This is a genomic window from Kitasatospora sp. NBC_01539, from assembly GCF_045040525.1.
Classification (GTDB): Bacteria; Actinomycetota; Actinomycetes; order Streptomycetales; family Streptomycetaceae; genus Kitasatospora.
The window spans coordinates 3,890,959-4,005,398 of record NZ_CP109390.1 but is presented as its reverse complement, the minus strand read 5'-3'; the positions used below and the strand labels follow the sequence as shown (position 1 = coordinate 4,005,398).

General features: G+C 73.5%; 103 protein-coding genes, 2 tRNA genes and 2 pseudogenes (2 of these 107 only partly in view). 68 read left to right on the top strand and 39 right to left on the bottom strand.

The window, feature by feature from the left end; genetic code table 11:
- Positions 1–97: the end of a 2-hydroxyacid dehydrogenase gene (locus OG335_RS17100; protein ID WP_405011991.1), read on the top strand. It extends 920 nt beyond the left edge of the window; the window shows 97 of its 1,017 coding nt (coding positions 921–1,017); its start codon lies off the left edge, out of view; its stop codon occupies positions 95–97.
- On the opposite strand, the gene OG335_RS17095 is transcribed toward OG335_RS17100, so the two are convergent.
- The 3 genes from OG335_RS17095 to OG335_RS17085 all read right to left on the bottom strand — a co-directional run bounded on the left by OG335_RS17095 (position 63) and on the right by OG335_RS17085 (position 2,856).
- Positions 63–929 (bottom strand): alpha/beta fold hydrolase, encoded by an 867-nt coding sequence (locus tag OG335_RS17095; RefSeq protein WP_405011990.1) that lies wholly within the window; start codon positions 927–929, stop codon positions 63–65. The genes OG335_RS17100 and OG335_RS17095 overlap by 35 nt on opposite strands.
- Positions 930–943: 14 nt before the next feature.
- Positions 944–1,915: a DUF4231 domain-containing protein gene (locus tag OG335_RS17090; RefSeq protein ID WP_405011989.1), complete on the bottom strand. Its 972-nt coding sequence runs from the start codon at positions 1,913–1,915 to the stop codon at positions 944–946.
- Positions 1,916–2,106: 191 nt separating this feature from the next.
- Positions 2,107–2,856 (bottom strand): sugar isomerase domain-containing protein, encoded by a 750-nt coding sequence (locus OG335_RS17085; protein WP_405011988.1) that lies wholly within the window; start codon positions 2,854–2,856, stop codon positions 2,107–2,109.
- A 197-nt stretch (positions 2,857–3,053) separates the two neighbouring features.
- Between OG335_RS17085 and OG335_RS17080 the strand changes: the two genes are divergently transcribed.
- Positions 3,054–3,746 carry a metal-dependent transcriptional regulator gene (locus OG335_RS17080; protein ID WP_405011987.1) on the top strand — a complete coding sequence of 231 codons (693 nt, stop codon included), beginning with the start codon at positions 3,054–3,056 and terminating at the stop codon, positions 3,744–3,746.
- Between the two features lie 578 nt (positions 3,747–4,324).
- On the opposite strand, the gene OG335_RS17075 is transcribed toward OG335_RS17080, so the two are convergent.
- Positions 4,325–5,026: a bifunctional DNA primase/polymerase gene (locus OG335_RS17075; protein ID WP_405011986.1), complete on the bottom strand. Its 702-nt coding sequence runs from the start codon at positions 5,024–5,026 to the stop codon at positions 4,325–4,327.
- Between the two features lie 318 nt (positions 5,027–5,344).
- Between OG335_RS17075 and OG335_RS17070 the strand changes: the two genes are divergently transcribed.
- Together OG335_RS17070 and OG335_RS17065 are read left to right on the top strand one after the other, a co-directional pair.
- Complete coding sequence (locus OG335_RS17070) at positions 5,345–6,721, top strand: transcriptional regulator (RefSeq protein ID WP_405011985.1); 1,377 nt, start codon at positions 5,345–5,347, stop codon at positions 6,719–6,721.
- A 162-nt stretch (positions 6,722–6,883) separates the two neighbouring features.
- Positions 6,884–8,050: a hypothetical protein gene (locus OG335_RS17065; RefSeq protein WP_405011984.1), complete on the top strand. Its 1,167-nt coding sequence runs from the start codon at positions 6,884–6,886 to the stop codon at positions 8,048–8,050.
- A gap of 82 nt (positions 8,051–8,132) precedes the next feature.
- On the opposite strand, the gene OG335_RS17060 is transcribed toward OG335_RS17065, so the two are convergent.
- Complete coding sequence (locus tag OG335_RS17060) at positions 8,133–9,449, bottom strand: ABC transporter substrate-binding protein (protein ID WP_405011983.1); 1,317 nt, start codon at positions 9,447–9,449, stop codon at positions 8,133–8,135.
- Positions 9,450–9,622: 173 nt separating this feature from the next.
- On the opposite strand from OG335_RS17060, the gene OG335_RS17055 reads away from it, so the two are divergent.
- Together OG335_RS17055 and purU are read left to right on the top strand one after the other, a co-directional pair.
- Positions 9,623–10,141 (top strand): hypothetical protein, encoded by a 519-nt coding sequence (locus tag OG335_RS17055; protein ID WP_405011982.1) that lies wholly within the window; start codon positions 9,623–9,625, stop codon positions 10,139–10,141.
- 240 nt (positions 10,142–10,381) lie between these two features.
- Positions 10,382–11,248, top strand: coding sequence for a formyltetrahydrofolate deformylase (gene purU / locus OG335_RS17050; protein ID WP_405011981.1), 867 nt, complete (start codon positions 10,382–10,384; stop codon positions 11,246–11,248).
- A 104-nt stretch (positions 11,249–11,352) separates the two neighbouring features.
- Here purU and OG335_RS17045 read toward each other — a convergent pair whose 3' ends face one another.
- A complete protein-coding gene (locus tag OG335_RS17045) occupies positions 11,353–12,441 on the bottom strand; it encodes an MDMPI N domain containing protein (protein ID WP_405011980.1) in 1,089 nt (362 codons plus the stop codon).
- Positions 12,438–12,788 (bottom strand): sigma factor, encoded by a 351-nt coding sequence (locus tag OG335_RS17040; protein WP_405011979.1) that lies wholly within the window; start codon positions 12,786–12,788, stop codon positions 12,438–12,440. Before OG335_RS17040 ends, OG335_RS17045 begins: the two co-directional genes overlap by 4 nt.
- A 548-nt stretch (positions 12,789–13,336) precedes the next feature.
- Between OG335_RS17040 and OG335_RS17035 the strand changes: the two genes are divergently transcribed.
- Complete coding sequence (locus tag OG335_RS17035; protein ID WP_405011978.1) at positions 13,337–13,810, top strand: ATP-binding protein; 474 nt, start codon at positions 13,337–13,339, stop codon at positions 13,808–13,810.
- A 390-nt stretch (positions 13,811–14,200) separates the two neighbouring features.
- Here OG335_RS17035 and OG335_RS17030 read toward each other — a convergent pair whose 3' ends face one another.
- The gene (locus OG335_RS17030) at positions 14,201–15,280 is read right to left on the bottom strand and encodes a GlxA family transcriptional regulator (protein ID WP_405011977.1); all 1,080 of its coding nucleotides are present in this window, start codon (positions 15,278–15,280) and stop codon (positions 14,201–14,203) included.
- Positions 15,281–15,366: 86 nt separating this feature from the next.
- Here OG335_RS17030 and OG335_RS17025 point away from each other — a divergent pair, with 86 nt between their 5' ends.
- The 5 genes from OG335_RS17025 (at position 15,367) to OG335_RS17005 (ending at position 20,064) form a co-directional block, all read left to right on the top strand.
- Positions 15,367–16,617, top strand: coding sequence for an MFS transporter (locus OG335_RS17025; RefSeq protein WP_405011976.1), 1,251 nt, complete (start codon positions 15,367–15,369; stop codon positions 16,615–16,617).
- Between the two features lie 89 nt (positions 16,618–16,706).
- Positions 16,707–18,014, top strand: coding sequence for an MFS transporter (locus OG335_RS17020; RefSeq protein ID WP_405011975.1), 1,308 nt, complete (start codon positions 16,707–16,709; stop codon positions 18,012–18,014).
- Between the two features lie 45 nt (positions 18,015–18,059).
- Positions 18,060–18,587, top strand: a complete 528-nt coding sequence (locus OG335_RS17015) for a GNAT family N-acetyltransferase (protein WP_405011974.1) — start codon at positions 18,060–18,062, stop codon at positions 18,585–18,587.
- Between the two features lie 134 nt (positions 18,588–18,721).
- Positions 18,722–19,057, top strand: a complete 336-nt coding sequence (locus tag OG335_RS17010) for a DUF4229 domain-containing protein (protein ID WP_405011973.1) — start codon at positions 18,722–18,724, stop codon at positions 19,055–19,057.
- Between the two features lie 2 nt (positions 19,058–19,059).
- On the top strand, positions 19,060–20,064 hold the full coding sequence (locus OG335_RS17005; protein WP_405011972.1) for a LacI family DNA-binding transcriptional regulator: 1,005 nt from the start codon (positions 19,060–19,062) through the stop codon (positions 20,062–20,064).
- Between the two features lie 42 nt (positions 20,065–20,106).
- On the opposite strand, the gene OG335_RS17000 is transcribed toward OG335_RS17005, so the two are convergent.
- Positions 20,107–21,315, bottom strand: a complete 1,209-nt coding sequence (locus tag OG335_RS17000; RefSeq protein WP_405011971.1) for an MFS transporter — start codon at positions 21,313–21,315, stop codon at positions 20,107–20,109.
- A gap of 388 nt (positions 21,316–21,703) precedes the next feature.
- Between OG335_RS17000 and OG335_RS16995 the strand changes: the two genes are divergently transcribed.
- The 3 genes from OG335_RS16995 to OG335_RS16985 all read left to right on the top strand — a co-directional run bounded on the left by OG335_RS16995 (position 21,704) and on the right by OG335_RS16985 (position 26,157).
- Positions 21,704–23,071: a dicarboxylate/amino acid:cation symporter gene (locus OG335_RS16995; protein WP_405011970.1), complete on the top strand. Its 1,368-nt coding sequence runs from the start codon at positions 21,704–21,706 to the stop codon at positions 23,069–23,071.
- Positions 23,072–23,248: 177 nt separating this feature from the next.
- Complete coding sequence (locus OG335_RS16990; RefSeq protein ID WP_405011969.1) at positions 23,249–23,815, top strand: Uma2 family endonuclease; 567 nt, start codon at positions 23,249–23,251, stop codon at positions 23,813–23,815.
- A 293-nt stretch (positions 23,816–24,108) separates the two neighbouring features.
- Complete coding sequence (locus OG335_RS16985; protein ID WP_405011968.1) at positions 24,109–26,157, top strand: glycosyl hydrolase family 28-related protein; 2,049 nt, start codon at positions 24,109–24,111, stop codon at positions 26,155–26,157.
- Positions 26,158–26,367: 210 nt separating this feature from the next.
- Here the strand turns inward: OG335_RS16985 and OG335_RS16980 are convergent, their stop codons facing one another.
- Both OG335_RS16980 and OG335_RS16975 read right to left on the bottom strand, forming a co-directional pair.
- A complete protein-coding gene (locus tag OG335_RS16980) occupies positions 26,368–27,561 on the bottom strand; it encodes an Ig-like domain-containing protein (protein WP_405011967.1) in 1,194 nt (397 codons plus the stop codon).
- 280 nt (positions 27,562–27,841) lie between these two features.
- The gene (locus OG335_RS16975) at positions 27,842–28,045 is read right to left on the bottom strand and encodes a cold-shock protein (protein ID WP_405011966.1); all 204 of its coding nucleotides are present in this window, start codon (positions 28,043–28,045) and stop codon (positions 27,842–27,844) included.
- A gap of 381 nt (positions 28,046–28,426) precedes the next feature.
- Between OG335_RS16975 and OG335_RS16970 the strand changes: the two genes are divergently transcribed.
- The 7 genes from OG335_RS16970 to OG335_RS16940 all read left to right on the top strand — a co-directional run bounded on the left by OG335_RS16970 (position 28,427) and on the right by OG335_RS16940 (position 36,112).
- Positions 28,427–29,284 (top strand): menaquinone biosynthetic enzyme MqnA/MqnD family protein, encoded by an 858-nt coding sequence (locus OG335_RS16970; protein ID WP_405011965.1) that lies wholly within the window; start codon positions 28,427–28,429, stop codon positions 29,282–29,284.
- A gap of 182 nt (positions 29,285–29,466) precedes the next feature.
- Positions 29,467–31,155 (top strand): serine/threonine-protein kinase, encoded by a 1,689-nt coding sequence (locus tag OG335_RS16965; protein ID WP_405011964.1) that lies wholly within the window; start codon positions 29,467–29,469, stop codon positions 31,153–31,155.
- 127 nt (positions 31,156–31,282) lie between these two features.
- Positions 31,283–32,515 carry a cyclic dehypoxanthinyl futalosine synthase gene (gene mqnC / locus OG335_RS16960; protein ID WP_405011963.1) on the top strand — a complete coding sequence of 411 codons (1,233 nt, stop codon included), beginning with the start codon at positions 31,283–31,285 and terminating at the stop codon, positions 32,513–32,515.
- 12 nt (positions 32,516–32,527) lie between these two features.
- Positions 32,528–33,127, top strand: coding sequence for a hypothetical protein (locus OG335_RS16955; protein ID WP_405011962.1), 600 nt, complete (start codon positions 32,528–32,530; stop codon positions 33,125–33,127).
- Between the two features lie 197 nt (positions 33,128–33,324).
- Complete coding sequence (locus tag OG335_RS16950) at positions 33,325–33,897, top strand: hypothetical protein (protein ID WP_405011961.1); 573 nt, start codon at positions 33,325–33,327, stop codon at positions 33,895–33,897.
- 98 nt (positions 33,898–33,995) lie between these two features.
- The gene (locus OG335_RS16945) at positions 33,996–34,688 is read left to right on the top strand and encodes a demethylmenaquinone methyltransferase (protein ID WP_405011960.1); all 693 of its coding nucleotides are present in this window, start codon (positions 33,996–33,998) and stop codon (positions 34,686–34,688) included.
- A 122-nt stretch (positions 34,689–34,810) separates the two neighbouring features.
- A complete protein-coding gene (locus tag OG335_RS16940) occupies positions 34,811–36,112 on the top strand; it encodes a geranylgeranyl reductase family protein (RefSeq protein ID WP_405011959.1) in 1,302 nt (433 codons plus the stop codon).
- Positions 36,113–36,172: 60 nt separating this feature from the next.
- On the opposite strand, the gene OG335_RS16935 is transcribed toward OG335_RS16940, so the two are convergent.
- Both OG335_RS16935 and OG335_RS16930 read right to left on the bottom strand, forming a co-directional pair.
- Positions 36,173–36,622, bottom strand: coding sequence for a DNA-binding protein (locus tag OG335_RS16935; protein WP_405011958.1), 450 nt, complete (start codon positions 36,620–36,622; stop codon positions 36,173–36,175).
- On the bottom strand, positions 36,616–36,858 hold the full coding sequence (locus OG335_RS16930; protein WP_405011957.1) for a hypothetical protein: 243 nt from the start codon (positions 36,856–36,858) through the stop codon (positions 36,616–36,618). The genes OG335_RS16935 and OG335_RS16930 overlap by 7 nt, the downstream gene beginning before the upstream one ends.
- Positions 36,859–37,031: 173 nt before the next feature.
- On the opposite strand from OG335_RS16930, the gene OG335_RS16925 reads away from it, so the two are divergent.
- A complete protein-coding gene (locus OG335_RS16925) occupies positions 37,032–37,577 on the top strand; it encodes a DUF1707 and FHA domain-containing protein (RefSeq protein ID WP_405011956.1) in 546 nt (181 codons plus the stop codon).
- Here OG335_RS16925 and OG335_RS16920 read toward each other — a convergent pair.
- Positions 37,564–38,070 carry a GNAT family N-acetyltransferase gene (locus tag OG335_RS16920; protein ID WP_405011955.1) on the bottom strand — a complete coding sequence of 169 codons (507 nt, stop codon included), beginning with the start codon at positions 38,068–38,070 and terminating at the stop codon, positions 37,564–37,566. The two genes, OG335_RS16925 and OG335_RS16920, sit on opposite strands and share 14 nt — an antisense overlap.
- A 7-nt stretch (positions 38,071–38,077) precedes the next feature.
- Positions 38,078–38,407, bottom strand: coding sequence for a MazG-like family protein (locus tag OG335_RS16915; protein WP_405011954.1), 330 nt, complete (start codon positions 38,405–38,407; stop codon positions 38,078–38,080).
- 206 nt (positions 38,408–38,613) lie between these two features.
- Here OG335_RS16915 and OG335_RS16910 point away from each other — a divergent pair.
- The 20 genes and pseudogenes from OG335_RS16910 to OG335_RS16815 form a co-directional block, all read left to right on the top strand.
- Positions 38,614–39,486, top strand: a pseudogene (locus OG335_RS16910) (DMT family transporter); the annotation flags it as partial.
- A 728-nt stretch (positions 39,487–40,214) separates the two neighbouring features.
- Positions 40,215–40,574: an NADH-quinone oxidoreductase subunit A gene (locus OG335_RS16905; RefSeq protein WP_014137597.1), complete on the top strand. Its 360-nt coding sequence runs from the start codon at positions 40,215–40,217 to the stop codon at positions 40,572–40,574.
- Positions 40,575–40,634: 60 nt separating this feature from the next.
- A complete protein-coding gene (locus OG335_RS16900) occupies positions 40,635–41,189 on the top strand; it encodes a NuoB/complex I 20 kDa subunit family protein (RefSeq protein ID WP_405011953.1) in 555 nt (184 codons plus the stop codon).
- Positions 41,186–41,917, top strand: a complete 732-nt coding sequence (locus OG335_RS16895; protein WP_405011952.1) for an NADH-quinone oxidoreductase subunit C — start codon at positions 41,186–41,188, stop codon at positions 41,915–41,917. The genes OG335_RS16900 and OG335_RS16895 overlap by 4 nt, the downstream gene beginning before the upstream one ends.
- Positions 41,917–43,248, top strand: coding sequence for an NADH-quinone oxidoreductase subunit D (locus OG335_RS16890; RefSeq protein WP_405011951.1), 1,332 nt, complete (start codon positions 41,917–41,919; stop codon positions 43,246–43,248). Before OG335_RS16895 ends, OG335_RS16890 begins: the two co-directional genes overlap by 1 nt.
- Positions 43,245–43,985: an NADH-quinone oxidoreductase subunit NuoE gene (gene nuoE / locus OG335_RS16885; protein WP_405011950.1), complete on the top strand. Its 741-nt coding sequence runs from the start codon at positions 43,245–43,247 to the stop codon at positions 43,983–43,985. The genes OG335_RS16890 and nuoE overlap by 4 nt, the downstream gene beginning before the upstream one ends.
- The gene (gene nuoF, locus OG335_RS16880) at positions 43,985–45,343 is read left to right on the top strand and encodes an NADH-quinone oxidoreductase subunit NuoF (protein ID WP_405011949.1); all 1,359 of its coding nucleotides are present in this window, start codon (positions 43,985–43,987) and stop codon (positions 45,341–45,343) included. The genes nuoE and nuoF overlap by 1 nt, the downstream gene beginning before the upstream one ends.
- Positions 45,340–47,778: an NADH-quinone oxidoreductase subunit G gene (locus OG335_RS16875; RefSeq protein WP_405011948.1), complete on the top strand. Its 2,439-nt coding sequence runs from the start codon at positions 45,340–45,342 to the stop codon at positions 47,776–47,778. The genes nuoF and OG335_RS16875 overlap by 4 nt, the downstream gene beginning before the upstream one ends.
- On the top strand, positions 47,778–49,106 hold the full coding sequence (gene nuoH / locus OG335_RS16870; protein WP_405011947.1) for an NADH-quinone oxidoreductase subunit NuoH: 1,329 nt from the start codon (positions 47,778–47,780) through the stop codon (positions 49,104–49,106). The genes OG335_RS16875 and nuoH overlap by 1 nt, the downstream gene beginning before the upstream one ends.
- A gap of 6 nt (positions 49,107–49,112) precedes the next feature.
- Complete coding sequence (nuoI, locus tag OG335_RS16865) at positions 49,113–49,697, top strand: NADH-quinone oxidoreductase subunit NuoI (protein WP_405011946.1); 585 nt, start codon at positions 49,113–49,115, stop codon at positions 49,695–49,697.
- Positions 49,694–50,542 carry an NADH-quinone oxidoreductase subunit J gene (locus OG335_RS16860; protein ID WP_405011945.1) on the top strand — a complete coding sequence of 283 codons (849 nt, stop codon included), beginning with the start codon at positions 49,694–49,696 and terminating at the stop codon, positions 50,540–50,542. The genes nuoI and OG335_RS16860 overlap by 4 nt, the downstream gene beginning before the upstream one ends.
- Positions 50,539–50,838 (top strand): NADH-quinone oxidoreductase subunit NuoK, encoded by a 300-nt coding sequence (nuoK, locus tag OG335_RS16855; protein WP_405011944.1) that lies wholly within the window; start codon positions 50,539–50,541, stop codon positions 50,836–50,838. The genes OG335_RS16860 and nuoK overlap by 4 nt, the downstream gene beginning before the upstream one ends.
- Positions 50,839–50,851: 13 nt before the next feature.
- Positions 50,852–52,750, top strand: coding sequence for an NADH-quinone oxidoreductase subunit L (gene nuoL / locus OG335_RS16850; RefSeq protein WP_405011943.1), 1,899 nt, complete (start codon positions 50,852–50,854; stop codon positions 52,748–52,750).
- Positions 52,751–52,784: 34 nt separating this feature from the next.
- Positions 52,785–54,401: an NADH-quinone oxidoreductase subunit M gene (locus tag OG335_RS16845; RefSeq protein ID WP_405011942.1), complete on the top strand. Its 1,617-nt coding sequence runs from the start codon at positions 52,785–52,787 to the stop codon at positions 54,399–54,401.
- Complete coding sequence (gene nuoN, locus OG335_RS16840) at positions 54,398–56,035, top strand: NADH-quinone oxidoreductase subunit NuoN (protein WP_405011941.1); 1,638 nt, start codon at positions 54,398–54,400, stop codon at positions 56,033–56,035. Before OG335_RS16845 ends, nuoN begins: the two co-directional genes overlap by 4 nt.
- Positions 56,036–56,186: 151 nt before the next feature.
- Positions 56,187–56,771, top strand: coding sequence for a Uma2 family endonuclease (locus OG335_RS16835; RefSeq protein WP_405011940.1), 585 nt, complete (start codon positions 56,187–56,189; stop codon positions 56,769–56,771).
- A gap of 154 nt (positions 56,772–56,925) precedes the next feature.
- A complete protein-coding gene (locus OG335_RS16830; RefSeq protein WP_405011939.1) occupies positions 56,926–57,939 on the top strand; it encodes a polyprenyl synthetase family protein in 1,014 nt (337 codons plus the stop codon).
- Between the two features lie 60 nt (positions 57,940–57,999).
- Entirely contained in the window at positions 58,000–58,662 is a 663-nt protein-coding gene (locus OG335_RS16825; RefSeq protein ID WP_405011938.1) for a LuxR C-terminal-related transcriptional regulator, read from the top strand.
- A 175-nt stretch (positions 58,663–58,837) separates the two neighbouring features.
- Entirely contained in the window at positions 58,838–60,808 is a 1,971-nt protein-coding gene (locus OG335_RS16820; RefSeq protein WP_405011937.1) for a 2-oxoacid:acceptor oxidoreductase subunit alpha, read from the top strand.
- On the top strand, positions 60,805–61,848 hold the full coding sequence (locus OG335_RS16815; RefSeq protein WP_405011936.1) for a 2-oxoacid:ferredoxin oxidoreductase subunit beta: 1,044 nt from the start codon (positions 60,805–60,807) through the stop codon (positions 61,846–61,848). The genes OG335_RS16820 and OG335_RS16815 overlap by 4 nt, the downstream gene beginning before the upstream one ends.
- Before the next feature lie 106 nt (positions 61,849–61,954).
- Here OG335_RS16815 and OG335_RS16810 read toward each other — a convergent pair whose 3' ends face one another.
- Positions 61,955–62,605, bottom strand: coding sequence for a DUF5701 family protein (locus tag OG335_RS16810; RefSeq protein ID WP_405011935.1), 651 nt, complete (start codon positions 62,603–62,605; stop codon positions 61,955–61,957).
- A 69-nt stretch (positions 62,606–62,674) separates the two neighbouring features.
- On the opposite strand from OG335_RS16810, the gene OG335_RS16805 reads away from it, so the two are divergent.
- The gene (locus OG335_RS16805; RefSeq protein ID WP_405011934.1) at positions 62,675–63,436 is read left to right on the top strand and encodes a TetR/AcrR family transcriptional regulator C-terminal domain-containing protein; all 762 of its coding nucleotides are present in this window, start codon (positions 62,675–62,677) and stop codon (positions 63,434–63,436) included.
- Between the two features lie 95 nt (positions 63,437–63,531).
- Here the strand turns inward: OG335_RS16805 and OG335_RS16800 are convergent, their stop codons facing one another.
- Positions 63,532–63,930, bottom strand: a complete 399-nt coding sequence (locus tag OG335_RS16800) for a winged helix-turn-helix transcriptional regulator (RefSeq protein ID WP_405011933.1) — start codon at positions 63,928–63,930, stop codon at positions 63,532–63,534.
- Between the two features lie 115 nt (positions 63,931–64,045).
- Here OG335_RS16800 and OG335_RS16795 point away from each other — a divergent pair, with 115 nt between their 5' ends.
- The 3 genes from OG335_RS16795 (at position 64,046) to OG335_RS16785 (ending at position 66,787) form a co-directional block, all read left to right on the top strand.
- Entirely contained in the window at positions 64,046–64,930 is an 885-nt protein-coding gene (locus OG335_RS16795; RefSeq protein ID WP_405011932.1) for an NAD(P)H-binding protein, read from the top strand.
- A gap of 198 nt (positions 64,931–65,128) precedes the next feature.
- A complete protein-coding gene (rarD, locus tag OG335_RS16790) occupies positions 65,129–66,169 on the top strand; it encodes an EamA family transporter RarD (protein ID WP_405011931.1) in 1,041 nt (346 codons plus the stop codon).
- A 177-nt stretch (positions 66,170–66,346) separates the two neighbouring features.
- Positions 66,347–66,787: a hypothetical protein gene (locus OG335_RS16785; protein WP_405011930.1), complete on the top strand. Its 441-nt coding sequence runs from the start codon at positions 66,347–66,349 to the stop codon at positions 66,785–66,787.
- Between the two features lie 148 nt (positions 66,788–66,935).
- On the opposite strand, the gene OG335_RS16780 is transcribed toward OG335_RS16785, so the two are convergent.
- On the bottom strand, positions 66,936–68,159 hold the full coding sequence (locus OG335_RS16780) for a LolA family protein (RefSeq protein WP_405011929.1): 1,224 nt from the start codon (positions 68,157–68,159) through the stop codon (positions 66,936–66,938).
- Between the two features lie 300 nt (positions 68,160–68,459).
- On the opposite strand from OG335_RS16780, the gene OG335_RS16775 reads away from it, so the two are divergent.
- A complete protein-coding gene (locus tag OG335_RS16775; protein ID WP_405011928.1) occupies positions 68,460–69,557 on the top strand; it encodes an ADP-ribosylglycohydrolase family protein in 1,098 nt (365 codons plus the stop codon).
- Positions 69,558–69,592: 35 nt separating this feature from the next.
- Here the strand turns inward: OG335_RS16775 and OG335_RS16770 are convergent, their stop codons facing one another.
- The 3 genes from OG335_RS16770 to OG335_RS16760 form a co-directional block, all read right to left on the bottom strand.
- On the bottom strand, positions 69,593–69,802 hold the full coding sequence (locus OG335_RS16770) for a DUF397 domain-containing protein (protein WP_405011927.1): 210 nt from the start codon (positions 69,800–69,802) through the stop codon (positions 69,593–69,595).
- A complete protein-coding gene (locus OG335_RS16765; protein WP_405011926.1) occupies positions 69,802–70,662 on the bottom strand; it encodes a helix-turn-helix domain-containing protein in 861 nt (286 codons plus the stop codon). Before OG335_RS16765 ends, OG335_RS16770 begins: the two co-directional genes overlap by 1 nt.
- A gap of 363 nt (positions 70,663–71,025) precedes the next feature.
- Entirely contained in the window at positions 71,026–71,772 is a 747-nt protein-coding gene (locus OG335_RS16760) for a GPP34 family phosphoprotein (protein WP_405011925.1), read from the bottom strand.
- 322 nt (positions 71,773–72,094) lie between these two features.
- Here OG335_RS16760 and OG335_RS16755 point away from each other — a divergent pair, with 322 nt between their 5' ends.
- Positions 72,095–74,518 (top strand): D-alanyl-D-alanine carboxypeptidase family protein, encoded by a 2,424-nt coding sequence (locus OG335_RS16755; RefSeq protein WP_405011924.1) that lies wholly within the window; start codon positions 72,095–72,097, stop codon positions 74,516–74,518.
- A gap of 61 nt (positions 74,519–74,579) precedes the next feature.
- Here OG335_RS16755 and OG335_RS16750 read toward each other — a convergent pair whose 3' ends face one another.
- The 3 genes from OG335_RS16750 to OG335_RS16740 all read right to left on the bottom strand — a co-directional run bounded on the left by OG335_RS16750 (position 74,580) and on the right by OG335_RS16740 (position 76,776).
- A complete protein-coding gene (locus OG335_RS16750; protein WP_405011923.1) occupies positions 74,580–75,629 on the bottom strand; it encodes a YhjD/YihY/BrkB family envelope integrity protein in 1,050 nt (349 codons plus the stop codon).
- 135 nt (positions 75,630–75,764) lie between these two features.
- Positions 75,765–76,535: a polyprenol monophosphomannose synthase gene (locus tag OG335_RS16745; RefSeq protein ID WP_405011922.1), complete on the bottom strand. Its 771-nt coding sequence runs from the start codon at positions 76,533–76,535 to the stop codon at positions 75,765–75,767.
- Between the two features lie 97 nt (positions 76,536–76,632).
- Positions 76,633–76,776: a hypothetical protein gene (locus tag OG335_RS16740; protein WP_405011921.1), complete on the bottom strand. Its 144-nt coding sequence runs from the start codon at positions 76,774–76,776 to the stop codon at positions 76,633–76,635.
- A 503-nt stretch (positions 76,777–77,279) separates the two neighbouring features.
- On the opposite strand from OG335_RS16740, the gene OG335_RS16735 reads away from it, so the two are divergent.
- Positions 77,280–77,352, top strand: a tRNA-Arg gene (locus OG335_RS16735).
- Between the two features lie 790 nt (positions 77,353–78,142).
- On the opposite strand, the pseudogene OG335_RS16730 reads toward OG335_RS16735, so the two are convergent.
- From OG335_RS16730 to murJ, 4 genes and pseudogenes are all read right to left on the bottom strand, one after another.
- Positions 78,143–78,670 (bottom strand): annotated as a pseudogene (locus tag OG335_RS16730) (DUF6082 family protein).
- A gap of 1,150 nt (positions 78,671–79,820) precedes the next feature.
- On the bottom strand, positions 79,821–79,943 hold the full coding sequence (locus OG335_RS16725; protein ID WP_405011920.1) for a hypothetical protein: 123 nt from the start codon (positions 79,941–79,943) through the stop codon (positions 79,821–79,823).
- A 38-nt stretch (positions 79,944–79,981) separates the two neighbouring features.
- Entirely contained in the window at positions 79,982–83,362 is a 3,381-nt protein-coding gene (locus tag OG335_RS16720; RefSeq protein ID WP_405011919.1) for an N-acetylmuramoyl-L-alanine amidase, read from the bottom strand.
- A gap of 353 nt (positions 83,363–83,715) precedes the next feature.
- Positions 83,716–85,695, bottom strand: coding sequence for a murein biosynthesis integral membrane protein MurJ (gene murJ, locus OG335_RS16715; RefSeq protein WP_405011918.1), 1,980 nt, complete (start codon positions 85,693–85,695; stop codon positions 83,716–83,718).
- An 828-nt stretch (positions 85,696–86,523) separates the two neighbouring features.
- On the opposite strand from murJ, the gene OG335_RS16710 reads away from it, so the two are divergent.
- Positions 86,524–87,495 carry a sigma-70 family RNA polymerase sigma factor gene (locus OG335_RS16710; RefSeq protein ID WP_405011917.1) on the top strand — a complete coding sequence of 324 codons (972 nt, stop codon included), beginning with the start codon at positions 86,524–86,526 and terminating at the stop codon, positions 87,493–87,495.
- 273 nt (positions 87,496–87,768) lie between these two features.
- Positions 87,769–87,993: a hypothetical protein gene (locus OG335_RS16705; RefSeq protein WP_405011916.1), complete on the top strand. Its 225-nt coding sequence runs from the start codon at positions 87,769–87,771 to the stop codon at positions 87,991–87,993.
- A 103-nt stretch (positions 87,994–88,096) separates the two neighbouring features.
- Here the strand turns inward: OG335_RS16705 and mscL are convergent, their stop codons facing one another.
- From mscL to OG335_RS16680, 5 genes are all read right to left on the bottom strand, one after another.
- Positions 88,097–88,513 (bottom strand): large conductance mechanosensitive channel protein MscL, encoded by a 417-nt coding sequence (gene mscL, locus OG335_RS16700; protein WP_405011915.1) that lies wholly within the window; start codon positions 88,511–88,513, stop codon positions 88,097–88,099.
- Positions 88,514–88,593: 80 nt separating this feature from the next.
- On the bottom strand, positions 88,594–88,875 hold the full coding sequence (locus OG335_RS16695; RefSeq protein ID WP_405011914.1) for a hypothetical protein: 282 nt from the start codon (positions 88,873–88,875) through the stop codon (positions 88,594–88,596).
- Positions 88,876–89,181: 306 nt separating this feature from the next.
- On the bottom strand, positions 89,182–89,535 hold the full coding sequence (locus OG335_RS16690) for an FmdB family zinc ribbon protein (RefSeq protein WP_405011913.1): 354 nt from the start codon (positions 89,533–89,535) through the stop codon (positions 89,182–89,184).
- Between the two features lie 121 nt (positions 89,536–89,656).
- Positions 89,657–91,027, bottom strand: a complete 1,371-nt coding sequence (locus OG335_RS16685; protein WP_405011912.1) for an MFS transporter — start codon at positions 91,025–91,027, stop codon at positions 89,657–89,659.
- Between the two features lie 440 nt (positions 91,028–91,467).
- Positions 91,468–92,952 (bottom strand): potassium/proton antiporter, encoded by a 1,485-nt coding sequence (locus OG335_RS16680; RefSeq protein ID WP_405011911.1) that lies wholly within the window; start codon positions 92,950–92,952, stop codon positions 91,468–91,470.
- A 217-nt stretch (positions 92,953–93,169) separates the two neighbouring features.
- On the opposite strand from OG335_RS16680, the gene OG335_RS16675 reads away from it, so the two are divergent.
- The gene (locus OG335_RS16675) at positions 93,170–95,890 is read left to right on the top strand and encodes a penicillin acylase family protein (protein ID WP_405011910.1); all 2,721 of its coding nucleotides are present in this window, start codon (positions 93,170–93,172) and stop codon (positions 95,888–95,890) included.
- On the opposite strand, the gene OG335_RS16670 is transcribed toward OG335_RS16675, so the two are convergent.
- Positions 95,877–96,473: a 5-formyltetrahydrofolate cyclo-ligase gene (locus OG335_RS16670; RefSeq protein WP_405011909.1), complete on the bottom strand. Its 597-nt coding sequence runs from the start codon at positions 96,471–96,473 to the stop codon at positions 95,877–95,879. The genes OG335_RS16675 and OG335_RS16670 overlap by 14 nt on opposite strands.
- A 62-nt stretch (positions 96,474–96,535) precedes the next feature.
- Between OG335_RS16670 and OG335_RS16665 the strand changes: the two genes are divergently transcribed.
- The 8 genes from OG335_RS16665 (at position 96,536) to OG335_RS16630 (ending at position 103,090) form a co-directional block, all read left to right on the top strand.
- Positions 96,536–97,489 carry a GGDEF domain-containing protein gene (locus OG335_RS16665; protein WP_405011908.1) on the top strand — a complete coding sequence of 318 codons (954 nt, stop codon included), beginning with the start codon at positions 96,536–96,538 and terminating at the stop codon, positions 97,487–97,489.
- Between the two features lie 55 nt (positions 97,490–97,544).
- Positions 97,545–98,465 carry a UTP--glucose-1-phosphate uridylyltransferase GalU gene (gene galU, locus OG335_RS16660; protein WP_405011907.1) on the top strand — a complete coding sequence of 307 codons (921 nt, stop codon included), beginning with the start codon at positions 97,545–97,547 and terminating at the stop codon, positions 98,463–98,465.
- Between the two features lie 117 nt (positions 98,466–98,582).
- The gene (glp, locus tag OG335_RS16655; RefSeq protein ID WP_405015425.1) at positions 98,583–99,839 is read left to right on the top strand and encodes a gephyrin-like molybdotransferase Glp; all 1,257 of its coding nucleotides are present in this window, start codon (positions 98,583–98,585) and stop codon (positions 99,837–99,839) included.
- A 116-nt stretch (positions 99,840–99,955) separates the two neighbouring features.
- Positions 99,956–100,387 (top strand): cyclic pyranopterin monophosphate synthase MoaC, encoded by a 432-nt coding sequence (moaC, locus tag OG335_RS16650; protein WP_405015424.1) that lies wholly within the window; start codon positions 99,956–99,958, stop codon positions 100,385–100,387.
- Entirely contained in the window at positions 100,387–100,941 is a 555-nt protein-coding gene (locus OG335_RS16645) for a molybdenum cofactor biosynthesis protein B (protein ID WP_405015423.1), read from the top strand. The genes moaC and OG335_RS16645 overlap by 1 nt, the downstream gene beginning before the upstream one ends.
- Positions 100,938–101,561, top strand: coding sequence for a GNAT family N-acetyltransferase (locus OG335_RS16640; protein ID WP_405015422.1), 624 nt, complete (start codon positions 100,938–100,940; stop codon positions 101,559–101,561). The genes OG335_RS16645 and OG335_RS16640 overlap by 4 nt, the downstream gene beginning before the upstream one ends.
- Positions 101,562–101,711: 150 nt before the next feature.
- Positions 101,712–102,896 (top strand): gephyrin-like molybdotransferase receptor GlpR, encoded by a 1,185-nt coding sequence (glpR, locus tag OG335_RS16635; RefSeq protein ID WP_405011906.1) that lies wholly within the window; start codon positions 101,712–101,714, stop codon positions 102,894–102,896.
- A 120-nt stretch (positions 102,897–103,016) separates the two neighbouring features.
- Positions 103,017–103,090, top strand: a tRNA-Ala gene (locus OG335_RS16630).
- 303 nt (positions 103,091–103,393) lie between these two features.
- Here OG335_RS16630 and sigJ read toward each other — a convergent pair.
- Positions 103,394–104,338 (bottom strand): RNA polymerase sigma factor SigJ, encoded by a 945-nt coding sequence (sigJ, locus tag OG335_RS16625; protein WP_405011905.1) that lies wholly within the window; start codon positions 104,336–104,338, stop codon positions 103,394–103,396.
- Positions 104,339–104,504: 166 nt separating this feature from the next.
- On the opposite strand from sigJ, the gene OG335_RS16620 reads away from it, so the two are divergent.
- Positions 104,505–104,909, top strand: coding sequence for a hypothetical protein (locus OG335_RS16620; protein ID WP_405011904.1), 405 nt, complete (start codon positions 104,505–104,507; stop codon positions 104,907–104,909).
- Between the two features lie 95 nt (positions 104,910–105,004).
- On the opposite strand, the gene OG335_RS16615 is transcribed toward OG335_RS16620, so the two are convergent.
- Both OG335_RS16615 and OG335_RS16610 read right to left on the bottom strand, forming a co-directional pair.
- Positions 105,005–105,415 carry a heme-binding protein gene (locus OG335_RS16615; RefSeq protein WP_405011903.1) on the bottom strand — a complete coding sequence of 137 codons (411 nt, stop codon included), beginning with the start codon at positions 105,413–105,415 and terminating at the stop codon, positions 105,005–105,007.
- Positions 105,416–105,501: 86 nt separating this feature from the next.
- A complete protein-coding gene (locus tag OG335_RS16610; RefSeq protein ID WP_405011902.1) occupies positions 105,502–106,725 on the bottom strand; it encodes an MFS transporter in 1,224 nt (407 codons plus the stop codon).
- A 139-nt stretch (positions 106,726–106,864) separates the two neighbouring features.
- On the opposite strand from OG335_RS16610, the gene OG335_RS16605 reads away from it, so the two are divergent.
- Positions 106,865–107,350 carry a MarR family winged helix-turn-helix transcriptional regulator gene (locus OG335_RS16605; RefSeq protein WP_405011901.1) on the top strand — a complete coding sequence of 162 codons (486 nt, stop codon included), beginning with the start codon at positions 106,865–106,867 and terminating at the stop codon, positions 107,348–107,350.
- Between the two features lie 161 nt (positions 107,351–107,511).
- Here OG335_RS16605 and OG335_RS16600 read toward each other — a convergent pair whose 3' ends face one another.
- Together OG335_RS16600 and OG335_RS16595 are read right to left on the bottom strand one after the other, a co-directional pair.
- Entirely contained in the window at positions 107,512–108,474 is a 963-nt protein-coding gene (locus OG335_RS16600) for a peptidase (protein WP_405011900.1), read from the bottom strand.
- A 2-nt stretch (positions 108,475–108,476) separates the two neighbouring features.
- Entirely contained in the window at positions 108,477–109,790 is a 1,314-nt protein-coding gene (locus tag OG335_RS16595; RefSeq protein WP_405011899.1) for a VWA domain-containing protein, read from the bottom strand.
- An 86-nt stretch (positions 109,791–109,876) separates the two neighbouring features.
- Here OG335_RS16595 and OG335_RS16590 point away from each other — a divergent pair, with 86 nt between their 5' ends.
- The 5 genes from OG335_RS16590 to OG335_RS16570 all read left to right on the top strand — a co-directional run.
- Entirely contained in the window at positions 109,877–110,758 is an 882-nt protein-coding gene (locus OG335_RS16590) for an ATP-binding cassette domain-containing protein (protein WP_405011898.1), read from the top strand.
- On the top strand, positions 110,755–111,417 hold the full coding sequence (locus OG335_RS16585) for an ABC transporter (protein ID WP_405011897.1): 663 nt from the start codon (positions 110,755–110,757) through the stop codon (positions 111,415–111,417). Before OG335_RS16590 ends, OG335_RS16585 begins: the two co-directional genes overlap by 4 nt.
- A gap of 256 nt (positions 111,418–111,673) precedes the next feature.
- Complete coding sequence (locus tag OG335_RS16580; RefSeq protein ID WP_405011896.1) at positions 111,674–112,180, top strand: DUF1269 domain-containing protein; 507 nt, start codon at positions 111,674–111,676, stop codon at positions 112,178–112,180.
- Between the two features lie 184 nt (positions 112,181–112,364).
- Positions 112,365–113,651: an FtsW/RodA/SpoVE family cell cycle protein gene (locus OG335_RS16575; RefSeq protein WP_405015421.1), complete on the top strand. Its 1,287-nt coding sequence runs from the start codon at positions 112,365–112,367 to the stop codon at positions 113,649–113,651.
- Positions 113,648–114,440 carry the 5' portion of a penicillin-binding transpeptidase domain-containing protein gene (locus tag OG335_RS16570; protein WP_405011895.1) on the top strand. It continues 713 nt past the right edge of the window, so the window shows 793 of its 1,506 coding nt (coding positions 1–793); its start codon is at positions 113,648–113,650; its stop codon lies beyond the right edge, outside the window. Before OG335_RS16575 ends, OG335_RS16570 begins: the two co-directional genes overlap by 4 nt.

Here is a 114,440-nt window from a genome sequence, read left to right as displayed (position 1 = left end):
GGGCGACCTCGCGGTCGACAACGTGCTGGCCGTCCTCGCGGGCGGCGAACCGGTGACCCGGGTCAGCCCGCCGCCCACTTCAGCGCCTCCGTCATGACCTTCAGCGCGCCGAAGTGCGCCGCCCCGGGCTCCAGGTAGAGGTCGGCCCGCGGGATGTGGTCCGCCAGCCAGCGGGAGTGGTCGACGGGCGAGAACTGGTCGTCCGCGCCGTGCCACAGACGGGTCGGCACCGTGATCGACGAGACCTCGAAGCCCCAGGGGGTGGTGAAGGCCAGCACGTCGTCGATCCACCCGTCGGCGCCGTAGCGGAACGCCTCCTGGTACGTCGCGAGCAGCATCCGCCGGATGCCCGCGTCGGACACCAGCGCCCGGTCGGTGGGCGGGAGTTCCGGAACGAGTTCGTTGATCAGGGCGTGCGGGTTGTCGCGGATCAGGCCGGACCTGAAGCGGAACGAGTCGGCGAAGTGCTCCTCGCCGCGCTCCACGTCGGTGTAGTCCCGGACGTTCGACCGGGTCATGCCGCCGTACCAGTCCAGGCCCTCGGCGTGCCGCGGCGCCAGGCTGACCAGGGCGGCCACCCGCACCACCCGGTCGGGCAGCAGGGCGGCGCAGGCCAGGGCGTGCGGGCCGCCGCCCGACCGGCCGAGCACCGCGAAGCCGTCCAGGCCGAGCGCGTCCGCGATGGCCGCGGTGTCCTCCGCGGCGGCGGCGACGGCCCGGCCGGGCAGCCGGGCGGACTCGCCGTACCCGGGCCGGTCGAAGGAGATCAGCCGCATGCCCAGGCGGGCCAGCACACTGCTGCGCGGCACCGGGCCGACCCTGCTGCCGGGCGTGCCGTGCAGCAGGAACACCGGTCTGCCGTGCGGGTCGCCGGTGGTCTCCACCGCCAGTTTGCGACCTCCTGCGGCTTCGACCAGTTGTAGTACCACGCAGTACCTCCAGGTCAGTTGGGAACATCCAGACTGCGTACCTCGCGGCGTGCCTGCCAGGTGGTGTGCTCCCGCGAGATGGCGTCCTCGGCGTCACGGGCCAGCCGCGCCCAGGTCTCCTCGGCGTCCTCGGTGTCCGGTCGCAGCTGGTCCAGCTGCCGTTCCACCAGCACGAGTTCGGAGCCGGCCAGGGAGTAGGCGGCCGCCTGCGGCCGGTACTGCCGCAGCTGGGCCCAGGCGGACACGGACGCCGCCACCGCGGAGACCGTGCCGAGCGCGTCGAAGGTGAACCAGCCGAGCGCCCGCAGCACCGCGAGCACCAGGCCGAGCAGGGGCAGGGCGATGCCGAGCCGGCCGGCCCGGCGTCCGGCGTTGGCGCACTGCCGGGCCTTGTTCTGGTACCACACCCGCTGGGCGTGCACCCGTTCGCGGAGGTACACCTCGCGCCGGACGGTGAGCGGCTGGTCCCGCAGCTGCTGCATCCGCTCGGTGATCTGCGGGTGCCGGCCCGGGCCGCGCCAGGCCTGCAGGTCGGCCCGCACGCGGTCCATCTGCGGGATCACCCGGTCGGTCTCGAACTCGCCGAGGATGCCGTCGAGTTGGATGGCGTACAGCCGTTCGGCGTCGGGGAGCTTCTTCGGCGGCGGCTGGTAGGAGTCGGCCCGCACCGCGTACTTCCACGACAGGGTCTTCACCGACTCGGCCACCGCCCGGCCCTCGTACCAGAGGCCCTGGGGATTCTGTACGGAGACCAGTGCGGCCATCAGCACGGTGCACAGGTACGCGGCCGCCGCGACCCATGCCCACGCGGTGCCGTCGGCGGAGCCGGCGGCGGCGGCCCCCACCAGCAGCAGGAGCTCCCAGCGGGCGAGCGCCACCGCCCTGCTCTGCCCCTGCAGCGAGGACGAGTCCGCGGCCCAGAAGAGCTCGGGCAGCAGGTCGTCCTCGCGTACGTAGCCGATCGCACGTGCCGGCCCCGCGGTCATGTCGGCCCCCCACCGTCGCTCCGACCCCAGCAGGTGAGTTGTGCCCCGCGCGGCGGCGCGGTACGCCTGGGGAACGGCCAGTATGGGTGCGGACCGTCCCCGGCGGACAGGGGGAGTTCGGACAGAACCCGCGCCGACGGGGGCGGCGCACCGGGGGCGCGCGGGGGTCGGCGGGGGAGCAGGCCGGTGGATCAGTAGGCGTAGAAGATCCGGTCGCGGTTGTCCGCCATCACCTTGGCGTTCCACGCGGTGCCGCCGTCGACGTTGCCGGAGCGGAAGAGCGGCGGGGTGACGCCGCGGTCCGCCAGCTTGCCGACCGCCGACGCGACGACCGCCTGCATCAGCGCGCTGGTGACGATCGTGGAGACCGACCCGAAGGTCGTCTCGGCACCCGCGCAGGACAGCTCGCCGTCGCCGACCGCGATCTTGCTGTCGAGCACGACGTCGCAGTTGTCCTTCAGGTACGTCCCCGACGGGTGGTTGGACGTGACCGCGCCCGGATACGCCAGCGAGGTCACGCCGACGACCTTCATGCCGCGGTCCCGCGCGTGCCGGGCCAGTTCGACCGGCATCACCTGGCGGCCGGAGAGGGAGATCAGGAAGAGCAGGTCGCCCTCGCCCGCCGGGGTGAGGTCGAGGGTGGCCGTGGCGAGGCCGGAGACCCGTTCCAGGGCGCTGCCCAGCGGGGCCGGCATCACGTTGACCCCGGTCATGCCCGGCACGTTCAGCAGGTTGACCACGACCAGCCCGCCGGCCCGGTAGACCACGTCCTGGGCCGCCAGCGAGGAGTGGCCGGCGCCGAAGGCGAAGATTCTTCTGCCGTCCGCGACGGCCCCGGCGAGGAGCTCGGCGGCCGCGTCGATGCCCGCACCCTCCTCGCTCCGAATCCGCTCCAGGTGGGCCACGGCCGCGTCGAGGTACTGCCCGACCAGGTCGGTCATCGAAATCTCCGAACGTGTGGGCGGCCAGGTGGTCCAGACCGCGCATGGAGGAAGATACGGCGAGCACGGTCCTGCCTGCGGCGCCTCGCTGTCAACCGGCACGAAATTCCACCGCCGGATACCACGGGCGGCGCCGATTGTCAGCGCAGTGCGTCAGAATTGGCGGTGAGGACACCGAAGAACGGAGACCAGCGGCGATGTCTGGCCTGATCGACACCACGGAGATGTACCTCCGCACCATCCTCGAACTCGAGGAGGAAGGCATCACCCCGATGCGCGCCCGCATCGCGGAGCGCCTGGAACAGAGCGGGCCCACGGTCAGCCAGACCGTCGGCCGGATGGAGCGTGACGGGCTGCTCCGGGTCGCCGGCGACCGGCACCTGGAACTGACCGAGGAAGGCCGCCGACTGGCCGTCCGCGTCATGCGCAAGCACCGGATCGCCGAGTGCCTGCTGGTCGACGTGATCGGCCTGGAGTGGGAGCAGGTGCACGAGGAGGCCTGCCGCTGGGAGCACGTGATGAGCGAGACGGTCGAGCGCAAGGTGCTCGCCATGCTCGGTCACCCCACCCAGTCGCCCTACGGCAACCCCATCCCGGGCCTCGACGAGCTCGGCGACACCAAGGCCGAGGGCGAGGGCTTCGACGCCGCGCTGCTCACCCTGGACAGCGTCGTCGACGGCGGCGGCAGCACCAGCGTCGTCGTCCGCCGGATCGGCGAGCCCATCCAGACCGACGAGGACCTCATGCGCACGCTGCGCACGGCCGGGATCCGGCCGGGTGCGACCGTGCAGGTCGCCTCCGCCGTCGGCGGCGTCCTCGTCGGCGAGGGCACGACCGCGGCCGAGCTCGGCAAGGAGATGGCGGCGCACGTCTTCGTCGTCCGCGCGTAGCGTGCGCGGCGGCGTCCGCGGCCCGGTACCGGCCGGGTCGGCTTCGCCATGTCCTCCCGGGTACAGCGCGGGGCCCGGTGCTCCCCGGCACCGGGCCCCGTGCTCCCTCCCGTCCCCCTCGCTCCCCTCCTGACCTGCTGCGCCGCGACACCGGCCACCCCGAGCCGGGACGGTGTCGCAACCCCCTTCCGCACCCCCCCGCATCCCCCGCGGCCCCCCGCATCCCCCGCGGCCCCCCGCATCCCCCGCTTCCCCGCGTCCGGCTTCCCCGGCCGAACGCCTCTCCCCGACCCCCCGGGTCCCTGTCGCCTCCTTCACCGTGTGCGGTCCGTCCTCCCGCAGTCATCGTCCCCTCGGCAGATCGCCGCAATCCTTGAGCGATGTCACCCGTACGAGCGGCTTGCCGCTCTGACCAGCGGGTACACCGAGGCCTCAGGGCGGACACACGTCCGGCGGGCCCCGCCCCCGGGGGGGGGCGGGGCCCGCCGGACGTTCGCGCGGGTCACGCGCGGGCCCGCCCTCACCCGGTAGGAGCAGGGCGGCGGTCGGCGGACGGGTGAATCCCCGTCAGGTGCGGCTCAGCGGCTCCCCGCCGCGACCGGCCGCAGCGGCTTCCGGTCGGGCTGCGCGGCCTCACGCCCACAGGCGTACGCGAGCGGGTTGACGAGCTCCGCGGCGTCGGGCAGCCAGCGGTTGATCGCGGACGGCGGCCGGGCCCACTGCGCGAAGCCGTACGGACCCACCCGGGAGGGCGGCGCGACGATGAAGTCGCCCTCGCCGCGGGCGACCAGGTCGAGCCGGCCCGCCGTCCAGCCGAGCTTGCGGAGCATCTCCGGCAGCTTGGCGGCGACCCCCGGCAGCACCAGGAAGTGCAGCCGTCGGCCGACCTGCCCGGCGGCGGCCGGCGCGGCCACCACCGGCCCCAGCTGCAGGCCCATCCGCTCCATCCGGGCCAGCGCCAGGCAGCCCGCCACCTCCGGCACGTCCAGCACGTCGAAGGAGCTGCCGGTGGGCAGCAGGATCGAGGCGTCCGGCTGCTCCGTCCACCAGCGGCGCACCACCCCGGGGCCGGCGCTCGCGCGGCTCCGCCAGTCGTCCTCGGCCTGGTGCGCACCGGGCAGGGGACACCGGGCGTCCCCGCACGAGCAGTGTGCGGGGCCGTCGCCGTCGATGAGCCGGGTGCCGGGGACGACCTCCCAGTGACGGTCCTCCGCATAGCTGACGGCTTCGATGAGGAGCGGGGGAAGGCCCTGCTCGCGGGCTCCTGGGGTGTTGTCCACGTGCTGCTCAACTACCGTGCGTGAAGGGGGTTACGGGCGGGTGCCGGGCGATCGGCCGGACGCCGCCGCTGTCACCCGTGCCGGTGAGGCGGGCCCGGCGCGAGCGCGTGCGGCCGGGGGCGGTAACGGGCGCAGCGGGGGCGCACAGGGGCATTCATCAGGGCGCGTGGGGAGTGGATACGTCACGCTGGGTATTCCGCTGGTGTCGCCGGGTTCCGGTCGTGGGGGAGGTCGGGCCCCCGCCTGCCGGCGTACCCATCTGAGCAGCAGAATCGTCGCCCCGCGGTCAGGGCCCGGGGCGTTGGGGAGGCGAAGTCCATGGCCGCGAGACCACTGGTGGCACGGGAGCCCAACGAGCGGCTGCAGCAGCTGATCCAGGAGGCGGGCTGCTCCAACGCGGGCCTCGCCCGCCGGGTCAACCTCTGCGGCGCCGAGCACGGCCTGGACCTGCGGTACGACAAGACCTCCGTGGCGCGGTGGCTGCGCGGGCAGCAACCGCGCGGTCAGGCACCCGCGGTGATCGCCGAGGCGCTCGGCCGCAAGCTCGGCCGCGGGGTCACCGTGGACGAGATCGGCATGGCCGACGGCAAGGGCCTGAGCTCCGCCGTGGGCCTGCACTTCGCACCGAACCTCGGTGCCGCGCTGGAGCAGGTGTGCGAGCTGTGGCGGAGCGACGTCGGCCGCCGCGACTTCCTCGCCGGCGCGACCGTCGCCGCCTCGGCGCTGGTCGAGCCCAGCCGGGACTGGCTGATCACCCCGCCGGACCCGGTGGTCGCCCGGACCGGCGCCACCCGGGTCGGCCCCACGGACGTCGCCGCCGTCCGCGCCACCACCCAGATGCTGGTCGAACTCGACCACCGGTTCGGCAGCGGCCACGTGCGTCCGGTGGTCGTGCACTACCTCAACAGCGTGGTCTCCAACCTGCTCTCGGGCGGCTACCGGGACGAGACGGGCCGTCAGCTCTTCGCGGCGGTCGCCCGGCTGACCGAGCTGGCCGGCTACATGGCGGTGGACACCGGGCAGCCCGGCCTGGCCCAGCGGTACTACATCCAGGCGCTGCGGCTCGCCCAGGCCGCCGACGACCGCGGCTACGGCGGCTACGTCCTGGCGGCGTCGATGAGCCACCTCGCCGCGACCCTCGGCAACCCGCGCGAGATCGCCCAGCTCGCCCGGGCCGCGCAGGAGGGCGCCCGGTCGGTGGCCACCCCCACCGCGATGGCGATGTTCTACGCCGCGGAGGCGCGCGGTCACGCCCTGCTCGGCGACGTGCGGTCCTGCGAGACGGTCGCGGCGCGGGCCCAGGAGGCGATGGCGCACCGCAACCCCGAGGACGACCCCGACTGGATCGTCCACTTCGACGAGGCCTACCTCGCCGACGAGCTCGCGCACTGCCACCGCGACCTCGAACAGGGCGCGAAGGCGGAGGCGTACGCCCGTACCGCGCTGGAGCTGCACCCCGTGAGCCGGGTGCGCCGGCGGGCGGTGGACCTCGTGCTGCTCGCCACCGCACAGCTCCAGCAGCGCGACGTGGAACGGGCCTGCGAGACGGGCACGCAGGCGGTGCGGCTGCTGAGCGGGCTGCGCTCCAACCGGGGCGTGGAGTACCTCGACGACTTCCGCACCAGGCTGGAGCCGTACCGGGAGCACCGGGTCGTCCGGGAGTTCCAGGCCCGGCTGGCGGGGGAGGCGGCCTGAACGGGCGGGTCCGCTTCGTGAGGAGCGGGTGAGGAACGCCCTCCCTGCGTAGTCACCCGTACCGGTGACCGGGTAGCGTGGGCGTGATATGCAGCGTTACCGAGGTCGTCGAGCAGTTGTGGTCCGCCGTCAGCGAGCGCGCGGCACAGGTGAGGAATCGCGTTGAGCCAGCGCCGCTCGTTCTCCCACTCCCATTCCTCCCAGGACTTCAATCTGGACGATCTGTTCAGGCCGGAGCCCGGGGCGGAACAGCAGGGGCAGCCTGCCGTGCCCGCGCAGCAGCAGCCCCTGCCGCCGGCCCAGCCGGTGCCGGGCCAGGGGGGCCCCGAGTACTGGGGGCCGCCGCCCGGTGCCGCGCAGCCCGCCGAGGCCGCCCCGGAGACGCAGTACCTGCCGCCGTACCCGTCCGCCGACCCGTCGGTGGGCGGCGTGCCGCAGCAGACGCAGGGTCAGCCGATCCAGGGTCAGGCCGCCTACGGCGCGGGCCAGTCCTTCGGCGGGCAGCAGTCGTTCGGCGGTCAGCCGTCCTACGGCGGCGAGCAGCAGCAGGCGTACGGCGGGGGCTTCCCCGCGCAGGCCGAGCAGCAGCCCGGCTACGGCGCCCCGCAGACGTTCGGCGGGCAGTCCTTCCCGGGTGCGCCCGCCGCCCCGGCGCCGTCCTACGACGGCACCCAGGGGTCGTCGGGCCGCCGGGCCGCCGCGGGACGGCCGTCCAACCGGCTGGTCATCGGCGGTGTGATCGCGGGCTGCGCGGCGGCGGGCATCCTCGTCGCGGTGCTGATGAGCGGCGGCGACGACCCGGAGTCCGGGCCCGCCGCGCCGGTCGCCCAGGCGTCCTCGGGCTCCCCGGCGCAGGCCGGTGCGGGCGGCATGACGCCGGCCGCGCAGGCGCAGGCCAAGGCGCTGTCGGACCTGCTCGGCACCGCCAGCGCGAGCCGGCAGGCCGTGGTGAACGCCGTGACCTCGGTCACCGGCTGCCAGAAGCTCCCGGAGTCGCAGGCGGCGCTGACGGGCGCGGCCGCGCAGCGGCAGGCGCTCGTCACGAAGCTGGGCACGCTGAAGGTGGACCAGCTCACCGGCGGCGGTGAGCTGGCCGAGCAGCTGAAGAAGGCCTGGCAGGCCTCGGCCGCGGCGGACGCCGAGTACGCGGCGTGGGCGGGCGACGTGACGGCCGGGTGCGACCCGGCCACGGTCAAGAACAACCCGCACAGCAAGGCCGGCAACGAGGCGAGCGGCACCGCCAGCAACGCCAAGCTGAAGGCCTCCTCGCTGTGGAACGCGATCGCCGCTCAGGCGAAGCTGCCGGAGCGCACCGACAAGGAGCTCTGACGCGGGGCGCAGGACGCGCGGCGCACGACGGGCGGAGGGCGGACGGGATGTCCCGTCCGCCCTCCGCCTTTGCCGGCCCGGGTCACGCAGGCGGGCTGCCGCCCGCGAGCACCCAGCGCACGTCCACGAAGCCCTGGTGCTGCTCGACCAGTCGGCCGGCCTGCACCTGCTGGAAGGTCACCGAGGTGTTGACCAGCCGGGGCGAGTCCGCGCTGGCGAGCATGTTGGTCATGCCCCAGCTGAGCGGCGGCGTGGCGCCGTGCGTGTCGATCGGGTCGCCGCCGTCGAGCACGGCGCGCAGCGTCTTGGACGTGAGCGGCTTGGCCTTGTCGACGCGGTCGGCGGCGGCGCGGAAGACCTCGTACGCGACCCAGGTGGTCTGCACACCGGGGTCGGCGACGTCGATCGCGGTCTCGCCGGCGCCGTGCGTCCGGACGGTGTCGCGCAGCGCGTCCCAGACCGGCGAGGCCTCGGCGGGGAACCAGCCGGTGGCGTACGCGTGGCCGAGCGGGCCGTTGTCGCCGCCGGTGGCGTCGACCACCGACTGCTGGAAGCTGCCGATCACCGACGCCAGCGAGGTGTTCTTCGCCCCGAGCCGGCGGAGGGGATCGAGCAGGTTGGCGGTCGGCTCCGGACCGAGGGCGAGCGTGACGCAGTGGCCCTTGCGGTCGTCGCCGATCGCGCGCTGCGCGATCGCGGTGTAGTCGTTCGACTGCTCGGGCGCCTTGATGTCGGTGAGCCGGATGCCGGCGGGCTGCAGGGCGCCGTCGAGGTAGCCGACCAGGGTGTCGCCGGCACGGGTGTCCGGGCGCACCAGGGAGACGCTCTTGCAGCCGGCCTCGACCAGCTGGCGGCCGCTGCCGGCGATCAGCGCGGGCGTGCCGCCGGCCACCGGGTAGGAGAGCGGGCTGCTGAACTCGGGCGTGGAGAGGCCGTAACCGCCCAGGTAGGGGATGCCGGCCTGCTCCAGCATGGCGACGAAGCTACCGCCGTACTGGCTGTAGGAGCCGACCACGGCGACCGCGTGCGCGTCGATGGCCTGGCGGGCGCAGGCGGTGACGCCCTCGGCGGTGTTGTGCTCGTTGCAGGTGAGCACCCGCAGCTTTCGGCCGTGCAGGCCGCCCGTGCCGTTGATCTCGCGGCCGACGGCCTCGGCGAGCGCCGTCATGCCCGGGCGGTCGGCGGAGCCGGTGCCGGACGGTGCCCAGGTCATCACGGTGAGGTCGCTGGAGGCGGAGGCGGCGTCGGCCGGCCCGCCGCAGGCGGAGGTGGCGAGCAGCGCCGGGGTGACGAAGGCTGCCGCGGCGAGGGCGGCCGCTCTGCGCCGGCGGCCGCGGCGGAGGCCTGTGGTGCGACGAACGGCAGGCTGATGGACGTCGGGCGATCCGTTCCGCCTCATGATGGCTGTCCCTCCCCGGGGTGCACGCGGCCGTTGTGATCGGCCGAATCCAGCCTTGACCTGGTCGGGCAAGGCCGGAGGGACGAAAAGCGAACGCCAGGACAACGCGGATGGAACACCAGGAGGTGACGCGTGTAGAGCCTGCCGGTGGGGGAACGTACGATCGAAGGACCATGCCCCACACCGCAGATTCTTCGTATCGGTCCGCCAACAACTCTTCTCGTGGCGGGCGTCGCTCCAGCACGATGGGCGGCATGCCGCTGAACGATCTCCCCTGGTGGCGCTGGCGGGCCCGGATCCGCTCGGCGCTGCACATGCTCTCCGACCCCTCCTTCCAGCACCACGCCTGGCTGACCGGCCAGGACGGCTACGGCGACGTCACCGACGCCGTCTACCGCCTGGTCGAGGACACCTGGCTGGACCGCTGGTCGGCCGAGAAGTACGTCGGCACGATCGTGCGCGACGCCACCGAGGCGGCCGCCGTCGACGCGGCCGTGCTGCGCGTCCTGCAGGTGCTGCACCAGGTCGGTGCGGACGCCCGGGCCGCCGCGTACCTCGGACACCCGCTCTGGCCGGAGGCCGTCCGGGCGGCGCGCGAGGCCCACGTCCTGCTGGCCGGCAACGACGGCGAGGACCCGGACGCGCCGCCGCGCACCCTGGAGGTGCTCCGCATCATGACCCGGGCCGCCTGACCGCGCCCCGGCCGCGCCCCGGCCGCGCCCCGGCCGCGCCCACGCGTGGCGCCCGCCCCTCCCGGGCCGCCCGCCCGTCCGACTGGCGGGCGGGCGGCACGGAAGGGCGGCTGTGCGGGCGGCGTCGGCCGGTCCCCAGTGCGGTCCCCAGTGCGGTCCGCAGTGCGGTCGGCGGCGCGTCGGCGTGCGGCGATGTGCCACGCTTGGCCGTCGTGTCGTGAACGAGTGAAGGAAGCCGCAGTGGAAGACCAGCCGGCCCGCGCCCAGTACGTCCTTACCCTGTCCTGCCCGGACAAGCAGGGCATCGTGCACGCGGTCTCCAGCTACCTCTTCATGACCGGCTGCAACATCGTCGACAGCCAGCAGTTCGGCGACGCCGACAGCGGACTGTTCTTCATGCGGGTGCACTTCTCGGCCCCGGAGCCCGTCACCGCGGAGAAGCTGCGGGCCAGCTTCGCCGCCGTCGGGGCCTCCTTCCACATGGACTGGCACCTGCACCCCTCCGCGGAGCGGATGCGGATCGTGCTGATGGTGTCGAAGTTCGGCCACTGCCTGAACGACCTGCTCTTCCGCAGCCGGATCGGCGCCCTGCCGGTGGAGATCGCCGCGGTCGTCTCCAACCACACCGACTTCCGCGCGCTCACCGAGTCGTACGACATCCCGTTCCACCACATCCCGGTCACCCGGGACACCAAGGCCGACGCCGAGCGGCAACTCCTCGACCTCGTCGCCGAGGAGCGCGTCGACCTCGTGGTGCTCGCCCGCTACATGCAGGTGCTCTCGGACGACCTGTGCAAGGCGCTGTCCGGCCGCGTGATCAACATCCACCACTCGTTCCTGCCGAGCTTCAAGGGCGCGAAGCCGTACCACCAGGCCCACGCCCGGGGCGTGAAGCTGATCGGCGCCACCGCGCACTACGTGACCGCCGACCTCGACGAGGGCCCGATCATCGAGCAGGAGGTGGCCCGGGTCACCCACGACGTCACGCCGGACCAGCTCGTCGCGCTCGGACGGGACGTCGAGTGCCAGGCGCTCGCCCGCGCCGTGAAGTGGCACAGTGAGCGGCGGGTGCTCCTCAACGGCAGCCGCACGGTCGTGTTCACCTGATCCGCTGAGCGATCAGGCCCGGGCCCCGGTCCGTCGGCCCGTGCGCCCGGCCACGCTCACGGCCGCGCTCCCGGCCGGGCTCACAGCCACGCTCACAGCCGGGTTCACGGCCGGGAGAGCAGCGGCAGCGCGTGCAGCACCCGGCGGATGGCCTCGCGGTCGCCGCCCTCGCCGACCGGCACCCGGTCGGGGTCGCGGTGGGCGGCCGCGAGGTAGCAGAACTCCAGGCTGTCGAGCGCCATCTCGGCGACCGGTTCGCCGGACCCCTCCGGCCCCTCCGTGCCGTCCAGCGGGATGAGCCACTGGCCGCCGGCCGGGCCGTCGATCACCAGCCGCAGGGTGCGGCCGGGGCCGCCGGGCGCGGGGCCGGGGGCCCGCCGCTGCGCGGCCATCAGGGCGGGCAGGCTCCGTGCGCCGAGGTCGACCAGCCGGCGCAGGTGCTGCGGGGCGGGCGGCGGGTACGGGTAGTCGACGGCGCGGGCGATGTCGCCGCCGTGGATCCAGCACTCGAAGGCGCGGTCGAGGAAGGCGTCCTGGAGCGGCAGCACGGCGAAGCCGTAGTCGACGGGTGCGCTGCCGTCGCTGCTGCCGCGGGTGGCGCCCTCGAGGAGGGCGTGGCTCTGTCCGCGCCAGCGGGCCCGCACCGTGTCCGGGTCGTCGCCGCCGGCCGCGGTGATGAGGGCCAGGGTGCGGTCCAGCACGCCGGCCGGCCGGTGCGCGGCTCCGCCGCGGGTCGGGGTGAGCGGGTCGGTCAGGCCGACCGCCGTCGAGAGGTAGCTGTCGACGGCCGTCAGGTGGCACAGCACCTCGGCCGGGCGCCAGCGCTGCACGCCGCCGTGCCAGGGGAGTTCGGCGACCTCCTGCCACTCGTCCGGGCCGAGGTCGCGGATCAGGGCGTCGAGCCGGGCGCTCTCGGCCGCGTACGGTCCGGCCCAGGGCGGTACGGGCAGCGCGGCGGGGCGCCGGGCCAGGCACCAGTCGACGACCTGCAGGCGCAGGGCGGCGGGCAGGTCGAGCGGGTCCCCGGTGGTGTGTTCGGCGGCGGCGCCGCTGAGTCGGGCCGCGTCCTCGGCGCACTCCGGGCACTCCGCGAGGTGCCGTAGGAGCCCGGCCGTCTCCTCGTGCGGCCACGCGCCCGCGGCCCATGTCACCAGCCGGGGGCACAGGGCTTCGTGGCGCTGTGCGGGCGTCACGGGGCGGACCGTCCGGCGGGGACGGGGGTGCGGGACCCGGGTGCGGCGTCGTCGGCCGCCGGGCCGTGGCCGGCGAGGCGGTGCAGGTGCTCCACGGCGCGGCGGTGGGTGAGCGTGCCGAGCCAGGACCGCAGGCTGCCCTCGTCGGGCCGCCAGGAGGCCGGGTCCGTCCACAGCTGGGCGAAGACCTCGCGGGTGAGCTGTTCGGCGGCGTCCTGGTCGTTGAGCACCCGGGTGGCGAGGCCGTGGACGAGGGGCGCGAACCGGTCGTACAACTCGCCGAGGGCGGCCTCCTCGCCGCGGGCGAGGCGGAGCTGGAGCCGGGCGTCGGCGTCGGGCGTGCTCATGGCCCTCGGGTTCTCCTCACACGCCGTGGTGCGGGGGCGGGCGGCCGCCGGTACGCAGGCCGACGGTCCCTCCACCACGGTATCCAAGGGGGCGGACCGGCCGGGGGGATTGGCGGAATGAGGCGGCGGGAAGTTCCGTGCCGTCAGGGCGTGCCGGGCCCGTGGGTCCTCCCCGGGCCGGGGCTCCGGCCCGGAATCCGCTCGGACGGGTTCGCTCGTGGCGGTCGCCCCGACAGGCCCTCGTGGCGGTAACGTCGTTGTGCTCGTGCACCGCCCCCGACCGCCCGGACGATCATCGGTGCGACGCTCGTCAGGGTGAGCGGGACAGTATGCACCGAGCTGTCCCCCGATCGCTGGAATATGCCCGAAGCGCTTGCTCCGACCCTTCGCCCTCCTCATCCTGGGGCGTATTCGTGTCGAAGCCGTGGGTAATCCGACCAGGCAGACCGGCCGTGAACGGCCGGCCGACCGGCGTGATGAAGGCCCCTGCCGCCCGGGCCGGGCGGCAGGGCGAGGGTGGCCGATTACCGAGTGCGGGTGGTGGAGCGGTGCAGGTACTTCAGGTGCAGCTGGCGGTCCAGGCGGACCCGGCCGAGGTCGGCAGGGCGCGCCGGTGGGTACGGAGCAGGCTCCGGGGTCACGGCCTCGACCCGGAGGCGCCGCTGGCGGAGACGCTCGTGCTGGTCGTCTCCGAACTGGTGACCAACGCGGTGGTGCACACGGGCTGCCCGGCCGTGCTCCGGCTGACCATGCCGGTGGCCGACGGCACGTCGGTTGACGCGGCCTCAACGCCGCTGCGGGTGGAGGTCGCCGATGCCAGCTGTTCGGCGCCGGCCCCCCGCCACGCCGACGGCGAGGCGACCAGCGGACGCGGGCTGGAGCTCGTCGAGCTGCTGTGCGAGCGCTGGGGCTGGTACCCGGAGGGGTCCGGCAAGCGGGTCTGGTGCGAGATCGACCCGGCCGCGCCCGCCCCGGAGCTCGTCTCGGAGCCGGTGCTCGACGTGTACGCCTGGCAGCTCTGACGCCTGGCAGCCCTGACGCCTCGCGGCTCCGACGCCTGGCAGCCCTGACGCCGGGCGCTCGCAGGGACCTCCGCGGTGCCGGTGCGATCCGCGGGCCGTGCTGTGCCATGCAGTGCCGTGCAGCGCCGCGCCTGGGAGTGGCGGTGGTGCGGGGGCGTACGGGTGGTGCGGGGGCGGCCTGCCGTGCCTCCGCTCACCACGATGCGCCGTGTCCCGGGCCGAATTTCCGACAAGCCATTGACGTGACGTATCCGACTGATCACCCTTGGGTGCAGCTCTTCGTTGCGAGGGGACGCCGAGGGATGCCCGGGTGGTGCCAGCACTTCAGGGGGACCGGCTGCCGACCACCCGCAGGCCTCCTCGGCGAGTGCGGAGAGCCGGTGCGCGGGTTCAGGCCTCGCGCGTCAGCCCGGACGGTGTCCCGGCGCGCGATGCTCGGGGCGCGCGCGGCGGGGCCCCGTCCGGCGTCCGCCGGCGGCTGCGCGGCTCCGTGGTGCGGAAGGTGCGCCGGTAGTCGGTCGGTGCCACGTCGAGGCGGTCCCGCAGCTGGAGGCGCAGCGACGCCGCGGTGCCGAACCCGGCCCGCCGGGCGACCTCCTCGATCGACAGGTCGGTCTGCTCCAGCAACTGCCGGGCCAGCTCGGTGCGCTGCACCGTCAGCCAGGCGCCGGGGCTGCTGCCCGTCTCCTCGCGGAAGCGCCGGGTGAAGGTGCGCACGCTCATGCCCGCCCGCGCGGCGAGCGCGCTCAGCGGGAGCGGCCCGGCGAGGTGCTCCAGTGCCCAGGCGCGGACGGCCGCGGTGCCGGAGCCCGCCCCCGGTGCCTCGGGGCCCGGCGTGCCGACGTACTGCTTCTGGCCGCCCTCCCGCCACGGCGGCACGAGGCAGGTGCGGGCGACGGCGTTGGCCACCGCGCTGCCGTGGTCGCGGCGCACCAGGTGCAGGCAGAGGTCGACGCCGGCCGCGACGCCGCCCGAGGTGAGGACGTCGCCGTCGTCGGTGAAGAGCACGTCCGGGTCGAGCGACACCTGCGGGAACATCCGGGCGAAGCGCTCGGTGTACGCCCAGTGGGTGGTCGCCGGGCGGCCGTCGAGCAGGCCCGCCGCGGCCAGTACGAACGCGCCGGTGCAGATCGACACCAGCCGGGTGCCGGGCCGCACCCGGGCGAGGGCGGCGGTGATCCGCGGGTCGAGGACGCCCGCCACGACGTCGTCGGCGCCGTCGCGCTGGGCCGGGATCACCACGGTGTCGGCCTCGGCGAGGAGTTCGGGACCGTGGTCGACGACGATCCGGAAGTCCGTGCTGGTGGTGACCGGACCGCCGTCCACGGTGCAGGTGGCGACCCGGTAGAGCGGGGTGCCGCCGGGGCCCTTCGCGGATTCGAAGATCCGTGCAGGGATCGCGAGTTCGAAGGCGATCACCCGGTCGAGCGCGAGCACCGCGACCCGGTGGGGTGCTGGTCCTGTCGTCATCGTCCGCTCCGTTCCCGCAGGTTGCCGCCACATTGTGACCCGAAAACCACTGGCCCCGGCAAGTGGTCTGGACCAAAACTGCTGCCGTGCCCGAACTGATCTCACCGCCCGCCCAGGCCGCCGCGACCCCGGTCGACGCCGGCTCCGCCATCTGGACCCGCAACTTCCGGCTGTACTTCACCGCCCGCAGCTCCGGTCTGCTCAGCGACGCCATGCTCCCCGTCGCCGTCGCCGCCGGTCTGATCGGCGCCGGGCACCCGCTCGGCAGCGTGGGCTACGCCATGGCCTTCCTGCTCGCCCCGTTCGCGGGTCTGGTGCTGGTCGGCGGCGTCCTCGCGGACCGCTTCACCGCCCGCCGCCTGATGATCACCGCCGACCTGGTCAACCTCGCGACCCGGGTGGCGATGGCGTTCCTCTTCTTCACCGGCGTCGACCGGCTCTGGCAGCTGTACGCCCTGCTCGCCCTCGCCGGTACGGCCGCCGCGATGTTCCAGCCCGGCGCGGCCTCCACCGTCCCGCTGACCGCGCGCGACGTCCAGGGCGCGAACGGCGTCCTCCGCACCTCGGAGGCGCTCACCGCCCTGCTCGGCCCCGCCCTCGCCGGCCTGCTCGCCGGGGCCGCCGCCACCGGCTGGGTGATGGTGATCGCCGCCGTCGCGTACGGGCTGAGCGCCTGCTGCCTGCTCGCCCTGCGCCTCGGCCCGGCCCCCGCCCGCCCGGCGGGCGACCGGCTGTGGCGCAACCTCGTCGAGGGCTGGCACGAGTTCCGCTCCCGCAGCTGGATGTGGGGCGTCATCGTGATCTTCATGTTCTTCAGCGCGCTCTGCTTCGGACCGCTGCTGCCGCTCGCCGCCGGCGTGCTCGTGCCGGAGCACGGCTCCACCGCGTACGGCCTGCTCAACTGCGCGTTCGGGGCGGGCACCGTGCTCGGCGGCCTCCTCGCGATCCGCCTGCGCCCGGTGCGGCCGCTGCGCGCCGGGGCGCTGGCGATGCTGGCGTTCCCGCTGTACCCGCTGGGCATCGTGCTCGGCCTGTCCGTGCCCGTGCTGGCCGGCTGCTTCCTCGTCACCGGCGCGGGCGTCACGTTCTGGAGCGTCATGTGGGCCACCAGCGTGCAGACCCAGGTCGCGCCCGACGTCCTCAACCGCATCCACGCCTACGAGGTCGCCGGCTCGGTCTGCATGGCGCCCGTCGGCGCGGCGCTCGCCGGGCCCGCGGCGGAGGCGTTCGGCCCGCGGGCCGTCCTGGCGACCGGCGGCGGGGTCGCGGTGCTGGTGGTCGCGGCCCTGTTCGCGGCGGCTCCGATCCGGCGGCTGCGCCGGGTCGACGCCCGGTGAGCCGCAGCCCGGCCCCCATGGCCCGATCCTGACGAAAGCTGGCGGTCCGGCCACTCGTCGGGCCGCCGGCGCTCCGGGACACTCGACCGGTGACCGATCTGACCAGCCGCACGACCGCGCCGCCCGCCGGCACCAGGGCGCCCCGACTCCACTACGCCTGGGTGGTGGCCGGCGTCGCCCTGCTCGTCCTCCTCGGCTCCGCCGGTTTCCGCTCCGCCCCCGGCCTGATGATGGACGCCCTGAACGGCGAGTTCGGCTGGTCGCACGCCACGATCGGCAGCGCCGTCTCGGTCAACCTCACGCTGTACGGCCTCACCGCGCCGTTCGCCGCCGCTCTGATGGACCGCTTCGGCATCCGGCTGATCGTCGTCTGCGCCCTGCTCGCCATATCCGTCGGCGCCGGGCTCACCGTGCTGATGACCGAGAGCTGGCAGCTGATCCTCTGCTGGGGCGTGCTCGTCGGCCTCGGCAGCGGCTCGATGGCGGGCGCCTTCGCCACCACCGTCACCGGCCGTTGGTTCCACGCCCGGCAGGGCCTCGTCACCGGGGTGCTCACCGCGGCCGGCGCGGCCGGCAACCTCGTCTTCATGCCGGTGCTCGCCGCCCTCGTCGAGCACCAGGGCTGGCGCACCGCCGTCGTCGTGGTCTCGCTGTCGGCGACCGCCGTGGCCGTGCCCGTGCTGCTGCTCATGCGCGAGCGCCCGGCCGACGTCGGCCTGCTCCCGTACGGTGCGACCGAGGCGCCGCCCGAGCCGGTCACCGACGGCAGCGCGCTGGCCCGCTCCATGCGGGTGCTGCGGGTGGCGATGCGCAGCCGGGCGTTCTGGCTGCTCGCGGGGTCGTTCGCGATCTGCGGCGCCACCACCGCGGGGCTGGTCGGCACGCACTTCATCCCGGCCGCGCACGACCACGGCATGCCGGTCACCACCGGGGCGAGCCTGCTGGCGCTGGTCGGGGTGTTCGACGTGGTGGGCACCGTCGCCAGCGGCTGGTTCACCGACCGCTTCGACTCCCGGCGGCTGCTCGTCGTCTACTACGCGCTGCGCGGCGTCTCGCTGCTCTTCCTGCCGCAGCTCTTCGGCCACTCGCTGCAGCCGCCGATCCTCGCGTTCGTCGTCTTCTACGGGCTCGACTGGGTGGCCACCGTGCCGCCGACCGTCGCGCTCTGCCGCCGGCACTTCGGCGCGGACGCCCCGATCGTCTTCGGCTGGGTGCTCGCGGCGCACCAGATCGGTGCGGCCGTGGTGGCGGGCCTGGCGGGTCTGGCCCGTGACCGCTTCGGCGACTACGACCTCGCCTGGTACGCGGCCGGCGGGCTGTGCGCCGTCGCCGTCGTGCTGTGCCTCGCGCTGAGCGGCCGGCGGGCCGCCCCGGCCGTGGCGGTGGCCGTTCCGTGACAGCCCCGATCACGGTGTCGTAAGGGTCAGGTAGCCTTGTCGGTCATGACACTGGCCTTCACCCTGGACCCGGACCTCACCCCCGGGCTCCGCGCCGAGATCGTCGACCTGTGGACGGACGTCACCAACGCGGGCGGGGCCGTCGGCTTCGTCGCCCCCGTCACCGCGGACCGCGTCCGCGCCACCGCCGACGAGGAGTTCGCGGGCCTCGCCCCGCACGGCCCGGACCACCTCCTCGTCGGCCGCGACCCGCGGGACGGCCGGCTCGCCGCCGTCCTCTTCCTCACCTCCCAGCGCTTCGACCTCATGGACCACTGGCGCCTCCTGAAGCGCGTCATGGTCCACCCCGCCTTCCAGGGCCGCGGATACGGCGCCGAACTCCTCGCCGAGGCCGCCCGCACCGCCCGCACCTGGGGCCTCGCCGGCCTCAAGCTCACCCTGCGCGGCGGCCTCGGCCTGGAGGCGTTCTACGGCCGGTGCGGCTACACCGAGACGGGCCGGGTGCCGGGCGCGATCCGGGTCGCCCCGGGCGACGACCGCGACGACGTCACCATGTGGCTCGACCTCCGCTGAGCCCCGTGCGGACGCCGCCGCACGGCATGCTTCACTGGGAGACCGGCGCCGCCCGCACCCGGCGGCCCGGCCGGCACCCCCATGACCGCCGTACCGTCGCAACCGCCGTACCTGAGCAGTGAAGGACGTCACCCGTGAGCAGCCGTACGTCGCACGCCACGCTCCGCTACACCTCCCTGCGGGCCAGCATCTTCCTCGGCTGCCTGCTCCTGGCCCTGCTGCTCGGGCACTTCGGGGTCATCCCCGTCGGCGGCGCCTCCGGCGTGATCTTCCTCGTGCTCGTCGCGGGCCTGGTCTCGGCCCCGATCAGCTACGTCGTGCTCAGCAAGCAGCGTGACGCGATGTCCGAGCAGATCGCCGGCAAGGTCGGGGGCCTGCGCGACCGCACCGCCCAGCGGATCGCCGCCCAGAACGCCGAGGAGGACGCCGCGGACGACGCCGCCCGCGCCGCCGTCGCCCGGCAGGACTGACCTTGGCCGACCCCGCGCCGCCGCGCCGCCCCACCGGACGCGACGTGGCCCGGCTGGCCGGCGTCTCGCAGGCCACCGTCTCCCTGGTCTTCTCCGGGCCCGAGGCCGGCCACCGGGTCTCCGGGGCCACCCGCGAGCGCGTCCGCGAGGCCGCCCGCACCCTCGGCTACCGTCCGCAGGCCGCCGGCCGCCAGCTCCGTCTCGGCCGCAGCGGCATGGTGATGCTCGCCGTGCCCAACCTGCTCGGCCCGTTCTTCGGCCGGGTGCACTCCGGCGTCCACGAGGAGGCCGGACGGCGCGGCCTCGCCGTCGTCGTCAGCTCGGGCTGGGACAGTGCCACCCTCGCCGACGCAGCCGTCGCCGGACGCTTCGACGGCCTGCTGATCTGCTCGCCGGACGACAGCCAGCTCGGCGACCTGCCCACCGCCACCCCCGCCGTCCTCCTCGACGCCGACCCGGCCCGCAACCCGGGCCGCCCCACCGTCGAACTCGACGTCGCCGGCGGCATGGCCGACGCCGTCCGTCACCTCGCGGCCCTCGGCCACCGGCGCATCGGCCACCTGCGCGCCACGCTCTCCGCCCACACCTTCCGCACCCGGCAGGCCGGATTCGAGGCCGCCGCCGCCGGACTCGACGTCGTCGAGGTCGGCGTCCGCCTCAACGAGGGCGTACCGGCGGCCCGCGAGGCGGCCCGCAGCCTCCTCGCCCGCCCCGACCGCCCGGCCGCCGTCATCTGCGACGACGACGTGGTGGCCTCCGGCCTCTACCAGGCCGCGGCCGACCTCGGCCTGCGCATCCCGGCGGACGTCTCCGTCATCGGCATCGACAACATCCCGGTCGCCGGCCTGCTCGCGCCGCCCCTCACCACCGTCGACCTGCCCGGCGAGGAACTCGGCCGCACCGGCGTCACCGCCCTCGCGGCCCTCCTCGCCGGCGAACCCGCCGCGCCCGTGCCGCCGCTGCCGACCCGCCTGGTGCTGCGCGCCTCCACCCGGCCCGCCGACTGAACCGCGCCGCACCGCGCCGCGCCGCGGGCCCGGTCCCGGCGGTCAGGCCGCCGCGGCGAGCCCCCCGACCGCAGGCCGTACGGCCGTGCGGAACCATCCGCGGCAGGCGAAGAGCAGCAGCCCGCCGACGCCGATGCCCGCCGCCGCACAGACCGCGACCGCGAACAGCGACCCCTCCACCAGGAGCCCGGACACCGCGTACCCGGCCGCGTTGCCCGTCGCGAACAGCGTGACCAGCCAGGCGAACGCCTCCGTCACCGTGCCCGTCGGCGCGAGCTCCGCGATCAGCACGAACGCCGCCGCCAGCAGCGGAGCCAGCCCGATGCCCGACAGCAGCGACAGCCCCGCCATCGCGTACGGGCCCGGCAGCCACAGCAGCGGCAGGTAGGAGGCGGCCATCAGCAGGGCGATCACCCAGGTGCGGGTCGCCGTGCCGCTGCGCCAGCGCACCGCGCCGTAGCCGAGCGCGCCGACGAGCCCGCCGAGCGCCGCCAGCGCGAGCATCAGGCCGGCGCCGCCGGGCAGGGCGCCCGGATGCCGTTCGGCGTACGCGATGAAGAGCACGCTCTGCGCGCCGACCGTCCAGCCGGCCCCGGCCAGACCGACCAGCAGCAGGACCAGGCCGCGGGAGCGGAGCGGGCCGAGCAGCCCGGACGACGTGCCCCGCGCGGGCGCCCGCCAGGCCCGCGCCGGGGCCGCCGTCGCGACCACGAGCGAGCCGAGCAGGCCGAGCCCGGCCGCCGTCCACAGGGCGGTGGTCGGGCCGGGACCGGCCGCGATGCCCGCCACCGCCAGCGGCCCGGCGACGTAGAGGATCTGCTGCGAGGCGGAGTCGAAGGCGTAGGCGGTGTCGAGCTGTTCGTCGCGGACCACGGACGGCCAGAGCGCCCGCAGGCACGGCTCCAGCGGGGGCATCGCGAGGCCGGCCAGGGCGGCACCGACCGGCGCGGCCAGGGCCGAGCCGGGGGCGAGGGCCAGGAGGGCGTAGCCGAGGCCGGCGACGGCGGCGGTGACGAGCAGCACCCGCGGCTGGCCGGTGCGGTCGACGAGGCGCCCGAGCACGGGCCCGCCCACGGCCGCGGCGATCGCGTACGCGGCGGTGGCGACGCCGATCCGGCTGTACGGCGCGCCGGCCTCGCGCAGCGCGAGCGCGATCACCAGGCCGGTCATGCCGGCGGGCAGCCTGCCGAGCAGGGTGCCGAGGAGCAGCCGGGTGACGTGCGGGGCGCGGAGCAGCGCGAGATAGCCCATGGTGGGAGTTATACGTATAACCATCCGGTCCGTCAAACGGCTCCCGCTCCGGGGGCGGCTGGTTCGTGCCCGCAATTCAAACAACAACTTTGAACATCTCAAATGTTTACTGCTAATCTCCAGCCCATGACCACGCCAGGCGCCGCGCACCAGCACGGGACGAGCACCCCGCTCGCCCCCTGCCGCCCGCGCCTGCCGCGGGCCGCCGCCCGCCCGCTCCCGGGCCGCCGCGCCTGCCGCGTCTGCTGCTGTCCCCGGGCGGCACGCCAGTCCTGAGCCCGGCCCCGCAGCGCGCCCCACGGCGCGCCCGGCCCGCGCGTGCCGCCCCGCCTGCCGTCCCGGCCCGCCGCTCGCCCCACCACCCGCCTGCCACACCCGGAGCACCACCATGCCCACCGCGCCCACCGCGCCCACCGCGCCCACCGCGCCCAGTGCCGAGCCCACCCCCGGCCTCCTCGCCACGATCCGCCGCATCCCGTTCTGGGCCCAGATCGTCGGCGGCCTGGCCCTCGGACTGATCCTCGGCGGCATCGCCCGCGCCTACGACGTCGCCTGGCTCGCCACCACCCTGGAGACCGTCGGCAAGACCTTCGTCCAGCTCCTCAAGCTGGCCGTGCCGCCCCTCGTCTTCACCGCGATCCTCGTCAGCGTCGCCAACCTGCGGAACGTCACCAACGCCGCCCGCCTGGCCGCCCGCACCCTGCTCTGGTTCCTCATCACCTCGCTGATCGCCGTCGCCGTCGGCCTCGTCCTCGGCCTGCTCACCGACCCCGGCAAGGGCGCGGGCCTCTCCACCCAGGGCCTGGAGGCCCCCGAGAAGGCCGGCAGCTGGGTCGACTTCCTCACCGGCATCATCCCGACCAACATCGCCACCGCGTTCGTCGAGGTCAACGTCCTCCAGATCGTCTTCCTCGGCATCGTCGCCGGCGCCGCCGTCCTGAAGACCGGCGAGAAGGCCGCCCCCGTCCGCCGCCTCGCCGAGTCCGTCCTCGACCTCACGCAGACGGCCCTCTGGTGGGTCATCCGGCTCGCCCCGCTCGGCACCCTCGGCCTGATCGGCAAGTCCGTCGCCGTCTACGGCTGGGACCTCCTCAAGCCGTTCGCCACCCTCACCGCCGACGTCTACCTCGGCTGCGCGATCGTGCTGTTCGGCGTCTACTCGCTGCTCCTGCGCTTCGCCGCCGGCCTCAACCCGCTCCACTTCTTCCGCGGCGCCTGGCCCGCGATCCAGCTGGCCTTCGTCTCCCGCTCCTCCGTCGGCACCCTCCCGGTCACCCGCCGCGTCACCGGGCGCCTCGGCGTCCCCCGCGAGTACGCCGACTTCGCCGTCCCGTTCGGGGCGACCACCAAGATGGACGGCTGCGCCGCGATCTACCCCGCGCTCGCCGCGATCTTCGTCGCCCAGGTGTACGGCGTCGACCTCGGCATCGGCGACTACCTGCTGATCGCCTTCGTCTCCGTGATCGGCTCGGCGGCCACCGCCGGCCTCACCGGAGCGATCGTCATGCTGACCCTCACCCTCTCCACCGTCGGCCTGCCGCTGGAGGGCGTGGGCCTGCTGCTCGCGATCGACCCGATCCTCGACATGGTGCGCACCGCCACCAACGTCGCCGGGCAGGTCGTCGTGCCGGTCATCGTCGCGGCCCGCGAGAAGACGCTCGACCTCGCCGCGTACAACGCGCCGACCGGCGACCTGCTCGCCGAGCCGGCCGGCGCCGACACCCCGGCCGCCGAGCCGGTGGGTGCCGCGGCCTGACGCGCGGTCCGTTCCGCAGCCCCTTCCCCGGCCTCCGGGGGAGGGGCTGCGGCGCGTCCGGGCGGATCCCGGGCCGGCCGTGTCCGTCGCTCCGGCGGGCTCGTTGACCAGCCGTGCCCCCGGCGCGGCGGGCACCCCTGGGGCGCACAATCGTCCGGGAGGAGAGGAGGCACGGCCATGAGCACCGCCCCCGGCCCCGGTGACTACAGCACGGTGTCCGACCCCGAACGCGCCCTCAAGTACGCGATCCGGCACATCGCCGGTGACCGTGCCGAGATCGTCGAGGGAGTCATCACCCCCATGTCGCCGTCGTGGGCGCACGAGAACGCGGCCGACCTGATCCGTGAGCGCATCGGCCCGCGGATGCGGGAGCTCGGGCTGCGGGCCGGCTCGGGCAATCTCGACCTGCCCGGCACGGAGAACTTCTACATCCCGGATCTCGCGGTCGTCCCGGCCGGACTCGCCGCCCGTACCGAGGGCGCCCTGCTGCCCGAGCAGACGCTCCTGGTCGTGGAGGTGACCTCCCCGACGAACGCGGACACCGACCGGACCGTCAAGCGCCGGCGGTACGCGCAGTTCGGGGCGCCGCTCTACCTGCTGGTGGACCGGCAGAACGCCGTCTGCACCCTCTTCTCGGAGCCGGGGCGGCTGGGCTACACCGGGGTGGACGGGCCCCGTCCGTTCGGTGCCCGGCTGCATCTGCCCGATCCGTTCGACATCGACCTCGACACCGGCGGACTCTGAACCCCGGCGGGGGCCGTGGCCGTGGACCCTGGCGGCCCGTGCGACGGCCGACCGTGCGCAGCCCCTTCCCCGGCCTCCGGGGGAGGGGCTGCGGCGCGTCCGGGGCCGGTGGGGCGGGTGAACGGACGGACGCAAGAATCGACTTGATGGCCGGATGTACTGAGCAAAGTCGCGAAAATATCTTGCACAAGCCTTGTGGGGCGGGCTCCGTGCGCCCTACTGTCACGTGACTCCCCGGCGTCCGCTCCGCCGTGAGGCGTCCTCAGTGCCACCTTGAGAGAAACGAGCATCCGATGTCACGGAGCATCACAGGAGCTGCAGCGAGACGGTCGGGTCTGCCTCTGCGCGGCGCGGCGACGGCGCTCGCCGCGGTGACCGCTGCCGCCGGTCTCACCGGCACGGCCTTCGCCGACACCGCCCCGGCCGGCGCCGCCGTGGTGACGCGTGCCAGCCTCGCCCCCTCGCTCGTCGCGGGCCGCGGCGCCGAACTCGGCATCTCCGAGCAGGAAGCGGAGAACGCCGCGACGAACGGCACCGTCCTCGCTCCCGACCGCACCGCCTACACGCTGCCCGCGGAGGCCTCCGGCCGGTCCGCGGTCAAGCTGGCCCCCGGCCAGTACGTCGAGTTCACCCTGCCGGCCGCGGCCAACGCGATCACCGTGCGGTACAGCCTCCCGGACGCGCCGAACGGCGGCGGCATCACCGCGCCGCTCGACGTCACGGTGAACGGCAGGAACCGCAGCACCATGACGCTGACCTCGCAGTACTCCTGGCTGTACAACCAGTACCCGTTCACCAACGACCCGAACGCCGACCTGCTGCACTCCGACTGGTGGATCACCGAGTGCGGCTGCGTGCCGAGCGCGACCACCCCCACCCCGCAGATCACCAAGCCGTTCCGGCAGAACCACTTCTACGACGAGCAGCGCCTGCTGCTCGGCCGGACGTACAAGGCCGGTGACAAGGTCCGCCTGTCGGTGCCGGCCGGCTCCGCCGCCGCGTGGACGGCCGTCGACCTGCTCGACTCGCAGCTCGTCGGCGCGCCGCACGTCAACCTGGCCGCCGCGAACGTGCTGGCGTTCGGCGCCGACCCGTTCGGCAAGCGGGACTCCGCGGACGCCTTCGACAAGGCCGTCGCCTTCGCGAAGCGCGCCCACCTCAAGGTGTACATCCCGCCGGGCACCTACCAGGTGAACCGCCACATCGTCGTCGACGACGTGACGATCGAGGGCGCGGGCAGCTGGTACACCGTCGTCAAGGGCCACCAGGTCACCCTCGCCACCCCGGCGGCGGACGGCTCGGTGCACACCGGCGTCGGCTTCTACGGCAGGAGCGCCGCCGAGGGCGGCAGCCGCAACGTCCACCTGTCCGGTTTCGCGATCGAGGGCGACGTCCGCGAGCGCATCGACACCGACCAGGTGAACGGCATCGGCGGCTCGCTCAGCGACTCGTCCGTCGACGGCCTCTACATCCACCACACCAAGGTGGGCATGTGGTTCGACGGCCCGATGAAGAACTTCACCGCGACGAACAACGTCATCACCGACCAGATCGCGGACGGCCTGAACTTCCACACCGGCGTGACCGACTCGGTCGTCCGGAACAACCTTGTCCGCAACTCGGGCGACGACGGCCTCGCGATGTGGGCCGAGAAGACCCAGGACGCCCGCAACACCTTCGACCACAACACCGTGCAGTCGCCGGTGCTGGCGAACGGCATCGCGATCTACGGCGGCACCGACAACACGGTGTCGAACAACCTGATCGCCGACCCGGTCCGCGAGGGCAGCGCGATCCACGTCGGGTCCCGCTTCGGCGCCGAGCCGTTCACCGGCCACCTGTGGATCACGGACAACACCACGGTCCGGGCCGGCACGCACGAGCTCAACTGGAACATCGGTCTCGGCGCGATCTGGTTCTACGCGCTGGAGAAGAACATCGACGCCGACATCCGGGTGACGGGCGACAACTTCCTCGACAGCACCTACAACGCGATGATGCTGGTCGCCGACTGGCCGGTGAAGGACCTCTACTCCGTCACCGGCCTGCACTTCAAGGACATCAAGGTCGACGGCACCGGCACCTCGGTGCTGAGCGCCCGCGTCGCGGGCTCCGCGACCTTCGAGAACGTGGACGCCCGCAACGTCGGCGCCGTCGGCGTCAACAACTGCGGCACCTTCCACTTCACCCCGGCCGGCTCGGAGTTCTCCCTGACCGACCTCGGCGGCAACGACGGCGGCGGCACCACCGGCCCCTGGCTGGCCTCGTGGGAGCTGCCCAACACCATCACCTGCGACGACCGCCCGCCGGTCGTCGCGCCGCCGGCCCCGTCGGCGTGGTGACGTCCGCGCGGTGACGTCCCTCGCGGTGACGTCCCTGCCATGACGCCCGGGGGGCGCCGCCCGTGCGAGGGCGGTCGCCCGCCGGTCTCCGCACCGTGCCTCGCGCCGGGTGGGTCGAGGTGCGGTGGGGTGCGGAAAAGCGTCGGGGCGGTCGCCCGGGAGGTGCTCCCGGGTGACCGCCCCGACGCCGTGCCCTCGGGGACTAGCGGGTCACCACTTGTCCCAGGTGATGTTCCAGCCGCTCATGCCGTTGTCCGCGCGGACCGTCTGGCCGACCGAGTTCTGGACGGTCACCACGTCGCCGACCATCGCGGAGTCGTAGAAGCGTCCGGCCGACGAGCCCGGGGAGCCGTCCTTCGCGGAGGTGTCCTCCAGGCCGATGCAGCCGTGGCTGGTGTTGGTGTGGCCGAAGACACCGGGGGCGTACTTGCCGTGCACGTAGGTGCCGGTGGGGGTGAGGCGCAGGGCGTGCGGCATCTCGACCTTGTAGTCCGGGCCCTCGTGGTTGACCACCGTGGAGGAGTCCATGACGGTCGTCCCCTCCTTCGCCATGACCACCATCGTGCCGTTGAAGGTGTTCTGCGAGGCGGGCGAGGTGGCGCCGGCACTGATCGGGATCGTCGCGTCGGGCTTGCCGTCCTCCTTCACCACCATCTGGTGGCTCTTGGCGTCCGCGACCGCGATGCGGGAGCGCCCGACGGTGAAGGTCTGGTCGCTGTCGACCTCGCCGTAGACACCGGGGGAGGTCTCGACGCTCTTCAGCCGGTAGTGCACGGTCACCTTGGTGTTCGGCGTCCAGAACTTCTCCGGCCGGAAGTCGACCCTGGTGGCGTTGAACCAGTGCGGCTTCACGACGGATCCGTCGGACGTCTCGAACGTGACGGCCTTCTCGATCGAGGCCTTGTCCGTGACCGACTTCTTGAAGTTCAGCGAGACGATCATGCCGACGCCGTACGTCTGGCCGTCGGAGATGTTGTCGTACGGGCTGGCGCCCTTGGTGGGCGTGAGCGTGGTGAAGCTGCTCTCGGTGGTCGTGGCCAGGCCCGCGGCGTCCGCGGCCTGCGCGCTGACCTTGTACTCGGTGGAGACCGAGAGGTTCTCCGTGGGCGTCCAGCCGAGGCCGTCGGCGGAGATCGTGCCGGGCACGGCCTTGCCGTCCTTGCCGGTCACCGTCACGGTGGTGAGCTTGCCGTTGGCCACGGCGACCTTGAGCGCACCCTTCGGCTTCACCTGCGTGGCGCCGTTGGCCGGCTCGACGCTCACCACGGCGGCGGACTTCTTCTGCTCCGCCTTCTTCGGCCCGTCCGTGGACGAACCGCCGCCACCACCGCTGCACGCGGTGGTCAGGGCGAGCGCCCCGCCGAGTACCGCCGCTGCCACAACCCTGCCTGCCGCCCGCTTCACTGCCCACTCCTTCGCCGACTTCCCCCCGTTAGACGCTCGGGCGGGCCCGGCAGTTTCGTATCGGGGGCGAATCATCCGGTCACGAATCGACAACGGGTCGACCGCCACTCCCGGCGACCGTCCGGTCGTGTGCCGACCGGCCGGGAGCGGCGGGCACGGGCAGGGGGCCCGCCACGACGGTGGCGAGCCCCCTTGGTACTGCTCGTCGTGCTCTGGTGGCGGCCGGGTGGCCGCCGGCGGACCCGAAGGGGTCCCGAGCGATCAGATCATCGGAGGATGGTCAGACAGCGGAGACGTTCTCCGCCTGCGGACCCTTCGGGCCCTGCGTGACGTCGAAGGTGACCGCCTGGTTCTCCTCCAGCGAGCGGAAGCCGTTCGCGTTGATGGCGGAGTAGTGGACGAAGACGTCGGGGCCGCCACCCTCCTGGGCGATGAAGCCGAAGCCCTTCTCAGCGTTGAACCACTTGACGGTTCCCTGAGCCATGCCGTTCTCCTTGCGAGGGACGTATTGGAGGCCACACCGCGTGACCGCCGGTCCGCTGCGCTGATCGCCCTGCCTCCGGTCCGGGCCCGGAGTTTTTCGCACAGTGCCCAATCAATACTCAATTGATGCTGCGACTGCTGAAAAACTACAAAAAGCCTGCGGTTACATGCTCCGCAGGCTTCAAGTACTGCAAGGGGAATCAAACTGCAACTGAGGGAGACGGTAGCACGCGAGGGCGGCCCCGACCAGGGGTGACCGGAGGGCCGCACCGGTGTGTCGCACGCCTGGTGTCGGTGCCCCGGCAGGGCAGGCATACGCTGCCGGGGAGAGTACGAACGGCAGAGGGAGCACGCGGTGACGGGTCGGGATGCGAGCAGCTCGGTGGCAGTGAGGCCCCGGGTCGGACATATTCAGTTCCTCAACTGTCTGCCCCTCTACTGGGGCCTTGCCCGGACCGGCAACCTCCTCGACCTCGACCTCACCAAGGACACCCCGGAGAAGCTCAGCGACCAGCTCGTCGCTGGCCTGCTCGACATCGGCCCGATCACCTGCGTCGAGTACCTGCGGCACGCCGAGGAGCTCGTCCTGCTCCCCGACATCGCGGTCGGCAGCGACGGCCCGGTGATGTCCTGCGTCATCGTCAGCAAGGTGCCGCTCGCCGAACTCGACGGCCGGCCCGTGGCACTCGGCTCCACCAGCCGCACCTCCGTCCGCCTCGCCCGCCTCCTCCTGGAGGAGCGCGTGGGCGTCCGGCCGGAGTACTTCTCCTGCCCGCCCGACCTCGACGCGATGCTGGAGCACGCCGACGCCGCCGTGCTCATCGGGGACCCGGCCCTCCGCGCCTCCCTCGAACAGGCCCCCGACCAGGGCCTCGACGTGCACGACCTCGGCGCGCTGTGGAAGGAGTGGACGGGCCTCCCCTTCGTCTTCGCCGTCTGGGCCGCCCGCCGCGACTACGCCGCGCAGCACCCCGGGACGGTCGCCGCCGTGCACCGCGCCTTCCTGGAGTCCCGCGACCTCTCCCTCGACGAGGCCGCGAAGGTCGCCGAACAGGCCGCCCGCTGGGAGTCCTTCGACGCACCGCTCCTGGAGCGCTACTTCACCGAGGCGCTCGACTACTCGCTCGGCAGGCGCCAGCTCGCCGGCATCGCGGAGTTCGCCCGCCGGGTCGCCCACGACACGGGCTTCACCCCGGACGTCGCCTTTCGCCTCCTGGAGCCGGTCCCCGCCGTCGGCTGACCGCCGCCGACCGACCGCCGCCGACCGACCGCTGCCGACCGACCGCTGCCGACCGGCCGCCGCCCGCGGTGCGCCCGCGCGCCGAAGCACCGCGCCGCGGCATCACCACCCGGGCGTCGCCGACGGGTAGTACTGTCCCGCGCGGGGGCGCGGAGCCGGGCCCCGGTGCGGGAGGCGGGGCGATGGAACCACTGGGCGGGTCGGATCCGGCACGGATCGGCGCCTACCTGCTGCTGCGCCGGCTCGGCGCGGGCGGCATGGGACGCGTCTACCTCGGGCGCACCGCAGGCGGCCGGACGGTCGCCGTGAAGGTCGTCCGCGGCGAACTCGCCGACGACGGAGAGTTCCGGGCGAGGTTCCGCCAGGAGGTGGCCGCCGCCCGGCTGGTCGGCGGACGCTGGACCGCCCCCGTACTCGACGCCGACACCGAGGGCGAACGGCCCTGGGTGGCCTCCGGCTACGTCGCCGGGCCCTCCCTCGACGCCGCCGTCCGCCGCCACGGCCCGCTGCCCGTCCCGGTCGTGCACACGCTCGGCGCGGCCCTCGCCGAGGCGCTCCAGCAGGTGCACGGCCTCGGCCTGGTGCACCGCGACGTCAAGCCGTCGAACGTGCTGCTGGCCCTCGACGGGCCGCGCCTCATCGACTTCGGCATCGCCCGCGCCCTCGACGCCGCCACCGCGCTCACCCGCTCCGGCTACGTGGTCGGCTCGCCCGGCTACCTCTCGCCCGAACAGGCCGCCGGCGAGCAGGCGGGCCCGGCCGGCGACGTCTTCTCGCTCGGAGCGGTGCTGGCCTTCGCCGCCACCGGCACCGCCCCCTTCGGCGAGGGCGTCAGCGCCGCCGTGCTGCTCTACCGCGTGCTCCACGAGGAGCCCGACCTCGCCGGGCTCTCCGGCCCGCTGCGCGCGGCCGTCGCGGCCTGCCTGTCCAAGGACCCGGCGGCCCGGCCCGGCCCGGCCGAGCTGCGGGCGCTGCTGGCGCCCGGCGCCGTGCCGCCCGCCACGGGGGAGTGGCTGCCGCCGGCCGTCTCCGCGGCGGTGGCGCGCAGCGCCGTGGAGCTCCTGGACCTGGAGGCGCACGGCGCCGCCCCGTACGGCCCGCCGCCGGGCGCACCCGGACCCGCCCCGTACGGCCCGGCGGCCGGTGCGCCGCAGCAGTGGGACCGCTCGCCCACCGAGGTCGAGCGGCCGGCAACCCCGCCGGCCCCTCCCCTCCCCGCCGCCCCTCCCGTCCACGCCGCGCCGTCCGCCCGGATCGCGTCGTCCCCGCCGGCCGCCGGGCCCTCCCGCTCCCGGCGGGGCGTCCTCGCCGCCGTCCTCGCCGCCGCCGTCCTGGCGGCGGGCGGCGCGCTGTGGTGGACGTCCCCCTGGGACCGCGACGACGCCGCCCGGAGCCAGGACGGTGCGAGCCCCGGCGCATCCTCCCCGGCCGCGCCCGGCACGTCGGGGCCGGCCACGCCGTCCGCCGGCCCGTCCGGCAGCGGCGCGTCCTCCCCGGGCGCCCCCACCGGCGGCGACGCGCTCCCGGCGGCGTACCTCGGCACCTGGCGGGGCACCATCACGACCCGGATCATCCCGCTGCCCAGCACCTTCGAGGTGGAGTTCACGGCCGGCCGGGTCGGCCGGAAGGTCGGCACGACCTCCAACACCTCCGCCACCGACGGCACCGTGTGCCGCGGCGAACTGACGCTGCTCTCGGTCGGACCGGAGAGCATCGAACTGCAGGAGAAGGCCGTGGGCACCGATCCCGGCTGCACCGGGGTCCCCGAGAAGCAGTCCTACCGGCTGTCGTCCTCGCGCACGCTGCACCTGCAGGTCAGCGAGGCGCCGCTGGGCTCGGACCCGTCCGGCGACCTCGCCAAGCAGGGGTGACCGGCCGCTCCGAGCAGGGGTGACCGGCCGCGGAAACCGGCTGGCGTAGGCTGGTTCGGTCATGCCGGCCGAGCGCCTCACCTCCGGCCGAGGCGACCCGACGTTGGACAGAAAGAAGGCCCGCCAGGTGTCCGAGCAGACCCTCCCCCCGGCGTCGCCCGGCGGCGCCCCCGCCGCCGACCTGCAGGCCGTCCTCGACCGTGCGGCCGCCGGCGGCCGGATCACCCCCGGGGAGGCGCTGGAGCTGTACCGCTCCGCGCCGCTGCACGCGCTGGGCTCCGCCGCCGACGCGGTGCGCCGCCGCCGCTACGCGGGCGTCGAGCACATCGCGACGTACATCATCGAGCGGAACATCAACTACACGAACGTCTGCGTGACGGCGTGCAAGTTCTGCGCGTTCTACGTGGCGCCGAAGAGCGACAAGGGCTGGTCGCGCGACCTCGACGAGATCCTGCGCCGCTGCGCGGAGACCGTCGAGCTGGGCGGCACCCAGATCATGTTCCAGGGCGGGCACCACCCCGACTACGGCGTCGAGTACTACGAGCGGGCGTTCTCCGCGATCAAGGCGGAGTTCCCGCAGCTGGTGATCCACTCGCTGGGCGCCTCCGAGGTCGAGCACATGGCGCGGATCTCCGGCGTGACGATCGAGGAGGCCATCTCCCGCATCCACGCGGCCGGCCTGGACTCCTTCGCCGGCGCCGGCGCCGAACTCCTGCCGGAGCGGCCCCGCAAGGCCATCGCCCCGCTCAAGGAGTCGGGCGAGCGCTGGCTGGAGATCATGGAGGCCGCGCACGGCCTCGGCGTGGAGTCCACCTCCACCATGCTCATGGGCACCGGCGAGACCAACGCCGAGCGGATCGAGCACCTCCGGATGATCCGCGACGTGCAGGACCGCACCGGCGGCTTCCGCGCGTTCATCCCGTACACGTACCAGCCGCAGAACAACCACCTCAAGGGCTCCACCCAGGCCACCGTCTTCGAGTACCTGCGCATGATCGCCATCGCGCGGCTCTTCCTCGACAACATCGCCCACATCCAGGGCTCCTGGCTGACCACCGGCAAGGAGGCCGGCCAGCTCTCCCTGCACTACGGCGCCGACGACCTCGGCTCGGTCATGCTGGAGGAGAACGTCGTCTCCGCCGCCGGGGCCAAGCACCGCTCCAACCTCACCGAGCTGATCCACCTGATCCGTGCGGCCGGCCGCACCCCCGCACAGCGCGCCACCACCTACGAGCACCTGCGCGTCCTCGACGACCCGGCGAACGACCCGGTCGACCCGCGCGTCGCCTCGCACATCGCCTCCACCGCCATCGAGGGCGGCACCGCGCACCCGGAGCTGAAGATCCTCTCGGCGACCTGATCCGACGACCCGATGCTGACGCTGCACCGCGCCGCCCTGCTGCTCGCGGACCCGGCCGCCCTGCCGCTGCCCGACGGCGCGGTGCTCGTCGACGGCGGCCGGGTGGCCGCGCTGGGCCCGTACGCCGGGCTCGCCGACAGCGGCGCACGCGTCCGGGAGTGGCCGGGCATCCTCACCCCCGGCCTGCTCAACCCCGCCGCCGGGTGGCTGCTCGAACACCGCTACCACCCCGACCCGCGGGACGGCCTCGGCGAGGCACCGCTCGCCCGGGACGTACCGGACGCTCAACGGGGCGGCTCCGCCCGGCGCGGACTCCAGCGCATGCTCGCACACGGCACGACCGCCGTCGCCGGGCCGTTCACCCACCCCGCGGTGCGGACCGCCGTCACCCGCTCCGGGCTCTCCGTGCTGCCGGGCGACGGGGCCGAGGGCGGGCTCGACCCGCTCGCCGGCCGTACCCTCGCCGCCGCCGTGCACCGTCCGCTGACCGTCGGCGGCCCCGCCGACCTGGCCGTCTTCGCCGCCGCCTCGGTCGCGGCCCTGGAGGCGTCCGGCGCGTCCTGCTGCCTGGCGACCGTCCTCGCCGGACGGCTGCAGTACCGGCGCCGCTGAGCCCGCCGCCGAGCCCGCCGAGGGCCCGCCGGGCACGCGCCGCCGCGCACGCCCGCACAAACCCCTCACCTCCCGCCGTGACCTGAGGCACCGCCAGCGGCTACGATCCCGGACAGCCACTCAGACGCGAGTCTGAGGCGGCCCCCTCACCACCGGGCCCACACCGGGGCCCGTGTCCGGCAGCCAGGACAGGAACGATGCCACCCGCCACCGCTCCCCTCCCGCCCGCCAAGCGGCTGGGCCGAGGCTGGTACCTCGCGGCGGTGCTCAGTGCCGTGCTGGCCCTCGGCATGTGCCTGCTCGGCTGGCGCCAGGCCGACCAGGCCGACCGGATCACCGCCAACCCCGTCCGCGTCGAGGGCACCGTCACCCAGCTCCCCGGCGGCAGCGGCAGCTACAGCCAGGTCGGCTACACCGCGGAGGGCCGCCGCCTCACCGCCGTCGACCTGTGGCTGCCGCACGGCGCCGCGGTCGGCGACCCCGTCTGCCTGGAGCACGCCGCCGACGACCCGGGCGCCGTCCGCGTCTGCGGCAAGCGCTACCCGCAGCCCGTCGGCATCACCCTGGCCCGGATCAGCGTGCCCGTCGCCCTGCTCTGCCTCGTGCTCTGCCTGGCCCGCATCGTCCGCCACCGCCGCAGCCGTCCCGCCGGCACCGGCCGCACCCGGGTGCGCACGACGATGGTGCTGGCCGCCGAGGGCATGCCCGCGCTCACCCACGGCAAGCGCTCCCGGCGCCGACGCAAGGGCGGCCGGCGCGCCCTGCGGTGACACCGTTCCGCCGCGAAGGAAGCGCGCTGCGGCGGCGCGCGGCGCCCCGACACGCACCCGTCTCCCACGCCGTCGCACCCAGGGTGAACAATGGGGGCGTGACCCGAGCCTCTCTCGACAAGCAGCCCCACGAAGTCGCCGCCATGTTCGACGACGTCGCGGAGAAGTACGACCGCACCAACGACGTGCTCTCCCTCGGCCAGGCACGCGCCTGGCGGCGGGCGGTGGCCGACGCGGTCGGCGCCGAGCCGGGCCAGCTGATCCTCGACCTGGGGGCCGGCACCGGCACCTCCTCGCTGCCGTTCGCGGAGGCCGGGGCCAAGGTCGTGCCCTGCGACTTCTCCATCGGCATGCTCGCCGAGGGCAAGCGCCGCCACCCGGAGCTGGCGCTCACGGCCGGCGACGCGACCCGCCTGCCGTTCGCCGACGGCACCTTCGACGCCGTCACCATCTCCTTCGCGCTGCGCAACGTGCAGGACACCGACGAGGCCCTCGCCGAGATGCAGCGGGTGACCAGGCCCGGCGGCAAGATCGTCATCTGCGAGTTCTCCACCCCCACCTGGACTCCCTTCCGCACGGTCTACACCGAGTACCTGATGCGCGCCCTGCCGCCGGTCGCCTCCGCGGTCAGCAGCAACCCGGACGCCTACGTCTACCTCGCCGAGTCGATCCGCTCCTGGCCCGACCAGCCCGAGCTCGCGACGAAGCTGCAGCAGGCCGGCTGGACGAAGGTGGCCTGGCGCAACCTCACCGGCGGCATCGTCGCGCTGCACCGGGGCTTCAAGGCGTAGGTCCAGGACCCGGCCGGGTGTCCGGCCGCACCCGGCGGCACCCTCCCCGGGTGCTCCTCCGGCGCGTGAGCGCTGGCTAGACTCGTCCACGCCCAGCCGTCCGCAGTGCAGGAGTGTGCCCCGTGTCCGAGACCGCAGCCGACCCGAGCGGCACCGTCGAGAGCACCGCCGACGTCATCGTCGTCGGCGCCGGCCCCGCGGGCTCCACCACGGCGTACTACCTGGCGCAGGCCGGGCTGGACGTGCTGCTGCTGGAGAAGACCGAGTTCCCGCGGGAGAAGATCTGCGGCGACGGCCTCACCCCGCGCGCCACCAAGCAGCTCGTCGACATGGGCATCGACGTCTCCACCGACAACGGCTGGCTCCACAACAAGGGCCTGCGGATCATCGGCGGCGGCGTCCGCCTGGAGCTCGACTGGCCCGAGCTGTCGGCGTTCCCCGACTACGGCCTCGTCCGCAAGCGCGCGGACTTCGACGAGCTGCTCGCCCGTCAGGCCGTCAAGGCCGGCGCCCGGCTGTACGAGGCCTGCAACGTCAGCGGGCCCGTGCTCGACGAGCGCACCGGCCGGATCACCGGCGTCACCGCGAAGCTCGGCGAGGAGAAGCGCGCCGTCGAGTTCCGCGCGCCGCTGGTCGTCGCCGCCGACGGCAACTCCACCCGGCTCTCCGTCGCCATGGGCCTGCACCGCAGGGAGGACCGCCCGATGGGCGTCGCCTACCGCACGTACTTCACCTCGCCCCGCCACGACGACGACTACCTCGAATCGTGGCTGGAGCTGTGGGACACCCGCGGCGGCGAGCGGAAGCTGCTGCCCGGCTACGGCTGGATCTTCGGCATGGGCGACGGCACCTCCAACGTCGGCCTCGGCATCCTCGACTCCTCGCCGGCCTTCGGCGACCTCAACTGGCGCGAGGTGCTGAAGAGCTGGTGCGCCTCCATGCCCGAGGAGTGGGGCTACACGCCCGACAACATGACCGTCCCGATCCGCGGCGCCGCCCTCCCGATGGCGTTCAACCGCCAGCCGCACTACACCCGCGGCCTGCTGCTCGTCGGCGACGCGGGAGGCATGGTCAACCCGTTCAACGGCGAGGGCATCGCCTACGCCATGGAGTCCGGCCAGATCGCCGCCGGCGTCGTCGTCCAGGCCCTCGCCCGCATCACCGACCACGGCCGCGAGCGCGCCCTGCACCGCTACCCGCAGATCCTCAAGGACGTCTACGGCGGCTACTACACGCTCGGGCGCGGCTTCGTGAAGCTGCTCGGCAACCCGAAGATCATGCAGATGGCCGCCGAACGCGGCCTCACCCACCCGGTGCTGATGAAGTTCGTCCTCAAGCTGCTCGCCAACCTGACCGACCCCCAGGGCGGCGACGCGACGGACCGCATCATCAACGGCCTGACCAAGGTCGCCCCCCGCGCTTGAGCGGTCAAGGCCGGGCCGCTCGTCGGGAAGTCGAGCGGCTCGGCTCGTGACGTGCGGCCGTCACACGTTGACGATCTTCACCTTCGGTGAGCCGGTGAGCTCCTCGGCAGCCTTGCACAGAGCCGGGATGTGGGACTTGTCAGAGGTGACGAGTAGGACCGGGGGAGTGCAGAGTGCGGCCGTTGCCACCACGAGTGCGTCCACGAGGCATTCGTGCCCGTCGAGGCCCGAGGCGTCCAGCAGCTTCGCTGCGGCGTCTGTCACCGCGTCGTTGACCGGTTTCACGTCGAACCGGGACGGTAGGAACCGGAGCCGCTTGGCGGCTTCTCCTGTTCGGCGCACCTCCAAGGGTGTCAGCGCGGACAGAGCCACGCGTCGGCCGCTCTGCTGAGCGACTTCGATGCGCGCGCGCATCCCCTCGTCACCGTCGACGTGCAGTGAAAGTCCTTGGGCGTCCAGGACGAGCGTGCCCTCGCTCTTTGCCTTGATCTTGAGGCGCTTGCTTACCACTCCTGCTCCGCCTGCCGCCGTGCTTCAGCGGAGACGAGGCCGAACGCCTTGCGGTCGGCGGCCACGACCTCGCGGAGCTTCTGTGCGGCGAGCCATTCCTCCAGTGCTTCGGCCACGACGGAGGAGAACCCGCTCTTGCCGGTGCGTTCCTCCACTTCCTTGATCAGTGACTGGGCGAGCGACACGGATCTCTTGCCGGCCCGCTCGGCGGCCTGGGGTGCGACGTGACTGCTCATATCCAAAACGTAGCACCGCCGGTAGGAAATTTCCCGTCCGATGGATACCTCGGTGGAACCAAGGTCGCGCCGAACGCCTGACGGCCCGTCCCCGCCCGCCGCTCCGCGGCCCCCCGGAACTCCGCCGGGAGGGCCGCTGGACAGCGCCGACGGCTGCGCCCGACAATCGCCCCATGGCGTCAGCAGAGTTCGGCACAGAGGTGGCCAGGCCGTCCGAGGCCGACCGCGAGCGGGCGCTCGGAGCGCTCCGCGACGGTGTCGGCACCGGACGCCTCTCCCACGACACGTTCATGCGGCGGATGGAGCTCGTGCTCGTCGCCCGCACCCGCGCGGAGATCCAGGACGCCCTGACCGGCCTGCCGAGCGGCGGACCGCTCGGCAGGCTGCTGCTGCGCGCCGTCGGCGGCGTCTCGGCGTTCAACGTCCGGCTGCGGCGCACCTGGCAGAACCAGCAGCTGCCCGAACTCGGCCTGCCGCAGCCCGGCCCCGCCCCGCTCCGGATCGGCCGCAGCCACGGCTGCGGGCTGCGGCTGTCCGACTCCACCGTCTCCCGCGTGCACGCCGAACTCCGCCACCGGGACGGCGCCTGGGAGCTGCACGACCTGGGCTCGTCCAACGGCACGTACGTCAACGGACGCCGGGTGACCGGGCCCGTCCGGGTGGGGCCCGGCGACCAGGTCGGCTTCGGCAGCACGTCGTTCCGCCTCAGCGGGCGCTGAGCAGGGCCTCCCAGCGGCGCTCCCCGTCGTGCACGCGGTCCGTCGGGTGCAGGCCCGCCGCGGCGGCCACCCGCTCCGACGCCCGGTGCTCCGGGTGGACGTGCGCGACCACGAGCTCCGCACCGGCCCCCGCGAGGGCGCCGACCAGTGCCGTCGCCGCCTCCGCGGCCAGCCCGCGGCCCTGCCAGGGCGTGCCCACCACCCACGCCACCTCCGCGGTGCGGCCGCCGTCGGTGACGGTGGCCTGCACGTAGCCGGCGAGCCGCCCGTCGGCGCGCAGCCGCAGCACGCGGTTGACCCAGCCGACGGCCGGGTCGGGCGAGCCCGCGGCGAGCCGCGCGTACCGGGCGCGGAGCTCCTCGACACCGTACGGCGTGCCGCCGGTGAACGCGTACAGCGCCGGGTCGGCCAGCACGGCGGCCATCTCCTCGGCGTGCGCGGGCCCCAGGGGCGGCAGTTCCAGCCGGGGCGTGGGGGCGACGGTCAGCAGCACGGTGCGCTCACGGCTCCCGGTGGGCGGCCAGCGACCGCTCCTCGATGGCGGCGAGCCGCCGGGCGAAGACCCCGGCCGCGTCGGGGGTGAGGGTGCGCAGTGCCACCAGGGCGGACACCACGACGTCGCACAGCTCCTTCTCGACCTCGTCCCAGCCGTTGGTGACCCCCTTGCGCGGGTTCTGCCCGGTCGCGCCGATCACCGCCTGGGCGACCTCGCCGACCTCCTCGGAGAGCTTGAGGACGCGCAACAGCCGCTCCTCGCCCGGCGGCAGGGCGCTCGCCCCGTCCAGCCAGCCGACCAGCCGGTCGATGCTGTCCCAGCTGCTGCTCTCCATACGGGCGGCTCCTGTGCGGTGGTGGCGGGGCTCCCACCGTACGGGAGGCGCGTCGCCGCGCGGGAGGGCGCGGGCGCCGAGGGGGCGCCGGGAAAGGCGATTGATCGACCCGGGCCCGGTGCGCGAGGATGGCCCGCCGGCACTGCGCCGGCGGATCCGTCCGACGGCGTACGGGACTCCACCACCCGCCACCCCGGAGGATCCGCATGCGTGCCGCCCCGCAGTCCGTCCGCGACCTGCCCGTCCTCGCCGTCGCGGTGGTGTGGGGGTCGAGTTTCCTCGCCGTGAAGCAGGTCGCCGACCCGGGCACGGTGGTGGCGGTGCTGGTGCTGCGGTTCGCCCTGGTGCTGCCGCTGCTCGGGGTGGCCGCATGGCGCCCGCTGCGCGGGCTGAGCGCCCGGGAGTGGCGCGGCGGGGCGCTGCTGGGGCTCGTCCTGGCGGGCATCTTCCTGCTGGAGACGTACGGCGCGGTGCACACCTCGGCGACCAACGCGGGCCTGATCATCAGCCTCACCATGGTCTTCACGCCGCTCGCGGAGAGCGTGCTGCGGCGCACCGCGCCGTCGCGGGTGTTCCTCGCCGCGGCGGGGCTCTCGGTGCTCGGCGTCGCGCTGCTGACCGGCGGCGGCGGCCTGGAGGCGCCGGGGCTCGGCGACCTGCTGGTGCTGGGTGCCGCCGTGGTGCGGACGGTGAACGTGCTGGCGATGGCGCGCAGCCGGGCCGTGGCCGACACCGACGTGCTGGCGCTGACCTGGGTGCAGCTCGCGACGGCGACCGCGGTCTTCGCGGCCGTCGCGCCCTTCGCGGGGCCGTCCCCGCTGGCGGTCGCGGCGTCCTTCGGCCCGGCGCAGTGGGGGTATCTGCTCCACCTGTCGCTGCTGTGCACGCTGTTCGCGTTCTTCGTGCAGATGTGGGCGGTGCGGTCGACGTCGCCGTCGCGGGTGAGCCTGCTGCTGGGCACCGAGCCGCTGTGGGCGGCGGTGTTCGGGGTGACCCTGGCCGGCGACCACCTGGGCGTGGCGGGGGTGCTCGGCGCGCTGTGCGTGCTGGCGGGCACCGAGTGGGGCCGCCGCTCGGCCTCGGACGTCGTGCCGGCGGCGGGCGTTGCGCCGGCCTCGGACGTCGTGCCGGCGGCGGGCGTCGCGCTGCCTGAGGACGGGGACGACCGGGGCCACGGTCACGACGTCCCGGTCGACGGGCGGCGCCGCGAGGCGGTGGCGGGCGGCCGCGGTGCGGATCGGCGGGCCGGTCGCGCCCGTTGAGCGGTGCGCGCCCCGCCGCGTGACCGCGCCCGTCGCGGCCCTGCCGAACGCGTCGTGTCCGGCGGGCTGTCCGGCGGGCTTTTCCGGCCGTGCCGCGGGCCCGCCGGAGAGCCGCTTCGTGCGCTTGTGAAGGAAAGGTCAATCGGGCGCCGCAGCCCCACCCCCGGGAGGGTGAGTGGCTATATCACGTCAACTGGATCATGCCGAAATTTGCGTTCGCCGCTGCATGATTGATATAGCCGCAAGGCTCTGACCAGTCGCTTCACCGGCGAATGAGACTGTTTGTGACCATTCGCGCTCTATGGGTGCTTGAGGTGCGACTCCGACCGCTTGGTGGGCGTTTGCGAGGTGGCGCAGATCACAAAGATCGTTCAGAACCGCGTGTCGCAGATCACAAGCCGACAGGCATAGGATGCGGGCGATCCGGGCTTTGTGAACTGCCTCACATGGAGGTGATCTCACGAAGTGGATCACGGGTTCACCGCAGTGTGACCTGGTAGTTCCTATCTGCAGTCAAGGACGACTGGACGGAGGGAGCGGGGGCTATGAATGCCTACGCGCCGATCCTCGTACTCGGTGCCATCGCGGCGGCGTTCGCGGTCGGCTCCGTCGTGATGGCCTCACTGACCGGCCCGAAGCGCTACAACCGGGCCAAGTTGGAGGCGTACGAGTGCGGTATCGAGCCGACCCCGCAGCCGGTGGGCGGCGGGCGGTTCCCGATCAAGTACTACCTGACGGCGATGCTCTTCATCGTCTTCGACATCGAGATCGTCTTCCTCTACCCGTGGGCGGTCAGCTTCGACGCCCTGGGGATCTTCGGGCTGGTCGAGATGCTCCTGTTCATCGCCACCGTCTTCGTCGCGTACGCCTATGTCTGGCGTCGCGGCGGTCTGGAGTGGGACTGACCGCTGACTTTGTGAACGGGCGGACAAGCCACCGGACTTGAGGGCATTGAGAGGGATCTGATGGGTATCGAGGAGAAGCTGCCGAGCGGCTTTCTGCTCACCAGCGTGGAGGCCGCCGCTGGGTGGGTGCGGAAGGCGTCGGTCTTCCCCGCCACCTTCGGTCTGGCCTGCTGCGCGATCGAGATGATGACGACCGGCGCCGGCCGCTACGACCTGGCCCGGTTCGGCATGGAGGTGTTCCGCGGCTCGCCGCGGCAGGCCGACCTGATGATCGTCGCCGGACGCGTCAGCCAGAAGATGGCGCCGGTGCTGCGGCAGGTCTACGACCAGATGCCGAACCCGAAGTGGGTCATCTCGATGGGCGTCTGCGCCTCCTCGGGGGGCATGTTCAACAACTACGCGATCGTCCAGGGCGTCGACCACATCGTGCCCGTCGACATCTACCTGCCGGGCTGCCCGCCCCGCCCGGAGATGCTGCTGGACGCGATCATCAAGCTCCACGACAAGATCCAGCACGAGAAGCTCGGCGTGAACCGCCGCCGCGAGGAGGAGCAGGCCGAGGAGTTCGCCCTGCAGGCCACCCCGGTCAGCGAGATGCGGGGTCTGCTGCGATGAGCGAGCCCGGCACCACCCCGCCCGGCGGCACCCCCGAGACCGTGCCCGCCACCCGCAAGGAGATCCCGGTCGAGGTCGTCGGCCGCCGCCAGGGCATGTTCGGCGCCCAGGGCACCGGCGACACCTCCGGCTTCGGCGGCCTCGCCCGCCCGATCGTCCTGCCCCCCGCGAGCACCCGCCCGTACGGCGGCTGGTTCGACGAGGTCGCCGACGAACTGGAGGGCGCCCTGGAGGAGCAGGGCCTCGACCCGGCGGAGGTCATCGAGAAGACCGTCGTCGACCGCGGCGAACTCTCCTTCTCCGTGGCCCGCGAGCACCTCCTGCAGACCGCCCGCACCCTGCGCGACGACCCGGCGCTCCGCTTCGAGCTCTGCCTCGGCGTGAGCGGCGTCCACTACCCGGCCGACACCGGCCGCGAACTGCACGCCGTCTACCACCTGCGCTCGATCACCCACAACCGGCTGATCCGCGTCGAGGTCACCGCGCCGGACGCCGACCCGCACGTGCCGTCCGTCGTCAGCGTGTACCCCACCAACGACTGGCACGAGCGCGAGGCCTACGACTTCTTCGGCCTCGTCTTCGACGGCCACCCCGCCCTCACCCGGATCATGATGCCCGACGACTGGCTGGGCCACCCGCAGCGCAAGGACTACCCGCTCGGTGGCATCCCCGTCGAGTACAAGGGCGCCCAGATCCCGGCGCCCGACCAGCGGAGGTCGTACAGCTGATGAGCACTCAACACTTCGAAGAGGCCGGCGCCCGCGACACCACCGAAGGGCGCGTCTTCACCGTCACCGGCGGCGACTGGGGCGAGGTCGTCGACGCCGTCGCCCGCGCCGACGACGAGCGGATCATCGTCAACATGGGCCCGCAGCACCCGTCCACGCACGGCGTGCTCCGGCTCATCCTGGAGATCGACGGCGAGACGGTCACCGAGGCCCGCTGCGGCATCGGCTACCTGCACACCGGCATCGAGAAGAACATGGAGTTCCGGAACTGGGTCCAGGGCACCACCTTCGTGACCCGCATGGACTACCTGACGCCGCTGTTCAACGAGACCGCCTACTGCCTCGCCGTCGAGAAGCTCCTCGGCATCACCGACGACGTACCCGAGCGCGCGAGCGTCGTCCGCGTTCTCATGATGGAGCTCAACCGCATCTCCTCGCACCTCGTGGCGCTCGCCACCGGCGGCATGGAGATCGGCTCCACCACCCTGATGATCTACGGCTTCCGCGACCGCGAGCTGATCCTCGACGTCTTCGAACTCGTCACCGGCCTGCGGATGAACCACGCGTACATCCGCCCCGGCGGCCTCGCCCAGGACCTGCCGCCCGGCGCCGTCGACCAGATCCGCGAAGCGGTCAAGCTCTTCCGCTCCCGCATGCACGAGTACGACAAACTCGCCACCACCAACCCGGTGTTCAAGGCCCGGCTGGTCGACGTCGGCCACCTCGACCTGGCGGGCTGCCTCGCCCTCGGCGCCACCGGCCCGATCCTGCGCGCCACCGGCCTGCCGCACGACCTCCGCAAGTCCGACCCGTACTGCGGGTACGAGAACTACGACTTCGAGGTCGCCACCGCCGACACCGCCGACTCCTACGGGCGTTTCATCATCCGCCTGGAGGAGATGAAGGAGTCGCTGCGGATCGTCGAGCAGTGCCTCGACCGGCTCGCCCCCGGCCCGGTCATGGTCGGCGACAAGAAGATCGCCTGGCCCGCCCAGCTCTCCGTCGGCCCCGACGGCATGGGCAACTCCCTCGACCACATCCGGAAGATCATGGGCACCTCCATGGAGGCCCTGATCCACCACTTCAAGCTGGTCACCGAGGGCTTCCGGGTGCCCGTCGGCCAGGCCTACGCGGCCGTCGAGTCGGCCAAGGGCGAACTCGGGGTGCACGTGGTCAGCGACGGAGGCACCCGGCCCTACCGGGTGCACTTCCGCGACCCCTCGTTCACCAACCTGCAGACGATGGCGGCGATGTGCGAGGGCGGCCAGGTCGCCGACGTCATCGTCGCAGTGGCCGGGATCGACCCGGTGATGGGAGGCGTGGACCGGTGACCAACGTCGAACTCGGGCTGCCGGCACTGCCGGCCAAGCCCTACCCCGCGGAGGTGCACCAGCGCCTCGCCGCCGACGCCGCGGAACTCGTCGGCCGCTACCCGCAGGCCCGCTCCGCACTGCTCCCGCTCCTGCACCTCGTGCAGGCCGAGGACGGCTGCGTCACGCCGACCGGCATCCGGTTCTGCGCCGAGCAGCTCGACCTCACCACCGCCGAGGTCACCGCCGTCGCCACCTTCTACACGATGTACCGCCGCCGGCCCGCCGGCGACTACCACGTGGGCGTCTGCACCAACACCCTGTGCGCCGTCCTCGGCGGCGACCAGATCTTCGACGAGCTCAAGCAGCACCTCGGCGTCGACAACAACGAGACCACCGGCGACGGCGCGATCTCCATCGAGCACATCGAGTGCAACGCGGCCTGCGACTACGCCCCCGTGGTGATGGTCAACTGGGAGTTCTTCGACAACCAGACGCCCGACAGCGCCCGCAAGCTCGTCGACGACCTGCGGGCCGGCCGCGAGGTCAGCCCCACCCGCGGCGCCAAGCTCTGCTCGTTCAAGGAGACCTCCCGCATCCTCGCCGGCTTCGCCGACGCCCGCCCCGGCGCCGTCGACGAGTCCGGCGCCGGCGGGGACCCCTCCCTCGCCGGCCTCCGCCTCGCCAAGGGCGAGGCCCTGCCCGGCACCCCGGGCGCCAAGGTGGTCGCCCCCCGGCACGAAGGGACCGAAGCGTGATGACCTCCGCCGAACCGGCCGAGAAGCTCCTGACGCCGGTCCTCTCCGCATCCTGGGACGACGACCGGCCCTGGACCCTCGACACGTACCTCCGCCACGACGGCTACGCCGGCCTGCGCGCCGCCCTCGCCATGCCGCCCGACGACGTCATCGCGCTCGTCAAGGACTCCGGTCTCCGCGGCCGCGGCGGCGCAGGCTTCCCCACCGGCATGAAGTGGCAGTTCATCCCGCAGAACGACGGCAAGCCGCACTACCTCGTCGTCAACGCCGACGAGTCCGAGCCGGGCACCTGCAAGGACATCCCGCTGCTCTTCGCCAACCCGCACAGCCTGATCGAAGGCATGATCATCGCGTCGTACGCGATCCGCTGCAACCACGCCTTCATCTACCTGCGCGGCGAGGTCGTGCCCGTGCTGCGGCGCCTCCAGGCCGCCGTCGCCGAGGCCTACGAGGCCGGCTACCTCGGCAAGGACGTCCTCGGCTCCGGCACCGACCTCGACATCACCGTGCACGTCGGCGCCGGCGCGTACATCTGCGGTGAGGAGACCGCCCTCCTCGACTCCCTGGAGGGCCGCCGCGGCCAGCCCCGGCTGCGCCCGCCGTTCCCCGCCATCGCCGGCCTGTACGCCTGCCCGACCGTCGTCAACAACGTCGAGTCGATCGCGTCCGTGCCGCCGATCCTCAGCCGCGGCAAGGAGTGGTTCAAGGGCCTCGGCAGCGAGAAGTCACCCGGCTTCACGCTCTACTCGCTCTCCGGCCACGTCACCAACCCCGGCCAGTACGAGGCGCCGCTCGGCATCACCCTGCGCCAGCTCCTCGACATCACCGGCGGCGTCCGCGCCGGCCACCGGCTCAAGTTCTGGACCCCGGGCGGCTCGTCCACCCCGATGTTCACCGACGCCCACCTCGACGTGCCCCTCGACTACGAGGGCGTCGCCGCCGCCGGCTCCATGCTCGGCACCAAGGCCCTCCAGGTCTTCGACGAGACCACCTGCGTGGTCCGCGCCGTCACCCGGTGGACCGAGTTCTACGCCCACGAGTCGTGCGGCAAGTGCACCCCCTGCCGCGAGGGCACCTACTGGCTCGTCCAGCTCCTCAAGCGGATCGAGGCCGGCCAGGGCCACGAGGGCGACCTGGAGAAGCTCCTCGACATCGCCGACAACATCAACGGCAAGTCGTTCTGCGCGCTCGGCGACGGCGCCGCCAGCCCCATCGTCTCCTCGCTCCAGTACTTCCGCGAGGAGTACGAGCAGCACATCACCGAGCGCCGCTGCCCGCTCGACCCGGCCGCCTCCACCGTCTGGGCCGGCCGGGCCGCCACCCACGAGTCCGCCACCGAGAGGGAGGTGCACGCGTGACCGTCACCGAGACAAGCACCGACCTCGTCACGCTCACCATCGACGGCGTCGAGGTCACGGTGCCCAAGGGCACCCTGGTCATCCGCGCCGCCGAGCAGATCGGCACCCAGATCCCGCGCTTCTGCGACCACCCGCTGCTCGACCCCGCCGGCGCCTGCCGCCAGTGCATCGTCGAGATCGAGGGCCAGCGCAAGCCGGTCGCGTCGTGCACGATCCCGGTCGCCGACGGCATGGTGGTGCGCACCCACCTCAGCTCGCCGGTCGCCGAGAAGGCCCAACGCGGCGTCATGGAGCTGCTGCTGATCAACCACCCGCTCGACTGTCCGGTCTGCGACAAGGGCGGCGAATGCCCCCTGCAGAACCAGGCCATGGCGACCGGCGACGCCGACACCCGCTTCGACGGCATGAAGCGCACCTACGCCAAGCCCGTGCCGATCTCCGCCCAGGTGCTGCTCGACCGCGAGCGCTGCGTGCTCTGCGCCCGCTGCACCCGCTTCTCCCAGCAGATCGCCGGCGACCCCTTCATCGACCTCGTCGAACGCGGCGCCCTCCAGCAGGTCGGCACCGGCGAGGGCGACGACTTCCACTCGTACTTCTCCGGCAACACCATCCAGATCTGCCCGGTCGGCGCCCTCACCTCGGCCGCCTACCGCTTCCGCTCCCGCCCGTTCGACCTCGTCTCCTCCCCGAGCGTCTGCGAGCACTGCTCCTCCGGCTGCTCGCTGCGCACCGACCACCGCCGCGGCAAGGTCATGCGCCGCCTCGCCGGCGATGAGCCGGAGGTCAACGAGGAGTGGAGCTGCGACAAGGGCCGGTTCGCGTTCCGCTACGCCCAGCAGCGCGACCGCCTCGGCACCCCGCTCGTCCGCGACCCCGCCAGCGGTGAACTCGTCGCCGCCTCCTGGCCCGAGGCCCTCGCCCGGGCCGCCGAGGGGCTGCGCGGCGCCCGCACGGGCGTCCTCGCGGGCGGCCGCACCACCGTCGAGGACGCCTACGCGTACGGCAAGTTCGCCCGCGTCGTGCTCGGCACCAACGACGTCGACTTCCGGGCCCGCCCGCACAGCGGCGAGGAGGCCGACTTCCTGGCCGCCGCCGTCGCCGGGCACGGCGTCGACCTCGACGGCACCGGCGTCTCCTACACCGCACTGGAGGACGCCCCCGCCGTCCTCCTCGCCGGGCTGGAGCCCGAGGAGGAGTCGCCGATCGTCTTCCTGCGCCTGCGCAAGGCCGTCCGCGCCAGGGGCCAGCGGGTGTACGCGATCGCCACCCACGCCACCCGCGGCCTGACCAAGCTGCGCGGGGCCCTGCTGCCCGCCGCCCCCGGCACCGAGGCCGAGTGGCTGACCGCGCTGGCCGGCGACGATGTGCTCGCCGACGACGCCGGCCGGGCCGCCGACGCGCTCCGCTCGCCCGGCTCGGTGATCCTCGTCGGCGAGCGGCTCGCCGCCGTCACCGGTGGCCTCACCGCGGCCCTGAAGCTCGCCCACGCGACCGGCGCGACGCTCGCCTGGATCCCCCGCAGGGCCGGCGAGCGCGGCGCCGTCGAGGCCGGCGCGCTGCCCGGGCTGCTGCCCGGCGGCCGCCCGGTGACGGTGCTCGCCGCCCGCGCCGAGGCCGCCGCCGTCTGGGGCGTGCCCGGCCTGCCGTCCCGGCTCGGCCGCGACACCGACCAGATCCTGGCCGCCACCGCCGGCGGCGAGCTCGACGCGCTGCTCGTCGGCGGTGTCGGGCTCGACGACCTGCCGGACCCGGCGCTCGCCGACGAGGCGCTGACCCGCGCCGCGTTCGTCGTCTCCCTGGAGCTGCGGCCGTCCCTCGTCACCGCGCACGCCGACGTGGTGCTGCCGGTCGCCGCGGTCGCCGAGAAGGCCGGCACCTTCCTCGACTGGGAGGGCCGGGCCCGGATGTTCGAGCCGGCGCTCAAGCCCGACCAGCTGATGCAGCGCCGGCTGCACTCCGACGTGCGGGTGCTGAACATGCTGGCCGACGCGCTCGGCACGCCGCTCGGCCTGCCGGACGTCCGCGCCGCCCGCCTGGAGCTCGACCGCCTCACCCCCTGGACGGGCGACCGCACGGCCGCCCCCTCCACGCATCCCGCCCCGCTGCCCCGCCCGGCCACCGGCCAGGCCGTGCTCGCCGGCCACCGGATGCTGCTCGACCACGGCTCCCTCCAGGACGGCGACACCCACCTCGCCGCCACCCGGCACCCCGTCGTCGCCCGGCTCTCGCCGACCACGGCCGCCGAGATCGGCGCGGGCACGGCCCTGCGGGTCACCGGCCCGGCCGGCTCCGTGGTGCTGCCGCTGGAGGTCACCGACGGACTGCCCGACCGCACCGTCTGGCTGCCCCTCAACTCCACCCCGGGCGGCGCCCAGCGCACGCTCGGCACCACCGTCGGCCACCTGGTCACCATCGCCCCGGCACAGGAGGCGTGATGCACACTCTCGCTGCCTACGAGACCCTCGGCTTCTTCGGCCGCGACCCCTGGTGGCTGGTGCTGCTGAAGGCGGTCTTCTGCTTCGCCTTCCTGGTCGGCACCGTGCTGATCGCGATCGTGTGGGAGCGCAAGGTCGTCGCCTGGATGCAGCTGCGCATCGGCCCGAACCGGCACGGTCCCTGGGGCCTGCTGCAGTCGCTCGCCGACGGCATCAAGCTGGCCCTCAAGGAGGACCTGGTCGTCACCGGGGCCGACAAGGTGGTCTACGTCCTGGCGCCGATCGTCGCGGCGATCCCCGCGTTCATGGCCTTCGCGGTGATCCCGTTCGGCCCGGCCGACAACGAGGTGTCGATCTTCGGCACCCGCACCCCGCTGCAGCTCACCGACCTGCCGATCGCCCTGCTGTACATCCTGGCGACCGCCTCCGTCGGCATCTACGGCATCGTGCTGGCCGGCTGGTCGTCCGGGTCGACGTACCCGCTGCTCGGCGGCATCCGCTCCTCCGCCCAGATGATCAGCTACGAGATCGCGATGGGCCTGTCGTTCGCGGCGGTGTTCATCTACTCCGGCTCGATGTCGACCTCGGAGATCGTCGCCTCGCAGCAGCCCACGTGGTTCGCGGTGCTGCTGCCGGTGTCGTTCATCGTCTACGTCATCGCGATGGTCGGCGAGACCAACCGGGCGCCGTTCGACCTCCCGGAGGCCGAGGGCGAGCTGGTCGGCGGCTTCAACACCGAGTACTCCTCGCTGAAGTTCGCGATGTTCATGCTGGCCGAGTACGTCAACATGGTCACCGTCTCCGCCGTCGCGTCCACGCTCTTCCTCGGCGGCTGGCGCGCCCCCTGGCCGATCTCGACCTTCTGGGAGGGCGCCAACCACGGCTGGTGGCCGATGCTGTGGATCGTCCTGAAGATCCAGCTGCTGCTGTTCTTCTTCATCTGGCTGCGCGGCACGCTGCCCCGCCTGCGCTACGACCAGTTCATGAAGCTCGGGTGGAAGGTCCTCATCCCGGTCTCGCTGGTGTGGCTGGTGATGGTGGCCAGCGTCCGGGCGCTGCGCAACGAGGGCTACGACTTCGCCAACGTGGTGCTGTACGTGGGCGCCCCGATCGCCGCGGTGCTGCTGCTGGCCCTGGTCTGGGACCTCGTGCGGCGCAAGCCCGCCGCCGAACAGCCCGCCGAACCCGCCGCGTTCGACCCGATGGCGGGCGGCTACCCGGTGCCGCCGCTGCCCGGCCAGGAACTGCCGCCGGTGCCCCGCCGGCGCAGTCGCGCCCCGCAACTCCAGGACGCCCTCAACGGGGCCGACCATTCCGAAGGGAGCTGAGCCGGTATGCCGTCCGACGACACGGACAAGCCCTCGATCCTCGGCCCGGCCGCCGGCTTCGGCGTGACCTTCAAGGCCATGTTCAAGAAGCGGCTCACCGAGCAGTACCCGGAGCAGAAGAAGGACACCGCTCCCCGCTTCCACGGCCGCCACCAGCTGAACCGGCACCCCGACGGCCTGGAGAAGTGCGTCGGCTGCGAGCTGTGCGCCTGGGCCTGCCCGGCCGACGCCATCTACGTCGAGGGCGCCGACAACCACGACGACGAGCGGTACTCGCCCGGCGAGCGGTACGGCGCCGTCTACCAGATCAACTACGCCCGCTGCATCCTGTGCGGCCTGTGCATCGAGGCCTGCCCGACGCGGGCGCTCACCATGACCAACGAGTACGAGCTGGCCGACTCCTCCCGGGCCGACCTGATCTTCACCAAGGAGCAGCTGCTCGTCGGGCTCACCGAGGGGATGGTCGACAGTCCGCACGCCATCCACCCCGGCACCGACGAGCAGGCCTACTACCGGGGCGAGATCACTGCGGCGGCGCCCGGCACGGTGCAGCAGGAGCGGCACCAGCACGAGAAGGAGGCGCAGTCATGACCTCCACCGGAGAGGCCGTCCAGTTCTGGATCCTCGCGGTGATCGCCGTCGGCGGTGCGCTCGGCATGCTGCTGATGAAGAAGGCGGTGCACAGCGCACTCTGCCTCGCCGCGACGATGCTGGCGCTGGCGGTCTGCTACCTGGCGCAGGGCGCGGTGTTCCTGGGCGTGGTGCAGATCGTCGTCTACACCGGCGCGATCATGATGCTCTTCCTGTTCGTCGTGATGCTGGTCGGCGTCACGAGCGCCGACTCGCTGAAGGAGCAGCTGAAGGGCCAGCGGCTCGCCGCGGTGCTCTGCGGGCTGGGCTTCGGCGTGGTGCTCGTCGCCGGCCTCGCCAACGCGAAGCTGAAGGACTTCACCGGCCTCTCGGAGGCCAACGCCGAGGGCAACGTGCAGGGCCTGGCCCGGCTCATCTTCACCAAGTACGTCTGGGCGTTCGAGGTGACCGGCGCGCTGCTGATCACCGCGGCGATCGGCGCCATGGTGCTCACCCACCGCGAGCACGTGAAGGCCCCGAAGACCCAGCGTGAGCTGGCCGCGCAGCGCGTCCGCGACAACATCCAGGTGCCGCCGATGCCCGCCCCCGGCGTGTACGCCCGGCACAACGCGGTCGACGTGCCGGGCCTGCTGCCCGACGGCACGGTCGCCGAGGACTCGGTGATGGCCACCCTGCGCGAGCGCGGCCAGATCCGCGACGTCAGCCAGGAGATGCTCCGGCGGATGGCCGAGCTGGAGGAGGCCACCGCCGACCGGCTCGGCCGCGCCCCCTCGTCCCGCCCGACGCCCCCCGAGCCGCGCAAGGCTCTGGAGACCGTCCCGAAGAAGGAGGAGGGCGAGGCGTGAACCCGGTCAACTACCTTTATCTCTCCGCCCTGTTGTTCACCATCGGCGCGTCCGGTGTGCTCGTCCGGCGGAACGCCATCGTGCTGTTCATGTGCGTGGAGCTGATGCTCAACGCCTCGAACCTCGCCCTGGTCACCTTCTCCCGGATGCACGGCAACCTGGACGGCCAGATCATCGCCTTCTTCACCATGGTGGTCGCGGCGGCCGAGGTCGTGGTCGGCCTCGCCATCATCGTGAGCATCTTCCGGACCAGGCACACCGCCTCGGTCGACGACAGCAACCTGATGAAGCTGTAGGCGGAGGGCCACGGTGAACTCACTCATTCCGCTGCTGGTCGCGGTCCCGCTGGCCGGCGCCGCCCTGCTGCTGCTCGGCGGGCGCCTGCTGGACCGCGCCGGCCACTGGATCGGCACACTGGCCGTCCTGGCGTCCTTCGGGCTCGGCCTCGCGCTGTTCTCCGACATGCTCGGCCGTCCCGGCGAGGACCGGGCCGTCACCGAGCACCTGTACAGCTGGATCCCGGTGAACGGCTTCCAGGCCGACGTCGCCTTCCAGCTCGACCAGTTGTCGATGACCTTCGTGCTGCTGATCACCGGCGTCGGCACGCTGATCCACGTGTACTCGATCGGCTACATGGCGCACGACGAGCGCCGCCGCCGCTTCTTCGGGTACCTCAACCTCTTCCTGGCCGCCATGCTCCTGCTGGTGCTGGCCGACAACTACCTGCTGCTGTACGTCGGCTGGGAGGGCGTGGGCCTCGCCTCGTACCTGCTCATCGGCTTCTGGCAGCACAAGCCCGCCGCCGCGACGGCCGCCAAGAAGGCGTTCATCGTCAACCGCGTCGGCGACATGGGCCTCTCCATCGCGATCATGCTGATGTTCGTGGAGTTCGGCTCGTTCACCTTCGGCCCGGTCTTCGGCGCGGCCGACACGGCGAGCGAGGGCAAGCTGACGGCGATCGGCCTGATGCTGCTCCTCGCGGCCTGCGGCAAGTCGGCCCAGGTGCCGCTGCAGTCGTGGCTCGGCGACGCGATGGAGGGCCCGACCCCCGTCTCGGCCCTCATCCACGCGGCGACGATGGTGACCGCCGGCGTCTACCTGATCACCCGCTCCTCGGCGGTCTTCGACCTGGCGCCCGACGCGCGGCTCGCCGTCGTCGTGGTCGGCGCGGTCACGCTGCTCTACGGTGCGATCGTCGGTTGCGCGAAGGACGACATCAAGAAGGCGCTGGCCGGCTCGACCATGTCGCAGATCGGCTACATGATCCTCGCGGCCGGCCTCGGCCCGATCGGCTACGCCTTCGCGATCATGCACCTGGTGACGCACGGCTTCTTCAAGGCCGGGCTCTTCCTCGGCGCCGGATCGGTCATGCACGGCATGGGCGACGAGGTGAACATGCGCCACTACGGCGGCCTGCGGAAGTACATGCCGGTCACCTTCGTGACCTTCGGCCTCGGCTACCTCGCGATCATCGGCTTTCCCGGCCTGTCCGGCTTCTTCTCCAAGGACAAGATCATCGAGGCGGCGTTCGGCGCCGGCGGCACCGAGGGCTGGATCCTCGGCCTCTGCACCCTCGTCGGTGCGGGCGTCACCGCGTTCTACATGACCCGCGTGATGATCCTGACCTTCTTCGGCGAGAAGCGCTGGCAGCCCGACCCGGAGACCGGCGAGGAGCCGCACCCGCACGAGTCGCCCGCCGTCATGACGCTGCCGATGGTCGTGCTGGCCTTCGGCTCGGTCTTCCTCGGCGGCCTGTTCACCTTCGGCGAGGGCTTCCTGCACTGGCTGGAGCCGGTCACCGGTTTCGAGGAGGGCCACTCCCCGCTCTCCGCGACGACCGTCACCCTGATCACCACCGTCTGCATGCTGGCGGGCGTCGGCCTCGCGTACGCCGTGTACGGCCGCTCCCCGGTGCCGGTCGTCCCGCCGGTCGGCTCCGCGCTCACCCGCGCCGCCCGCCGCGACCTCCTTCAGGACGACTTCAACCACGCCGTCCTCGTCCGGCCGGGCACCGCCCTCGCCGCGACCCTGGTCTGGTTCGACAGCCGCGGCCTGGACGGCTTCGTCAACGGGCTCGCCGCCACCGTCGGCGGGATCTCCGGCCGGCTGCGGAGGGTGCAGACCGGGTTCGTCCGCTCCTACGCCCTCTCCATGTTCGGCGGCACGCTGGTGCTGGTCGCCACCACCCTGCTGATGAGGTCGGTCTGATGGGAAATCACATGAGTGCTGAGGGAGGCCGGCCATGAGCTACCTGCTGACCGCCACCTGCGCCGTCCCCGCGGCCGGCGCGGTGCTCACCGCCGCCCTGCCGGCCGGGTCCAGCGAGTCCCGGCGGCGCACCACCAAGGGCGTCGCGGTGGCCGTCGCCACGGTGACGCTGGCGCTGGCCGCCGTCGTCGCGGTCCGCTTCGACCCGGGCGGGGCCCGCTACCAGCTGACCGAGTCGTACAGCTGGATCCGCTCCTTCGGCATCAGCTTCTCGCTCGGCGTCGACGGCATCGGCGCCGTGCTGGCCCTGCTCACCGCGGTGCTCGTGCCGCTGGTGATGCTGGCCTCCTGGCACGACGCCGACCCTGCGCCCGCGCCCGAGGGCACCTTCGAGAACAAGCGCCGCACCCAGGGCTTCTTCGCCCTGATCCTGGCCGTCGAGGCGATGGTGCTGGTGTCCTTCCTGGCCACCGACGTCTTCGTGTTCTACGTGTTCTTCGAAGCCATGCTGATCCCGATGTACTTCCTGATCGGCGGCTTCGGCGACCGCGCGGGCGGGCCCGACTCCGCCCGGCAGCGCAGCTACGCCGCGGTGAAGTTCCTGCTCTACAACCTGCTCGGCGGCCTGGTGATGCTCGCCGCGGTGATCGGCCTGTACGTGATCGCCGCCGACCAGAACCTCGCCACCTTCGACCTGCCGACCCTCGCCGGGGCCGTCGCCGACGGCAGGCTCGTCATCGACCCGGTGGCGGAGAAGGCGCTGTTCCTCGGCTTCTTCTTCGCCTTCGCGGTGAAGGCCCCGCTCTGGCCGCTGCACACCTGGCTGCCGAACGCGATGGGGGAGTCCACCGCCGGAACGGCCGTGCTGATCACCGCGGTGGTCGACAAGGTCGGCACGTTCGCGATGCTGCGGTTCTGCCTCGGCCTCTTCCCCGACGCCTCGAAGACCTTCGCCCCCGCGATCCTCGTGCTCGCACTGGTCGGCATCGTCTACGGCGCGCTGGTCGCGATCGGGCAGAAGGACATCAAGCGGCTCGTCGCCTACGCGTCGATCTCGCACTTCGGCTTCATCATCATGGGCATCTTCGCGATGACCAGCCAGGGCCAGAGCGGCGCGACGCTGTACATGGTCAACCACGGCATCTCGACGGCCGCGTGGATGCTCGTCGCGGGCTTCCTGATCTCCCGCCGCGGCTCGCGCCTGATCGCCGACTACGGCGGCGTGCAGAAGGTCGCGCCGGTGCTCGCCGGCACGTTCCTGATCGGCGGCCTCGCCACCCTGTCGCTGCCCGGCATGGCGCCGTTCGTCAGCGAGTTCCTGGTGCTGGTCGGCACGTTCAGCCGGTACCCGGCGATCGGCATCGCCGCGACCTTCGGCATCGTGCTCGCCGCGCTCTACGCGCTGCTGCTGTACCAGCGCACCATGACCGGCCCGGTCAAGCCCCGCATGGAGGGCATGCCCGACCTGAAGGTCCGCGAACTCGCCGTGGTGGCACCGCTGGTGGCACTCACCCTGCTGCTCGGCGTCTACCCGAAGCCGCTGACCGACATCGTCAACCCGGCGGTGGACGCGACGCTGTCGCAGGTCCACCGGACCGACCCGGCACCGGCCCACCCGGTCGCCGCCACCACCGGAGGTGAGCACCAGTGAGTCCGACCCATTGGCTCGCTGCTGCGGGCGGCAACAGCCCCAGCATCCCGGCCCCGCACGTCGAGTACGCCCAGCTCTCCCCGATGCTGATCGTCTTCGGCGCCGCGATCGCCGGCATCCTCGCCGAGGCGTTCCTGCCGCGCCGGGCCCGCTACGGCACCCAGCTCGGCATCGCCCTGCTCGGCATCGGCGCCGCCTTCACGGCCGTGGTCGTGCTCGCCGTGCAGGGCCACGCCACCACCAGGGCGGGCCTGCTGGCGATGGGCGCGGTCGCGATCGACGGCCCGGCGCTGTTCCTGCAGGGCGTCATCCTGCTCACCGCCGCGCTCGCCGTCCTGACGTACGCGGAGCGCCGGCTGGAGCCCCGCCTGAACGGGTTCGGCGTCGACGCCTTCACCGCGCAGGGCGCCTCGGTGCCCGGCGGCGAGCAGGAGCGCGAGGCCGTCCGGGCGGGCTTCACCACCACCGAGGTCTTCCCGCTCACGCTCTTCGCGGTCGGCGGCATGCTGCTCTTCCCGGCCGCCAACGACCTGCTGACGATGTTCGTGGCGCTGGAGGTCTTCTCCCTCCCGCTCTACCTGCTCTGCGCGCTCGCCCGGCGCCGCCGGCTGCTCTCGCAGGAGGCCGCGCTCAAGTACTTCCTGCTCGGCGCGTTCGCCTCGGCGTTCTTCCTCTTCGGCATCGCCCTCCTGTACGGCTACGCGGGCAGCGTCCAGCTCGGCGACATCGCCGACGTCGTCTCCGGCGTCGCCCCGGTCACCCCGGCGCTCGCCGTCACCACCCAGAACGACGCCCTGCTGCTCATCGGCCTGGCGATGGTCTCGGTCGGCCTGCTCTTCAAGGTCGGCGCCGTGCCGTTCCACTCCTGGACCCCGGACGTGTACCAGGGCGCCCCGACGCCGGTCACCGGCTTCATGGCGGCGGCCACCAAGACGGCGGCGTTCGGCGCCTTCCTGCGGCTGTTCTACGTGGCGTTCCCCGGTCTGAAGTGGGACTGGCGGCCGGTCATGTGGGGCGTCGCGATCCTCACCATGGTGGTCGGCGCGATCCTGGCCGTCACCCAGCAGGACGTGAAGCGGCTGCTCGCGTACTCGTCCGTCGCGCACGCCGGCTTCATCCTGACCGGTGTCATCGCCACCAACCGGCAGGGTCTGAGCGCCGTCCTCTTCTACCTGCTCGCGTACTCCTTCGTGACGCTCGGCGCGTTCGCCGTGGTCACCCTGGTGCGCGACTCGAAGGGGGAGGCGACGCACCTGTCCAGCTGGGCGGGGCTCGGGCGGCGCTCGCCGCTGCTGGCGGCGGTCTTCGCGCTGTTCCTGCTGGCCTTCGCGGGCATCCCGCTGACCAGCGGTTTCACCGGCAAGTTCGCGGTCTTCCAGGCCGCGGCGGCGGGCGGCGCCACGCCGCTCGTGATCGTCGGCGTGCTCAGCTCGGCCGTCGCGGCGTTCTTCTACATCCGGGTCATCGTGCTGATGTTCTTCTCCGACCCGCAGCCGCAGGGCGCGTCCGTGGCCGTGCCCAGCCCGCTCACCGCCACCGTCATCGGTGTCGGCGTGCTGGTCACCCTGGGCCTCGGCCTGCTGCCGCAGTACTTCCTGGACCTCGCGTCGAAGGCGTCGCTCTTCGTCCGCTAGACCCGCCCGCCCGTGCCCGTCCCGTCCGGCCCCCGCCACCACGGCGGGGGCCGGACTGGTGTGCGGAGGGTGAATCCGCGCCCGGCGAAACGGTTCGGCACTCGTCGACCGTCCTGGGCTCGGCCCATACACTGGGCTCAGGGAGGTGACCATGACCGCCGAACCGCTCGACTGGATGTACCCACCCGCCGACGGCTGGACGTACGACCAGGTCAAGAACCTCGATCTGCCCTTCGAGTTCGACTTGGTGGACGGGGCGATCGTGGTCCGCGGCATGACCAACCAGTGGCACGACACGGTGCGGGACAAGCTCTACTTCGCTCTGGAGAGCTCCCGGCGCGACCCGTACGAGGTGAACTCCGAGCGCTGCGTCCTCGTCGACGCCTACAACCCGCCCAAGCCCGACGTCGTCGTCTTCGACCGCACCGGGCTCGACTTCTTCACCCTGGAGTGCGTCCCCGTCGCCTCCGTCGCGCTCGCCGTCGAGGTCGTCTCGCACGGCTCCCGCGGCGACGACCGCTTCCGCAAGCCCGGCCTGTACGCCGAGGCCGGCGTGCCGTTCTTCTGGCGGGTCGAGCGCGGCGAGGACGACCTCCCGGCGGTGTACGAGTTCCACCTCGACGAGGAGACCGGCGTCTACGCCCCCGCGCCCGGCACCGCCGTGCACACCGGCAAGCTGAGCACCGCGTACCCCTTCCCGGTGGAGATCGACCTCGCCCGGATGTTCCCGTCCTGATCCCTCCCGGGCCCGCTCCCGACCTGCACACGGCGGCCGGACCCGCACGCCCGTGCAGTGATCCACTCCCGACCGGATACCCTGCCTAGTACGTGCAGGAGGCGGCGACCAGGGACCAGGCCGCTGGGATCGACCAGGGACAGGAGTGGTCTTCGTGACCGTCGTGGGGCCCTTCGGGCTGACCGTGCAGGATCGCGACTTGACCCGGGACGTCCAGGCCGGGATGGACGCCGTCGAAGCGGCGCTCGCCGAGACGGTCAAGAGCGAGGTCCCGTTCATCACCGTGACCGCCAGCCACCTCATCGAGGCGGGCGGCAAGCGGTTCCGTCCGCTGCTGGTGATGCTCGCCGCGCAGTTCGGCGACCCGTACGCGCCCGGCGTCGTGCCGTCCGCCGTCGTCGTCGAGCTCACCCACCTCGCGACGCTCTACCACGACGACGTGATGGACGAGGCCCCGGTGCGCCGCGGCGCCCCCAGCGCGAACTCCCGCTGGGACAACTCCGTCGCCATCCTCACCGGCGACTTCCTCTTCTCCCGCGCCTCCCAGGTGCTCGCCGACCTCGGCCCCGAGGCCGTCCGCATCCAGGCCGACGCCTTCGAGCGGCTCGTCACCGGCCAGATCCTGGAGACGGCGGGCCCCCGCCCCGGCGACGACCCGCTGCAGCACTACCTCGACGTCATCGCCGGCAAGACCGGCTCGCTGATCGCCGTCTCCGGCCGCTTCGGCGCCCTGATGGCCGGCGCCGAGCCGTGGATCGTCGAGATCCTCACCCAGTACGGCGAGCGCATGGGCACCGCCTTCCAGCTCGCCGACGACGTCCTCGACATCGCCAGCGACGGCCACGAGTCCGGCAAGACCCCCGGCACCGACCTCCGCGAGGGCGTCCCCACCCTGCCGGTGCTCCTCCTGCGCCAGACCCCGCCCGACCAGGACGACCCCGAGGACGCCCGGCTGCGCGAGCTGCTCGCCGGCGACCTCGCCGACGACGACGCCGCGCACGCCGAGGCCCTGCGCCTGCTGCGCCGCCACCCGGCGCTGGAGCGGGCCCGCCGCGAGACCCTCCGCTACGCCGAGGAGGCCCGCGCGCTCCTCGCCCCGCTGCCCGAGTGTCCCGCCAAGGCGGCGCTGCAGGGCCTGTGCGATGCGGTGGCCATTCGCACCATGTGACCGCCGGGGATGCGGAAGACTGGGCCGGTCCCGTCCCGCTCCACCGAAGGGCCACCAGCCATGCTTCGCGTCGTCATCGCCGAGGACTCCGTACTCCTGCGGGAGGGCCTGACCCGGCTCCTCACCGACCGCGGCCTGGAGGTCGTCGCCGGTGTCGGGGACGGCGAGGCGCTGCTGAAGGCCGTCCACGACCTGGCCGCGGCCGACGCCCTGCCCGACGTCGTCGTCGCGGACGTCCGGATGCCGCCCACCCACACCGACGAGGGCGTCCGCGCCTGCGTGGCGCTGCGCGGCCTCTACCCGGAGCTCGGCGTGCTGGTGCTGTCGCAGTACGTCGAGGAGCAGTACGCGGGCGAGCTGCTCGCCGGCTCCACCCGGGGTGTCGGCTACCTCCTGAAGGACCGGGTCGCGGAGGTCCGCGAGTTCGTCGACGCCGTGGTGCGGGTCGCCGGCGGCGGCACCGCGCTCGACCCGGAGGTCGTCCAGCAGCTGCTCAGCCGCAGCCGCCGCGGCGACGTGCTGGAGGGCCTCACGCCGCGCGAGCGGGAGGTGCTGGGGCTGATGGCGGAGGGCCGCACCAACGCGGCCGTCGCCCGGCAGCTGGTCGTCTCGGACGGCGCGGTGGAGAAGCACGTCAGCAACATCTTCCTCAAGCTCGGCCTGGCCCAGAGCCCGGAGGACCACCGCCGGGTGCTCGCGGTGCTCACCTATCTGGAGTCCTGAGCCGGGCGGTGTCCAGAGCGAAGGGCCTGCCATCGGAGATGGCGCATCCGGCGATTCGTCCTGCGCGAGTTACGGTCCGGTGATCCCTGCCCGCCTTAGGATGCGAAGGGTGCACCAGGCGGACGGGGCACACGGCTCACGCCCGCGGATGGCGCCCACGAGGAGGTCCGCGGCAGTGACCAGTCAGGTCGATCAGTCAGAGGCAGTGGACGGCTCGGACGGAGGCGAGGGCCGCGCCGGCTCGGCGCCGCCGGCGGCCCGGCAGGGGCGGCCCGTCAAGCCGGTCCGCCGACTGGACCGCGTGATCATCCGCTTCGCGGGGGACTCCGGCGACGGCATGCAGCTCACCGGTGACCGCTTCACCTCCGAGACCGCGTCGTTCGGCAACGACCTCTCCACCCTGCCGAACTTCCCCGCCGAGATCCGGGCACCCGCAGGCACCCTGCCGGGCGTCTCCAGCTTCCAGCTGCACTTCGCGGACCACGACATCCTCACCCCGGGCGACGCGCCGAACGTGCTGGTCGCGATGAACCCGGCCGCGCTCAAGGCCAACCTGCCGGACGTGCCGCACGGCGCCGAGCTCATCGTCAACACCGACGAGTTCACCAAGCGGGCCCTCGCCAAGGTCGGCTACGCCGCCGACCCGCTGACCGACGGCTCCCTCGACGCCTTCCGCCTGCACCGGGTGCCGCTGACCACCCTCACCCTGGAGGCCCTCAAGGAGAGCGGCCTCGCCCGCAAGGACGCCGAACGCGCGAAGAACATGTTCGCCCTCGGCCTGCTCTCCTGGATGTACCACCGGCCCACCCACGGCACCGAGACGTTCCTGCGGCAGAAGTTCGCCAAGAAGCCCGACATCGCCGAGGCCAACATCCTCGCCTTCCGGGCCGGCTGGAACTTCGGCGAGACCACCGAGGACTTCGCGGTCTCCTACGAGGTGTCCCCGGCGCGCCTCCCGGCCGGCACCTACCGCAACATCTCGGGCAACCTCGCCCTCTCGTACGGGCTGATCGCGGCCGCCGAACGCTCGAACCTGCCGCTGTTCCTGGGCTCGTACCCGATCACCCCGGCCTCCGACATCCTGCACGAGCTGTCCCGGCACAAGAACTTCGGCGTGCGCACCTTCCAGGCCGAGGACGAGATCGCCGGCATCGGCGCGGCGCTCGGCGCGGCCTTCGGCGGCGCCCTGGGGGTCACCACCACCTCCGGCCCCGGCGTCGCACTCAAGTCGGAGACCATCGGCCTCGCCGTCTCCCTCGAACTCCCGCTGCTCGTCGTGGACATCCAGCGCGGCGGCCCGTCCACCGGCCTGCCCACCAAGACCGAGCAGGCCGACCTGCTGCAGGCGATGTTCGGCCGCAACGGCGAGGCCCCGGTGCCGATCGTCGCCCCCGCCACCCCCGCCGAGTGCTTCACCGCGGCCGTCGAGGCCGCCCGCATCGCGCTCGCGTACCGCACCCCGGTGATGCTGCTCTCCGACGGCTACCTGGCCAACGGCTCCGAGCCGTGGCGCATCCCGGACGTCGACGAACTCCCCGACCTGACCGTGGACTTCGCTACCGGGCCGAACCACGAGCTGGAGGACGGCAGCCAGGTCTTCTGGCCGTACAAGCGCGACCCCCGCACCCTCGCCCGCCCCTGGGCGGTGCCCGGCACGCCCGGTCTGGAACACCGGATCGGCGGCATCGAGAAGCAGGACGGCACGGGCAACATCTCCTACGACCCCGCCAACCACGACTTCATGGTGCGCACCCGGCAGGCCAAGATCGACGGCATCGAGGTGCCGCCGCTGGAGGTCGACGACCCCACCGGCCGCGCCCGCGTCCTGGTGCTCGGCTGGGGCTCCACGTACGGCCCGATCACCGCGGCCGTCCGGCGGGTCCGTGCCGACGGCGAGGACGTCGCCCAGGCCCACCTGCGCCACCTCAACCCCTTCCCCGCCAACCTCGGTGCGGTACTGAAGGGATACGACCGGGTGATCGTGCCCGAGATGAACCTCGGCCAGCTCGCCCTGCTGCTGCGCGCCAAGTACCTGGTCGACGCGCAGTCCTACAACCAGGTCCGCGGACTCCCCTTCAAGGCGGCCCAGTTGGCCGACGTCCTGCACGCGGCGATCGGCACCCTCGAAGCGGAGGACCAGCGATGACCGAATACCGTTCGCTCCACCTGGTGCCCAAGGCCGAGGCGCTCCAGACCGCCAAGGAGTTCAAGACCGACCAGGAGGTCCGCTGGTGTCCGGGCTGCGGCGACTACGCGATCCTCGCCGCCGTGCAGGCGTTCATGCCCGAGCTGGGCATCCGCCGCGAGAACACCGTCTTCGTCTCCGGCATCGGCTGCTCCTCGCGCTTCCCGTACTACATGAACACCTACGGGATGCACTCGATCCACGGCCGCGCCCCGGCGATCGCCACCGGCCTCGCCGCGTCCCGGCAGGACCTCAGCGTCTGGGTGGTCACCGGTGACGGCGACGCGCTCTCCATCGGCGGCAACCACCTCATCCACGCCCTCCGGCGGAACGTCAACCTGAAGATCCTGCTGTTCAACAACCGGATCTACGGACTGACGAAGGGCCAGTACTCGCCCACCAGCGAGGTCGGGAAGATCACCAAGTCGACGCCGATGGGATCGCTCGACGCGCCCTTCAACCCGCTGTCGCTGGCGGTCGGCGCGGAGGCCACCTTCGTCGCCCGCACCATCGACTCCGACCGGCAGCACCTGCAGTCCGTCCTGCGCGCGGCCGCCGAGCACGAGGGCACCGCACTGGTGGAGATCTACCAGAACTGCAACATCTTCAACGACGGCGCCTTCGAGGTGCTCAAGGAGCCCGGCACACGCGACGAGGCGCTGATCCGCCTCGAACACGGCCGCCCGATCCGCTTCGGCACCGACCAGGGCGTCTTCCGCGGCGCCGACGGCGAACTCCACGTCGACCACGTCACCGCGGAGAACGAGGCGGGCGTGCTCGTGCACGACGCGCACGCGGCGGGCCCGGCCACCGCCTTCGCCCTCACCCGGCTCGCCGACGCCGACACCCTGCACCACACCCCGATCGGGGTGCTGCGCAGCGTGCGGCGGCCGGTCTACGACACGCTGATGGCCGAGCAGCTGGAGCGTGCCGAGGCGGCCCGCGGGCGCGGCGACCTGGCGTCGCTGCTGCACGGCAGCGACACCTGGACGGTGGTCTGACCGCCCGCGCCCGTCCGCCCGCCGCCGGAGGCCCCCGGGGACGTCTCCCGGGGGCCTGCGGCCGTACGGACCCGGCTTCACGGGCCCGGCTTCACGGGCCCGACCGTCAGGCCCGGCCGCCGGCCGAGGCCATGCCGAGCCAGGTGTGCGGGTTGCCCTCCCAGCACCAGCCGAGCTTCGGCGCGCCCTTGCTGATCCACAGGGCGGGCACGCGCTTGTCGCCGCAGCGCGAGCCGCCGAGCGAGAAGCACTTGTTGGTGGCGAGCAGCTCCGGGTGCTGCGTGACGAGCGCGACGCCCTCCTCGATGGTCAGCGGGGTGCGCCCGCGGCCGGCGACCACGGCCATCGCGTCGCGCGGGACGGCGCCGCAGAACTCCTCGCCGCGCTCGACGTCGAGCAGCAGGTAGGCGGCGGCGCCCGGCAGCCCGACGGTCGGCACGAACCGTTCGAGGTCGCCGGGGGCGTACAGCCGGTCGACGATCCCCGGCCGGGTCCTCCCGGCGAGGGTGGTCAGCGGCACCGCCTGCTCGACGGGCACCAGGCTGCGCCGCAGCACCAGCAGGAACGGCACCCGGTCCTCGGCGGGCGGGTCCGCCGCGGTGCCTCCTCCGGCTGCGGCGGCCGCGGCGGCTTCGGCCTGCTCGGCGGCGGGCCGCAGCGGTGCGAGCAGGGCGGTGAACTCCTCGGTGGACAGCCCGGCCAGGGCGGGGTGGCCCAGGTCGACGAGCCGTTGCAGTTGTCGGTCGAACGCGGTCATGCGCCTCCAATTCAACGTACTAAGTACACTGTACACCGTACGGAGAAAGAGGGTGGAAGAATTCCCGCCATGGCCACCGACCGCACCAGTGCAGGCGACCCGGCCCGGACCCTCGCGCTGCTCTGGGGCGAGACCGGGCCCTCCACCGGCCGCCGCGGCCCCCGCCAGGCCCGGACCGTCCCGGAGATCGCCGCCGCGGCCGTGGCCCTCGCCGACGCCGACGGCGCCGAGGCCGTCACCATGCGCCGCGTCGCCCAGGAGCTCGGCCTCTCCCCGATGGCGCTCTACACCTACGTGCCCGGCAAGGCCGAACTGCTCGACCTCATGCTCGACACCGTCTACGCCGCCATGCCCCGCCGAGCCCCGGCCGACGACGGCTGGCGCGCCCGCCTCACCGCCGTCGCCGACGACAACGCCGCCCTCCACGCCGCCCACCCCTGGGTCGCCGGCATCGCCACCACCCGCCCCCCGCTCGGGCCCGGCCTGATGGCCAAGTACGAGTACGAGCTGCGCGCCCTGGAGGGCCTCGGCCTCGGCGACGTCGAGACGGACGCGGCGCTCACCTTCCTGCTCGCCTTCGTGCAGGGCTGCGCCCGGGCGGCCGCCGACGAACGGGCGGCGCGGCAGGAGAGCGCCGTGGACGACGCGCAGTGGTGGGAGGGCAACGCCGGGCTGCTCGCGAAGGTGCTCGACCCGGAGCGGTTCCCGACCGCCGTGCGGGTGGGCTCGGCGGCGGGTGAGGCCTACGGCGGGGCGTCCAGCGCCGCGCACGCGTACGCCTTCGGTCTCCGGCGCGTGCTGGACGGGCTGGCGGCGCTCGTCGGGCCCTGAGGGGCCGACGGGGCGGTGCGGGGTCTTCGGGTGCGGTGCCTTCGGGTGCGGTGCGGTGCCGGCGGTGCGGGGTCGTCGGGGGCGGGGTCGTCGGGTCAGCGGGCGTCGTAGGCGCGCCGGGCCGCCTCGACCGCGGGGAGCGCCCGCTCCACCCAGTGGCCCAGGCCGCCGACGATCTCCGCGGCCTGCTCCCCGAGGGGCGTCAGGCTGTAGTCGACCCGCGGCGGGATCACCGGATGCGCCTCGCGGTGCACGAAGCCGTCGCGCTCCAGCGTCTGCAGGGTCTGCGCCAGCATCTTCTCGCTGACCCCGGCGACGGCCCGGCGCAGCTCGCTGAAGCGGTAGCCGCGCTCGCGCAGGGCGATCAGCACCAGGACGCCCCAGCGGCTGGTCACGTGCTCCAGGACCCCGCGGGAGGGGCACATCCGGTCGGTGACGTCGCCGGTGAGGGGCGGGAGCGCGGAGACGGGTGCGAGCGGGGTGCTTACCTGCATGTAAGTACCCTACTTCGAAGTGCGTACTTTCGAAAGGTTAGTGCCCGCCGTACCGTGGTGGTTGAAGGTGAAACCACCGCGGGGTCGCCGCCCCGCACTGCACGAGGAGCACGCCATGATCGTCGTCACCGCCGCCACCGGACAGCTCGGCCGCCTGGTCGTCGAAGGACTCCTGGCCCGGGTGCCCGCCGAGGGTACGGCCGTCGAGGGTCTGGCCGTCGAAGGTCTGGCCGTCGCCGTCCGCTCGCCCGAGAAGGCCGCCGCCTGGGCCGCCCGCGGAGTCGAGGTCCGCGAGGCCGACTACGGCCGGCCCGAGACGCTCGCGACCGCCTTCCGGGCCGGCGACACCGTCCTGCTGATCTCCGGCAGCGAGGTGGGCGCCCGGGTGGCGCAGCACACCGCCGTCGTCGACGCGGCCGCCGCCGCGGGCGCCGCCCGCATCGTCTACACCGGCGTGCTCGGCGGCGACGAGGCCGGCTTCGACCTCGCGGCCGAGCACAAGGCCACCGAGGCGGCGATCCTCGCCTCCGGCCTCCCCTACACCTTCCTCCGCAACGGCTGGTACACCGAGAACTACACCGACCAGGCGGCCGGGGCCGTCGAGCGGGGCGTCGTGCTCGGCAGCAGCGGCGACGGCCCGGTCGCCTCCGCGTCCCGCGCCGACTACGCGGCCGCCGCCGTCGCCGTGCTCACCGGCGAGGGCCACGAGAACCGCGCCTACGAGCTCAGCGGCGACGAGGCCTGGACCCAGAGCGCGTACGCGGCGGAGCTGGCCGCGCAGTCGGGCCGCCCGGTGGCGTACGTCGACGTGAGCCCGCAGGAGCACCGGGCGGCGCTGGTCGGCGCGGGCCTGCCGGAGGGCTTCGCGGACATCCTGGTGGACGTCGACGCGGCGATCGGCCGCGGCGAGCTGGCCCGCGACCGCGGGGTCCTCTCCGCCCTGATCGGCCGGCCGACCACTCCGCTCGCCGACTCGGTCAAGGCCGCGCTCGGCACCTGACCGGGTGGTCGCGGAGCCCGCCCGGCACCTGGTCCGGGCGGTTCCGGCGCCCGCTCCGGGCCGTCGGCGGGGTGCGGTCCGGGGGCCGGGCCCGGCCGGGGCGGCTGTCATGACCAAAACGCGGATACGGGCGTGACAGTCTGCCCTCCCGCCCGCTACGGTCGACCCGACACCGGCGCGCGTGGAGGGCAGGGCGGCATGACGGACCAGGACGAGGCGCGCCGCGGATTCTGGTCCGGCGCCGCCGCCTACGGCATGTGGGGCCTCTTCCCGCTGTTCTGGCCGCTCCTGGAGCCCGCCGGCGCCGCCGACATCCTCGCCAACCGCATGCTCTGGTCGCTCGTCGCCGTCGTCGTGATGCTCCTCGTCCAGCGGCGCTGGGCGTGGATCCGGCCGCTGCTCTCCCAGCCCCGCCGCCTCGCCCTCGTCGCCGGGGCCGCCGCCGTCATCACGGTCAACTGGGGCGTCTACATCTGGGGCGTCAACTCCGGCCACGTGGTCGAGACCAGCCTCGGCTACTTCATCAACCCGCTGGTCACCATCGCCTTCGGCGTCCTCCTGCTCCGCGAGCGACTCCGCCGCGCCCAGTGGGCCGCGGTCGGCATCGGCCTGGCGGCCGTCGCCGTCCTCGCCGTCGGCTACGGCCGGCCGCCGTGGATCGCCCTCACCCTCGCCTTCTCCTTCGCCACCTACGGGCTGCTGAAGAAGAAGGTCGCGCTCGGCGGGCTGGAGAGCCTGGCACTGGAGAGCGCCGTGATGTTCCCCTTCGCGGCCGTGTTCCTCGTCCACCTGCAGCTGCAGGGCACCGGCAGCCTCGGCCACCAGGCCGGCTCCACCTCCGCCTGGGCGCACTCCGGCCTGCTGGTGGTCAGCGGCGTCATCACCGCCGTCCCGCTGCTCTGCTTCGGCGCCGCCGCCGTCCGGGTGCCGCTCACCACGCTCGGCCTGCTCCAGTACCTCGCCCCGGTCTTCCAGTTCCTCATCGGCGTCACCGTCTTCCACGAGTCGATGCCGCCCGCCCGCTGGGCCGGCTTCGCCCTCGTCTGGGCCGCCCTCGCGGTGCTCACCTTCGACGCGCTCCGCCGCGTCCGCGCCGACCGGGCGGCGCTCGCCGCGGCGGCGGCCGCCGCGTCCGTGAAGCCGCCCGCGGATGCCGCGGCGGTCCGCGCCGCAGCGGCGGAGCTGCCGGTCGGAGCCTCCGTCCCGGCCCCTCCGGCCGACCCTGCCGTCACCCGCTGAGACCGTCCGACTGCGCTCTGCGCGGGGGCCGTTCGCATCGGCACTCCCGCTGTGAAGAACTCGTTTCCGGATCTCCTCAAGGCCCGCCCCGGGCTGCTAACGTCCGACGTGCCACCGCCGGAGCCGACGGAAACCCCGTCCCTCTCCCGGGCGTCGCAGGGCCACAGGAGGGTTGTGATGGTTCACCTCACGGGTCAATTCACAGGGCAGCTCGCCCGGCCGTTCCGCCGTGCCGTACCGAGTCCCCGGCCCGCCGCGTTCACGCTCCAGGAGAGCGCCGACGACCTGCTCGCCCGCGGTACCGACCTGAGACTCGCCGCCGTCCGGCGCGAACTCGACGCCGCCGAGACCGGCGAGCTCGTCATCACCGGCGCCCCCGCCGCCGGACGCGTCCGCATCCAGTGGCAGCGGCACGGCCGACCGGCGATAGGCCTCGACGGCCCGTACCGCCTCGACCGGGTCGAGCTGAAGGGCTCGCACCGCGCCCGCCTGCACGGCCTCACCGCCGGCATCCGGCTCGTCTGCCCCGACTGGTCGCCGCTCTTCCTCATCGCCCCCGCCCAGCTGCCGGTCCTCGCCTGCGCCGTCGCCACCTCGCGCGTGCTGCCCGTGCACTGAGCCGCTCCTGCTCCCGTTCCCCGCCCCTCGGGGGGCGGGCCACGGCGCACCGGCAGGGCCGGCCCGTCCGCGTCGCCCCGCCGCACGCCGCCGGCGGGGGCGGACCCCGAAGGCCCGGCCCCCGCCGGTCGCGCCACCCGGGGTCAGCTCACCCCTTCACTCCGGCCGCGGACTGCAGGACGGGCAGCGTCACCGCCCCCGCGAACACCCGGCCGTCGTCGGTCACCAGCACGTTCAGCAGCTTCGTCGAGACCAGGGTGCCGCCGCCGACCGGCTTGCCGATCATCTTCACCAGCGGCTGCAGCCCGTCCACGGCGGCCTTCCGCCCGGCCGGTCCGCCGGGCGCCGACGGCAGCCCGTCGGGCAGCCGCGACGACACCACGGTCTGCCAGCCCTCGCCGGTCACCTGCGGGTCCGGGGCCGTACCCGACCCGAGGGGCCCGCCGAGGGCCTTCGCGTCGGCGGCCGCGTGGTCGCCGCCGGCCGGCCGTTCGGTGACCTTCGCGCCCTTCGGCGGGGTGAACCGGAACGTCGACGCCGCCGGGGCGCCGTACGCGAGCCTGCTGAAGTGCGTGTCCAGCACCGTGCCGCCGGACGTCGCCGTCACCTGCACGCCCAGCGGCACCCCGCGCTCGGCGTCCACCGCGATCCGCACCCGGGCGACGGTCGACCCCTGACCCTTCGGCACCAGGCTCAGCCGGTACGCGTCGCGGCCGGCCACCCGCGTCGTGCCGTCCACCGCGACCGTCGTGGTGCCGTCGGCGAACCGCAGGAACCGCTTCGCCGCCTCCTGCGGGGTCACCGCGGCCGCCGACGGCAGCGCCGACCCGCCTCGGCCCGCACCCTGCGGATCCGTCAGGTGCACGGCCTCGTTCGACGCGCCGTCCCACGCCCACAGCTCGGCACCGTCGTGCACCAGCTCGTAGCCGCCGCGTCCCTCCGCCAGCGTGATCCGCTGCCGGTCCGGCCCGTCCACCGCGACCTGCACGGCGTGCTGACCGCCCAGCAGCGAGGCCAGCTCCGCCTCCGGCCCCGCGGAGCCGCCGCCCGCGCCCGGCCCGGCGGCCAGTGCGTCGCCGGCCGCGCCGAGCAGCGCCGACGGCAGGCCGAGGTCGACCTTCACCTGCACCGTGCCGGACAGCGCCTGGGTGTCCGCACCCAGCACCTTCGCCACCAGCTGCTCCGCCGACACGGCGGGCAGCTTCGGCCCCGGACCGTCCGCCAGCGCGGGCACCAGCCCGATGCCGGCGGCCACCGCGGCGGCCACCGCCACCGGCACCGCGACCCGTACCGCCGTGCGGCGCCCCGACCGCTGCGGTTCCTCCGCCCCCGGCAGGCCCTGCTCCGTCGTCTGCGTTCCCTGCTCCGCCATCTCCCCAGCCCCTCCGTACGGTCGACGTCCTCCCTCACCATTACAGGCGCACCCGGCCGCGGGGGCATCGCCCGGGAGGGCTGGATCGCCGTCAGACTCCCGGCGCAGCCGACCCTGACGCGGGCTCAGGGTCGCGTCCGCCCGGAGACGGACCGCTCCGGACGGGCCGGGGGCCGTCCGGAGCGTCCCGCACGGCGGGTGCCGCCGTGGGCCGGGGCCCGACCTCGCCGCAGGCCCGCTCGAATCTTCGAATACAGTGCAGGCTCCTGGACCGTCCCGGACGAGAGGCAACGACCCGTGATGCCCCTGTGGTCACGCACCCAGCAACAGGACTACCGCAGCCGGGTCCGGGGCTGCCTGCTCGGCGGCGCCGTCGGCGACGCCCTGGGCGCCGGGATCGAGTTCGACTCCCTGGAGAAGATCCGGGCCGCCCACGGGCCGCTCGGGGTGACCGGCTTCGTGCCCGCGTACGGCCGGCGGGGTGCGATCACCGACGACACCCAGATGACCCTCTTCACGCTGGACGGCCTCGTACGCGCCCACATCGCCCGGGACACCGGCAGCTGGCACCCGCCGACCGACGTGCACCGCGCGTACCTGCGCTGGCACGCCACCCAGCAGGACTGGGGCCCGGACGAGCGCCGGCCGGACCTCGGCTGGCTCGGCCGCGAGGAGTGGCTGTACGCGCAGCGCGCGCCCGGCCAGGCCTGCCTCACCGGGCTGTCCGGCCCGGACGCCGAACGGCTCGGTACGGTGGACGCCCCCCGGAACCCGCACTCCAAGGGCTGCGGCACCGTGATGCGGGCCGCGCCGTTCGGGCTGCTGACCGCCTGGGACCCGGCGCTGGTCTTCCAGCTCGCCGTGGAGTGCTCCGTCCTGACGCACGGCCACCCGACCGGGTACCTCTCGGCGGGCGCGTTCGCGGTGATCGTCCACGCGGTGGCCCGCGGCGGCACCCTGGAGGAGGGGGTGCACCTCGCCCTGGCGCTGCTCTCCGAGCGGCCCTCGCACGAGGAGACCACCGCCGCCCTGCGGGCCGCGCTGGACGCCGTCCGGGCCGGCGAGCCGTCGGCCGAGCGGGTCGAGGCGCTCGGGGAGGGCTGGATCGCCGAGGAGGCGCTGGCCATCGGCCTGTACTGCGCGCTGGTGGCGGAGGACGTGAAGTCGGGGCTGCTGCTGGCCGTCAACCACTCCGGTGACAGCGACTCCACCGGTTCGATCTGCGGCAACCTGCTGGGCGTGCTGCACGGGGAGACGGCGCTGCCCGCCGACCTGGTGGCGGAGCTGGAGGGACGCGGCACGATCCTGGAACTGGCCGACGACTTCGCCCTGGAGCTGATGCACGGGCCGGAGCTGCACGGCTCGCCCGGGTGGGCCGTGCGCTACCCGACGGGCTGAGCCCGCCGGGTAGCGCCGGGGTCGTGACGCGGCGGTCAGACCTCGCCGAAGGCGCCGCCCGCGACGTCCGCGGCGAAGGCGGCCCAGGCCGCGTTCGAGAAGCGCAGCTGCGGGCCCTCCGGGTCCTTGGAGTCGCGCACGGCGATCGAGCGGGTGTCCGGGACGGCGATCTCCACGCAGGCTCCGTTGCCGCCGCTGTGGCTGCTCTTGCGCCAGGTCAGATTGGTCGTGGACGTGGTGGTCATTACTTGAACCCCTCTGCAATGGTGTGCATCAGTGACCGACTGTCCGCGACACTCAGCGCCGCGGCCCGCAGGTGGTCGTAAAGATTGGTATAGCGGCGCACGTCGGCATCCTTCTCCAGGTAGAGATCGCTCGTCACTCCTTCGAAGTAGACAACCGTGGAATCGGCTGACTCCGGGAACTCCATCAGGGAGAATGTCCCGGTCATGCCGGGGTGCGCGCCGTGACTGAACGGGATCACCTGCACGTTGATGTTGGGCCGCTCGCTCAGCGTCAGCAGCTGGCAGAGCTGGTCGGCCATCACGGCCCTGCTCCCGACCTCCCGTCGGAGGACGGCCTCGTCTATGACCACCCACAGGCTGCCGAGCCGGTCGTCGCTGTCGCCGTTTATCCGCAGCTGGCGCTTCATGCGCACTTCGACCCGGCGCTTGACCGACTGCGTGTCGTAGTCGGGGAACGTGCCGGCGACAACGGCCTCCGCGTAGTCGCGGGTCTGCATCAGCCCGGGCACGAACGACGACTCGTACGCGCGGATCGAGGAGGCCTCGGCCTCCAGACCGATGTAGACGCTGTACGGGATGTCGCCGAACTCGTGCCACCAGCCGCGCTGGCGCGACTCGCGGGCCATCTCCATCAGCCCGGCCCGCACGCGCTCGTCACCGACGTCGTAGACGTCGCACAGGTCCCGGACGTCGCGCTGGCTGATGCTGCGGCGGCCGTTCTCCAGTCGGCTGATCTTCGACTGGGAGACCATGAGGCGGCCGGCCACCTCCTCGGCGGTCATGCCCCGCAGCTCGCGCAGGCGCCGGAGTTCGGCGCCGAGCCTGCGTCGGCGCACGGTGGGATTGACGCTGGCGGACACATCGACCTCCGGCCGGACCTCTGGCGCGGACGACGGCACCGCGCCTCGGAACAGTGTGGAAATTGCTACCGACCCCCCCTGACGTGGAGAGCATGCCATCTCACCTCTGTTCCGTGCGGTGGAATCCCATCGACGCACTAGAACAGATCATCGGAAAAACGTTCAATTGGGATGACATGACTTGCATGTGTCGAACCATCACGGTAAAAGAGCGGACACCACGCGACAGTCCCGCGCACGGCCCCGCCGGACGCCCGCGCCGCGCCGCGCGCCCCGCCCGGACACGACGAAGGGGCGGCCCGCCCGGCAGTCGTTCTGCCGGGCGGGCCGCCCCTGACCGTCCTTGCTAACGGCGCGCACCGATCAACGCGCACCCACCCGCGTGGCGACCGGTCGGCCACCGCCCGCGGCGGGCCGCGCCGTCGCCGGCCGACCCGGTGCGGGACGGCCGACCGCCGGAGGCGCGGCGTTGCGGCCCTGCTGGACGGGCAGACCGTTCTGCACGTCCATCACCGCGTGCGCCACCATCCCGCCGAGCGGGTCGTAGCGGATGAGATCGCGCAACCTGGACCGGGACGACCGGCCCTCGTTGCCCGGGTAGAGGTGCTTCCCGAGACCCACCGCGTGCGCCAGCGCTGCGAGCGCCGCCGTCCGTGGGTCCGGTGGCACGCCTGTCCGGATCGCCGTGTCCAGACGCTGCTTGATGGCGGCGTTGGTGCAGTCGTCCGACGCCTGATAGCGCGTCGTCGGCAGCACGCCGCACATCTGGCCCGGGACCGCCGTCACCATGCCGCACCGTTCCAGGTGCGCCAGATACGTCTGCCTCAGACCGAGCCTGGGACCTCCGATCCAGTGCGACGCCCTGACCGGGCTGCCGCGCCGTCGCAGCAGTTCCAGTGCGTGGTCGAGGGTCGGGTCCCCGGTCGGTCGTGCGAGCACGACGGCGATCCGGTCCCCGTCCGGGGCTATGCGTCCGGCCAGGGACAGCTCGACCAGCTGTGCCCCGGCGAGTCCGAGGTCGAGGGTCTGCGGCTGCGCGGTGGTACCCGTGGCCGGGTCCAGTGCGAGCAGCAACAGCTCCTCGGGAATAGTTCTGCGGCTCCTGCCCATCCAAGCCTCCCCGCGTGGATGCTGACAGCGTGACGCCTCTCACACGGACTTGTCGAGTACGCCTCCGAATCGTGACCTTGGGGCGGCAAGCTGGAACCGGCGCAGGCAGGCACCGCGTCTGACCCGGGGACGGGACCGGACGGGGACAATAGAGGCCGGTCGGGCGGGGTGTGCACACCCGACGAGCCACTCGTGGCGGAGACTGTACAGACATCCCGGCAGGACGAGAACCCGTCGGAAAAAATGAAGGATCGGCGCGGCCCGCGGCCCGCCGGCCCGGCCGGGCAGCCGGTCCGCCGGGCGGACGAGGAGAAGAGGGTCAGTGGGCGAGTCCCCCGACACAGGGCAGCGCGACGGGGCGACCGGGCGCACGGAACCGGCGGACGACACCGCCGCCGCGCGGACGCGGGCGGCGGAGGGCGCCGACCCCGGGCGCACCGCCGACCGTCCCGGCGCCACCGGGCCTGCCGGGGCACGGCCCGCCGCCGAGGACGCAGCGGACGCCGAGGGTGCGGAGGACGCCGAGGGTGCCGAGGGCACGGAGGACGCCGCGCACGCCGAGGGCACGGAGGACACCGAACGCACGGAGGCCGCCGAGGCCGCCGCAGCCGCCGGGAGGCCCGAAGGGGCCGGCGAGCGGCCGGGCGAGGCCGCGGAGGCTGCGGACTCGGCCACGGAGCCCGCTGCGGCGCGCACGGGCGACCGGCACCCGGCCGCCGCCGAGGACGCCGACGACGCTGAGGACGCCGAGGACGCGCCGCCCGCCGAGGACGCCTCGGCGCAGGACGCCCCCGCGGACAACGCCTCCACACAGAACGCCCCCACGGACAGCGCCTCCGACGAGGACACCGCGGGCGAGGACGGGACGGACGCCGGCGAACCGGTCGCGTCCGGCTCCACCGTCCACCTCCGTGTCCGCACCGTGGACAGCGCCACCACCGCGCTCCGCCTCCCCGCGGACCACGCCACCACCGCCCTCCGCCTCCCCGCCGAGGACGGCCGCCCCGCCGCGCGCACCCCGTCCGGTGCGTCCTCGCCGGCCGCCGCGAAGGCTCCCGCCGACGCTCCGGCCGCCCCGCCCGCCGCCGCTGACCAGCCCGAACCGCCCGCCGGCGACGCGACGGCCGTGCTCCGCCTCCCCGCGGAAGCCCGGAAGCCCGCCGCGACGCAGCCCGTGGACAACGCCACCCGCGCCCTGCGCCTCCCCGTGGACAACGCCACCACCGCGCTGCGCCTGCCCCCCGAGGCCCGCACGCCCGCAGGGCCCGCCACCACGGATCCCCGTCTCGCCATGCGGGACAGCCGGGAGGCCGCCGGTGCCGGGCTAAAGGACACCCGGAAACCCGTCGCACCCGCACCCGCACCCGCCGCCCACGGACGGCCCGAGAACCGCCCCGCGGCCCCGCCCCTGCCCCCGCCGCCGCCCGTGCCCGACCCGGCCCCCCTGCCGCCGCCGGCCCCGCTGCCCGTCGAGAGCACCATCGAGGCGATGGAGGTGCTCGCCGGTCTCAGCGCCCGCCCGGCGAGCCCCCTCCGCCGGGCCGCCAAGCGGACGGCGATCTGGACGCTCTTCCTCGCCTTCGTCCTCGGCATCGTCGTGGCGGCCCAGCTGCTGCGCCCGCTGCCGGACCCGGAGACCGGCCTCGCCCTGCCCGCCTCCTACACCTTCACCGGCGAGAAGCTCAGCGTGGACTGGCCGGCGAAGGGACAGTCCGCCGCCGCCGTGGTCGGAGTCGGCGGCGTCGGCACCTCCGGCGAGCAGACCCCCGTCTCGATCGCCAGCGTCACCAAGGTGATGAACGCCTACCTGATCCTTCAGGCGCACCCGCTCAAGAAGGGGGAGAGCGGGCCGAGCATCACGGTCGACAAGGCCGCCGCGGCGGAGTCCACCGACACCGACCAGTCGCGCGCCACCCTCACCGAGGGCCAGCAGCTCAGCCAGTACCAGGCGCTGGAACTGCTGATGCTGCCGTCGGCCAACAACGTGGCCCGGCTCCTCGCCCGCTGGGACGCCGGCTCGGAGCAGGCGTTCATCGACAAGATGAACGCCCAGGCCGCCAAGCTCGGCATGACCAGCACCGTCTACGCCGACCCCGCCGGCTACAACGACGACACCAAGAGCACCGCCGCCGACCAGCTCAAGCTCGCCGAGCAGGTCATGAAGAACGACGTCTTCCGGCAGATCGTCGCCGAGCCCGAGATGCGCTACAACGGCGTCCGCATCTCGAACACCAACGACCTCGTCTTCACCCAGCGCGGCAGCGTCATCGGCGTCAAGACCGGCTCCTCCACCGCCGCGCAGTCCGCCCTGATGTGGGCCGCGGTCAAGGAGATCGGCGGCGTCCAGCGCACCATCATCGGCGTCACCCTCCGGCAGCCGGCCGTCGCCGGCGTCGACCTGGCGAAGGTCGCCCAGGCCCCCAGCCTCAAGACGATCAAGTCGGTGCAGAAGGGCCTCACCGGACAGACCCTCGCCGCCCAGGGCCAGGTCGTCGGCCAGGTCGACGACGGCCTCGGCGGCACGGTGCCCATCGTCGCCGCCAAGGAGCTCACCGTCGCCGGATGGTCCGGCATCACCGCCACCCTGACCCTCGACGCGACGAAGCTCGGCCACACCGAGAAGGCCGGCACCCAGGTCGGCACCCTCTCGGCCGGCGAGGGCGCCGGGAAGATCGAGGTGCCGGTGACCCTGCAGCGCGACCTGGCGCCGCCGTCGATCCTGTCGAGGCTGACCCGGCTCCTCTGAGAGTCCGTCCCGGCCTCCCGGCCCCACCGCTCCGGCCCCACCGCCGCAGCGGTGGGGCCGTTCACATGCCCGTGGCCGGGGCCTCCTCGGCCGACCCGCCCCTCGCACGGTCCGGCGTCCCGTCCGCCGGAGGCCCGACCGGGGGAGGCCCGACCGGCGGTGGGCCGTCGGCGGGAGGTTCGGCGACCGAGGGACCGCCGGCCCCAGGACCGTCGGCCGCAGGGCCGGACGCCGAGTGCCCCGCCGGGGCCGGGTCGCTGCGCCCCGTCCCGAACCGCGCCACCGCGGGCTCCTCGGACAGCACCCGGCCGAGCGCGATGGCCAGCGTCACCGCCGTGAACGTCACGATCAGCCAGGACAGCATCGTGAACACCACGCCGTACGGTCCGAACCTCGACACGCTCTGCGCGACCGCCCGCGGCAGGTACACCGACGCCGCCAGACCCGTGCCCACCACGGCCACCCCGCACAGCAGGGCCCCGGGCGCGAGCGGCCGCCAGCCCACCCTGCCGGCCAGCAGCAGGTGCTGCGTCCACCACCAGAGCAGGGTCTCCACGGTGAACGCCAGGGGCAGGCCCAGCCACAGCCCGGCGCCGAAGCCTTGGTACAGCGGGTGCTGGAGGACGAGCGAGACCATCCACACCACCAGCCAGAGCAGCCAGCGCCACGCGGTGATCCGGCCGGACGCCCGCGGCAGCTCCCAGCAGCGCTCGCACACCCGCTGCAGCGCCCGGCTCAGCGCGGTCGCCGAGAGCAGGGTCACCAGGGCGCCGACAGCGCCGAAGCTCTGGGTGGTGGCGTCGCCGTCGCCGGCCGACATCAGCTCCCCCACCTGCTTGCCCGCCTCGCCCTGCAGGCCGAGCTGCTCGCGCAGCGCGGACACCACGCCCTCCTTGACCGAGGCGGGAGCGAACACGGCCACCACGAAGAGGGCGGGCAGCGCGCTGACGAAGGCCTGCGCCGCGAGCCGGGTGGCGCAGTCGAGGAGGTTCACCCGGACGAGCTGGTGCATCGACCGGGCGACGAGCGGCACCCGCTCGGGCAGCCCCTTGACCGTGTCGGCGACACCCGAGAGCCGGCCCCGCATGCCCGGCTGCTGTGACCCTGCCACACCGGCTCCCTCCGCGGACGTGCACCGTGCGCGATCCGAGACCCATGCTCGCCCGCCCGTGGCCCGCCCGCACCCGGTCCCGGGCCGCTGCCGGGCCGGCTGCCCGTCCCGCAGCCGCTCCTCGTGCGGTGGGGGTCAGGTGGTGCGGTTCTTGCGGGTGAGCTTGTCGATGCGGGCGCGGACGCCCCAGGCGGTGACGCGCCAGAGGGCTTCGACGACGATGTTGCGGCTCATCTTGGAGGCGCCGTGTTCGCGTTCGACGAAGGTGATGGGGACCTCGGCGACCTTGAAGCCGGCCTTGACGGTGCGCCAGGCGAGGTCGACCTGGAAGCAGTAGCCGGCGGAGGCGACCTGGTCCATGCCGAGGCCGAGGAGGGTCTCCTTGCGGAAGGCCCGGTAGCCGCCGGTGACGTCCCTGATGGGGACGTCGAGCATGAGGCGGGAGTAGGTGGAGCCGCCGCGGGAGAGGAGCAGGCGGGACCTGGGCCAGTTGACGACCTTGCCGCCGGGGACCCAGCGGGAGCCGAGGACGAGGTCGGCGGTGCGCAGGCCGGTGAGCAGGCGGTGGAGTTCCTCGGGCTGGTGGGAGCCGTCGGCGTCCATTTCGACGAGGACGTCGTAGCCGTTGTCGATGCCCCAGCGGAAGCCGGCGAGGTAGGCGGCGCCGAGGCCTTCCTTGCCCTTGCGGTGCAGGACGCGGACGTGGTTGTCGTCGGCGGCGAGCTTGTCGGCGAGGTCGCCGGTGCCGTCGGGGCTGTTGTCGTCGGCGACCAGAACGTGGACCTCGGGGACCGCGGCGCGGACCCGGGAGACGATCCGCTCGATGTTCTCGGCCTCGTTGTAGGTCGGGATGATCACCAGCACCTGGCCGAGATCGGCGAAGGTGCTCTCCTCAGGGGCAGTCACGTCAGAGCCTTTCGAGGCGTCGGCGCCGGTGCGGGGCGCACGTCGGCGCGGATGCGGACACGGGGTGCGGGTACGAGACGGGCACGGGAGCCGGGCCTCACCGGCGCACCAGAAGCGCCACGGTCAGCCCCGGCACGTGCCGCACCTCGGACGGGGTGTACGCCGCCCGCAGCGCCTCGGCCTGCCCGGCCGGGAGCTGCTGGTACGGATCGTCACCCGTCCCGATGCTAACGACCCACACCCGGCGCTCGTCACCTACGCAGGACGCGGGCACCCGGTGGCCGCCGCGACCGTGCACGTCACGACCGCGCACCCCCGCGCCTCCTGCGCGTACCGGGAGAAGGCGGCGGCGCTCGCCATCGCCACGGCTGTGGGAACCGCAGTACACCGGGGGCGTCGCCGGGAGCGGCCCGAGGCGCTCCAGCTCGACACCTCGTCGCGCCACAGTTCGGGGACGCCGATGCCCACCAGGCAGACGACCAGCGGGACGACAGAGGGAACCAGCCGGACCGCATTGTCATACGATCCGCACTTCACCATTCATAGCAGGTCGAACCGGACATTCGGGCGCGGCCGCGATACCGCCCCCAACCTCATCCGTGGGCCCGGACCGGCCTGACCGCCCGTCACCCGCCGACGCCCGCGCTCCCCGTGCCGGGCACGATCCCCACGCGCCGAATCCGCTAGTCTGTCTGCCGTCGGCCGATGCCACCTGCCCCGCCGCAGGTGCCTCGACAGACCCCCGCCTCAGTAGCTCAGGGGATAGAGCACGGCTCTCCTAAAGCCGGTGTCGCAGGTTCGAATCCTGCCTGGGGCACAACGCGGAAACGCAAAGAGGCCCAGGCCGGAGGGGAAACCCTCCGGCCTGGGCCTCTCTCGTTCCGGACCACTGGTCCTCTCGTGCCCCATCCGTGCCCGCGACCTCCGGCGAGTCCTGCTCGCCGAGCGCCCTGCGGGCGGCCTCACCCATCCTGTCGGCGATGGCCCGGTCCCGGTCCCGGTCACTGGTCATGTGCTGGTAGATCAGTGCGGCCCCCCGCGTGGTGCTGTGTCCCATCCGCGTCATGAGTTCCCGGGTGCTGGCCCCGCTCTGCGGGGCGAGGGCGTTGCCGGTGTGCCGCAGATGGTGGAAGTGCACGTTCCCGGTGATGCCGGCCCGGACATGCGCGGACACCACCGGGAGTCAGTCTCCAGGCCCGTACTGACCAGGCCTGATGGCGTCCTTGAGCGCATCGGCGATCTGCAGGTACTTGGGCCGGCGGCGGTCGTCTGGGCCGGCCATCGTGTCGGCTCCTCGCTGCTCTCTAGGCACCGTAGGGTCGCGCGGTCGAGGTCAACGAGATGACCCGAGACTCTGCCTCCTACGTCCTGGAGTGCGACTTCGACGCCTGAGCGTCCACTTCGTCCGAGCCTGCCGAGTACCGGCGGGAGGAGGAGGTGGGAGGGGTGTTGTTACGAGTCTCGCTACTTCATCAAGGCGCGCACGGCGCGATTGCGGTCAGGCTCAAAGAGCCCTGACCGAGTCGCAGCAGCTTACGGCCCCTCGATCATGCTCGGACCCAGACCAGACAGGACACCGGCCAGAACCGCTCCACCACCCGCGCAGCTCACGACTCAGATGGCGACCGGGGTGCAGCAACCTCTGGTTCCCGAGAGAGAGCAGCGGCATACTCTGCTTCAAAAATTTCGACGAACCGGCGCTCGCGCGACGATTGGGCATCCATGAGCCAGTAAGCCCTCATCCGCTCCCAGGACTCCATATTCCTTGGAATCTTGAACATATTGGCCGCGTTGGCCTGGATCGATTCCCAGGGGATTGCCCCGGTCTCTGCCCCCATTCATAGATAGTGGGTGACGAGCCGCGTGTACGTGTGCCGCTCCCAGCCGTCGCCGGTCAGCCCATGGGAGACTCCCCAGGATCCACGATACCTGGGATCCTCCAGGGCCATTATGAGTAGCTCTTTGTGGAGTCCTCGGGTTGCCTGCCACTGTTCAACTCGGGCCTGGCATGACTGAATGATGATCGACGCGACAATTCCCATCACTGCGAGCGCGGAAAGAATTGTCGCGATGGCGGAACAGGTCTGCCAAATCGCGCTCAACTTGTTCCGGTATTCCCCCGTCCCTGGCGTCATCCGCTGAAGCGTAAAGGGTGACAGTGCAACAAGTCCAATAATGCAGAATGTGTCGGCCGCGAGAATGATTGGCGTGTGTGCCCTGCGTGGTATTCCCCACCTGCCAGTGCGCTGCGAGCCCACTTTCCCCCCGGTCGGTCGGTGAGGAGGTGACTACCCGGCGTGTGGTATCCCCGTGCGATCGGCGGAGGCCCTGACGCAAAGCTGCAATGATTCCCGCCGCTGATGCTTCGACTTCGGGGCCGCATCTGGGCCGTGTGAGGTCGGCCGGCGCTAGCCAACGTTGACAACCGACCACGGCAAAGGGTCTGTTCAGCGGAGTGGGCAAGTGCCCAACCGCTGACCAGCCCGGTGCTGGATCAGAACTTGTTCTTATGGCGAGACGAGTCGCATGGTGGGTGTACAGCCTCCTACGAGGCGAGCTCGGCCCAAGAGGAGGGCAGCCATGTATGCAGCGGTACGGCGATACGAGGGAGTGACCGATCCTGCTGAGGCGGGACGCCGAGTGCAGGAGGGCTTCATACCACTCATCCAACAGGTCCCCGGATTCGTGGCTTACTACTGGGTCGCCGCTGGGGATGGGGTGATGGTCTCGACCAGCGTCTTTGAAGACCGGGCTGGGGCCGTGGAGTCGATCAAAAGGGCTGCAGACTTCGTGCGTGAGAATCTTGCGTCACTGCTCCCCAACCCTCCCCAGGTCACGGCCGGCGAGGTTGTCGCGTCCGGGTAGTAATGGTCGGCTGCGGGGCTGAGTACCTGACTGCGCTACTACCTCGGTGAACAATCGCGGCCGCTCCCCGCCTGCCCTTGCCGGTCGGCCTCTGCGATCCCCGACAGCAGGTTGGTGCATGAGTTGGGTCGGGACGAAGAGGCCACCGCACCACGGGCTGCACCGTCGATCCACTGGTGGTTAGACCCCCTGGCCCGGCTCGAACGGGTCTGGCCGGCTCACGAGGGAGATCCTCGGGAGTCGGCCCTTTGTCGTCGGGTCGGCCGGGGCCGGGGCCGTGGCCGGGTCACCGGCCTGGTCCTCCGTTGCCGCCGCGGGGGCAGGACCGGGTGGTCAGTTGTCGGACGGGCCCGATCCGGCCCCGACCCGGACCGGGCAGGGCGCCGGTCGAAACCGCTTCACCACCAGCGTCGACTCGGCTCACGCGTCCGCTCGCCGGAGGCGGTACCAGTCGCCCTCGTCCGCCATGGCAATCACGACGTACTCCTCCAGGCTGTCGGCTGCAGCCGGCCACTCGCCGGTCTGCGGGACCCAGGCGAACACGGCGTTGCCACGTTCAGGTGTCAGTGCGAAGGGCGGGGTCAGTCGGTGTAGTAGCCGGTGATGTCGGCTACCAGGTCGACGGTGCCGTAGCGGTTGTAGAACGACACCTTGCCGTCCTTCACCGGGACGACCACGAGGTTGGGGACGATCTGGCCGTAGGTGAAGTTGAGGTTGGACACGTTCGGCCGCTCGGTGCCCGCGGGGAAGACCGTCACGAATCCGCCGGCGGTGGGCTTCACCGCGGTGACGTTGAGGACGACCGCGGTGACGCCGGTGGTCGGCAGGCCGGCCCGGCCGGCCACGGTGAGGGTCATGATGCTGTTGTCGCCCAGGCGGGCGGCCTTGCCGCCGGCGATGCCCGTGCCGTACCGGGTGTCCATCAGGCGGCTGGGGCCGGTGCTGGTGAACTTCCCGGTGCCGCTGGGGGCGTAGTAGCCGGTGATGTCGGCTATCAGGTCGACGGTGCCGTAGCGGTTGTAGAAGGAGACCTTGCCGTCGGATATCGGGACGATCACCTGGTTGGGGATGGTCTGCCCGGAGCGGAAGTTCAGGTTCGACACCGCGGGCGGGGTGCTGCCGTAGGGGAAGGCCGTGACGAAGCTGTCCGCGGTGGGGCGGGTGGCCGTCACGTTCATCACCACGCCGGTGGCGTCCGCCGGGACGTCGGCCAGGGTCAGGGTGAGCACCCCGCCCGGGCCTACCGGGGCGAGTGCGGCACCGGTGCCGTAGCGGGTGTCGAGCAGCCGGGTCGGCGTCGTGGTGGTGAGGTCCGCGCCGCCGGTGGGGGCGTAGTAGCCGGCGACGTCCGCGAGCAGGTCGACGCTGCCGTACCGGTTGTAGAGGTCGACCCGGCCGTTGACGACGGGCACCACGACGAGGTTGGGGACGATCTGTCCGGCGGTGAAGTTGAGGTTGGACGCGTTCGGCCGGGGCTGGCCGTCCGGGTACACGGTGACGAAACTGTCGCTGGTCGGTGCGACCGCGGTCACGTTGAGGATCACCGCGGTGGCGCCCGCCGGGACGCCGGTGCTGCCGCCGGTGACCTGGAGGGGCAGCGTGCCGCCCGGCCCGACCTTCGCCTTGGGGGCGCCGATGGCGAGCCGGGTGTCCAGCAGGCGCTTTGGCGCGACCGGGGTGTAGCCGCCCGGTGTCGGCGTGGTCGCCGTGACGACGTCGACGTCGGTCGACTTCAGGAACGCCAGGCGGTGGTTGTACCGGATCGGGTAGTACGTGTCGCTGCCGACCACGAGGGTGCGGTCGTCCGGTGCGTCGCCGTCGATGTTCTGCGCGTAGTAGTAGTCACCGGCCACCGGCTGCGGGCTGCTCGCGAGGTACGCCTGGCCGGCGGGGATGGTGGCGGTGTACGGCGTCGGACCGATGTCCGTCGTGTCGATCGCCGGGTGGGACCCGTACGCGGCGAGTTCGGGGTACGCCCGCCCGTACACGGGGATCGACGATGTGCCGGCGCGGGGCACCAGGACGGTCTGGCCGGTGCGGTTGTCGGCGGCGGCGCTCTGGCCGTTCGGGTTGGAGAACCAGCCCTTCACACTGCCGTACCAGACGGCCGTCCAGTCGCCCTGCTGGTCGGCGACGACGTAGCTGGTGCCGGCGACGGCCTTGGCCTTCCAGCTGGCGGCCTGCGTGGTGCCGCCGCCGACGAGGGAGGCGGTGCTGCTCGGCGCGGTGCGCAGGTAGACGAAGTTCTCCGGGCGGGCGGAGGTGCCGTCCACCGGCGGTGTGTTCGTGGAGTCGAAGGCCGGCGCGATGGTGACCTTGCCGCCGACCAGGATCGGACCGCCGGTGCTGGCCCGGACGGGCCCGCCGATGAGGTCCATGTAGTGGTTCCAGTCCCAGAACGTGCCCGGGTCCCAGTGCATGCCCGCGATGTCGCTCTGGCGCGGGCCCGGCACGTCGTCGTGCCCGATGATGTGCTGGCGGTCCAGCGGCACCCCGAACCGGTCGGCGAGGTAGCGGGTCAGCGAGGCGGACGACTGGTAGAGCTGCTCGGAGTACCAGGTCGCGTTGTTCGCCGGGAACGCGTAGCCCTCGTGCTCGATGCCGATGCTGTGCATGTTGACGGACTTGTTGCCGGCGTGCCAGGCGACGTTCTTGGTGTTGACCAGCTGGGTCACGTGGCCGTCCGACGAGCGGACGATGTAGTGGGCGCTGGCCTGGGTCGACGCCTTCCGGAAGGTGGCGATCGAGCCGTCGAAGCCGCCCTCGGTGTCGTGGATGACGATGTAGTCGATCTTCTGGCCGTCCGTCGGGCGGTCCGCGATCGTGTAGTTGCCGAAGGAGGTCGGGTCCGCGGCGTCCTGCAGGGCGTACGCGGCGGGCCTGAAGTCGCAGCCCAGGCCGGCCGGGCACTCCACCGGGCCCGGTGTGTCCGCGGCGAGGACGCTGCCGGACGCCTGCACGCCGGTGAACGAGGCCTGCAGAGCCGTCCTGGCACCGGCCGTGGTGCTGCGGGACGCGGTCGCCCCGCTGCCGTCCTCGCCCTGTGCGGTGGTGGCGGTAGTGGCCTTGGCACCCTTGGTGACCTTGGCCCCGGGGGTGGTCCTGGGGCCCTTCTTCCCGGACCCGCCCGGCCGTCCGGCCGTCGGCACCGGCGCGGCCACCGGAACGGTGGTCTGGCCGTCGGCCGAGCTCAGCCGCAAGCCGCCGGTGTCGCCCGCCGTGACGGCCGGCGCGGCGGCGAGCGTCACGAGCTGGCCGTCGGTGGTGACCCGGACGGCACCCACGTGCACGGTGCCCAGCACACGGTCGGCGAAGTCGTTGCCGCCCTTGTCGGCCGCCGACTCGCTGAAGCGGGCGACGGCCGCGTACCAGTCGTCCGGGTCGCTCGACAGCGCCCTCCCGGCCTCCTTCTGGTACTTCACCAGCAGGGCGGCTGCGCCGCGGATGCTCTGGGACGGGTCGGTCCTCAGCCGGGCCGCCGGCTCGTCGATCAGCTTGGCGGCCTTGTCCAGCGTGTGCAGCGCCGGGCTGTCCTCGACCTCCACCGGGGGCGCGTCGGCCCGCACCGGGGAACCGTCGCCGCGGCCGTCGGCCTCCGGGCCGGGGCCGGCGTCGATGGCCTTCGCCACGGCGGCCGGGTCGACCTGCGTCAGGCCCATCACGTTGTAGTTGCCGGTCGTGCTCGGCTCGCCGTGGTGGGACTCCCACCGGCTCTGCTGGTACGACAGCGCCAGCAGGATGCTCTGCGGCACCTTGAACTCGGCCGCCGCCGACGCGAACCGGTGCTGCAGGACGTCGGGTCCCGACACCGGGTCGGGGGTGGTGTCGGCGCCGGCGAACAGCGCGAAACCAGTGGCGGACGCGACCACCGCCGCGGTGATCGCCAGCGGGATCCGCAGGCGGCGGGTGCGGCGGTGCGCGGCACCCGCGGCACCGCTCCCGGCTCTGTGTGTGGGGCTCAACGGAGTCGCGGACCTTCCGTGTCCGAACCGGCCGTGGGGGCCGGACCCATGCGGAGCCGACTGGTGGGGGCGGCGATGCCGTGCGTCGGGAACGCCTGGTTGCACAGAGGGCGACGAGAAGTTAGCACCCGATGGAGTGTCCGTCGTGCACCGGGGGGGGTCTGACCTGCGGAGCTGCGGCAGTCCGTGGCGGCGGGTGCGGCGGTGCGCGTCGGCGCGGAGGAACGGGCACGGCCGTACGCGGCGGTGCGCGGTGCCGTACGGGCCGCAGCAGGGGGGGGCGAACGGCCGCCGCCCGGCCCCACGCCGTCGGTACGGCGGTGGACCGGGCGGGTTGACGGGCGGCGGACGGACTACCGGCGGTGCTTGCCGTTCCCGGGGACGGCGGGCTCCGGGTACGGGATGCGCAGCCTGCGTGCGAGGGGCGCCACGGCGTCGCCGGCACCGAGCGGGCGCGCCAGCGCGAACAGCGACAGCAGGATGGCGAGCGCTCCGACGGCCAGACCCGCGACGGCGCCCGGCAGACCGTCGCCGACCGCCGCACTCACGCGGGCGGCGGCCCAGACCGCGGCGGCCGCGCCGGGGAGGCAGGCGGCGGCGATCGCCAGGTGCAGGGCGATGACGGAGCCGCCGTTCAGGCCGCTGCGCTGCTTGCCGCGGCGCAGGCCGAGGTCGACGGTGGCGTCCGGTGCGGCGGCGAGCCGTGCGGCGGCCTCCGCGCCGGTCGGGGGCCTGCGCAGCCGCCGACCGAGGGCCCAGCCGGTCAGGCCGACGCCGATCAGGCAGGCGATGCTCTGCGCGCCGGCCATGCCGATGATGATCCAGCGCGGGCCCAGCAGCCAGTACGCGACGGCCGACAGCCCGGAGTTCGTCGTGGTGGAGACCACCGTCAGCCAGAACGGGGTCCGCGCGTCGCCCATGGCGTAGAAGCCGCGGGCGAGGGCGTACTGCGCGCAGAAGGCCGGCAGGCCGATGGCGAAGGCGATGAGCGCCTGGGCGATCACCCAGGAGTCCGCGGTGCTGACCTTGCCGTGCCCGTAGGCGATGGCGGCGATCTGCGGGGCCAGCGCGATGAACAGCATCGTCGCGGTGACGACCATCGCCGCGGACGAGCGCAGCATGCCGGAGAGGTCGCCGCCGATCTTCGCCAGGTCGCCGTTGGTCGCGGCCCGCGCCATGCCGGGCAGGAGCGCGGTCACCAGCGAGATGGTGATGACGCCCTGCGGCACCACGAACAGCTGGTAGGCGCTGGTGTACGCGAAGTTGCCGAGACCCACCGTGAGCCCCGCCGCCTTGGCGCGGCCCTGGGCACCGGTGGTGAGCTGGCTGATGATGGCGAACGAGATCTGGGTGACCACGACCAGCATCAGCGCCCAGGTCGCCGCCTTGATCGGCTTGGTGAGGCCCGCACCGCGCCAGTCGAAGCGCGGGCGCCAGCGGAACCCGGAGGCCCGCAGCGAGGGCAGCAGGCCCAGGGCCTGGACGACGATGCCGAGGGTGCTGCCGAGGCCGAGCAGCATCGTCTGCCCGGAGGTCATCTGCTCGGCGTCGTCCGCGTTGTTGCCGATGGCGATGTAGAGGCCGAACACGGCGATCGCCACGACGTTGTTCAGCACCGGGGTCCACATCATCGCGCCGAACCGGTCGCGGGAGTTGAGCACCTGGCCGAGCAGCGTGAAGACGCCGTAGAAGAAGATCTGCGGCAGACAGAAACGGGCGAAGGCGATGGTGAGGTCGCGCTGCGCGCCGTGGAAGTGCGAGTAGAGGTCGACGATGGTCGGCGCCAGCGTCCAGGCGCCGACGGTCAGCACGACCAGGATGACGCCGCACAGCGTGAGCAGGCGGTCGGTGTACGCGACGCCGCCGTCCTTGTGGGTCTGCGCGGCGTGGACCAGCTCCGGCACGAAGACCGAGGCGAGCACGCCGCCCAGCAGCATCATGTAGACGACGTTGGGCAGCGAGTTGGCCACGTTGAAGGAGTCGCCGAGCGCGGCGGAGCCCAGCGCGGCAGCGATCATCGCGCTGCGGATGAAGCCGAGGGCGCGCGAGGAGAGCGTGCCGAGCGCCATGATCAGGCCGTTGCGCCCGACGGACGAGGACTGCTTGCCGGGCTCGCCGCTGCCCTCGCCCTGCCGCTGGCCCGGCAGCGTGGCCGACCCCTGCGGGGTGCCCGGAGGCTGCGGGGCGTACAGGGGCTGCGGCGGTAGACCGGGGTGGCCCGCGTCGCCCGGGCCCGACTGCGGCGGCTGGGCCGGGATCGGTCGCAGGGCCATAGTCGGCGGGTCGCCGTACGCGTACGAGTCAGGGGACTCGCCCGCGGTGTGCATGGTCATCTGACCCCCGTCACTCGGTACCTGGGCGGTGGTGCTGCAGGGCCTCCGCACAGGTGCACCCAGCCGGAGCAGTCTGCCAAACCGTGGCACTCCCTGGGGAGTCCGGTGTTCCGGGCGGCAGCCCTGCGTTCACGGAGGATATCGGGGGCGCGAGGGGCCCGGAAACGCGAAGGGTGATGGAATATTCCGGTATGTCCGCTTAAGTGGCTTGGGCGGGCGGTCCGTTCGGGTTGGCTGCTCCTCGCCCGATTCCCTGCCGCGGCTGGGAGAATGCACGATCGTGTGACCTTTATCACTGGCTTCCGGCTGTGGCGGTCGTGGACGCGGGGCCCTGCGCGGGCCCGCACCCGCCTCCGGGCGCCCTGGCGGTGGCCCCTGGCCAGGTGTGACGGCCAGGCGTGACGGGCGGGGTCGACGGGCGATGGGCAGGGCCGGGCTGCACGTCGCGCGGTGCGCCGAGGTGGGTCGCGGTCCGGTGCGGTCCGGCGGCGTTCCGTGCGACGCGGGTGCCGCGTGCCGCGGTTGTCGCGATTGTGCGGCGTTCCCCGGAAGGGGTTGCGCAGCCCGTGCGTTGTCCGGATGGGGGATGTGCGCGGTTGCCCCCGACGGCGCCGCGGCGTGTGCGAGCGGTGACAGGTTGTCGACCGCCCCGGGAAAACTTTGCAGGGTACTGCACGGCAGGGCGAAATCTGAGCGACTTGGGAATGTTGTCGCTTTTCTGTGCGTTGGATCGTTACGTGTGAGCCTCCGGCAGGCCCGCACGACTGTGAGCAGCGCAGGCCCGCGCGGCTGGCGCCGCCGTAACCGGCAATCAGCAAGGGAGCAAGCATGGCCACTCGTGCCGTCGTTCGCGACAGGGCCGACCGGACTCGCTCGGCCCGGCCGACCAACCTTGAGGCAGACCGCGACCTCGTCGGCATGTACCTCGACGAGATCGCCAGGACGCCACTGCTCGACGCCGCCGAGGAGGTGCAGCTCTCGCTCCGCATCGAGGCCGGCGTGTACGCGCAGCACCTGCTGGACGCGGGCCCGCTGCCCGAAGGGATGACGGCCGCGGAGCTGGAGGCGATAGCCGAGGACTCGGAGCGGGCCAAGGACGTGTTCATCAGGTCCAACCTCCGCCTCGTGGTCGCGGTGGCCCGCCGGTACCCGCGCAGCGGGCTGCCCCTGCTCGACCTGATCCAGGAGGGCAACGCGGGTCTGGTGCGTGCGGTCGAGAAGTTCGACTACGCGAAGGGCTTCAAGTTCTCCACGTACGCGACGTGGTGGATCCGCCAGGCGATCACCCGTTCCATCGCCGACCAGTCCCGCACGATCCGGCTGCCCGTCCACCTCGTGGAGGAGCTCGGGCGGATCCGCCGGGTGCAACGGGAGAAGTCGAAGGAGCTGGGCCGTGAGGCCGCCCCGTCCGAGATCGCGGCGGAGCTGGACACCACGGAGGCGCGGATCAAGGACGTCCTGGACTGGGCCCGCGACCCGGTGAGCCTCAACATGGCGGTCGACGACGAGGGCGAGACCCAGTTCGGGGACCTGGTGGAGGACACCGGCGCGGTCTCCCCGGAGGACGCCGTCATGGTGATGCTCCGCCGTGAGGAGCTGGACGACCTGATCGGCCGGCTGGACGACCGGACGGCGTCGATCATCCGGTCGCGGTACGGCATGGAGGACGGCCGGGAGCGCACGCTGACCGAGGTCGGCAAGCAGCACGGGCTGACCCGTGAGCGGATCCGGCAGATCGAGAAGCACGCGCTGGCGGAGCTCAAGAAGATCGCCGACCACGCGGGCTTCGAGGCCGCCTGACCTCTGTCCGGGTGGGGGGCCGGCGGTGGAGGTGCCGGTCACCCGTGCCGGTCACCCCCGTGCCGGGTGGGCCGGGGCTCGCGGCCCCATGAGCGTGAGTGCTCGTCGGCGTGAGTGCCTGCGAGCGTGAGTGTCCGGGAGCGTGAGGTTCGGGGTCTGCGACTCGGTGCCTGCGGCTCGATGCCTCCGGTCCGGTCCGGTGCGCGCGGTCGGTACGCGTCGGCCGGTCGGGTCGTTGACCGGGTCGACCCTAGGCTGGGGGAGGAGGCATCGATGGAGGAGAGAGAGTCGGAGGCGGGTCGTATGGCCGAGCAGAACAGCGACCGGGGTGCGGAAGAGGCGAAGCCCGCGGCGGCTGCCCTGGGGTTCGGGGATCCGCTGGACCGCCGGAGCAGTGACGACACCGACCTCGGCTGGGGCGAGCGTCCCGGCGGCGAGGGGCGTGAGCGCGGGCTGGACTGGTACCTGAACCAGCGGCCCCCGCACCACGGGGGGTAGCGCGCCGCGGAGCCGCGCCCGCCGGAGCGTCTGGTCGAGTGCCTGGTCGGAGCGCCCGGTCGGCGCCTGCAGGCCTGGGTCGGGCCTGCAGGCCGCGCCGGCGTCAGCCCTGGCGGACCAGGGCGTCGCGGATCTCGGTGAGCAGGGCGACCTCCTGGGCCTCGGCCGCCAGCACCTCCTGCTGGGGGGTTCTGCGCTTGGCCATGTAGTGCAGCATCGGCAGGACGAAGACGAAGTAGACGACCGCCGCGGTGATGATGAACTGCAGCAGGGCGCTGAGCACCTCGCCCCAGAGGATGTAGATGCCGGACGACACCGTCCCGTTGGCGGCGAGCGCGCAGGGCCCCTTGAGGCAGGACCGGTAGGACGCGAGATCCCCGGTGCCGAACAGGCCGACGACCGGGTTGATGACGCCCTTCACGAACGCGTTGATGACATTCGTGAATGCCGCGCCGATGACGACGGCGATCGCCAGATCGATGATGTTCCCGCGGAACAGGAATTCCTTGAAGCCTTTCATCCCGTAACGACATCACATCGCCTCGGCCGCCGCGGAATGCGGCGCGCCAGAGCGGGCCGATCGATCGGGTGGTCCCGGTGTCACCGGGTGGGAGGCGCCGCGCCCGCGCAGCGCGGGGAGGAGACCGGGTCGGCGGTGACCGCGGAGGTGGCGGCCGGCGGGGGCGGTCCGGGGCGCAGGGGCCCGGCGGCGAGCGCGGTGACGGCGGCGACCAGCCCGGCGGCGAGGACGCCGGGACGGTGGCGTACGGCCTGCTGCAGGCGGTGTCGCCCGCCGGAGCCGCGCCGGACGGGTGGGAAGTCGGGCACCGCGCGCCGGGGCGGTACGGAGAGCGGGAGCGGGGGAACGGGGCAGGTGGTCACGGTGTCCGCCTCGGTCGGTGGTCCGCGGGACCGGTCGGCCCGCGGACCCCAGAATCCGCCGGAATGCCGTTCACCCGCAGCGCCCGGCGCATTCCTGTGGACAACTCGGGGGTGTGGAAAACTCTCCTCCCCCGAAAGGAGTAATGCGGCGGCTCGCACCGTGGCCCGTCGCAGTGCCCGGTTACCCGGAAGGCGGCCCGGGCGTGTGCAGGCCGCCGTGTCCGGGAGCAGGGTCCGCTCCGGGCGTGCGAAAAGCCCGGCGCCGCACCGATCGGGTCGGTGGGGCCGGGCTTCGCGGGCCGTGCGTCAGCCGGCCGAGGCCGCCGACGAGGACGTCGAGCCGGTCGAGGACGACCCCGACGAGCCCGAGCCGGAGCTGGAACCGGACGAACCGGAGCCCGACGAGCCGGAGGACGCCGAACCCGCGGAGGCGGTGGAGGACGTCGAGGACGCCGTTCCCGAGCCCACCGCGCTGCTGGAGGAGGAACGGCTGTCGGTGCGGTAGAAGCCGGAGCCCTTGAACACGACGCCCACGGCGGAGAAGACCTTGCGGAGCTTTCCCTGGCATGCGGGGCACGTGGTCAGTGCTTCGTCGGTGAACTTCTGCACCGCCTCCAGGCCGTTGCCGCACTCGGTGCACTGGTACTGGTACGTGGGCACTTGTCTTCCTCCTGGCACTCTCGCCTGATGAGTGCTAACGATCGTCCATGATGCGGCATTCCGCTGGAACAGTCCAGCGATGCCGGGTGTGAGATGGCTCCATCCGGGGCGGTCCCGGGTGTCAGCTACGGGCGGCACCCGCTCCGACCAGCTGCGGAGCGGTCGCTTCGGGGGCGAACCGCGCCGCGCCGGACGCTCGTGCGACGGTGCGTCCCGGCGCCGCGGGCCGGACGAGCAGTCGGCGCAGGGCGACCAGGGCGACCAGCCCGAGCCCGGCGCCGGCGACCGGCACCAGGAAGCCCGCGGACGGGCCGCCGGAGTCGATGAGCTGCCCGGCGACGGTCGAACCGGCGGCGAGGCCGAGTCCGATGGCGCCGGTGAGCCAGGTGAAGGCCTCGGTCTTGGCGCCGTCGCCGACGAGCGTCTCGACCAGGGTGTAGCCGGTGATCAGCGTCGGTGCGATGGCGAGGCCGCAGAACAGGCCCGCGACGGTCAGCGAGGTGAGGCCGGGCATGGCCCAGAGGGTCGAGCAGCCGAGCACCAGCAGCGCGTAGCTGCCGAGCATCCGCTGCCGGGCGGAGCGCCGCCAGGCGACGAGGCCGTAGAGCACCCCGGCGAGCATCGAGCCGGCGGCGAAGATGCCGTAGACGGTGCCGGCGGCGCCGGGTCGGCCGACGGACTCCGCGAAGGCGGTGATGGAGACCTGGAGGGCGCCGAAGACCGTGCCCACGCCGAGGAACGAGCCGGCCAGCAGCCGGACGCCGGGGGAGGCGAGGGCGGACTCGCGCCGGGCGCCCGCGGTGTGCGGGTGCCGTGCGGGCGCGGTGCGCCGCTGTGCGGCGAAGGCGAGGCCGCCGGCGACGGTCAGCGCGGCCTCGGTGACGAGCCCGGCGGCCGGGGTGACGCCGGTCGCGAGGGCGGTGGCGAGCACCGGCCCGACCACGAAGGTGAACTCGTCGGTCACGGATTCGAAGGCGAACGCCGTGTTGAGCGTGGCGGGGGAGTCGGAGAGCCGGGCCACCCAGCGGGCCCGCACCATCGCGCCGATCTGCGGCACGGAGGCGCCGGCCGGGGCGGCGGCGGCGAAGAGCGCCCACACCGGGGTGTGGCCGAGGGCGAGCGCGATCAGGGCGCCGACCGACAGGGCGTGCACGGCGAGGCTGGGGAGCAGGACGGACGCCTGCCCGTAGCGGTCGGCGAGCCGGCCGGTCTGCGGGCCGACCAGGGCCTGGGCGACGGCCGAGACGGCGGCGACGGCGCCCGCGGTGCCGTACGAGCCGTGGGTGTCGAGGACGAGCAGCACGATGCCCAGGCTGAGCATCGCGTAGGGGAGCCGGGCGGCGAAGGCGGGGACGAGGAACGTCCGGGCGCCGGGGGTGCGGAGCAGTGTCGCGTAGCCGACGCGGGTGGGGGCCGCGGGGGCGGGTGCCGGGGACGCCGGTGCGGGCGTTCCGAGGGCGTGGGTGTCGTCGACCGTTCGGCGGGCCGTCACGGTCGGTCCTTCCTGCTGCCTGGTAGCGCCCCGGGGCATGGGTGGGCCCCGACGGCGCCGAGAGTCGTCCTCTCGCGCGTCGACCGGGGTTGATACCGGGTCCCGCCGGGCCGCGTGGTGGTGCGGGTGCCGGCGTGCGGCAGGGTGCTGCGGACCGCGGCCGCCGAGCGGTCGCGCCAACTCTGCATCAGACAGATGTTGCGGGTTGGTGGGTACGGATGACCCGTACCGCTCGATTGTACGGCAGGAGGCCGTTCGGGGCTGTGGATGCAAGGAGCGTCACAGTCCACGCGGTCCAGAGGGCCCCGGCGACCGCGCTGCCGACCGGCATCGGCGACAGGCCCCGGCGACCGCGCAGCCCGACCGGCCCCGGCGACCGGGCTCGCGGCCGCGCTGCTGCCCGGCCTCGGAGACCCGGCTCGCGACCGGGCGGAGCGGGATCAGCGTCCGCGCAGCCAGCCGGCGAGCTTGCCGCCGCGGTCGACGGCGCGCAGCCGGCGCTCGGCGGCCTCGCTGACCTCCTCGGTGGTGACGACGAGGAGCTCGTCGGAGGCCCGCAGGATGGTGGCGCGCTCGGGGACGAAGCTGCTGCCGTCGCGGACGACCAGGGTGACGGCGGCCCCCTTGGGCAGCCGCAGCTCGCCGACCTCGACGCCCGACATCCGGGAGTCGGGGGAGAGCGAGACGGAGAGCAGGTGGCCGTGCAGCTTCTCCAGCGGCGCGGCCTCGATGCCGAGGTCCTGGCCCATGTCGCCCTCGCCGATCCGCAGGCCGCGGGCGACCAGCGGCAGGGTCGGGCCCTGGAGCAGGGTGAACACCACGACGAGGACGAAGACGATGTTGAAGACCTCCTGGGCGCGCGGTGCGGCGGCCACCATCGGGATGGTGGCGAGCACGATGGGCACCGCGCCGCGGAGCCCGGCCCAGCTGAGCAGGGCCTGCTCGCGCCAGGGCAGCCGGAAGGGGGTGAGCGAGACCAGGACGGAGGCCGGGCGGGCGAGGAACACCAGCACCGCGCCGCTGACCAGCGCGGGGACTATCGCGGAGCCCATCGCGGCGGGCGTCACGAGCAGGCCGAGCACGACGAACATGCCGATCTGGCCGATCCAGGCGAGGCCGTCGGCGAAGCCGCGGACGGCCGGGCCGTGCGGGAGTTTGGAGTTCCCGAGGATCACGGCGGCCGTGTAGACGGCGAGGAAGCCGGAGCCGTGCAGGAGCGAGGCGCCCGCGTACGCGAGGACGGTCAGCGCGAGCACCGCGATGGGGTACAGGCCGGAGGAGGGCAGCGCGACGTGCTTGATGCCGTACGCGCCGAGCCGGCCGACCGCGTAGCCGACCGCGGCGCCGATGGCGAGCTCGCCGAGGATCGTGCCGAGCAGGACGTACCAGGGGTCGAGCGGGCCGGTGGTCGCGAAGGCGACGACCAGGATGACGACCGGTGCGTCGTTGAAGCCGGACTCCGCCTCCAGCAGGCCGGTGAGCCGGCGCGGCAGCGGCACCGTCCGCAGGACGGAGAAGACGGCCGCCGCGTCGGTGGAGGAGACGATCGCGCCGAGCAGCAGGGAGGTCCGCCAGTCGAGCCCGACCAGCCAGTGCGCGCCGCCCGCGGTGACGAAGACGCTCACCGCGACGCCGACCGTGGCGAGCACGGTGGCGGCGGGCATGACCGGCCTGATGTCCCGCCAGCTGGTCTTGAGGCCGCCCTCGGCGAGGATCACGACGAGTGCCGCGTAGCCGAGTACCTGGGTGAGCTCGGCGTTGTTGAAGACCACGCCCAGGCCGTCCTGGCCGAGGGCGACGCCGATGCCGAGGTAGATCAGCAGGCTGGGGAGCCCGGACCGGGAGGAGATGCGCACGGCGACCACCGCGACCAGGAGGATCACGGAGAACTCGAGCAGGAACGTGTTCAGGCGGTCGACGGTCACGCAGGGGCACTCCGGGGGTGGAAGCGGCTGATGAGTCGTTACTCAATCTAACATTTTGCCTGATCTTTAACGGGGCGGATCGGCCTTCCCCGGGGGTCACCCGGCCGGGGTATCGTCCCTGTGATCCAACCGTGGGCGTCCCCGGTGCACGTCCGCCATCCGAGCCGCCTTAATGTGGTGACCTGTCACGGCCGCCATCACCCCGCCAAGGACCCAGATGCCCCGCTCGAAGAAGTTCCGGCGCGCCCGTCTGATCGTGATCGTGCTGGCCGTGCTGCTGATCGCCGGGCTGGGCGGTGGCGGCTACTGGGCTGTCCACACCGTGCGTTCCTCCTTCCCCGACGTCACCGGCACCGTCCGGGTCGCCGGGATGAGCAAGCCGGTCGACGTGAAGCGCGACGCCAACGGCATCCCGCAGCTCTACGCCGACACCTCCGAGGACCTCTTCCGCGCCCAGGGCTACGTGCAGGCGCAGGACCGTTTCTGGGAGATGGACGTCCGGCGCCACATCACGGCCGGCCGCCTCTCCGAGATGTTCGGCTCCGGACAGGTCGAGACGGACGCCTTCCTGCGCACCATGGGCTGGCGCCAGGTCGCGCAGCAGGAGTACGACACCCTGCTCGCGCCCGAGACCAAGAAGTACCTGCAGGCCTACACGGACGGCGTGAACGCCTGGCTGTCCGAGCACCCGGGCGGTGCGGGCGCCTCGCTGGAGTACGCGCTGCTGGGCACCGTGAACGGCGACTACGAGCCCGAGAAGTGGAACCCGGTCGACTCCGTGGCCTGGCTGAAGGCCATGGCCTGGAACCTCTCCGGCAACCTCCAGGAGGAGATCGACCGCTCCCTGCTGGCGCAGAACTTCTCGCAGGACGAGATCGACCAGCTCTACCCGGAGTACCCGTACGAGCGCAACGGCACCATCGTGAAGGGCGGCACCGTCGCGAACGGCCGGTACAAGCCCGCCGGCGACGACGCCGCGGGCACGGCCGCCGCCACCGCGCAGGGCCGGGCCACCGCGCAGGCGCTGCTCAAGGGCATCGCCGACAACATGGCCGCGATGCCGCAGCTCCTCGGCCCGCAGGGCCAGGGCATCGGCTCCAACTCCTGGGTCGTCTCCGGCAGCCACACCACCACCGGCAAGCCCCTGCTCGCCAACGACCCGCACCTCGGCCCCGGCCTGCCGTCCGTCTGGTACCAGATGGGCCTGCACTGCCGCACCGTGGGCGCCGCCTGCGGCTACGACACGGCGGGCTTCACCTTCGCCGGGACGCCCGGTGTGGTCATCGGCCACAACCAGCACATCTCCTGGGGCTTCACCAACCTCGGCGCCGACGTCACCGACCTCTACCTGGAGAAGGTCACCGGTCCGGACACCTACCTCCGCGACGGCCGGGAGGTGAAGTTCGAGACGCGCAAGGAGGTCATCAGGGTCGCCGGCGGTCCGGACCGCACCATCACCGTCCGCACCACCGCCAACGGCCCGCTGATCTCCGACCAGTCCTCCGAGCAGCAGAACGTCGGCACGTACGCGCCCGCCGGCAACGCCGCCCCCGACCGCGCCAGCGGCTACGGCGTCGCCCTGCAGTGGACGGCCCTCACCCCGGGCACCACGATGGACGCCGTCTTCGAGCTCGACGCCGCCGCCGACTGGGACGGCTTCCGCAAGGCCGCCGCCGACTTCGCCGTCCCCGCGCAGAACCTCATCTACGCCGACACCGAGGGCAACATCGGCTACCAGGCCCCGGGCGTCATCCCCGTCCGCGCCAAGGGCGACGGCCGCTACCCCGCCCCCGGCTGGGACTCCGCCTACGACTGGGAGCCCAAGCCCATCGCCTTCGCGGCGCTGCCCTACGCGTACAACCCGGCGGCCGGCTACATCGTCACCGCCAACCAGGCCGTCGTCGACAAGAGCTACCCCTACAGCCTCACCACCGACTGGGAGTACGGCACCCGCGCCAAGGAGATCACCGACCAGATCGAGGGCAGGCTCAAGAACGGCGGCAAGATCTCCCCGGACGACATGCAGGCCATGCAGCTCGACAACACCAGCGTCATGGCCAAGACCCTCGTCCCGCTGCTGCTCAAGGTGAAGATCAACGACCCGTACGTCCGCGAGGCCCAGGACCTGCTCAAGGACTGGAACTACCACCAGGACGCCGACTCGGCCGCCGCCGCCTACTACAACGGCGTCTGGCGGGCCCTGCTCACCCTCTCCTTCGGCCAGAAGCTGCCCGCCTCGCTGCGCGCCGAGGGCGACTGCCTGCTCGTCCGCCAGAAGCGCGACTCCACGCTCCCCGACGACGCGCTGAACGGCACCCCGCAGGCCGTCACCGAGTGCGGCACCCGCGAGCCCTCGCAGGCGCAGCCCGACGGCGGCGACCGCTGGATGGAGGTGGTGCGCACCCAGCTCGCCACCCCGAACAGCCCGTGGTGGGACTACATCGACTCCGACCACCTGCCGCAGCACGGCCTGAACAACCTGCTCGCCCAGGCCATGAAGAGCGCCCGCCAGGACCTCACGGCCTACCTCGGCAAGTCGATCTCCACCTGGAGCTGGGGCCGTCTGCACACCCTGACGCTCAAGGAGTCGACGCTCGGCAGCGACGACTCGTCGATCGCCTCCGGCTTCGTGCACCGGCTGCTCAACCGGGGCCCGTACCGGCTCTCCGGCGGCAGCGCCGCGGTCAACGCCGCCGGCTGGACCGCCGCCGCCGGGTACCAGGTCGACTGGGTGCCCTCGATGCGCATGGTCGTCGACCTCAGCGACTTCGACGCCTCGCACTGGATCAACGTCGGCGGCGCCTCCGGCCACGCCTTCCACACCAACTACAACGACCAGACCGAGCTGTGGGCCGAGGGCAGGCTCCTGCCCTGGTCGTACTCCGCGGACGCCGTCACGAAGAACACCAGGAACACGATGACGCTCACCGCCGGCTGATCCGGACCACCGCGGACGGGGTGACCGCCGCGTCGACCGGAAGGTCGTGCGGCTCGGCGGGCACCTCGTCCAGCAGTTCCTCCTCGTACAGCAGCGTCGCCAGCAGCGGCCGTACCCCGGCCGCGGCCAGCCGGGCCAGCACCCGGTCGTAGCTGCCGCCGCCGCGGCCCAGCCGCAGCCCGCGCCGGTCGACCGCGAGGCCCGGCAGCAGGACCAGCCGCGCGTCGCAGACCGCCGCCGGGCCCAGCCGCGGCCCGGTCGGTTCCAGCAGCCCCCGGCCGGCCCGCACCAGCGCCCCCGGGCCCGCGTACGCCGCCCAGTCGAGGTCGTTGTCGGGCAGCAGCACGGGCAGCAGCACCCGCACCCCGCGCGCCGCCAGCACGTCCAGCAGCGGGCCCGTCCCCGGCTCCCCGCCGACCGACACGTACGCCGCCACCGTCCAGCCCGGCGAGGCCAGCCCGGCGGCCCGGACGGCCAGCTCCTCGGCCGCCGCCGCCCGCCGACCGGGTGACAGTGCACGCCGACTCTCCAGCAGGCGTGACCTCAGGGCCGCCTTGTCGTTGTGCAATGGATTGGCAGTCAACGGATCCCCCTGTTCGGCACCGGTCGGTCGGTGCACAGAGCCTGACACGCGGAAGGCGCCCCATGTCCACCCCGCTCCTCGTCCAGGCGCTCGCCGCGCTGAGCGTCCCCGCCGCCGCCGGCACCGGGCTGCTCGGCCTCCGGATGCGCCGCGGCGCCGCCCGGGCCGCCGGACGCGAGGCCGCGCTGCGGGGCGAGGTCGCCGGGCTCCGCCGGGAACGGGACGAACTGCAGCGCACCGCGTCCTGCGACCCCCTCACCGGCGTGTGGAACTACCGCCACCTGCAGATCACCCTCGACAAGGAGATCGAGCGCGCCCGCCGCGCCGAGGCCGCCGACGAACGCCGCCCGCTCGCCCTGCTGATGCTGGAGATCGCCGGCTTCGAGGCCGTCGTCGCCGAACGCGGCCGCAGCCGGGCCGGAGCCGTCCTGCGCGACCTCGCCCAGCGCCTCGCCGTCGAGATCCGCCGCTCCGACACCCTCGGCCGCTACGGGGGCGAGGAATTCCTCGTGCTCCTGCCCGACACCGCCGCCGAGGGCGCCGAACAGGTCGCCGAACGCCTCTGCTGGGCCGTCCGCCGGCACCGGCTGCTCGACAGCCCCGACAGCGACCGGGCGGCCTCCGCCACCCGCCCGGACACCGACGCGGCCGTCCGCGGCAACGGCCTGACCGCCGCCATCGGCATCGCCGTCCTCCCCCGTGACGGCACCCACGCGGCCCTGCTGCTCCGCGCCGCCGACCGCGCCCTCGCCGAGGCCCGCCGTGCGGGCGGCGACTGCTGGCGGGGCGCACCCGTCGACCCGGTGCCCGGCTCCTCGGCCGGTGCGGCCGTCCGGACGGGCCTCCGCACCCCCGCCGACGCACTGGGCGGCCCCGCCGAGCACCCTGCCGAAGGACCTGCGGAGGCGGGGCGAAAGCCCGGTAGTGTGTCCGCTTGTGTCGGCGAGGCAACCCTCACCTCCGTCGGCCGTGCCCGCACCGCGGCCGCCTCGCGGGTGGCCCGGGACGGGATCTAAGCCCGGCTTCACCTCGCTCTCAGAGGGCGCCAACCCGCCTTAGTAAGGTCGACGCATGACGAAGACGCACGCCCGCACCCCCGTCACCAAGGCCGTCGTGCCCGCTGCCGGACTGGGAACACGCTTCCTGCCAGCGACCAAGGCGACTCCCAAGGAGATGCTGCCCGTCGTCGACAAGCCGGCCATCCAGTACGTCGTCGAGGAGGCCGCCGCCGCGGGCCTCTCCGACATACTGATGGTCACCGGCCGCAACAAGCGGGCGCTGGAGGACCACTTCGACCGGGCGTACGAGCTGGAGGAGCTGCTCACCCGCAAGGGCGACCACGACCGGCTCCGCCGCGTCCAGGAGTCCGTGCAGCTCGCCAACATGCACTACGTCCGCCAGGGCGACCCCAAGGGCCTCGGCCACGCCGTCCTCGTCGCCGAACAGCACATCGCCGGCCAGCCGTTCGCCGTCCTCCTCGGCGACGACCTCATCGACCCGCGCGACCCGCTGCTCTCCCGCATGATCGAGGTCCAGCAGGAGCTCGGCGGCTCCGTCGTCGCCCTCATGGAGGTCGACCCCGCGCAGATCCACCTCTACGGCTGCGCCGCCGTCAAGCCCAACGGCCTCGGCGACGACGTCTTCCGGATCAGCGACCTCGTCGAGAAGCCCGACACCGCCGACGCGCCGTCGAACTACGCGGTGATCGGCCGTTACATCCTCGACCCCGCCGTCTTCGAGGTGCTCCGCAAGACCGCGCCCGGCCGCGGCGGCGAGATCCAGCTGACCGACGCCCTGCGCGAGCTCGCCACCCGCGACGAAGCCGACGGCGGCCCCGTCCACGGCGTGCTCTTCAAGGGCCGGCGCTACGACACCGGCGACCGCGCCGACTACCTTCGCGCTATCGTCCGACTGGCGTGCGAACGCGACGACCTCGGCCCCGAGTTCCGGAGCTGGCTCCGCGCGTTCGTCACCACCGAGATGCAGAGCTGACCCACCACGAAGGCGAGTGAGGCGATGACCGCGGGCCCCGCGCAGAGCAGCGACGACCCCTGCTGCGAGGACGCCGGGGCCCCGGCACCGTCCGCGGCCGCCCCGCGGCCGCCCCGCATGTGGACCGTCGACGAGCACCGCGACGACGTGCTGTCCGGCATCGCCCCGCTGCCCCCGGCCGACCTGCCACTCCTCGACGCCCAGGGCTGCGTGCTCGCCGAGGACGCCGTCGCCGCGACCGACCTGCCGCCCTTCGACAACAGCTCGATGGACGGCTACGCCCTCCGCTCCGGCGACCTGCCGGACGACACGGCGGACGGTCACCCCGCCGCCCTCGCCGTGGTCGGCGACATCGCCGCCGGCGCCGGCGAACTCCCCGGCGTCGGGGCCGGGCAGGCCGCCCGCATCATGACCGGCGCCCCCGTGCCGCCCGGCGCCGACGCCGTCGCACCCGTCGAGTGGACCGACGGCGGCACCGGCACCGGCCGGCCCGCCGACGCCATGACCGCCGCCGTCGCCGACGAACACGTCCTCGTCCTCCGCCCGGTCGCGGCGGGCGCCCACATCCGGCGGCGCGGCAGCGACATCGCCGCGGGCACCACCGTGCTCACCGCCGGCACCGTCCTCGGCCCCACCCAGATCGGCCTGCTCGCCGCCATCGGCCGCGGCACCGCCAGGGTCCGCCCCCGGCCGCGCGTCGCCGTGCTCTCCACCGGCAGCGAGCTCGTGCAGCCCGGCGAGCCCGTCGGCCCCGGCCGGATCCCCGACTCCAACAGCTTCGCCCTCGCCGCCGCGGCCCGCGCCGCCGGCGCCGACGCGATCCGGGTCGGCGGGGTCCCCGACGACGCGGACGTGCTGCGGGCCGTCCTCGCCGAGCAGCTCGGCGCCGCCGACCTCGTCGTCACCAGCGGCGGCGTCAGCGTCGGCGCGTACGACGTCGTCAAGGAGGTGTTCGACGGCTACGGCGGCGTCGACTTCCGGCGGCTGCGGATGCAGCCCGGCAAGCCGCAGGGCTTCGGCCGGATCGGCGACGGCCCCGGCATCCCGCTGCTCGCCCTGCCCGGCAACCCGGTCAGCGCCTACATCTCCTTCGAGCTGTTCGTCCGCCCGGTCATCCGCACCATGCTCGGCGCCCCCGACGTGCACCGGCCCGTCGTCCGCGCCGTCTGCACCGAGGCCCTGCGCTCGCCCGCCGGACGCCGGCAGTTCCTGCGCGGCCGGTACGCCCCGGACGGCACCGTCACCCCCGTCGGCGGCGCCGGATCGCACCTGGTCGGCGCCCTCGCCCGGGCCGACTGCCTGATCACCGTGCCCGAGGACACCACCGCCCTGCCCGCCGGCAGCGCCGTGGACGTGGTCCTTCTCACGGACTGACCGGGCAGGCGCTGTACGGTAGCGCGGTATTCGACCCGCGCCTCTGGAGCACACCCGTGACCGAGACACCCCCCGGCGACCGCCTCACCCACGTCGACGACACCGGCGCCGCCCGCATGGTCGACGTCTCCGAGAAGGCCCCCACCGTGCGCACGGCCGTCGCCGCCGGACGGGTGCGGGTCGCCCCGCGCGTCGTCGAGCTGCTGCGCGGTGACGGCGTGCCCAAGGGCGACGCGCTCGCCGTGGCCCGGATCGCCGGGATCATGGGCGCCAAGAAGACCCCCGAGCTCATCCCGCTCTGCCACCCGATCGCGATCTCCGGCGTCAAGGTCGACCTCGCCGTCACCGACGACGCCGTGGAGATCACCGCCACCGTGCGGACCGCCGACCGCACCGGTGTCGAGATGGAGGCCCTGACGGCCGTCGCCGTCGCCGGCCTCACCGTCATCGACATGGTCAAGGCCGTCGACAAGGCCGCCGCCATCGAGGACGTCCGGGTGCTGACCAAGACCGGCGGCAAGAGCGGCGACTGGACGCGGGGCGAATGATGCGCGCACTGGCCGTCACGGTCTCCAACCGGGCCTCCGCCGGCGTCTACGCCGACAAGGGCGGTCCCCTGCTCGTCGAGGGCCTGCGGGCGATGGGCTTCGACGTCGACGGCCCCCGCGTCGTCCCGGACGGCGAGCCCGTCGAGGCGGCGCTGCGCGAGGCGGTCGCCGCCGGCTACGACGTGGTCCTCACCACCGGCGGCACCGGCATCTCCCCGATGGACCTCACCCCCGAGATGACCGCCCGCGTGCTCGACCGCGAGATCCCCGGCATCCCCGAGGCCGTCCGCGCGTACGGCCGCGACAAGGTGCCCACCGCGGCGCTCTCCCGCGGCCTCGCGGGCCTCGCCGGGCACACCCTGATCGTCAACCTGCCCGGCTCCACCGGCGGTGTCCGCGACGGCCTCGCCGTGCTCGCCCCGCTGCTCCCGCACGCCGTCGACCAGCTCCGGGGCGGCGACCACCCCCGCCCCGGCGCGGCCCCCGCGCCCGGTGCCGCCGGTGCCGCCGGTGTCGCCCCCACGGCCGGCACGTCCTCCCGGAGCGAGCCCTGAACGCCGGCTGGCCGGTCGAGCTGACCGAGGGCGACGTCACCCTGCGTCCGATCCGGGCCCGCGACCAACGGGACTGGCAGGAGGTCAGCCGCCGGAACCGCGACTGGCTGCGCCGCTGGGAGGCCACCGTGCCCCCCGTGCCGGCCGGCCACGGCGTGGCCCGGCCGAGCTACCGGCAGATGGTCCGTTACCTGCGGAGCGAGGCCGCCGCGGGCCGGATGCTGCCCTTCGTCGTGCTGCACCGCGGCCGGCTGGTGGGCCAGCTGACCGTGGGCGGCATCACCTGGGGTTCGATGTGCTCCGCCAACGTCGGTTACTGGATCGACGAGGAGGTCGCCGGCCACGGCATCATGCCCACGGCCGTCGCCCTCTCCGTCGAGCACTGCTTCTCGACGCTCGGCCTGCACCGGATCGAGGTGTGTATTCGCCCCGAGAACCGGCCGAGCCGGAGGGTGGTCGAGAAACTCGGCTTCCGCGAGGAGGGAATCCGCCCGCGCTATCTCCACATCGACGGCGACTGGCGCGACCACCTGGTCTACGCACTGACCGCCGAGGAGGTGCCGGAGGGCATGCTGCCCCGGTGGCGCTCCGTCAGGAGCACGGGCTCCGGCCGTAATTGAATATATGTTCGAAATAGATATCGATATGGCATCGGCGAGCGCGCCGACCGGTGCAAACACCGGCAAATTAGTCGGAGAATCAGCTTGATCACACGACACGCCGTGCCAAATTGCTGCCGGGCCCAACCGCGCCCCCGTACCGTGTGAATCGTGAGCAGTAGCGGCCTTATCTACGCGGTCATCGTGGGAGCCTGGGCCGCCTATCTGGTGCCGATGTGGCTCCGCAGGCAGGACGAGCTCAACGAGTCGCGTCCGACGGAACGCTTCAGTACCGCGATCCGCCTGCTGGCCGGCCGGTCGGCACTGGAGCGGCGGGTGTCCAAGTCCCTCGCTGACGACACGACGGACGGCGAACCCGCCGCCGACGCGGTCTCCGGCACGCCCGGGGACGCCCCGGCGCCCGGCGACGCGTCGCCGGCCGGCGCGCCCGGCCCGACGGCCCCCGCCGCCCCGGCGCCCGAACGGCTCCGGCAGCCCGCGCCCGCTGCCGCGGAACGCGACGCCGCCGCCCGGGACACCGCCGCCCGGGATGCCGACGCGCCCGCGCACCCGGACGACCGCCACCAGCCCCGGTCCGCCCCCGAGCGGCCCACGCCGGAGCGGCGCGCCCGCCTGCTGGCCCGGCGCCGCCGCATGGTCACGGCCCTCTTCTTCGCCTTCGCGCTGGGGGCCGTGGTCGCGGCCGTCGCCGGCATCGCCTTCATCTGGGTGCCGACCGTCCCGGCCGCCCTCCTCACCCTCTACATCGGCCACCTGCGCCGCCTGGAGCGCCAGCGGTACGAGGTCAAGCTCGACCGCGTCCGCGCCGCCCAGGCCGCGGAGCGGCTGCGCGCCCGCGAGCGCGACCGCCGCGCCCCGGCCGCCACCGACCCGGAGCGCCCCGCCGCCCCGCACGACGCGGCCCACGCGGCCCATGCCGCCGACCGCCCCGCCCGGACCCACCTCCGCCTCGCGGCGACCGGCCCCGCCCCCGCGGAGGCCCGTGGCGAGGCCCGTGGCGAGGTCCGCGCGTCCGGCCCCGCCGCCGCGGCGGCGTCCGCCCTCGCGGAGACCACCGACCACGAGGAGTGGGTCGACGGCATGCGCGAACGCGGACCCGCCGGTGCCGACTCCTGGGAGCCGGTGCCCGTCCCGCTGCCCACCTACGTCACCGCGCCGGTCGCCCCCCGGGTGACCCGCGGCCTCGACCTGGCCGGGCCCGGCGTCCGCGACTCCGGCCGGCCGGCCGAGAGCCGTCGCACCCCGCTGTTCGACCAGTACGCGGAGTCCGCCCCGCCCGGCGCCGCCGCCTCCGCCGCCGACCTGGCGAGCCGCCCCCGGGCCGCCAACGAGTGATCGCCGGCACCCGGCCCGCCCCGTCCGACGCCCCGCCCCGGCCCGCCCGGCGGCGGGGCGCCGCGTGTCCCGGCCATGGTCACGACCTGGTCCGCAGAGGTGATAGAGTTCTTTTTCGTTGGGGCTGTGGCGCAGTCCGGTAGCGCACCTCGTTCGCATCGAGGGGGTCAGGGGTTCGAATCCCCTCAGCTCCACCCAACATCAGAGGCCCTTCCGGGATTGTCCGGAAGGGCCTCTGAGCGTTCATGGAGTGGTCGCGTACGACAACTGCTCCGGCGTTCCGGGCGGTTCGGCGACGGTGCCCGCCGGGTCCCCTCGGCGGCACGCGGGTGGGGATCTTCACGGCGACCGCGATCCTGCCGTGGCTGACGCCGAGTCCGCCGGAACCCCGCCCTCCGGCCGCCGGCACCTCAGTGCCGAGGCCGACGAGTACCGCTCCGGCCCGGCATGTTCGCCGCGCACGCACGTCATGGACCGTCAGCGGCGGTGCGGTCGGGTCAGTTCGGTCCGCTCCCGGTCCACCGGCGGAGCTTCTCCGGGTTGCGGACCGCCCAGATGCGGGAGATGCGGCCGCCGGTGAGGTCGAACGCCGCCACGGTCACGGTGGTGCCGGCGTGCTGGGCGACCAGGCCGGGCCGGCCGTTGACCGTCCGCTCCAGGAGGGTCAGCCCCGGGGCCCTGTCGGCGATGTGGACGACGTACTGGGCGATGCGCCCGCTGCCCTCGACCGGGCGCAGGACGGCGCCGACCAGGCCGCCGCCGTCGGCGGTCATCGTGGCGTCCGGGTCGAGGAGGCCGACGAGGGCCCGGATGTCCCTGGCCTCCCACGCCTCCTTGAAATGCCGCACCAGGACGGCCTGCCCCACCACCGGGGTCGCCGGGGCCTGCGCGGCGCGCAGACGCCGGCGGCCCGAGGACGCCAGCTGCCGGCAGGCCGTCGGCGCCCGCCCGACGATCTCGGAGATCTCGGGGAAGGGATACCGGAACACGTCGTGCAGGACGAACGCCACGCGTTCGGCCGGCGTCATCGACTCCAGGACGACGAGGAAGGCCATGGTCACCGACTCGTCCAGGGTGATCAGGTCGGCCGGGTCGGTCCTGCCACCGCCCGCCGACCCGCCGATCCACTCCGCACGGTCGGGCAGCGGCTCCGGTATCCACGGGCCGACGTACCGCTCGCGCCGTACCCGGGCCGAGCCGAGCAGGTCCAGGCAGACTCGGCCGGCCACCGTCGTCAGCCAGGCGCCGGGCGACACGACGGCCTCCTGCTGCTGCCGCGACATCGCGTACCAGCGGGCGTACGCCTCCTGCACGGCGTCCTCGGCCTCGGCCGGCGACCCGAGCAGCCGGTAGGCGACGTCGATCAACTGGCGCCGCTCGCCGACGACGGCGCTCGGGTGCTGTTCGGGCCGGTCGCGCACCGGCCCGGACGGGGTGCTCATGGTGGCGTCCGCTCCCTGGTCGTTCTCGTCCGCTTCCGTTCCCGCCACGGCGGCGGGGCACCGCGCCGGACCGCGGCCGACGCCCCGCCTCACACTTCGCGGGCCTGCGTCGTCGGTCCAGCGAGAGAGTACCGATCCACCGCCGCGAGGCAGAACAGGGGACACCATGGCCACCCGGACGACGGCAGAACACCGCAGCCTCGGCTTCCTGCAGATCGCGATCGCCCTGCAGACCGCGGCCCTCTTCTTCCAGGCGGCCACCGCCGGACTGCTGCTGTCCACCTCGTACGGCGAGGTGCTGCACAGCGTCGGAGCGCGCGTGATGTACGCCGCCTCGATGCTGTACGTGCTCGCCGCGATCCTCGCGTGGCGACCGGGCGGCGGAACGGCCCGCCCGATCCTCCACGCCTCCGGCTTCCTCGCGCTCGCCTCGGTGCAGGTGGTGCTGGGCGTCGCGCACATACCGGCGTTCCACGTGCCCCTGGGCGTGCTGATGTTCGGCCTGAGCGTGCTGGCGCTGGGTCAGGTGCTGTCCGCCCGCCCGTCGGGGCGCTCCGGCACCCGGCCGTAGCCCCGCGGAGCGAGCACGCCGCAGGGCGCCGTCCCGTGCGGGTGGCGCCCTGCGGTGTCGGCCGGTGCCGCCGGTGCAGCCGGTGCGGGTCGGTGTCAGGCGACGGCGGCCTCCGTCGCGGCGGTCACGGCGAAGCCGTGGTCCTGCTCGGGTGCGCCGCCGCCGATGCCGAGTGCCCCGACCAGCCGTCCGTCGCGGTGCAGCGGGATGCCGCCGGCGATGAACAGCAGCGGCCTGTCCAGCGCGGTGGGCAGGGTGTGGAACGGGCCGCCGGGGAGGACGGCCTCGGCCAGGTCGGCGGTCGGGGTGTCGAGCTGGAGGGCGGTGTACGCCTTGCGGGTGCTCGTCTCGCCGGCGATCAGCACGGCCCGGTCGTCGCGGCGGAAGGCCAGCAGGTGGCCGCCGGCGTCCAGCACGGTGGCGGAGATGCGGACGCCCTGGGCGGCGGCGGCGCGGTGGGCGGCGGCGACGAGTCGGTCGGCGTCGGCGGTGGTGAGGGTGCTCACGGGGTGGCTCCTGAACGGTGGTGCGGTCGGTCGGTTCTGTCGGTTCTGTGGAGGCGGGTCGGCGGGTCGGCGGGGTGCGGCCGCGGTCAGCGGTGGACGGGGACGCGGGGCGGTGCGGAGGCCGCGGAGGCCGCGGGGACGGCGGCCGGGGCCGGGGCGGCGCGGCGCTCCAGGACGGCGGAGACGACGGCGAGCGCGAGGGCGCCCGCGGCCATCGCGGCACCGACCCAGCTCGGTGCGGTGGCGCCGAAGCCTGCGGCGAGGACGGCTCCGCCGAGCCAGGCGGCGAGCGCGTTGCCGAGGTTGAAGGCGCCGATGTTGACGGCCGAGGCCAGGGTCGGGGCGTCGCCGGTCTGGTCGAGGACGCGCTTCTGCAACGGGGGCACGGTCGCGAAGCCGAGGGCGCCGATCAGCGGGACGGTGATCGCGGCGAGCACCTTGTCGTGCGCGGTGAAGGCGAACAGGCCGAGGACGACGGCGAGCGCGCCGAGGGTGGTGAACAGCAGCGGCATCAGCCGCCGGTCCGCGTACCGGCCGCCGAGCAGGTTGCCGGCGACCATGCCGAGGCCGAACAGCACCAGCAACCAGGTCACGGACGACTCGGCGTAGCCGGCCGCGTCGGTCATCATCGGCGCGATGTAGGTGATCGCGGCGAAGACGCCGCCGAAGCCGAGCACGGTCATCAGCATCGCCAGCACGACCTGGACGTTGCGGAAGGCGGCCAGTTCGCGCCGGAGCCCGGCCCGGGCGGGGGCGCCCGCGCGGTGGTCGGCGGGGACGAGCGCGGCGATGCCGGCCAGGCCGAGCACGCCGAGGGCGGCGACGAGCACGAAGGTGACCCGCCAGCCGATCTGCTGGCCGACGAGGGTGCCGAGCGGCACGCCGACGACGTTGGCGACGGTGAGGCCGGTGAACATCAGCGCGATGGCGCCCGCCTTCCTCTGCGGTGCGACGAGGTCGGCGGCGACGATCGAGCCGATGCCGAAGAACGCGCCGTGTGCGAGCGAGGCGACGATGCGCCCGGCGAGCACGAGCTCGAAGGTGGGGGCCAGGGCGGTCACCAGGTTGCCGGCGACGAAGAGGCCCATCAGCAGCATCAGCATGCGCTTGCGGGTGAAGCGGGTGCCGAGGACGGCGAGGACGGGGGCTCCGACGACCACGCCGAGGGCGTAGCCGGTGGTGAGCAGGCCGGCGGTGGGGATGGTGATGCCGAAGTCCTGGGCCACCTGGGGCAGCAGCCCCATGATCACGAATTCGGTCGTGCCGATGCCGAAGGCGCCGATGGCGAGCGCCAGGAGTGCGAGAGGCATGGATGGGCCTTCCCGGTTGTTGCGTGGAGGTGTTACCGCCGTCGACATTAATTGCAGACGCGGATAGTTGCAAACGCCTGATATCGCGGAGCCGGACTATCCTGGGAGCACACCCCAGCGAAGGAGCAGGTGGTCACCCATGACACGACCCGAACCGGTCCTCGCCCACGGCTGGTGCGCACTCTCCGCCCTGCACGGGCGGATCGAGGCGCACATCGAGCGGGCCCTGCAGGCCGCCCACGAGCTCAGCGTGCGCGAGTTCTCCGTGCTGGACGTGCTGAGTTCCCAGCACGACGGCGAGGGCGGCCACTACCGGATGAACCAGCTCGCCGACGCCGTCGTGCTCAGCCAGAGCGCCACCACGCGGCTGGTCACCCGGCTGGAGGACCGCGGGCTGCTCTCCCGCTACCTCTGCCCGACCGACCGCCGGGGCATCTACACCAACGTCACCGCCGCCGGCCTCGACCTGCTCGACCGGGCCAGGCCCACCAACGACCACGCCCTGCGCGAGGCCCTGGACGCGGCCGGGCAGCGGCCCGAACTCGCCCCCCTCGTCGCGGCGGTCCGCACCCTGGAGCCGACCGCGCCGCCGGTGGCCGTCCCGGCGCCGGTCCCGGTCGGCTGACCGGCCCACCCACGCACCGGCCCACCCACGCACCGGCGCACTGGCGCACCGGCACGCCTGGACGCCGGCACGCCTGCACACCTGCGCGGCGCACGCGGAAGGGCCCGGCCGGGGTGACTCTCGTCGCCCCGGCCGGGCCCTTCACGCGACCGCCCGCGGGATCAGCCGCGGTACTGGTCGTACTGCCCCTGGCCCTGCCCCTGTGCCTGCGGGGCCGGTGCCTGCGGAGGCACCGGTGCGCCGCCCGCGGGCCGGCGGCCGCGCGGGTGCCGGGTGAGGGTGAAGCCCCACACGCCGGCCAGGGCGGCGAGCGCGCCGCCCGCGACCGTCCAGAACCAGCGGCTGTTCCACCCGGAGAAGAGGTCGCTGTACCAGTGCGACTCCTCCTCGGCCGGGGCGGCGACCTTGGCGGTGCCGGGAGCCGCCGACGCCGAGGCGGACGGTGCCACCGGCGAGGGCGCGGCCGGGGCGGCGCCCGGCGCGGCCGTGGCCCCGGCGTTCACCGGTGGCACCAGCGGCGCCTTCAGGCTGCCGCCCTCGGGCTGCGCGTCGTCGGCGCCGCCCTTCGCGGTGACGTGCAGCCGCACCTGGGCGGCGAGGCCGAGGTCCTGCTGCGGCACGTCGGCCACCGAGAGCCGCACGTAGTACGTCCCGGGCAGCGGGTCGCCCGACCACGGCTCCGCCCAGGAGCGGACCTGGCGCAGGGTGCAGCTCAGCGTGACCGAGGCCGCGGCCTTGGCGGCGGTGGCGTTCTGCGGGCCCGCGGTGCACGACTGCCGGCGGCGCAGGCCGTCGAACAGCTCCACCGACCAGCTCTGGGCGCCGTGCCGGTCGGCGGCGGGCGGCAGCGTCACCGTCACGTGCACGGTGTCGGTCTGCCCCTCGGCCGCGGCGAACGCCCAGTACAGGTAGTCACCGGTGGAGGCGGACACGTCCGCGGCCTGCCCGGCGGCGAGCGGGGTGGCCGTGAGGAAGGTCGTGCCGGCGCTGGTCACCGGGGCGGCGCCCGCCGACCCGGACGGGGCCGGGGACGGCGAGGCGGCGACGCCCGCGGGGGCCGCCAGCAGCACCGCGCCGAGCGCGGCCGGCAGGGCGGTGATCGTACGCATCATCAGTGCACGCATCGTCAGTTCTCCCGCCAGACAGCGATCCGCCAGCGGGCGATCCAGCCGAACAGCAGACCCGCGACCAGGCCGGCCAGGGCCAGGACGAGCAGCAGGATCCAGCCGCGGCCCAGGCCCATCGCCGGGCCGTCGGGGGCCGGGGAGGCCCGGGTGACGTCCACCGTCAGCTCGACCGGCAGGCCGGGCGCCGCCTGCACGCCCGCCTCCGCCGCGAAGGAGTTGCTGACGACCAGGCAGACCACGCCGTCCGCACCCCCGGTGCCGGACGGGGACGCCGAGGCGTCGTCGCCGGTGCCGGGCGCCGACCAGCGCACGCCGGTGGAGGCGACGTCCGTACGGCCGCTGCCCGCGTCCGTACCGCGGACGAGCTCCTGGCCGGCGGTGTCGGTGGCCAGCAGCAGCACGCCGTAGTCCCGCGCCACCGCGCGGTCCGGGGTGACGCTGACGGAGGCCCGCAGCTCCTCGCCGGGCCGCACCGGCACGCGGTAGACGCGGTGCTCGGCGAACTTCTCACGGTCGCTGTAGACGCCAGGCCGCAGCAGCGGCGCCTCGGGGCAGGCGTCGGTGCCGGCCACCTTGGTGGGCGCCACCCGGTAGGTCTCGCCGGCCCGGTCGACGAGCTGCTTCACCTTCTCGGTGAGCTGCTCCTTCGTCCGCACGTCGGTGTAGGTGCCGCCGGTGGCGTTGGCGATGCACAGCAGCTGCTTGCGGGTCTTGTCGTCGTGCGCCAGGCCGAGCGTGTCGACGACCAGGTTGATGCCCTGGGAGGCGAGTTCGCGGGCCACGTCGCACGGGTCCGGCGGGGCGCAGGAGTCCTCGCCGTCGGTGATCAGCACCACCCGGCGGGTGGTCGGGCCGTCGCCGAGGTCCTGGGCGGCGCCGCGCAGGGCGAGGCCGATGGGCGTCCAGCCGGTGGGGCGGAGGGTGGCGACGGCCGTCTTGGCCTCCACCTTGTCCGTCCGGCCGACCGGGTAGAGCTGCTTGGTGTCCTTGCAGCCCTCCGCCTTGTCGTTGCCCTGGTAGGTGGCGCCGAGCGTGCGGATGCCGAACTCGGTCTCCGCGGGCAGGGCGTCGATCACCTCGCTGATGGACTGCTGGGCGACCGAGATCCGGCTCCGTCCCTGGATGTCGGCGGCCCGCATGGAGCCGCTGACGTCGAGGACGAGGTCGACCTTGGGGGCCTCGGTGCTGGCGGCGGCGCCGCCGGGTTCGTCGGCGTGGGCCGGGAGACCGCTGAGCAGCGCTCCGGCGGATATCGCCAGTGCTGCCAGCAGTCCCGCTGCGCGGGCCGCCGGTCGTCGTCTGATGGTCGTCACGCGCGCATCCTATGGATCATCAGTTCTGATTGCCGAATGTGCGGACGCTGTGCGAACTAGGCTGCGCATCGGGGGAGGAGACGCGTATGCGACTGGAGGACGTGACGCGCAGGTACGGCTGGCACCGGCCGTGGATCCTGCGCGGCGCCGATCTCGTACTGGAGCCCGGGGCCCTGGTGCGCATCGAGGGCGCCAACGGCAGCGGCAAGTCGACGCTGCTGCGCATCGCCGCCGGCATCGAACGACCCACCACCGGACGGGCCGTCCTGCCCGCCCGGCGGGCCTACGTGCCCGAGCGGTTCCCGCCCGCCCTGCCGTTCGACGCCCGCGGCTACCTGCGGCACCTCGGCCGCATCCACGGCCTGGACACGGCCGACGCCGCCCGCCGCGCCGAGCACTGGCTCGACCGCTTCGGCATCGCCGACCGGGCGGGCACCCCGCTCGGCGAACTCTCCAAGGGCACCTGCCAGAAGGTCGCGGTGGCCCAGGCGCTCCTCGCCGAGGCCGACCTCCTCGTCCTCGACGAGGCCTGGACCGGCCTCGACCGGGCCGCACGGGCGGAGCTCGACTCCGCCGCCGCCGAGCGGGCCGCCGCGGGCGGCCGGGTGCTCTTCGTCGACCACGACCCGACCCGCCTCGCCGGGGTCGCCACCGACGCGTACACCGTGCGCGACGGCACGCTGCACACGGCCGCCCCGGACGCGCGGCCCGCCGGCGGACCGGACGGCCGCCCGCCGGTGCGGATCGTCGCCGAGGGCCTGCCCGCCGGGGCCGGGCCGATGCCGGGCCGGCCGTCGAGCACGGCGCTCGACGACGGCGCGACCCTGCTGGAGGTGCCCGCCGCCGCCTCCGACCTGCTGCTCCGCTGGCTGCTCGACCCCGGACGGGCCGTCCACGTCCGCAGCGTGACGGAGGCTCCGGCGGTCCCCGCCGACCGGCCCGCCACCGACCGTGAGGAGGCCCGGTGACCGCCTTGGTCGGCTACCAGCTGGAACTGCTGCTGCGCTCCCAGCGCTGGCTGCCCCCGGTGCTCGGCTACGGCCTGCTGATGGTGCTCGGCATCTCCGGCGGCGACGAGCCGCTCGGCGGCCTCGCCTACGCCGCCGGCCTGCTGCTGCCGTTCGCGGCCTGGCTGGTGCGCTGCGCCGTGACCGTGGAGCCCGCCGCCGCCCGGGCCTGCCGGGTGTCCGCGGCCGGCGCCGTGCGGGTGCACCGCGGCGCGCTGCTGACGGCCGTGCTCGCCGCCGCCGTGCTGGGGCTGGCCGCCGACGCGGCCGTCCTGGTGGCGGGCGGGGCCTCGCAGGTGGGGCCGGTGGTGCTGTTCGGTGCCGGGCTCGGTGCCACGGCGGTCGCCGTGCTGCTGGGTGCGGCCGTCGGGGCGCTGTCCTCCCGGCCGGTGCTGGTGAGCGGGCCGTACGGGATCCTCGCCTCGCTCGGGGGCTCGCTGCTGTTGCTGCTGGTGCCGGGGGCGCCCGCGCACGTGGTGGTGCGGGAGTTGGTCCGCGGCGGGCGGCACGGCGGGGTCGACGTCGTGGCCGGGGTGCTGCTGCCCATGGCGGTGTCGGCGGTGGTGGCCGTCGCCGCGGTCGCCGTGGCGTGCACGGTCGCCGGCCGCCGGGCGGAGTGACTGCGGGGCGGAGTGACTGCCGGGCGGTACGCGGTACGTGGTGCGGGGTGCGGGTCGGGGATCGAGTGGCGGGTCGGAGGGCCGGCGGGTCGGCGGGTCGGCCGGAGGCCCGTGACGGGTCCGCCGCGGACGGCCGCCGAATATCGGACACACCGCTACCAACAGGCATAAATATGGCAAATCCTCGTTAGGCTGCGGGCACCAGCAGCGGTGCGGCATCCGTCCGCACGCCCGACGAGAAGGAAGGACACCGCGCGTGAGCAACCTCTTCGCCATCGCCTACCCCGACGTGGCCACCGCACAGCAGGTCCGCGACACGGCGATCGGCCTGCAGAAGCAGAAGCTGATCGACCTGGAGGACATCGTCGTCGTCGAACGCCGCGCCGACGGCAGGACCAAGCTGCACCAGGCGACCAGCACCACCGGCGCCGGTGCGGCCTCCGGCGCCCTGTGGGGCGGTGTGATCGGCCTGCTGTTCTTCATGCCGTTCCTCGGCGCGGCGATCGGCGGCGCGACCGGCGCCGCCGTGGGCGCCTCCGTCGACGTCGGCGTCGACGACGCCTTCATGCGGCAGGTCGGCGAGAAGCTCCAGCCCGGCTCCGCCGCCGTGTTCATGCTGGTGCGCTCCGCCACCGCGGACAAGGTCGTCCCGGCGATCGCCCGGTTCGGCGGCGAGATCCTGCAGACCTCGCTCAGCTCCGAGCAGGAGGAGCACCTCGTCGAGGCCATCCAGTCGGCCCGGACGGTGCACGCCGGAGTCTGACCCCCTCCCGCGTCCGGCCCGGCCCCGCCCGGGCCGGGCCGGACGCGCGGACACCGGCACCGCGCCCGGTCCCCCTCCCTCCCGGCCCGCCCCGCCCTGCCCCGCAAGGACGCCCCCCGTGGCCTCTCGCTCCATCCCGGCGACGGCCCGCCCGCCCCGGACCCGCCGTACGGCCGAACTCCTCATGGTCGCCGGGGCGGTGCTGATCGCGGTCCTCGGCTACATCGAGGTCGGCGCCAACCTCGACGGCCGGCCACCGCACGACGCCGTCGAGTACGGCACCGCCCTCGGCGTGCTCGCCCTCGCCGCGCACGTCGCGGTGCGGTGGCGGGCGCCGTACGCCGACCCGCTGCTGCTGCCCATCGCGGTGCTGCTCAACGGCCTCGGACTGGTCGTCATCTACCGTCTGGACCGGGCCACCCCCGGCAGCGAGGCGGCCCCCGCCCAGCTGCTCTGGTCGGCCCTCGGGGTCGCGCTCTTCCTCCTCGTCGTCGTGCTGCTCCGCGACCACCGGGTGCTCCGCCGCTACGCCTACAGCTGCGCGCTGGTGGCGCTGGTGCTGCTGGTGCTGCCGATCTTCTTCCCACCGGTCTACGGATCGCGGATCTGGATCACCCTCGGGCCGTTCTCCATCCAGCCCGGAGAGTTCGCCAAGATCCTGCTCGCGGTGTTCTTCGCCGCCTACCTCGCCGTGCACCGTGACGCGCTCGCCCTGACGGGCCGCCGCATCTGGCGCTTCCAGCTGCCGCGCGGCCGGGTGCTCGGACCGGTCCTGCTGATCTGGGCGGCCTTCGTCGGCGTCCTCGTCCTGGAGACCGACCTCGGCACGTCCCTGCTCTTCTTCGGACTCTTCGTGATCATGCTGTACGTGGCGACCGCCCGCAGCGGCTGGATCGCCATCGGCCTCTTCCTCGCCGCGGTGGGCGCGGTCGGCGTGGGCTGGCTCTCGCCGCACGTGCACGGCCGGGTCACCGACTGGCTCGACCCGCTCGGCTCGATCGCCGCCGGGCAGGGCGCCAACCAGATCGCGCAGTCGCTCTTCGCCTTCGCCTGGGGCGGCATGCTCGGCGCCGGCCTCGGCCTCGGACACTCCGTCCTCATCGGCTTCGCCGCCAAGTCCGACTTCATCCTCGCCACCGTCGGCGAGGAGCTCGGCCTGGTCGGCCTGACCGCCGTGCTGCTGCTCTACGCGCTGCTGATCTCCCGCGGCTTCGCGGCCGGCATCGCCCTGCGCGACCCCTTCGGACGGCTGCTGGCGATCGGGCTGGCCGCCATCGTCGGCCTCCAGGTCTTCGTGGTGGCCGGCGGGGTCCTCGCGCTGATCCCGCTCACCGGGATGACGCTGCCGTTCATCGCGCAGGGCGGCTCCTCGGTCGTCACCAACTGGATCATCGTCGCCCTGCTCGTGCGGCTGAGCGACACCGCCCGCCGCCCCGGCCCGGCCGCCGCCCCCGTCGGGGCCCACCCGTGAGCCGCCGCGCCGAGAACGGCGCCCCCGCCCGCCCCGGCATCTCCACCACCGGCCGCCGGGCCGGCACGTTCTGCCTGCTGCTCATCGTCGCCCTCGCCGCCCAGGCGACCCGGGTGCAGATCTTCCGGGCGGACTCGCTCGACCACAACAAGGCCAACCAGCGCCTCACCATCCAGCGCTACGACCAGCCCCGGGGCAACATCCTCGTCGCCGGCGAGCCGGTCACCGGCTCCACCCCCACCGGCGGCCGCTACGACTACGAGCGCACCTACACCGACGGCCCGCGGTGGGCCGCCGTCACCGGCTACTCCTCGCAGACGTACGGCAACACCCAGCTGGAGGGCATCTACGACGACCTGCTCTCCGGCACCGACGAGCGCCTCTCCGGCTGGGCCGTGTGGGACGCCGTCGCCCGGCGGCAGAACCCCGGCGGCGACGTGTACACCACCCTCGACCCGGACGCCCAGCAGGCCGCCCTGCGCGGCCTCGGCGGCCAGCAGGGCGCCGTCGCCGCGATCGAGCCCGCCACCGGCCGCATCCTCGCGCTGGCCAGCACCCCCTCGTACGACCCCGGCTCGTTCGCCGGCACCTCCGCCGCCGACCGGGAGGCGTGGACGAAGCTGCGGGCCGACACCGACCAGCCGATGCTCAACCGGGCACTGCGCCAGATCTACCCGCCCGGCTCGACCTTCAAGGTCGTCACCGCCGCGGCCGCCCTCGCGAAGGGCGTCGTCCGTGACATCGACGCCCCCACCGACGCGCCCTACCCGTACGTCATGCCGGGCACCA

Excerpts from the sequence above, each read along its gene's own strand:
- OG335_RS17090 (WP_405011989.1), bottom strand. The coding sequence starts at position 1,915 with ATGACCGCGGGGCCGGCACGTGCGATCGGCTACGTACGCGAGGACGAC.
- OG335_RS17085 (WP_405011988.1), bottom strand. The coding sequence starts at position 2,856 with ATGACCGACCTGGTCGGGCAGTACCTCGACGCGGCCGTGGCCCACCTG.
- OG335_RS17080 (WP_405011987.1), top strand. The coding sequence starts at position 3,054 with ATGTCTGGCCTGATCGACACCACGGAGATGTACCTCCGCACCATCCTC.
- OG335_RS17070 (WP_405011985.1), top strand. The coding sequence starts at position 5,345 with ATGGCCGCGAGACCACTGGTGGCACGGGAGCCCAACGAGCGGCTGCAG.
- OG335_RS17060 (WP_405011983.1), bottom strand. The coding sequence starts at position 9,449 with ATGAGGCGGAACGGATCGCCCGACGTCCATCAGCCTGCCGTTCGTCGC.
- OG335_RS17055 (WP_405011982.1), top strand. The coding sequence starts at position 9,623 with ATGCCCCACACCGCAGATTCTTCGTATCGGTCCGCCAACAACTCTTCT.
- OG335_RS17040 (WP_405011979.1), bottom strand. The coding sequence starts at position 12,788 with ATGAGCACGCCCGACGCCGACGCCCGGCTCCAGCTCCGCCTCGCCCGC.
- OG335_RS17030 (WP_405011977.1), bottom strand. The coding sequence starts at position 15,280 with ATGACGACAGGACCAGCACCCCACCGGGTCGCGGTGCTCGCGCTCGAC.
- OG335_RS17015 (WP_405011974.1), top strand. The coding sequence starts at position 18,060 with ATGACACTGGCCTTCACCCTGGACCCGGACCTCACCCCCGGGCTCCGC.
- OG335_RS17000 (WP_405011971.1), bottom strand. The coding sequence starts at position 21,315 with ATGGGCTATCTCGCGCTGCTCCGCGCCCCGCACGTCACCCGGCTGCTC.
- OG335_RS16995 (WP_405011970.1), top strand. The coding sequence starts at position 21,704 with ATGCCCACCGCGCCCACCGCGCCCACCGCGCCCACCGCGCCCAGTGCC.
- OG335_RS16990 (WP_405011969.1), top strand. The coding sequence starts at position 23,249 with ATGAGCACCGCCCCCGGCCCCGGTGACTACAGCACGGTGTCCGACCCC.
- OG335_RS16985 (WP_405011968.1), top strand. The coding sequence starts at position 24,109 with ATGTCACGGAGCATCACAGGAGCTGCAGCGAGACGGTCGGGTCTGCCT.
- OG335_RS16975 (WP_405011966.1), bottom strand. The coding sequence starts at position 28,045 with ATGGCTCAGGGAACCGTCAAGTGGTTCAACGCTGAGAAGGGCTTCGGC.
- OG335_RS16965 (WP_405011964.1), top strand. The coding sequence starts at position 29,467 with ATGGAACCACTGGGCGGGTCGGATCCGGCACGGATCGGCGCCTACCTG.
- OG335_RS16955 (WP_405011962.1), top strand. The coding sequence starts at position 32,528 with ATGCTGACGCTGCACCGCGCCGCCCTGCTGCTCGCGGACCCGGCCGCC.
- OG335_RS16950 (WP_405011961.1), top strand. The coding sequence starts at position 33,325 with ATGCCACCCGCCACCGCTCCCCTCCCGCCCGCCAAGCGGCTGGGCCGA.
- OG335_RS16930 (WP_405011957.1), bottom strand. The coding sequence starts at position 36,858 with ATGAGCAGTCACGTCGCACCCCAGGCCGCCGAGCGGGCCGGCAAGAGA.
- OG335_RS16925 (WP_405011956.1), top strand. The coding sequence starts at position 37,032 with ATGGCGTCAGCAGAGTTCGGCACAGAGGTGGCCAGGCCGTCCGAGGCC.
- OG335_RS16915 (WP_405011954.1), bottom strand. The coding sequence starts at position 38,407 with ATGGAGAGCAGCAGCTGGGACAGCATCGACCGGCTGGTCGGCTGGCTG.
- OG335_RS16905 (WP_014137597.1), top strand. The coding sequence starts at position 40,215 with ATGAATGCCTACGCGCCGATCCTCGTACTCGGTGCCATCGCGGCGGCG.
- OG335_RS16900 (WP_405011953.1), top strand. The coding sequence starts at position 40,635 with ATGGGTATCGAGGAGAAGCTGCCGAGCGGCTTTCTGCTCACCAGCGTG.
- OG335_RS16895 (WP_405011952.1), top strand. The coding sequence starts at position 41,186 with ATGAGCGAGCCCGGCACCACCCCGCCCGGCGGCACCCCCGAGACCGTG.
- OG335_RS16890 (WP_405011951.1), top strand. The coding sequence starts at position 41,917 with ATGAGCACTCAACACTTCGAAGAGGCCGGCGCCCGCGACACCACCGAA.
- nuoF (WP_405011949.1), top strand. The coding sequence starts at position 43,985 with ATGACCTCCGCCGAACCGGCCGAGAAGCTCCTGACGCCGGTCCTCTCC.
- nuoH (WP_405011947.1), top strand. The coding sequence starts at position 47,778 with ATGCACACTCTCGCTGCCTACGAGACCCTCGGCTTCTTCGGCCGCGAC.
- nuoI (WP_405011946.1), top strand. The coding sequence starts at position 49,113 with ATGCCGTCCGACGACACGGACAAGCCCTCGATCCTCGGCCCGGCCGCC.
- OG335_RS16860 (WP_405011945.1), top strand. The coding sequence starts at position 49,694 with ATGACCTCCACCGGAGAGGCCGTCCAGTTCTGGATCCTCGCGGTGATC.
- OG335_RS16845 (WP_405011942.1), top strand. The coding sequence starts at position 52,785 with ATGAGCTACCTGCTGACCGCCACCTGCGCCGTCCCCGCGGCCGGCGCG.
- OG335_RS16835 (WP_405011940.1), top strand. The coding sequence starts at position 56,187 with ATGACCGCCGAACCGCTCGACTGGATGTACCCACCCGCCGACGGCTGG.
- OG335_RS16825 (WP_405011938.1), top strand. The coding sequence starts at position 58,000 with ATGCTTCGCGTCGTCATCGCCGAGGACTCCGTACTCCTGCGGGAGGGC.
- OG335_RS16815 (WP_405011936.1), top strand. The coding sequence starts at position 60,805 with ATGACCGAATACCGTTCGCTCCACCTGGTGCCCAAGGCCGAGGCGCTC.
- OG335_RS16810 (WP_405011935.1), bottom strand. The coding sequence starts at position 62,605 with ATGACCGCGTTCGACCGACAACTGCAACGGCTCGTCGACCTGGGCCAC.
- OG335_RS16805 (WP_405011934.1), top strand. The coding sequence starts at position 62,675 with ATGGCCACCGACCGCACCAGTGCAGGCGACCCGGCCCGGACCCTCGCG.
- OG335_RS16800 (WP_405011933.1), bottom strand. The coding sequence starts at position 63,930 with ATGCAGGTAAGCACCCCGCTCGCACCCGTCTCCGCGCTCCCGCCCCTC.
- OG335_RS16795 (WP_405011932.1), top strand. The coding sequence starts at position 64,046 with ATGATCGTCGTCACCGCCGCCACCGGACAGCTCGGCCGCCTGGTCGTC.
- rarD (WP_405011931.1), top strand. The coding sequence starts at position 65,129 with ATGACGGACCAGGACGAGGCGCGCCGCGGATTCTGGTCCGGCGCCGCC.
- OG335_RS16785 (WP_405011930.1), top strand. The coding sequence starts at position 66,347 with ATGGTTCACCTCACGGGTCAATTCACAGGGCAGCTCGCCCGGCCGTTC.
- OG335_RS16780 (WP_405011929.1), bottom strand. The coding sequence starts at position 68,159 with ATGGCGGAGCAGGGAACGCAGACGACGGAGCAGGGCCTGCCGGGGGCG.
- OG335_RS16775 (WP_405011928.1), top strand. The coding sequence starts at position 68,460 with ATGCCCCTGTGGTCACGCACCCAGCAACAGGACTACCGCAGCCGGGTC.
- OG335_RS16770 (WP_405011927.1), bottom strand. The coding sequence starts at position 69,802 with ATGACCACCACGTCCACGACCAATCTGACCTGGCGCAAGAGCAGCCAC.
- OG335_RS16760 (WP_405011925.1), bottom strand. The coding sequence starts at position 71,772 with ATGGGCAGGAGCCGCAGAACTATTCCCGAGGAGCTGTTGCTGCTCGCA.
- murJ (WP_405011918.1), bottom strand. The coding sequence starts at position 85,695 with ATGACCATGCACACCGCGGGCGAGTCCCCTGACTCGTACGCGTACGGC.
- OG335_RS16710 (WP_405011917.1), top strand. The coding sequence starts at position 86,524 with ATGGCCACTCGTGCCGTCGTTCGCGACAGGGCCGACCGGACTCGCTCG.
- OG335_RS16705 (WP_405011916.1), top strand. The coding sequence starts at position 87,769 with ATGGAGGAGAGAGAGTCGGAGGCGGGTCGTATGGCCGAGCAGAACAGC.
- mscL (WP_405011915.1), bottom strand. The coding sequence starts at position 88,513 with ATGAAAGGCTTCAAGGAATTCCTGTTCCGCGGGAACATCATCGATCTG.
- OG335_RS16675 (WP_405011910.1), top strand. The coding sequence starts at position 93,170 with ATGCCCCGCTCGAAGAAGTTCCGGCGCGCCCGTCTGATCGTGATCGTG.
- OG335_RS16665 (WP_405011908.1), top strand. The coding sequence starts at position 96,536 with ATGTCCACCCCGCTCCTCGTCCAGGCGCTCGCCGCGCTGAGCGTCCCC.
- galU (WP_405011907.1), top strand. The coding sequence starts at position 97,545 with ATGACGAAGACGCACGCCCGCACCCCCGTCACCAAGGCCGTCGTGCCC.
- glp (WP_405015425.1), top strand. The coding sequence starts at position 98,583 with ATGTGGACCGTCGACGAGCACCGCGACGACGTGCTGTCCGGCATCGCC.
- moaC (WP_405015424.1), top strand. The coding sequence starts at position 99,956 with ATGGTCGACGTCTCCGAGAAGGCCCCCACCGTGCGCACGGCCGTCGCC.
- OG335_RS16645 (WP_405015423.1), top strand. The coding sequence starts at position 100,387 with ATGCGCGCACTGGCCGTCACGGTCTCCAACCGGGCCTCCGCCGGCGTC.
- sigJ (WP_405011905.1), bottom strand. The coding sequence starts at position 104,338 with ATGAGCACCCCGTCCGGGCCGGTGCGCGACCGGCCCGAACAGCACCCG.
- OG335_RS16620 (WP_405011904.1), top strand. The coding sequence starts at position 104,505 with ATGGCCACCCGGACGACGGCAGAACACCGCAGCCTCGGCTTCCTGCAG.
- OG335_RS16610 (WP_405011902.1), bottom strand. The coding sequence starts at position 106,725 with ATGCCTCTCGCACTCCTGGCGCTCGCCATCGGCGCCTTCGGCATCGGC.
- OG335_RS16605 (WP_405011901.1), top strand. The coding sequence starts at position 106,865 with ATGACACGACCCGAACCGGTCCTCGCCCACGGCTGGTGCGCACTCTCC.
- OG335_RS16600 (WP_405011900.1), bottom strand. The coding sequence starts at position 108,474 with ATGCGTGCACTGATGATGCGTACGATCACCGCCCTGCCGGCCGCGCTC.
- OG335_RS16590 (WP_405011898.1), top strand. The coding sequence starts at position 109,877 with ATGCGACTGGAGGACGTGACGCGCAGGTACGGCTGGCACCGGCCGTGG.
- OG335_RS16575 (WP_405015421.1), top strand. The coding sequence starts at position 112,365 with ATGGTCGCCGGGGCGGTGCTGATCGCGGTCCTCGGCTACATCGAGGTC.